95 protein-coding genes, 3 tRNA genes, 1 other RNA gene, 3 pseudogenes and 1 CRISPR repeat array (1 of these 103 cut by a window edge) are annotated in these 115,343 nt (G+C 68.5%); of the genes and pseudogenes, 55 read left to right on the forward strand and 47 right to left on the reverse strand.

Annotated features, from left to right (window positions below):
* Positions 1-1,205 precede the first annotated feature (1,205 nt).
* From ACFV6H_RS20635 to ACFV6H_RS20645, 3 genes are read left to right on the forward strand one after another with little or no spacing between them, the layout of a single operon-like run.
* Complete coding sequence (locus tag ACFV6H_RS20635) at positions 1,206-1,385, forward strand: hypothetical protein (protein WP_385544010.1); 180 nt, start codon at positions 1,206-1,208, stop codon at positions 1,383-1,385.
* A gap of 18 nt (positions 1,386-1,403) precedes the next feature.
* Entirely contained in the window at positions 1,404-2,831 is a 1,428-nt protein-coding gene (locus tag ACFV6H_RS20640; RefSeq protein ID WP_385544013.1) for an N-6 DNA methylase, read from the forward strand.
* Positions 2,828-3,970 (forward strand): hypothetical protein, encoded by a 1,143-nt coding sequence (locus tag ACFV6H_RS20645; RefSeq protein WP_385544016.1) that lies wholly within the window; start codon positions 2,828-2,830, stop codon positions 3,968-3,970. The genes ACFV6H_RS20640 and ACFV6H_RS20645 overlap by 4 nt, the downstream gene beginning before the upstream one ends.
* A 345-nt stretch (positions 3,971-4,315) precedes the next feature.
* Here the strand turns inward: ACFV6H_RS20645 and ACFV6H_RS20650 are convergent, their stop codons facing one another.
* From ACFV6H_RS20650 to ACFV6H_RS20675, 6 genes are all read right to left on the reverse strand, one after another.
* Positions 4,316-4,666, reverse strand: coding sequence for a hypothetical protein (locus tag ACFV6H_RS20650; protein ID WP_385544018.1), 351 nt, complete (start codon positions 4,664-4,666; stop codon positions 4,316-4,318).
* Between the two features lie 74 nt (positions 4,667-4,740).
* A complete protein-coding gene (locus ACFV6H_RS20655; protein ID WP_385544021.1) occupies positions 4,741-4,989 on the reverse strand; it encodes a hypothetical protein in 249 nt (82 codons plus the stop codon).
* 163 nt (positions 4,990-5,152) lie between these two features.
* Positions 5,153-6,522: direct repeats of the CRISPR family, unit length 23 nt; unit sequence GGAACATCCCCGCGGGTGCGGGG.
* A 371-nt stretch (positions 6,523-6,893) separates the two neighbouring features.
* A tRNA-Ser gene (locus ACFV6H_RS20660) sits at positions 6,894-6,978 on the reverse strand.
* 93 nt (positions 6,979-7,071) lie between these two features.
* Positions 7,072-7,500 (reverse strand): tRNA adenosine(34) deaminase TadA, encoded by a 429-nt coding sequence (gene tadA, locus ACFV6H_RS20665; protein WP_093593153.1) that lies wholly within the window; start codon positions 7,498-7,500, stop codon positions 7,072-7,074.
* 71 nt (positions 7,501-7,571) lie between these two features.
* Positions 7,572-8,114 carry a hypothetical protein gene (locus tag ACFV6H_RS20670; RefSeq protein WP_066946415.1) on the reverse strand — a complete coding sequence of 181 codons (543 nt, stop codon included), beginning with the start codon at positions 8,112-8,114 and terminating at the stop codon, positions 7,572-7,574.
* A gap of 189 nt (positions 8,115-8,303) precedes the next feature.
* On the reverse strand, positions 8,304-8,525 hold the full coding sequence (locus ACFV6H_RS20675; RefSeq protein ID WP_384983534.1) for a hypothetical protein: 222 nt from the start codon (positions 8,523-8,525) through the stop codon (positions 8,304-8,306).
* 111 nt (positions 8,526-8,636) lie between these two features.
* Here ACFV6H_RS20675 and upp point away from each other — a divergent pair, with 111 nt between their 5' ends.
* The gene (upp, locus tag ACFV6H_RS20680; protein WP_093593138.1) at positions 8,637-9,281 is read left to right on the forward strand and encodes a uracil phosphoribosyltransferase; all 645 of its coding nucleotides are present in this window, start codon (positions 8,637-8,639) and stop codon (positions 9,279-9,281) included.
* A 590-nt stretch (positions 9,282-9,871) separates the two neighbouring features.
* On the opposite strand, the gene ACFV6H_RS20685 is transcribed toward upp, so the two are convergent.
* From ACFV6H_RS20685 to ACFV6H_RS20700, 4 genes are all read right to left on the reverse strand, one after another.
* Positions 9,872-10,540 (reverse strand): LytR C-terminal domain-containing protein, encoded by a 669-nt coding sequence (locus tag ACFV6H_RS20685; RefSeq protein ID WP_384983537.1) that lies wholly within the window; start codon positions 10,538-10,540, stop codon positions 9,872-9,874.
* A gap of 114 nt (positions 10,541-10,654) precedes the next feature.
* Entirely contained in the window at positions 10,655-10,957 is a 303-nt protein-coding gene (locus tag ACFV6H_RS20690) for a type II toxin-antitoxin system VapB family antitoxin (RefSeq protein ID WP_023540426.1), read from the reverse strand.
* Between the two features lie 268 nt (positions 10,958-11,225).
* The gene (locus ACFV6H_RS20695) at positions 11,226-12,758 is read right to left on the reverse strand and encodes a M28 family metallopeptidase (protein ID WP_385544437.1); all 1,533 of its coding nucleotides are present in this window, start codon (positions 12,756-12,758) and stop codon (positions 11,226-11,228) included.
* A gap of 195 nt (positions 12,759-12,953) precedes the next feature.
* A complete protein-coding gene (locus tag ACFV6H_RS20700; protein ID WP_385544027.1) occupies positions 12,954-13,559 on the reverse strand; it encodes an HhH-GPD-type base excision DNA repair protein in 606 nt (201 codons plus the stop codon).
* A 224-nt stretch (positions 13,560-13,783) separates the two neighbouring features.
* Between ACFV6H_RS20700 and ACFV6H_RS20705 the strand changes: the two genes are divergently transcribed.
* The 10 genes from ACFV6H_RS20705 (at position 13,784) to ACFV6H_RS20750 (ending at position 27,587) form a co-directional block, all read left to right on the forward strand.
* The gene (locus ACFV6H_RS20705; protein WP_385544030.1) at positions 13,784-16,069 is read left to right on the forward strand and encodes a family 2 encapsulin nanocompartment cargo protein terpene cyclase; all 2,286 of its coding nucleotides are present in this window, start codon (positions 13,784-13,786) and stop codon (positions 16,067-16,069) included.
* 155 nt (positions 16,070-16,224) lie between these two features.
* Entirely contained in the window at positions 16,225-17,460 is a 1,236-nt protein-coding gene (locus ACFV6H_RS20710) for a beta-ketoacyl-ACP synthase 3 (protein WP_385544440.1), read from the forward strand.
* Positions 17,457-18,722, forward strand: a complete 1,266-nt coding sequence (locus ACFV6H_RS20715; RefSeq protein ID WP_384983545.1) for a beta-ketoacyl-[acyl-carrier-protein] synthase family protein — start codon at positions 17,457-17,459, stop codon at positions 18,720-18,722. Before ACFV6H_RS20710 ends, ACFV6H_RS20715 begins: the two co-directional genes overlap by 4 nt.
* A gap of 169 nt (positions 18,723-18,891) precedes the next feature.
* A complete protein-coding gene (locus ACFV6H_RS20720; protein ID WP_385544443.1) occupies positions 18,892-20,886 on the forward strand; it encodes an acyl-CoA dehydrogenase in 1,995 nt (664 codons plus the stop codon).
* A 73-nt stretch (positions 20,887-20,959) separates the two neighbouring features.
* A complete protein-coding gene (locus ACFV6H_RS20725) occupies positions 20,960-21,205 on the forward strand; it encodes an acyl carrier protein (RefSeq protein WP_066943909.1) in 246 nt (81 codons plus the stop codon).
* Positions 21,202-22,437, forward strand: a complete 1,236-nt coding sequence (locus ACFV6H_RS20730) for a beta-ketoacyl-[acyl-carrier-protein] synthase family protein (protein ID WP_385544035.1) — start codon at positions 21,202-21,204, stop codon at positions 22,435-22,437. Before ACFV6H_RS20725 ends, ACFV6H_RS20730 begins: the two co-directional genes overlap by 4 nt.
* 214 nt (positions 22,438-22,651) lie before the next feature.
* Complete coding sequence (locus ACFV6H_RS20735) at positions 22,652-23,653, forward strand: SDR family oxidoreductase (RefSeq protein WP_385544038.1); 1,002 nt, start codon at positions 22,652-22,654, stop codon at positions 23,651-23,653.
* 62 nt (positions 23,654-23,715) lie between these two features.
* Positions 23,716-24,636, forward strand: coding sequence for a PP2C family protein-serine/threonine phosphatase (locus ACFV6H_RS20740; RefSeq protein WP_385544041.1), 921 nt, complete (start codon positions 23,716-23,718; stop codon positions 24,634-24,636).
* Positions 24,637-24,699: 63 nt separating this feature from the next.
* The gene (locus ACFV6H_RS20745; protein WP_385544446.1) at positions 24,700-25,776 is read left to right on the forward strand and encodes an MASE1 domain-containing protein; all 1,077 of its coding nucleotides are present in this window, start codon (positions 24,700-24,702) and stop codon (positions 25,774-25,776) included.
* 155 nt (positions 25,777-25,931) lie between these two features.
* The gene (locus ACFV6H_RS20750) at positions 25,932-27,587 is read left to right on the forward strand and encodes an aldehyde dehydrogenase (NADP(+)) (protein WP_385544044.1); all 1,656 of its coding nucleotides are present in this window, start codon (positions 25,932-25,934) and stop codon (positions 27,585-27,587) included.
* 54 nt (positions 27,588-27,641) lie between these two features.
* Here ACFV6H_RS20750 and ACFV6H_RS20755 read toward each other — a convergent pair whose 3' ends face one another.
* The 4 genes from ACFV6H_RS20755 to ACFV6H_RS20770 all read right to left on the reverse strand — a co-directional run bounded on the left by ACFV6H_RS20755 (position 27,642) and on the right by ACFV6H_RS20770 (position 31,229).
* Complete coding sequence (locus tag ACFV6H_RS20755) at positions 27,642-28,448, reverse strand: SDR family NAD(P)-dependent oxidoreductase (RefSeq protein ID WP_385544047.1); 807 nt, start codon at positions 28,446-28,448, stop codon at positions 27,642-27,644.
* Between the two features lie 31 nt (positions 28,449-28,479).
* The gene (locus tag ACFV6H_RS20760) at positions 28,480-29,712 is read right to left on the reverse strand and encodes an RNA polymerase sigma factor (protein WP_385544050.1); all 1,233 of its coding nucleotides are present in this window, start codon (positions 29,710-29,712) and stop codon (positions 28,480-28,482) included.
* Positions 29,709-30,125 (reverse strand): YciI family protein, encoded by a 417-nt coding sequence (locus tag ACFV6H_RS20765; protein ID WP_385544053.1) that lies wholly within the window; start codon positions 30,123-30,125, stop codon positions 29,709-29,711. Before ACFV6H_RS20765 ends, ACFV6H_RS20760 begins: the two co-directional genes overlap by 4 nt.
* Before the next feature lie 177 nt (positions 30,126-30,302).
* The gene (locus ACFV6H_RS20770; RefSeq protein WP_384983565.1) at positions 30,303-31,229 is read right to left on the reverse strand and encodes a LysR family transcriptional regulator; all 927 of its coding nucleotides are present in this window, start codon (positions 31,227-31,229) and stop codon (positions 30,303-30,305) included.
* 179 nt (positions 31,230-31,408) lie between these two features.
* Here ACFV6H_RS20770 and ACFV6H_RS20775 point away from each other — a divergent pair, with 179 nt between their 5' ends.
* From ACFV6H_RS20775 to ACFV6H_RS20785, 3 genes are all read left to right on the forward strand, one after another.
* A complete protein-coding gene (locus tag ACFV6H_RS20775) occupies positions 31,409-31,495 on the forward strand; it encodes a putative leader peptide (protein ID WP_370747048.1) in 87 nt (28 codons plus the stop codon).
* A 319-nt stretch (positions 31,496-31,814) separates the two neighbouring features.
* Complete coding sequence (locus ACFV6H_RS20780; RefSeq protein WP_385544056.1) at positions 31,815-33,119, forward strand: acyl-CoA dehydrogenase family protein; 1,305 nt, start codon at positions 31,815-31,817, stop codon at positions 33,117-33,119.
* Positions 33,120-33,213: 94 nt separating this feature from the next.
* On the forward strand, positions 33,214-34,362 hold the full coding sequence (locus ACFV6H_RS20785) for an LLM class flavin-dependent oxidoreductase (RefSeq protein ID WP_385544059.1): 1,149 nt from the start codon (positions 33,214-33,216) through the stop codon (positions 34,360-34,362).
* 90 nt (positions 34,363-34,452) lie between these two features.
* Here ACFV6H_RS20785 and ACFV6H_RS20790 read toward each other — a convergent pair whose 3' ends face one another.
* On the reverse strand, positions 34,453-35,772 hold the full coding sequence (locus ACFV6H_RS20790; protein ID WP_385544062.1) for a hypothetical protein: 1,320 nt from the start codon (positions 35,770-35,772) through the stop codon (positions 34,453-34,455).
* 287 nt (positions 35,773-36,059) lie between these two features.
* Between ACFV6H_RS20790 and ACFV6H_RS20795 the strand changes: the two genes are divergently transcribed.
* Positions 36,060-36,920, forward strand: a complete 861-nt coding sequence (locus ACFV6H_RS20795) for a class I SAM-dependent methyltransferase (RefSeq protein WP_385544065.1) — start codon at positions 36,060-36,062, stop codon at positions 36,918-36,920.
* Positions 36,921-36,950: 30 nt separating this feature from the next.
* Here the strand turns inward: ACFV6H_RS20795 and ACFV6H_RS20800 are convergent, their stop codons facing one another.
* On the reverse strand, positions 36,951-37,484 hold the full coding sequence (locus ACFV6H_RS20800; protein WP_385544068.1) for an EF-hand domain-containing protein: 534 nt from the start codon (positions 37,482-37,484) through the stop codon (positions 36,951-36,953).
* A gap of 83 nt (positions 37,485-37,567) precedes the next feature.
* Positions 37,568-38,512: a LysR family transcriptional regulator gene (locus tag ACFV6H_RS20805; RefSeq protein WP_385544071.1), complete on the reverse strand. Its 945-nt coding sequence runs from the start codon at positions 38,510-38,512 to the stop codon at positions 37,568-37,570.
* Between the two features lie 162 nt (positions 38,513-38,674).
* On the opposite strand from ACFV6H_RS20805, the gene ACFV6H_RS20810 reads away from it, so the two are divergent.
* Positions 38,675-39,628, forward strand: a complete 954-nt coding sequence (locus ACFV6H_RS20810; protein WP_385544449.1) for a DMT family transporter — start codon at positions 38,675-38,677, stop codon at positions 39,626-39,628.
* 36 nt (positions 39,629-39,664) lie between these two features.
* On the opposite strand, the gene ACFV6H_RS20815 is transcribed toward ACFV6H_RS20810, so the two are convergent.
* The 6 genes from ACFV6H_RS20815 to ACFV6H_RS20840 form a co-directional block, all read right to left on the reverse strand.
* Positions 39,665-39,862, reverse strand: coding sequence for a type II toxin-antitoxin system VapB family antitoxin (locus tag ACFV6H_RS20815; protein WP_385544073.1), 198 nt, complete (start codon positions 39,860-39,862; stop codon positions 39,665-39,667).
* Positions 39,863-39,965: 103 nt separating this feature from the next.
* On the reverse strand, positions 39,966-40,328 hold the full coding sequence (locus ACFV6H_RS20820) for a hypothetical protein (protein ID WP_385544075.1): 363 nt from the start codon (positions 40,326-40,328) through the stop codon (positions 39,966-39,968).
* Complete coding sequence (locus tag ACFV6H_RS20825) at positions 40,325-41,263, reverse strand: extradiol ring-cleavage dioxygenase (RefSeq protein ID WP_385544078.1); 939 nt, start codon at positions 41,261-41,263, stop codon at positions 40,325-40,327. Before ACFV6H_RS20825 ends, ACFV6H_RS20820 begins: the two co-directional genes overlap by 4 nt.
* 1 nt (position 41,264) lies before the next feature.
* The gene (locus ACFV6H_RS20830) at positions 41,265-42,098 is read right to left on the reverse strand and encodes a citryl-CoA lyase (RefSeq protein WP_385544452.1); all 834 of its coding nucleotides are present in this window, start codon (positions 42,096-42,098) and stop codon (positions 41,265-41,267) included.
* A gap of 100 nt (positions 42,099-42,198) precedes the next feature.
* Entirely contained in the window at positions 42,199-43,509 is a 1,311-nt protein-coding gene (locus tag ACFV6H_RS20835) for a CaiB/BaiF CoA transferase family protein (protein ID WP_385544081.1), read from the reverse strand.
* 44 nt (positions 43,510-43,553) lie between these two features.
* Positions 43,554-44,459, reverse strand: coding sequence for an IclR family transcriptional regulator C-terminal domain-containing protein (locus ACFV6H_RS20840; protein WP_385544084.1), 906 nt, complete (start codon positions 44,457-44,459; stop codon positions 43,554-43,556).
* Between the two features lie 236 nt (positions 44,460-44,695).
* On the opposite strand from ACFV6H_RS20840, the gene ACFV6H_RS20845 reads away from it, so the two are divergent.
* From ACFV6H_RS20845 to ACFV6H_RS20855, 3 genes and pseudogenes are all read left to right on the forward strand, one after another.
* A complete protein-coding gene (locus ACFV6H_RS20845; protein WP_385544086.1) occupies positions 44,696-46,213 on the forward strand; it encodes an amidohydrolase family protein in 1,518 nt (505 codons plus the stop codon).
* Between the two features lie 191 nt (positions 46,214-46,404).
* Positions 46,405-49,191 (forward strand): AAA family ATPase, encoded by a 2,787-nt coding sequence (locus ACFV6H_RS20850; RefSeq protein WP_385544089.1) that lies wholly within the window; start codon positions 46,405-46,407, stop codon positions 49,189-49,191.
* Positions 49,192-49,246: 55 nt separating this feature from the next.
* Positions 49,247-49,620, forward strand: a pseudogene (locus ACFV6H_RS20855) (6-pyruvoyl tetrahydropterin synthase family protein).
* A 189-nt stretch (positions 49,621-49,809) separates the two neighbouring features.
* Here the strand turns inward: ACFV6H_RS20855 and ACFV6H_RS20860 are convergent.
* Positions 49,810-50,019, reverse strand: a complete 210-nt coding sequence (locus ACFV6H_RS20860) for a hypothetical protein (protein WP_385544092.1) — start codon at positions 50,017-50,019, stop codon at positions 49,810-49,812.
* A gap of 355 nt (positions 50,020-50,374) precedes the next feature.
* Between ACFV6H_RS20860 and ACFV6H_RS20865 the strand changes: the two genes are divergently transcribed.
* The 9 genes and pseudogenes from ACFV6H_RS20865 to ACFV6H_RS20905 all read left to right on the forward strand — a co-directional run bounded on the left by ACFV6H_RS20865 (position 50,375) and on the right by ACFV6H_RS20905 (position 58,044).
* Positions 50,375-51,109, forward strand: a complete 735-nt coding sequence (locus ACFV6H_RS20865; RefSeq protein WP_385544095.1) for a hypothetical protein — start codon at positions 50,375-50,377, stop codon at positions 51,107-51,109.
* Complete coding sequence (locus ACFV6H_RS20870) at positions 51,106-51,366, forward strand: hypothetical protein (protein ID WP_385544098.1); 261 nt, start codon at positions 51,106-51,108, stop codon at positions 51,364-51,366. The genes ACFV6H_RS20865 and ACFV6H_RS20870 overlap by 4 nt, the downstream gene beginning before the upstream one ends.
* A gap of 980 nt (positions 51,367-52,346) precedes the next feature.
* Positions 52,347-52,652, forward strand: coding sequence for a hypothetical protein (locus tag ACFV6H_RS20875; RefSeq protein WP_385544101.1), 306 nt, complete (start codon positions 52,347-52,349; stop codon positions 52,650-52,652).
* On the forward strand, positions 52,618-53,016 hold the full coding sequence (locus ACFV6H_RS20880) for a hypothetical protein (protein WP_385544104.1): 399 nt from the start codon (positions 52,618-52,620) through the stop codon (positions 53,014-53,016). The genes ACFV6H_RS20875 and ACFV6H_RS20880 overlap by 35 nt, the downstream gene beginning before the upstream one ends.
* Before the next feature lie 211 nt (positions 53,017-53,227).
* A complete protein-coding gene (gene uppS / locus ACFV6H_RS20885; RefSeq protein WP_385544107.1) occupies positions 53,228-53,941 on the forward strand; it encodes a polyprenyl diphosphate synthase in 714 nt (237 codons plus the stop codon).
* A 77-nt stretch (positions 53,942-54,018) separates the two neighbouring features.
* Positions 54,019-55,452, forward strand: a complete 1,434-nt coding sequence (locus ACFV6H_RS20890) for an oxygenase MpaB family protein (RefSeq protein WP_385544455.1) — start codon at positions 54,019-54,021, stop codon at positions 55,450-55,452.
* Between the two features lie 1,043 nt (positions 55,453-56,495).
* Positions 56,496-56,834 (forward strand): annotated as a pseudogene (locus ACFV6H_RS20895) (alpha/beta hydrolase); the annotation flags it as partial.
* A 154-nt stretch (positions 56,835-56,988) separates the two neighbouring features.
* Positions 56,989-57,690, forward strand: a complete 702-nt coding sequence (locus tag ACFV6H_RS20900; RefSeq protein WP_385544110.1) for a hypothetical protein — start codon at positions 56,989-56,991, stop codon at positions 57,688-57,690.
* The gene (locus ACFV6H_RS20905) at positions 57,691-58,044 is read left to right on the forward strand and encodes a hypothetical protein (RefSeq protein ID WP_385544113.1); all 354 of its coding nucleotides are present in this window, start codon (positions 57,691-57,693) and stop codon (positions 58,042-58,044) included. It begins immediately after the preceding gene.
* A 56-nt stretch (positions 58,045-58,100) separates the two neighbouring features.
* On the opposite strand, the gene katG is transcribed toward ACFV6H_RS20905, so the two are convergent.
* Positions 58,101-60,359: a catalase/peroxidase HPI gene (katG, locus tag ACFV6H_RS20910; protein WP_385544116.1), complete on the reverse strand. Its 2,259-nt coding sequence runs from the start codon at positions 60,357-60,359 to the stop codon at positions 58,101-58,103.
* Between the two features lie 498 nt (positions 60,360-60,857).
* Between katG and ACFV6H_RS20915 the strand changes: the two genes are divergently transcribed.
* The 4 genes from ACFV6H_RS20915 (at position 60,858) to ACFV6H_RS20930 (ending at position 67,441) form a co-directional block, all read left to right on the forward strand.
* Complete coding sequence (locus ACFV6H_RS20915) at positions 60,858-61,268, forward strand: Fur family transcriptional regulator (protein WP_384780177.1); 411 nt, start codon at positions 60,858-60,860, stop codon at positions 61,266-61,268.
* 82 nt (positions 61,269-61,350) lie between these two features.
* Complete coding sequence (locus ACFV6H_RS20920) at positions 61,351-62,583, forward strand: hypothetical protein (protein WP_385544121.1); 1,233 nt, start codon at positions 61,351-61,353, stop codon at positions 62,581-62,583.
* A gap of 337 nt (positions 62,584-62,920) precedes the next feature.
* Positions 62,921-65,932 carry an FG-GAP-like repeat-containing protein gene (locus tag ACFV6H_RS20925; RefSeq protein WP_385544123.1) on the forward strand — a complete coding sequence of 1,004 codons (3,012 nt, stop codon included), beginning with the start codon at positions 62,921-62,923 and terminating at the stop codon, positions 65,930-65,932.
* A 507-nt stretch (positions 65,933-66,439) separates the two neighbouring features.
* Complete coding sequence (locus ACFV6H_RS20930) at positions 66,440-67,441, forward strand: acyl-CoA desaturase (protein ID WP_385544126.1); 1,002 nt, start codon at positions 66,440-66,442, stop codon at positions 67,439-67,441.
* A gap of 145 nt (positions 67,442-67,586) precedes the next feature.
* On the opposite strand, the gene ACFV6H_RS20935 is transcribed toward ACFV6H_RS20930, so the two are convergent.
* Positions 67,587-68,741, reverse strand: coding sequence for a hypothetical protein (locus ACFV6H_RS20935; protein WP_385544129.1), 1,155 nt, complete (start codon positions 68,739-68,741; stop codon positions 67,587-67,589).
* An 842-nt stretch (positions 68,742-69,583) separates the two neighbouring features.
* Between ACFV6H_RS20935 and ACFV6H_RS20940 the strand changes: the two genes are divergently transcribed.
* The 5 genes from ACFV6H_RS20940 to ACFV6H_RS20960 all read left to right on the forward strand — a co-directional run bounded on the left by ACFV6H_RS20940 (position 69,584) and on the right by ACFV6H_RS20960 (position 76,217).
* Positions 69,584-74,095, forward strand: coding sequence for a ricin-type beta-trefoil lectin domain protein (locus tag ACFV6H_RS20940; RefSeq protein ID WP_385544132.1), 4,512 nt, complete (start codon positions 69,584-69,586; stop codon positions 74,093-74,095).
* Entirely contained in the window at positions 74,010-74,717 is a 708-nt protein-coding gene (locus ACFV6H_RS20945; RefSeq protein ID WP_385544135.1) for a polymorphic toxin-type HINT domain-containing protein, read from the forward strand. Before ACFV6H_RS20940 ends, ACFV6H_RS20945 begins: the two co-directional genes overlap by 86 nt.
* 63 nt (positions 74,718-74,780) lie before the next feature.
* On the forward strand, positions 74,781-75,536 hold the full coding sequence (locus tag ACFV6H_RS20950) for a hypothetical protein (protein WP_385544138.1): 756 nt from the start codon (positions 74,781-74,783) through the stop codon (positions 75,534-75,536).
* A 188-nt stretch (positions 75,537-75,724) separates the two neighbouring features.
* Complete coding sequence (locus ACFV6H_RS20955; RefSeq protein WP_385544140.1) at positions 75,725-76,027, forward strand: Type 1 glutamine amidotransferase-like domain-containing protein; 303 nt, start codon at positions 75,725-75,727, stop codon at positions 76,025-76,027.
* Entirely contained in the window at positions 75,978-76,217 is a 240-nt protein-coding gene (locus ACFV6H_RS20960) for a Type 1 glutamine amidotransferase-like domain-containing protein (protein WP_385544143.1), read from the forward strand. The genes ACFV6H_RS20955 and ACFV6H_RS20960 overlap by 50 nt, the downstream gene beginning before the upstream one ends.
* A 1,112-nt stretch (positions 76,218-77,329) precedes the next feature.
* Here the strand turns inward: ACFV6H_RS20960 and ACFV6H_RS20965 are convergent.
* A complete protein-coding gene (locus ACFV6H_RS20965; protein WP_385544146.1) occupies positions 77,330-78,166 on the reverse strand; it encodes a DUF6907 domain-containing protein in 837 nt (278 codons plus the stop codon).
* Positions 78,167-78,900: 734 nt separating this feature from the next.
* Here ACFV6H_RS20965 and ACFV6H_RS20970 point away from each other — a divergent pair.
* Together ACFV6H_RS20970 and ACFV6H_RS20975 are read left to right on the forward strand one after the other, a co-directional pair.
* Positions 78,901-79,302, forward strand: a complete 402-nt coding sequence (locus ACFV6H_RS20970) for a hypothetical protein (protein ID WP_384983721.1) — start codon at positions 78,901-78,903, stop codon at positions 79,300-79,302.
* A 464-nt stretch (positions 79,303-79,766) separates the two neighbouring features.
* Positions 79,767-81,188, forward strand: a complete 1,422-nt coding sequence (locus ACFV6H_RS20975) for a hypothetical protein (protein ID WP_385544149.1) — start codon at positions 79,767-79,769, stop codon at positions 81,186-81,188.
* 288 nt (positions 81,189-81,476) lie between these two features.
* Here the strand turns inward: ACFV6H_RS20975 and ACFV6H_RS20980 are convergent, their stop codons facing one another.
* The 11 genes and pseudogenes from ACFV6H_RS20980 to ACFV6H_RS21030 form a co-directional block, all read right to left on the reverse strand.
* Positions 81,477-82,100 carry a hypothetical protein gene (locus ACFV6H_RS20980; RefSeq protein ID WP_385544152.1) on the reverse strand — a complete coding sequence of 208 codons (624 nt, stop codon included), beginning with the start codon at positions 82,098-82,100 and terminating at the stop codon, positions 81,477-81,479.
* Between the two features lie 152 nt (positions 82,101-82,252).
* A pseudogene (locus ACFV6H_RS20985) lies at positions 82,253-82,512 on the reverse strand (GNAT family N-acetyltransferase); the annotation flags it as partial.
* A complete protein-coding gene (locus tag ACFV6H_RS20990; protein ID WP_385544155.1) occupies positions 82,445-83,551 on the reverse strand; it encodes a hypothetical protein in 1,107 nt (368 codons plus the stop codon). The gene ACFV6H_RS20990 and the pseudogene ACFV6H_RS20985, both read right to left, overlap by 68 nt.
* Positions 83,552-83,618: 67 nt before the next feature.
* On the reverse strand, positions 83,619-84,449 hold the full coding sequence (locus tag ACFV6H_RS20995; RefSeq protein ID WP_385544158.1) for a thiopeptide-type bacteriocin biosynthesis protein: 831 nt from the start codon (positions 84,447-84,449) through the stop codon (positions 83,619-83,621).
* Between the two features lie 17 nt (positions 84,450-84,466).
* The gene (locus tag ACFV6H_RS21000) at positions 84,467-85,711 is read right to left on the reverse strand and encodes a lanthionine synthetase C family protein (protein ID WP_385544161.1); all 1,245 of its coding nucleotides are present in this window, start codon (positions 85,709-85,711) and stop codon (positions 84,467-84,469) included.
* The gene (locus ACFV6H_RS21005; protein WP_385544164.1) at positions 85,708-88,608 is read right to left on the reverse strand and encodes a lantibiotic dehydratase; all 2,901 of its coding nucleotides are present in this window, start codon (positions 88,606-88,608) and stop codon (positions 85,708-85,710) included. The genes ACFV6H_RS21000 and ACFV6H_RS21005 overlap by 4 nt, the downstream gene beginning before the upstream one ends.
* A gap of 83 nt (positions 88,609-88,691) precedes the next feature.
* Positions 88,692-88,874 (reverse strand): FxLD family lanthipeptide, encoded by a 183-nt coding sequence (locus ACFV6H_RS21010; RefSeq protein WP_385544167.1) that lies wholly within the window; start codon positions 88,872-88,874, stop codon positions 88,692-88,694.
* Positions 88,875-88,937: 63 nt separating this feature from the next.
* Positions 88,938-90,143 (reverse strand): methyltransferase, FxLD system, encoded by a 1,206-nt coding sequence (gene fxlM / locus ACFV6H_RS21015; protein WP_385544170.1) that lies wholly within the window; start codon positions 90,141-90,143, stop codon positions 88,938-88,940.
* Positions 90,144-90,153: 10 nt separating this feature from the next.
* The gene (locus ACFV6H_RS21020) at positions 90,154-91,137 is read right to left on the reverse strand and encodes a helix-turn-helix domain-containing protein (protein WP_385544173.1); all 984 of its coding nucleotides are present in this window, start codon (positions 91,135-91,137) and stop codon (positions 90,154-90,156) included.
* Positions 91,138-91,249: 112 nt separating this feature from the next.
* Entirely contained in the window at positions 91,250-91,690 is a 441-nt protein-coding gene (locus ACFV6H_RS21025) for a DUF6415 family natural product biosynthesis protein (protein WP_385544176.1), read from the reverse strand.
* Complete coding sequence (locus ACFV6H_RS21030; RefSeq protein WP_385544179.1) at positions 91,690-92,160, reverse strand: ATP-binding protein; 471 nt, start codon at positions 92,158-92,160, stop codon at positions 91,690-91,692. Before ACFV6H_RS21030 ends, ACFV6H_RS21025 begins: the two co-directional genes overlap by 1 nt.
* A gap of 300 nt (positions 92,161-92,460) precedes the next feature.
* Between ACFV6H_RS21030 and ACFV6H_RS21035 the strand changes: the two genes are divergently transcribed.
* Positions 92,461-93,789, forward strand: coding sequence for a DNA-binding protein (locus ACFV6H_RS21035; RefSeq protein WP_385544182.1), 1,329 nt, complete (start codon positions 92,461-92,463; stop codon positions 93,787-93,789).
* A 1-nt stretch (position 93,790) separates the two neighbouring features.
* On the opposite strand, the gene ACFV6H_RS21040 is transcribed toward ACFV6H_RS21035, so the two are convergent.
* Positions 93,791-94,843 (reverse strand): NAD-dependent epimerase/dehydratase family protein, encoded by a 1,053-nt coding sequence (locus ACFV6H_RS21040; RefSeq protein WP_385544185.1) that lies wholly within the window; start codon positions 94,841-94,843, stop codon positions 93,791-93,793.
* Between the two features lie 163 nt (positions 94,844-95,006).
* On the opposite strand from ACFV6H_RS21040, the gene ACFV6H_RS21045 reads away from it, so the two are divergent.
* Positions 95,007-95,294: a hypothetical protein gene (locus ACFV6H_RS21045; protein ID WP_385544188.1), complete on the forward strand. Its 288-nt coding sequence runs from the start codon at positions 95,007-95,009 to the stop codon at positions 95,292-95,294.
* Positions 95,295-95,693: 399 nt separating this feature from the next.
* Positions 95,694-96,254, forward strand: coding sequence for a hypothetical protein (locus tag ACFV6H_RS21050; RefSeq protein WP_385544191.1), 561 nt, complete (start codon positions 95,694-95,696; stop codon positions 96,252-96,254).
* Positions 96,255-96,408: 154 nt separating this feature from the next.
* Here the strand turns inward: ACFV6H_RS21050 and ACFV6H_RS21055 are convergent, their stop codons facing one another.
* The 5 genes from ACFV6H_RS21055 to ACFV6H_RS21075 all read right to left on the reverse strand — a co-directional run bounded on the left by ACFV6H_RS21055 (position 96,409) and on the right by ACFV6H_RS21075 (position 102,879).
* Entirely contained in the window at positions 96,409-97,035 is a 627-nt protein-coding gene (locus ACFV6H_RS21055) for a hypothetical protein (protein ID WP_385544194.1), read from the reverse strand.
* Positions 97,036-97,544: 509 nt separating this feature from the next.
* Positions 97,545-99,326: a relaxase/mobilization nuclease domain-containing protein gene (locus tag ACFV6H_RS21060; protein ID WP_385544458.1), complete on the reverse strand. Its 1,782-nt coding sequence runs from the start codon at positions 99,324-99,326 to the stop codon at positions 97,545-97,547.
* Entirely contained in the window at positions 99,316-100,191 is an 876-nt protein-coding gene (locus ACFV6H_RS21065) for a plasmid mobilization protein (protein WP_385544196.1), read from the reverse strand. The genes ACFV6H_RS21060 and ACFV6H_RS21065 overlap by 11 nt, the downstream gene beginning before the upstream one ends.
* A gap of 189 nt (positions 100,192-100,380) precedes the next feature.
* A complete protein-coding gene (locus ACFV6H_RS21070; RefSeq protein ID WP_385544199.1) occupies positions 100,381-101,361 on the reverse strand; it encodes a DUF2637 domain-containing protein in 981 nt (326 codons plus the stop codon).
* Positions 101,362-101,715: 354 nt separating this feature from the next.
* On the reverse strand, positions 101,716-102,879 hold the full coding sequence (locus tag ACFV6H_RS21075) for a DUF3631 domain-containing protein (protein WP_385544202.1): 1,164 nt from the start codon (positions 102,877-102,879) through the stop codon (positions 101,716-101,718).
* Between the two features lie 63 nt (positions 102,880-102,942).
* Here ACFV6H_RS21075 and ACFV6H_RS21080 point away from each other — a divergent pair, with 63 nt between their 5' ends.
* From ACFV6H_RS21080 to ACFV6H_RS21095, 4 genes are all read left to right on the forward strand, one after another.
* Entirely contained in the window at positions 102,943-103,137 is a 195-nt protein-coding gene (locus ACFV6H_RS21080; RefSeq protein WP_385544205.1) for a hypothetical protein, read from the forward strand.
* 129 nt (positions 103,138-103,266) lie between these two features.
* Entirely contained in the window at positions 103,267-103,713 is a 447-nt protein-coding gene (locus tag ACFV6H_RS21085; RefSeq protein WP_385544207.1) for a helix-turn-helix domain-containing protein, read from the forward strand.
* Between the two features lie 204 nt (positions 103,714-103,917).
* Complete coding sequence (locus ACFV6H_RS21090) at positions 103,918-104,223, forward strand: helix-turn-helix domain-containing protein (protein ID WP_385544210.1); 306 nt, start codon at positions 103,918-103,920, stop codon at positions 104,221-104,223.
* A gap of 9 nt (positions 104,224-104,232) precedes the next feature.
* Positions 104,233-105,471, forward strand: coding sequence for a tyrosine-type recombinase/integrase (locus tag ACFV6H_RS21095; protein WP_385544213.1), 1,239 nt, complete (start codon positions 104,233-104,235; stop codon positions 105,469-105,471).
* Positions 105,472-105,564: 93 nt separating this feature from the next.
* Here ACFV6H_RS21095 and ACFV6H_RS21100 read toward each other — a convergent pair.
* Positions 105,565-105,652, reverse strand: a tRNA-Ser gene (locus ACFV6H_RS21100).
* A gap of 72 nt (positions 105,653-105,724) precedes the next feature.
* On the opposite strand from ACFV6H_RS21100, the gene ffs reads away from it, so the two are divergent.
* The 6 genes from ffs (at position 105,725) to ACFV6H_RS21130 (ending at position 114,744) form a co-directional block, all read left to right on the forward strand.
* An RNA gene (ffs, locus tag ACFV6H_RS21105) (signal recognition particle sRNA small type) lies at positions 105,725-105,823 on the forward strand.
* 49 nt (positions 105,824-105,872) lie between these two features.
* The gene (locus ACFV6H_RS21110) at positions 105,873-108,227 is read left to right on the forward strand and encodes a DNA polymerase III subunit gamma and tau (RefSeq protein WP_385544216.1); all 2,355 of its coding nucleotides are present in this window, start codon (positions 105,873-105,875) and stop codon (positions 108,225-108,227) included.
* 161 nt (positions 108,228-108,388) lie between these two features.
* Positions 108,389-109,642 carry a phosphoribosylamine--glycine ligase gene (gene purD / locus ACFV6H_RS21115; RefSeq protein WP_385544219.1) on the forward strand — a complete coding sequence of 418 codons (1,254 nt, stop codon included), beginning with the start codon at positions 108,389-108,391 and terminating at the stop codon, positions 109,640-109,642.
* 487 nt (positions 109,643-110,129) lie between these two features.
* Entirely contained in the window at positions 110,130-111,989 is a 1,860-nt protein-coding gene (locus ACFV6H_RS21120) for a hypothetical protein (RefSeq protein ID WP_385544222.1), read from the forward strand.
* 273 nt (positions 111,990-112,262) lie between these two features.
* Entirely contained in the window at positions 112,263-113,741 is a 1,479-nt protein-coding gene (locus ACFV6H_RS21125) for a N,N-dimethylformamidase beta subunit family domain-containing protein (protein ID WP_385544225.1), read from the forward strand.
* Positions 113,742-113,841: 100 nt separating this feature from the next.
* Positions 113,842-114,744 carry a phosphoribosylaminoimidazolesuccinocarboxamide synthase gene (locus ACFV6H_RS21130; RefSeq protein ID WP_385544228.1) on the forward strand — a complete coding sequence of 301 codons (903 nt, stop codon included), beginning with the start codon at positions 113,842-113,844 and terminating at the stop codon, positions 114,742-114,744.
* Positions 114,745-114,861: 117 nt separating this feature from the next.
* Here the strand turns inward: ACFV6H_RS21130 and ACFV6H_RS21135 are convergent.
* Both ACFV6H_RS21135 and ACFV6H_RS21140 read right to left on the reverse strand, forming a co-directional pair.
* Positions 114,862-114,934 (reverse strand) — tRNA-Gly (locus ACFV6H_RS21135).
* Positions 114,935-114,956: 22 nt separating this feature from the next.
* Positions 114,957-115,343, reverse strand: the 3' portion of a protein-coding gene (locus tag ACFV6H_RS21140) for a response regulator (protein WP_384780304.1). 282 nt of this gene lie beyond the right edge of the window; 387 of the gene's 669 nt are visible here — the last part of the coding sequence; its start codon lies off the right edge, out of view; its stop codon occupies positions 114,957-114,959.

Here is a 115,343-nt window from a genome sequence, read left to right on the forward strand (position 1 = left end):
GCACCTACACGGAAAGGGCCCCGGCGCACTGCGCCAGGGCCCTTCGAGAAGCGGTGGCGGAGGGATTTGAACCCGCTTACGTGACCCGTCTCACCTGCGGGTTTTCCTGAGAGTGGGACATACCGCCGTGTTTCAATCCTGCTGCGTCCTGCTCGATCGGCCTCTGACGGTTCCCGTGCGGCACGTGCCGCACGGCGAGGATGGGCTCGCCCGGGCGGCCTTCGCCTGCCTTCTCGGCGCTCGATCCGGGGTGCGGTGCCCGTTGCCTCCGTGCCCTTGACGCCGCTGTGGGTTCCTCCGCACTGCTTTGCCGGGTGTGGATCGATCCTGGTGGGCGGTCACGGTGTGTGACTGACTTCGTAGTCTTCGGGCGCTCCGTGACGGCGATGACGCACGCGTCCGTACCGCCCAGTGGCAGGCTCGCGTACTGACGGACGAGCTGGGCCATGCGCGCAGGATGTCCTCGGGCGTGATGCCGGTCACGGTGCCGTACGCGTCGTCGGCGAGGGCGTCGAGGAAGGCCGCCTCCAATCGGGGCCCGCCGAAGGCGTTCGGGAGGTAGCAGACTTCGGCGAGCACAGACGCTGGGATGAGGACGTCCCGGCGGGTGGGCAGCGCATCGAATCATGTGCGGCAGGCCGTGTGGTGGTTGTCGTCGGGGTTAACGTGCGCCACCAGTGGCCCGGTGTCGACCACGATCGCCGTTCGAAGTTTCCCGCGAGGTAGGTGTCGGCGTTCGCGCTCAGATCCGCCGGCGCACCGGAGAGGGAGCCCACGGTGCGCGTACGGGGCGGCTCGTGGACACGGGCGCGAACTGCCAAAGTGTGGCCGCGATCTCCTCAAGCGCACCGGGCTGCAACAGGTCCAGCAGCTGATGCAGCTCATTCTTCGTCGTTATGGCGAAGCCGCGCTCGATGGCCTTGGTGAGCAGTCCGGCCCTCGAAGGAAGGGCCTGATTCCGCCCGGACGTCTGGAATCTGGCGTGAATGGTGACAGGAGGACGCGGTGCGCAGGGCGGCGCCCGAGGCGGAGGCCGGCTCCTGGCCAATGCTCCCTCGACGGTAATTCGGCCGGGCGCATTGGCCTGCCAGTCTTACGGAGTCGGAGGCATCCCAAACCGCCTGCTGCACGATACCCGAAACGTATGCTGTATTTGCTAGGGTGTGGGAGGTACTCCGGAGAATCCTGTGAGGGGTGGGTCAAGGGTGAGTCGGTCGTGGCCGTGGTGGCTCGCGGCGTCGTTGACGATGAACGTCGCGTTGATGGCGGGCATGGTCGAATACGCGCGGTACAAGGATGTGCTCGGTGCCGTGCAGCATGGGGGAAGCGCGTTCGCGGTGGTCGCCGCGATCGCCGTCGTGATCGTCCTCGCCTTTCGGCGTTGACCCGGCAAGGGAGGTGAGATGGAAGCGATCAGGTCTCAGGTCGACCGGCTGGTGCGGGCCATGGGCGTGCTGCACGGAGACCTCAGCCCGGACGCGATGCAGCAGCTAGTCCTGGCTGCGGTCTTCCTGCGCCATGTCTCGGACGTCCCCGAGGACGTGGCCCAGGGGCGTCCTACCTGGGAGGACCTGGTTCGTCAGGTGCCCGGACCCGACTTCGCCCAGTCGGTCCTACACAGGGCGCTGCACGCCTGGAGCGGTGACTACGGGCAACTTCGCCTGGACCTGGACGACGAGGCGGTCCTCGGGCAGCTGCCCTTCGGTAGCCGGAGGATGCAGCAGGCGCTGGGGGACCTCATCGCTGTCCTGGACCAAGCGGGCCGGGCTCGCACGATGGCGGACTTGTACGAGCAGTGCCTTGCGCGGTTCTCGGAGGACCGGGCAGGTGGCGAGTACTACACGCCTCGCGATGTCGTACGGACGATGGTGCGGCTCATGGCGCCAGCGTCCGGCGACGAAGTCTACGATCCGGCGTGCGGTTCGGCCGGACTCCTGACCGAGGCGGCGCGCTACGTAGAGATGCACGATGGGCGACCCATGGATCGCACCGAGCCCACGCTCCTGCTGTTCGGCCGGGACGTCAATGCCCGCACACGCCGGATTGCGGCGATGAACCTGATCCTCCACGGCTTGGACGAGGATCTGCACCGGGACCTCGACTCAGACGACAGCCTTTTGTACGGCTCAGAACCCGGCGAGAAGTACGACATTGCCCTCGCGAACCCGCCCTTCAGCATGTCCCGTTGGCAGGACCGCATAGACGGCCAGTTCGTGCCTTGGCGCTACGGTCCCCCACCCAAGAGCAACGCTGACTTCGCCTGGGTCCAACATGTGTTGGGTTCGCTCAAGACCGGCGGCCGTGCCGCGATCCTGTTGGCGAACGGCGCGGCCTTCCGGGGCGGCGCCGAGCGGCATATCCGCGCCGGACTGGTGCACGACGACGTACTCGCCGCGGTCATCCAGCTGCCGCCCGGACTCTTTCCACACACGCGCATCCCCGCCTGCCTGTGGGTCTTCAGCAAGTCCAAGCGCGCCCACGCCAAGAATCGCGTCCTGTTCATCAACGCACAGGACGTGGGCGTCCAGGTGAGCCGGGGCAGACGCGCCCTGACCGACGAGGACATCGCACGGATCGTCCGTGCGTTCAGGGGCGGGTCGGAGCACGGAGAGGCCGACGAGCCGGGGTGGTGCCGGACCGTCACCCTGGACGAGATCGAGGCAGCGGACTTCGACTTCCTCCCCGCACGCCACGTCGCGCCGGTGGCCGCGGAAGCCGAACCCGGCGACGACGAGCGGCGGGTGCGTGAGCTGACCGACGAACTCTATGGACACTTCGCGGAAGCCGCGCGCATGGAGCGTGAACTCCGCGATGTCTTGGGGGCGTTGTGAACGAACGTCCGCAGTGGGCGGCGCTCACCGACCTGCCCGGCGTGGAGGTGGTCGGGTATGGCATCAACCGCCCTGGCCGCCCCGACCTGGATGGCGTCCCCATGCTCCGGGCCGGAGACATCGCCGACGGCCGCATTCAGACCAAGGAAATGGTGCGTGTGGGGCGCGAAGTTGCAGAAGCCCATCCGAAGACGCGGCTGCGCCCCGGTGATCTGCTCATCGTGCTCGTAGGACGGATCGGCGAAGCCGCTGTGACCCGGCCGGAGCACGAGGGGTGGAACATGGCCCGCTCGGTGGCCCTGGTCCGCTGCGCCGACCCGCGCCTCGCTCAGTGGCTCCGGGTCTGGCTCGCCATGCCCACCGCCCGCGCCTGGTGCGATACGCAGGCCGCAGGCACCGCGCAGCGCACGCTCGGGCTGAGGTCTCTCCGACAGCTACCCGTCGCGCTGCCGTCCCAGGCGGACCGTGAACGGACCCTACGTGTGGTCCGCGCCATCGAGAGCCGGGCCGAGGTCAACGACCGGATCGCGCACACCGCGGTCGCGCTTGCGGACGCGCACTTCGGTGCGCTCGCTGCGGACAGGAAGAGCTGGCCGGAAAGGACCTTCAAGGATGTCGTCCGCGATGCCCGGACGGGGACAGCCGGACGGCCGCCGGCACTTTCAGGGGGCGATGCGTGGGTGGCACCCGCTGACGTACTGCGTAGTCCGCTGCCGTACATCGACACCACGGATGTCTCGGATCTGTCGGGTGTCCCTGGCTCGGTACTCGTGGTCCCCAAGACGGGGCAGGTGCACGCCGCGGTCAGCCGGACTCCCCTGATCGTGAGCCGTGGGGTGCTTGCGCTGAGGCCGGAGCAGGAGGGTGACACCTGGTGGTTGCTTCACGAAATCCGTTCCAGAAGCAGCGAGTTGTCGCAGCTGGCGCAGGGTACTGCGGGCCGTGAGCTGAGTGCGCGGGCCTTCATCCAGGCCACGGTGGCCTGGCCGCCGGAGGAGGTGCTGGCGCGCTTCGCGCGCCTCGCGGGCGCGCTGCACAGGCGGGCGCTCACGGCCCAGCGCGAGAACTGTACCCTGCGGGCCCTCCTAAACGATTTTCTACACACCCTGGGAGCGGCCGAAGCATTGCCCCGGGTATGACCGGGGCACCCGATGGTCGTGCGGGGGCTGGGTATGGAGTTTCCAGCCCGTCTGTCTGTGGGGCGTGATGCCCGGTTTGGAAGCAGGCTGGGCATCACGCCGTGCGAGGCGGCCCACTTTGCGCACGGCCACGTCGCATCCGCACCAATCGCGGTTGGGACAGCTGAACCGAATCACCACTGGTCGGATGGGCTTCCTGCTGGTCACTGCCACCGTATCGCTCTGAACCCGAGTCTCGGCCAGACCGATGTCCGTGCGGCCGAATCGCCGACGCCGTGCGGCTCGCGTGTCCCGGTGCGCACGTCGCTGCCGAGTACATCGAGCGGGCGGCGGCCGGGGAAGGGGTCAGACGCGGACCCATTCCACGGGGCTTCTGCGGCCTACGGATGCCGCGTGACAGAGCTTCGGAATGTGGGAACCGTCGGTGGAGGCGACCTTCATGGGTCCGCCCGAGCAGGCCGCAGTGGCGACAACGAGCGCGGCCACGACGTTTTCGTGACCGTCCAGGCCGGCGTCTTCCAGTAGTTCTGCCGCACGGTCGGCGATGATCTCGGTTGCGGGGATGACGGTGAGCCGGGAGCGGAGCCAGTGCAGGTGCTTCGCGGCCTGTCCGGTGCGGCGGACTTCGGCGATGCTGACCGTGGAGATTGCGGCTGCGTACCCCTCGGCTTCTGCGACCTTGAGTATCAGCGCCATTTTGCGGTTCTGGTCGGCCAGGAGGGACAGCGGCTGGGCATCGAGGACGAGGAGGGCGCGAGGGAACGCCGGGGTTACTCGCCGTGCCATGTCCGGCGGGCCTCCTCGATCTCCTCGGGAGTGAAGGAGCCGTGCTCGTCCTCGTACGCCTCGACGATCTCCCTGGTTTTGGTCAGGGCGAGGGCGTGTTCGACGGCGTCGGAGACGAAGCGCGAGAAACCCCGGGCGCCGGTGCGGGCTTCTACCTGGCGGGCAAGCGATCTGGGGATGGTGACGGACTTCTTGACGGTGGTCTCGTCCGGAGATGCGTGCTCGATAGCCATGCCAGACATTATCCCACTGGAAGTAGGACTTCTGTCCAGTCGGGTGCGGCCTTCCGACAGCCTCCCGTGGGCCCCTCTGTCATGAAGCGGGCACTCCTGTGAAGCGAAGGAAAGGGCTCCTGGTTGCGTTTTCGCAGGTCGGAAGGGCAGTGGGAGCGGTGGCGGAACACCCCTGCGGGTGCGGGGCCGACAGCGCCGTGTGCTCGCCCCCCGATTCCTCCCACGGAACATCCCCGCAGGCGCGGGGCCGATCCGGCGCTGTCCCCGTACACCACCCGGTGGATCGGAACATCCCCGCAGGTGCGGGGCCGACAACGTCACCGAGCAGACGGCGACCGGGAAGCGGGGAACATCCCCGCAGGCGCGGGGCCGACAACAAGGAACAGGCGTCGACGGCGAAGCAGCGGGGAACATCCCCGCGGGTGCGGGGCCGACCCGCCGGTCGGGTTGCCGAGGGCCTTCCGGACCGGAACATCCCCGCGGGTGCGGGGCCGACCTTGTTACACGCGGTGCAGACGAGCCACTCGCCGGAACATCCCCGCGGGTGCGGGGCCGACGACGGGTCGACACGTCTCCACACGGTCAATACGGGAACATCCCCGCAGGTGCGGGGACGACGCGCTCTCGGCCGGTATCTGGGGCGGCAGCCGCGGAACATCCCCGCGGGTGCGGGGACGACGAAGAGAGCGAGGAAGACGAGCCGCACCCAGACGGAACATCCCCGCGGGTGCGGGGTCGACCGCGCGCACCAGCTCGGTGCGCGCGCGGTGGGGGGAACATCCCCGCGGGTGCGGGGTCGACTTCCCATCCGGCGGGATCGGCGTGCCGTCCGACGGAACATCCCCGCGGGTGCGGGGTCGACCCGTTCCTGTTCGTGCCCGCCATACCGCACCCAGGAACATCCCCGCGGGTGCGGGGTCGACCGCAACTTCCGCCGTCTGGCCGGCCTCTGCCGCGGAACATCCCCGCGGGTGCGGGGTCGACGGGACACCGGACCCGCCGCGCGGCCCGTTCCTGGGAACATCCCCGCGGGTGCGGGGTCGACGCCACCTACTCGGCGGACGTGGCCGCGCTGGAGGGAACATCCCCGCGGGTGCGGGGTCGACCGCGGTGCCTCCGGTGCCGCCGGTGGAGCGGACGGAACATCCCCGCGGGTGCGGGGTCGACTTCGCTGAGCGCGACACCGCGCTGATGCGTACGGGAACATCCCCGCGGGTGCGGGGTCGACCCGTACGGACGTCGACCGTCCACACCGGACGCTGGAACATCCCCGCGGGTGCGGGGTCGACGGCACCAGCGGCCGGAGTATGACATCGATCACCGGAACATCCCCGCGGGTGCGGGGTCGACGCCGACCCGGACCGGCCGACGCTCCAAGAGGCAGGAACATCCCCGCGGGTGCGGGGTCGACTCAGTCCCAGACCGGGAACGACGCGATGCCGTCGGAACATCCCCGCGGGTGCGGGGTCGACCCTCGCTGCTCGTTATCGGCGCTGGATCCGAGGGGAACATCCCCGCGGGTGCGGGGTCGACGCTTGTTGGCCTGGGCTTTTATCTGCGGGGAGCCTTGATTTCAATCAGTGGGATCAGCCTGAGACGTTGATCGAGGCTCTGTCGATGGGCGGCCGGAAAGAACAATGTGGTCGATCCCTCGCATGGTGTCAGCGCTGGCATTTGGGCCGTCCCATCACATTACTGAACCGACGGGGGTTGGTCTTTGGTGACCTGGCTGGGGGAACGTCTCGGGGAGGGACTGCGGGTGGCAGATTCCTCCGTGGTGCAACGCGCCTCGTGTGCGGGTCAGTTGTGCTCCTGTCGGCTCCCGTGCCGCGCGGCCGTGCAGTACGTTCCGCACGCAGAACACCCTCCTGGCCGCGTTTCCGCAGATCAGGAGGGTGTGAGAGCGGTAGCGGAGGGATTTGAACCCTCGGTGAGTTTCCCCACACTCGCTTTCGAGGCGAGCTCCTTCGGCCGCTCGGACACGCTACCGGGAGAGAGCTTAGCCCACAGTGGGCCGAGGTTCGAAATCGGTATCGCGGTACGGCGATCGAAGAGGCCGCGGAGGTTCGGACGGACGACGGGTCAGCGCTCGCGGAAGAACGCCGTCAGCACTGCGGAGCACTCGTCGGCGAGCACTCCCTGGATCACCTCGGGCCGGTGGTTGAGCCGTCTGTCCCGTACGACGTCCCAGAGCGAGCCGACCGCGCCGGCCTTCTCGTCGAGCGCGCCGAACACCACCCGGTCCACCCGGGACAGTACGAGCGCTCCCGCGCACATCGTGCACGGCTCCAGAGTCACCACCAGCGTGCAGCCGGTCAGCCGCCAGGCACCGACCTTCCCGGCCGCCCTGCGGATCGCCAGGATCTCCGCATGGCCGGTCGGGTCGCCGGTCGCCTCGCGTTCGTTGTGGCCCGCGGCGAGCACCGTGCCGTTCGGTGACAGCACGACGGCGCCCACCGGTACATCACCGGAGCGGGCCGCCCGTGCCGCCTCGTCCAGGGCGAGGCGCATGGAAGCCCGCCACGGATCGCGCACGGGATCACGCACCGGATCGGGCTCGGACAACGGGCCGTACCCGATCACTAGCGGACGGTCTCCAGCACCTCGGCGGCTCCCAGAGCCTCCGCGATCTCGGCCATCGCATCGGTGTCGAGCGCCAGCAGATCCGCCTCGGACAGCCCGAGGTCGCTGAGAATCTCACGGTCGCCGACGGCTCCCGCCGGCACGGTCTCCCCGTCGATCACGGGGCTGTCGTTGTCGTCGTCCTCCTCGTCGTTCTCGTCCGGCTCGCCGTCCTCCGTACCGTCGAGGTCCAGCGCGTCGAGGTCGTCGGCCGGGTCGTCGTCATCCCTGCCGAGCAGTTCATCAATGAGGATCTCCCCGTACGAGGAGCGTGCGGCCGCGGCCGCGTCGGAGACATAGATACGAGGGTCTTCCTCGCCCTCCACACGGAGGATGCCGAACCAGGCGTCCTCCTGTTCGATGAAGACGAGCACCGTGTCCTCGTCCACCGAGGCTTCGCGGGCCAAGTCGGTGAGGTCCGACAGGGTCTCCACATCGTCGAGCTCTGTATCGCTCGCTTCCCACCCGTCTTCGGTGCGCGCGAGCAGTGCGGCGAAGTACACCGTGACTCTCCCACTGGTCAGAGGTGTGACGATCCGGCGGTGCGCTGCTCTGCCCCGCCTACTCGGAATCGTGGCAGAAACGAGCGCTTCGCGAGAGGTCTTCCACCGTTGCGTCGTCCGGCCATTTTATTAGGACCCTGTTCGGCCCCTTGCACGCGGCCCGCACATCTCTTCAGCGGCCCGGCGTGGCTACCAGCGGAAGGTACGCATCCGCATCTGCTGGCGCATCCGCGCGGCGCGAGCCTGTCGCGGCTTCACCCGCTCGCGCAGCTCTTTGGCCTCGTTCAGCTCCCGCAGGAACTGCGCGCGCCGCCGCCGGCGCTCCGTCGCGTCCTCGTCGCCCTGTTCCTGTTCCCGGTCCTTCTCCCGGCCCTGCTCTTGTCCCTGCCCCCGCTGATCCCGGTCCGGCATCGACGCCTCCCCACCCCAGGTCTTCAGCTTCCTCTTCCCTCGTGAGCGTGGGTTGATGCCCACGCCTTGGTGGCAGCGCGTACGGCCTTGGCCCCCGGTTACTGTGTCGCCATGCGGATTCATGTCGTCGACCACCCGCTGGTGGCGCACAAACTCACCACGCTGCGCGATCGGCGCACCGACTCAGCGACCTTCCGGCGGCTCGCCGACGAGCTGGTCACCCTGCTGGCGTACGAGGCCACACGGGACGTACGGACCGAACAGGTCGACATCGAAACCCCGGTACGGGCCACCACGGGAGTGAAGCTCTCCTATCCGCGCCCGCTGGTGGTGCCGATCCTCCGGGCCGGGCTCGGCATGCTCGACGGGATGGTGCGGCTGCTGCCGTCGGCCGAGGTGGGCTTCCTCGGGATGATCCGCAACGAGGAGACGCTCCAGGCGTCCACCTACGCCAGCCGGATGCCCGAGGACCTCTCGGGCCGCCAGGTGTACGTCCTGGACCCGATGCTGGCGACCGGCGGCACGCTGGTGGCGGCGATACGTGAGCTGATCAAGCGTGGCGCGGACGATGTGACCGCCGTGGTGCTGCTCGCGGCGCCGGAGGGCGTCGAGGTGATGGAACGGGAGCTCGCGGGGACGCCGGTGACGATTGTGACGGCGGCGGTCGACGAACGCCTGAACGAAAACGGCTACATCGTCCCAGGCCTGGGCGACGCGGGCGACCGCCTCTACGGCACGGCGGCCTCTTCTTTTTGAGGGCTCGGTTCGCCTCCGGCCGTGCGAGGCCGGAACGTCTCCGCAACCCGGACCCGTCGGGCTGGTCGGTTCGTCCTCAATCGCCGGACGGGCTTGATTTTCCGGCCTGCGGCCGGGCGCGAACGGGTCCCACGTACCCCCACCGTCTGGGAACCCGGCGCCGGGGCGGGCCGTTCCGTCCTCAAACGCCGGACGGGCTGGGTTTTTCGGCCTGCGGCCGGAGTACGGCGAGGGGCTTGCCCCTACCGAGCGGGCACCCGGCACCGGGGCCGGCCGTTCCGTCCTCAAACGCCGGACGGGCTTGATTTTGCCCCACCGTCTGGGAGCCCGGGGCCGGGGTTGGCGGTTCCGTCCTCAATCGCCGGACGGGCTTGGTGTGGGCCCGGAGTGGGCGGAAACCTGACGTGCGGCGGGAGGGGGGCGGGGTCGTAGGAGGTGCGTGTTCGGACACTAAAGCGTGATTTGTGCCGCACGCGAAACCCGCACTAGGCAACCGGCCCGCACGCGGCGTAAATCATGCCGTCCGGACATGTACCTCCGGAGGCCCCGGCACCCGCACCCACCCCCGTGCCGCCAGGCGCGCCCCGCGGCTAGTGGGGCTGCGGCGACGGTGGGCGGGGCTGTTGGGCCGGGTCCGTCGCGCAGGCGGAGTTCTTGGCCGCCGCGCTCACCAGCGTCGCCAGCGCCTCGTCCGCGTCCTTCTGGACGTTCAGTTTGGTGAAGGTCGTGCCGAGGAGCAGATCGACGTCCGCCGTCTTGCGTGAGTCGGTCTTCGTCGCGGCGCCCTTCAGCTGTGTGCCGAGCACCGTGAGCGCCGTGTTCCAGGCGCTCGGGGAGCCCAGCAGTATCCCGGCGCCCTGGATCTTCTTGTCGTACTTGGCCGGCGCGTTGCCCACCTTGCCGATGAGGAAGCCGCGCTTCTTCAGCTCGTCGGCCGTGGTCTTGGCCAGACCTCCGCGCGGCGTCGCGTTGTAGACGTTGACCGTGATCTGGCCCGGTTTGGGCAGTGCCATGGCCGCCGTCGAGGAGGTCTTGCAGCCGTGCTTCCGGCCTGCGGCGGCGGCGAGTTTCTTGCCGCTTTCGCCCGAGAAGACATCGATGAGCTGCATGGTTCCCCAGCCGGCCAGGCCGAGGGCGACGATTGCGGAGGTGCCCGCGAGTACCAGCCTGCGGCGGTGCCGGGGGCGGCGCATCCGTGGGTACTTGTCACCCGTGATGCGGTACTTACCGCCCAGACCAGGGGGAGTGAGCATGCTCATGAGCGCAGCGTAGTGCGCGCCGATGGTCAGGTCCTACTAAATGATCAATGGGTTGAGCTGTCCGAGGTGCGAAAGGCCCCGAAAGGCGCAGTCATCACCCGTACGGACCCGCCGTCAGCCCAGATCCAGCTCCAGCACACGCGCGTGCAGCACCTGGCGCTGCTGGAGCGCGGCGCGGACGGCGCGGTGCAGCCCGTCCTCCAGATAGAGATCGCCCTGCCACTTCACGACATGCGCGAACAGGTCTCCGTAGAAGGTGGAGTCCTCGGCGAGCAGCGTCTCCAGGTCCAATTGGCCCTTGGTCGTCACGAGCTGATCGAGGCGGACCGGGCGCGGCGCGACATCCGCCCACTGCCGGGTGCTTTCCCGGCCGTGGTCGGGATACGGCCGCCCGTTACCGATGCGCTTGAAGATCACACGGAAAGCCTACCGGGCGACCGGCTCCGGGCGCAGCCATGGCGCCGGAGGACAAAAGTGGCATTTCGTGTCGCATCGGGAGCAAAGCGTGAACGGAACCCATTCGTCCGCCCGGTCTCCCGCCTCGATCACGGCCGATCACGGAGGATCCGGGCTGATCCGGCTGATCCGGCGGATCCGGCGGATCCGCCGATCCGGGCCGCATGCCCGGAAGCCGTACGCCGTGGGCGCGGAGGCTCCGCGCCCACGGCGTACGTTCAGTGCTCCGTCACGCCGTGGGCGCGTGGCCGCGGCCGTGGGTGCGGTGCTCGGCCGGAGCGCTCTCGGCCTTGCCGCGCGCCGGCGCGGACTGCTTCTGCGCCGGAGTGGAGAGGGAGCGCAGGTCGTGCGCGTAGGTGCCGACGGCGTTGGCGATGACGCCGATGTTGACGCCGAAGGCCTTCATGTTGATGTTGGACAGGTTGTCGCAGGCGGAGTGGTAGCACTTGTCGAACGCCACACCGGCCTCGCCGCCGTACTTCTTGGCCTGGGCCGCGCTCTTGATGCCCTCGGCGCCGGTGAAGGTGCCGCCGGAGGCGATGCCCGCCTCCATGAACGGGCCGTAGTCGGAGCGGCCGTCGAAGTCCGTGCCCTCGTGCGGGACGCCCTGGCGGTCGAGGAAGTCGGTGATGCCCTTCTCCAGCTGGGCCGAGCCCTCCGGGCCCGGTCCGGCGCCCGTGGCGTCCGAGTCGTCGCCGTCGTAGACGAACTGGGCGGCGTTCGGTGAGGCGATCATGTCGAAGTTCAGATACAGCGCGATGTCCGCGCGCTGTTCCGCGGTGAGCCGGGTGACATAGGACTCGGCGCCGAGCAGTCCCAGCTCCTCCGCCGACCACCAGGCGAAGCGCACCTTGTTCGTGGGCCTGTCATGGGTCTTGGCGAGCTCGAGCGCCACCTCCAGCAGTCCGGCCGAGCCCGAGCCGTTGTCGTTGATACCGGCGCCCTCGGTGACCGAGTCGAGATGCGCGCCGAGCATGACCGTACGGTCGGCGTCGCCGCCCTTGGTCTCGGCGATCACATTGCGGGTGGTGCGCTCCTCCTGGAGCTGCCGGAGCTCCAGCGAGATGGTCACCGGGCCGGCTCCGGCCTCGGCGACGAGTGCCTGGCCCTCGGCCTGGGTGATACCGCCGGTGGGAATCACTCCGGCGTCGGGACCGCCGAGCGTGCCGTTGAGCGAGCCGGCGGTGTTGTTGTAGATGACCGCCGCGACCGCACCCGCCGCCGCGGCCTCCCGCTGCTTGGTGGCGAAGTCGCAGCCGCCGCGCTGGATCAGCGCGATCTTGCCGGTGAAGGCCCCGGCTGCGTAGTCGGCGGGCTCGCAGCCCGTGGTCGTGTCGACCGGTACGGCGGCGAGCGCGGCCCGGGTGCCGCCCTCCGGCGTGGACTTCGTGTACGACATGGCCACTATGGCGACATCGCGCGGCGCCGGTGCGGTGACCGAGAGCTTCTCGGCGAGCGTCTCGATATAGGTGATGTCGAAGGTGTCGTAGGAGACGCGGTAGCCGGCCTTCTTGAGCTGGTTGTACACATAGGTGGCCGAGGCCTCGTGGCCGGGTGTGCCGGCGGCTCTGTTGCCGTCGGCGGAGTCCGCGATGGCCTGGAACGCCTTGAGGTGCTTGTAGGCGTCCTTGGCGGATGCCTCGCGCACCAGCTTCCGGGAGAGTTTCGCCGCCTCCTTGCCCGGGTTGTGCGCTCGTGCGACGGCGGGCGAGGCGGACAGCAGAAGCGGCGCGGCGAGCGCGCTGACGGCCGCAACGGCCATGAGCCTGCGGGGAGTTGCCTTCACAAGGGTCCTTCCGGCGCGAACGGATGTGAGCGAACGTGAGGGAAAGCTAGCGACCGGTGCGCCAACTGTGAACAGATGTGTCGCAGGTCACGCCGTACAAGGGCGCATCGGCTCCGGATCGGCTCCGGATCAGCTGCGGATCGGCCGCGGACCGGTCGTGTGGCATGGGGTTCAGCGTTTGTCCGGAGGGCCGGCGCTCTTCGCCGCCTTCGCCGCCCGCTTGGTCTCCTGCTTGAACGCCCTGACCTTGGCCAGTGATTCGGGTCCGGTGATGTCCGCCGCCGAGCGGTAGGACCCTTCGTCGCCGTACGCGCCCGCGGCCTCCCGCCAGCCCTCGGGCCGTACGCCGTACTGCTTGCCCAGCAGGGCCAGAAAGATCTGGGACTTCTGTGTCCCGAAGCCGGGCAGCGCGTTGAGCCGCTCCCGTACCTCCGTGCCGGTGGCGACATCACGCCAGATCGTGGTGGCGTCGCCGTCGTAGTGCTCGACCAGATACTGGCAGAGCTGCTGTACGCGTCCGGCCATGGAGCCCGGATAGCGGTGTACGGCGGGCTTCTCCGAGAGCAGCGCCACGAACGCCTCCGGGTCGTACGCGGCGATCTGCCGTGCGTCGAGATCGTCACCGCCCATGCGTACGGCGATGGTGTAGGGCCCGGAGAACGCCCATTCCATGGGAACTTGCTGGTCCAGCAGCATGCCGACCAGCGCGGCCAGCGGACTGCGGCCGAGCAGTTCGTCGGCATCGGACTGCTGTGCGAGCCGAATTCTGGTGCTCATTCCCCGATGATCACCCTGCCCTCGGTGTGACGCACGTACACACGCACCACTCGTGTGTTCATATGACTAATTTGTGGTGCGGATGGAGCAACCGGAGGACGGGTAGATCTGGGCCGACCGGGTGAGACGGCAGGGGGGGCGGTACGAGTGGTGTCGGCATTCCCTGACCGGGTCATTCCGGTGCAGGGACATATTCCGGAACCTTCGGGAAAGGCCGCTCGCCCGTGACACAGCCCTTTGAACTGCCGGATTTCTATATGGCCTATCCGGCCCGGCTCAATCCCCATCTGGAGGAGGCGAGGGAGCACTCCAAGAAATGGGCCAGGGACATGGGGATGCTGGAGGGATCGGGGATCTGGGAGGAGCACGACCTCGATTCCCATGACTACGCCCTGCTCTGCTCGTACACCCATCCGGACTGCGACGGTCCGGCGCTTTCCCTGGTGACCGACTGGTATGTGTGGGTGTTCTTCTTCGACGACCATTTCCTGGAGGTCTACAAACGGCCTCAGGACCGGGCCGGCGGCAAGGCGTATCTGGAGCGGCTGGCCGCGTTCATGCCGATGGATCTCTCCGCCGGATTTCCCGAGCCGACCAATCCGGTCGAGGCGGGCCTCGCGGATCTCTGGGCCCGTACGGTCCCGAGCATGTCCATGAGCTGGCGCGAGCGGTTCGCGGAGAGCACCGAGAATCTGCTCAACGAGTCCGACTGGGAACTCGGGAACATCAACGCGGAGCGGATCGCCAATCCCGTCGAGTACATCGAGATGCGCCGCAAGGTCGGCGGAGCGCCGTGGTCGGCCGGGCTCATCGAGTACGCGGCGGGCGCCGAGGTCCCCGCGGAGATCGCCGGCTCCCGTCCGCTGCGGGTCCTCAAGGACACGTTCTCCGACGGTGTCCATCTGCGCAACGACCTCTTCTCGTACCAGCGCGAGATCGAGGAGGAGGGCGAGCTGAGCAACGGCGTGCTCGTCCTGGAGACCTTCCTCGGCTGTACGACCCAGGAGGCGGCGGACGCCGTCAACGATCTGCTCACCTCGCGCGTCCAGCAGTTCGAGCACACCGCGCTGACCGAACTGGGCCCGCTCTTCGCGGAGAAGGGCCTGGCGCCGCAGCTCTGCGCGGACACCCTGGCCTATGTGAAGGGCCTTCAGGACTGGCAGTCGGGCGGCCATGAGTGGCATATGCGCTCCAGCCGCTATATGAACGGCGGAGGTGCCGGACCGGCCGACCCGCTGCCCGGTGGCGCTCCGTCGTCCGCCACGTCGTTCTCGATGACTCCGGTCGGTCTGGGCACGGCCGCGGCCGATATCGCGAGGACGATCGGCGCGAGCGTTCCGGCGCGGCTGCGTGGGTACAGCCATCTGCTGTTCCAGAAGGTCGGTCCGTCCAGGCTGCCCGATTTCCATATGCCGTTCGAGGCCGCCCTGAGCCCGCATCTCGACCACTCGCGCGAGCATGTCGTCGAGTGGTCCCACCGGATGGGCATTCTGGAGGCGCAGCCCGGCGTCCCGGGCTCGGACGTCTGGGACGAGGAGCGGCTGCGGCGTATCGATCTGCCGCTCTGCGCCGCCGGTATCCATCCGGACGCCACCCCGGAGGCGCTCGATCTGACCTCGGACTGGCTGACCTGGGGCACCTACGGTGACGACTACTACCCGGTGGTCTACGGCACCGCCCGCGATGTGGCGGGCGCGAAGGCCTGCAACGAACGGCTGCTGCTCTTCATGCCGGCCGACACCGACGCGATGCCGGTGCCGACGACCGCTCTGGAGCGCGGGCTCGCCGATCTCTGGATCCGTACGGCCGGTCCGATGGAGCCCGATGCCCGGCGCACCTTCCGGGACGCCGTCGAGGAGATGATCGGAAGCTGGTACTGGGAGCTGGTCAACCAGGCGCAGCACCGGATCCCCGATCCCGTCGACTACATGGAGATGCGGCGGCGGACCTTCGGTTCGAACATGACGATGAGTCTGTCCCGGATCGGCCATGGCCGGGTGGTGCCGCCGGAGATCTACCGGACCGGGCCGATGAAGTCCCTGGAGAACGCGGCGCAGGATTACGCCTGTCTCATGAACGATGTGTTCTCTTACCAGAAGGAGATCGAGTTCGAGGGCGAGATCCACAATGGTGTCCTGGTCGTGCAGAACTTCTTCGACTGCGACTACCCGACCGCCCTCGCCGTCGTCGACGATTTGATGAAGTCGCGCATGAGCCAGTTCCAGCATGTCGTCGCCCATGAACTGCCCACGCTGTATGACGACTTCGGTCTGGACGACGACGCACGCCGAGTGCTCGACGGTTATGTGAAGGAGCTGGAGAACTGGCTCTCCGGCATTCTCGTCTGGCACCGGGACTGTCATCGTTACAAGGAGTCCGATCTGCTCCACGACCGGGCCGGTATCGCCCGCTGGATCCCGCCCGTACCGAATGGAATCGGTACCTCGGCGGTGCGGATTTCGCTGCCCGGCTGGGAATCTGTGCGACCGGTCCCCCATATGGTGCAGTAACTCGCTTGTGCACCACGGCGTTTGGCATCCGGTCAATGTGAGTGTCTACCGGACGGGGGCCGTGGGTGGCGAGCGGATACGCACTGTACGGGCGCGCGGAGCGGCTGGCGCCGCGCGCCCCGGAGCCCCGGGAGGCCCAGCGGGTGCGTACGGCGGTGCTGGAGGGCGTCGCCGGATGGGTTCCCGGGGAGCCGGTCCCCAATGAGGCGCTGCCCGCGGCCTGGGGAGTGGATGACGCGTGGGTGCGTACGCGCACCGGTATCGCGAGCAGACACCGGGCGGGCGCGGGCGTGTCGACGGGAGATCTCGCGTACGAGGCGGCCCGACGGCTGCTCGGCGGCGCTGGCCCGGGCGCGGGAGCGGGCCCGGGCCAGCGCCCGGGTCCGGGAGCGGCGGCCGAGCCGGGCGCGGAGTCCAGGTCGGTGAGTGGGCTGGCGACCGGTTTGGGGATCGGTCCCGGGGCCGGGCCTGGGACGGGGCTGGGGATCGGTCCCGGTGTCGGATCGGGGATCGGTGCCGGATCCGGGCCGAGCACCGGTCCCGTGACCGGCTCGGGCGTCGGCGCGGCCGTGGATGCCGTCGTGCTGGCCACGGCCACTCCGGACCATCCCTGTCCCGGTACGGCTCCGGCGCTGGCGGCGCGGCTGGGGCTCGGGCCGGTGCCCGCGTTCGACATCGGCGCGGTGTGCAGCGGCTTCGTCTACGGCCTCGCGGTCTGCCGGGGCCTGGTGGTGTCCGGGCTGTACGACCGCGTGCTGCTGGTCGGCGCCGATGTGTACTCGACCTGGCTGGACCCGAGGGACCGCTCGTCGGGCGTAGTGTTCGGCGACGGCGCGGGAGCCGCGCTCATCGGCGCGGGCCGGGCGGGCGCGCCCGGTGAGCTGCTCGCCTTCGACCTGGGCAGCGACGGCGCCGGATACGACCTGATCACCGTGGCCGGAGGCGGCTCGCGGGCCCGTGCCACCGGCCGCCCGCCCGCCGAACCCGCCGAAGGCGACGAGTTCTTCCGGATGCGGGGCCGGGCCGTCTATCAGCACGCGGTCGAGCGGATGACCGCTTCGTGCCGCTCCCTGCTGGCCACGGTGGGCTGGGAGCCGGCCCAGGTCGACCACTTCGTACCGCACCAGGCCAACGCACGGATCCTGCGGGCGGTCGCCGGGCGGCTGGGCATCGGCGCGGACCGCTGTGTCATACATCTCGACCGGGTGGGCAACACGGGCGCGGCCTCCATCCCGCTGGCCCTCGCCGACGCGGAGGCCCGAGGGCGTCTGCGCGCGGGCGACCGCGTGCTGCTGACCGCCTTCGGCGGCGGTCTCACCTGGGGCACGGCGGCGCTCCGCTGGCCCGGTACTCCACGGGCCGCGGCCCACGACGGAAGGAACGAATCATGACGCAGCGGAACGGGACGGCTCCCGGCCGGGAGCCCGGACAGGGCGTCGGCCCGGTCGCGGTGACCGGACTCGGAGTGGTGACTCCGGCCGGCGGCGACGAGCGGGCCTTCTGGGCCGGGCTCTGCGCCGGGCGGTCCGTCGCCCGGCGGCGGGAGGAACTGACCGGTATCCCGGTCGACTTCGCCTGCGCGATCGACGGACTGGATGTGGACGCCGCGGTCGGCGGGCGCTCGGTGTGGCGGATGGCGCGGTTTGTGAAGCTGGCGCTGATCGCCGCCAGACAGGCGGTCGCCGACGCCGGACTCGATCCGGCGGTCTGGGAGCCCGGCCGGGTGGGCGTGGTGCTCGGCGTGGGCGTCGGCGGTGTCTCCGTACTCGTCGACGGCGCGCTGAAACTGCGCGAGCAGGGACCGCAGTCGGTCTCTCCGCTGCTGGTGCCGATGATGATCCCGAACGCCGCCGCCGGAGAGGTCGCCATCGCGCTCAAGGCACAGGGACCCAGCCTGGCACCGGTGACGGCCTGTGCCTCCGGTGCCACCGCGATCGCGCTCGGACGCGATCTGCTGGTCGGCGGCCAGTGCGACGTGGTGGTGGCCGGCGGCGCCGAATCCGTACTGACTCCGCTGGTGGTGACGGCCTTCGCGCGGATGGGCGCGCTGTCGACGCGGATGGACGATCCGGCCTCGGCGTCCCGGCCGTTCGCCGCGGACCGGGACGGCTTCGTCCCCGGTGAGGGCGCCGCCATGGTCGTACTGGAACGGGAGACGGACGCGCGGGCCCGCGGCCGGGCGCCGCGCGCGCTGCTGGCCGGAGCGGGCGCCAGTACGGACGCGTACCACCCGACGGCGCCGGAACCGCACGGCAGAGGCGCGCAGGCGGCGGTCGAGGCGGCGCTGCGGGACGCGGGCTGGAGCGCGTACGACGTACAGCACGTCAACGCGCACGGGACGTCCACACAGCTCAACGACGCCATGGAGGCCACGCTGATCGAGCGTGTCTATCCGCACCGGCCGCCGGTCACCGCGCCCAAGGGCGTGGTCGGGCACACGCTGGGCGCCGCCGGAGCGATCGAGGCGGTGGCGACGGTGCTGACGCTCGAACACGGCGTGATTCCACCGGTTGCCAATCTGGACGCGCCCGCCGTCGAGTTCGACATCGACTGTGTGACCAAGGAGTGCCGGCGGCAGTCGGTGGAGACCGCGATCAGCCACTCCTTCGGCTTCGGCGGCCACAACGTGGCGCTGGCGTTCTGCCGCGCATGAGGCGGCGTATGGAGCGGCGCATGAGGGCAGCGCAGGCGCCCCCGGGGGGCCTTTCGAATGAATGTTTTGAGGTTCGGGGTGGGGAAGAGTCGTTTCTTCGCCACTCCTTGATCGTTCTTTTCGCGTGAGCGTACTGATCGACCATGACGGTGTGGAGTCCACGGGCGCCGTGGACCAGGCGGCCCCGGCGGACTCGACGGACACCACGGCGGCCCGGCTGACGCGTGTGCTGTTCGGAGAGGAGTTCTCCCGCGTGCACGGACCCTGGCGACGGCTGGTGGCGGCGGAACCGTTCCGCCGCCCGGCGGACGCCTCGCCCCGGGAGCGGGTCGCCCTGGCGTACGCGCGGCTGCGTACGCTCAACGACTCGCTCGACAGTCCGCTGGCGCTGGCGGCCGATCCGCGCCGGCTGGCGGCGCTGTACGAATGGCTGGGCCCGGTCGACTCCTGCCTCACGACCGTGGCCGGCATTCACTACAACCTCTTTCTCGGCAGCCTGCTCGACCACGCCTCGGCTGCCTCCCCGGCCTCCCCGGCCGACGCGGACGGGCGCGACCCCGAGCCGGTCCGAGATCTGGCGGACTTCCTGGCGCTGCGCCGGGTGGGCACCTTCCTCTGTACGGAGCTGGCGCACGGTAATGACGCGGCGGCCCTGGAGACGACGGCCGTCTACGACCGCGCCAGGGACGGCTTCGTCCTGCACACTCCGCACGCCGGCGCGCAGAAGTTCATGCCCAACACCAGCCCGGTCGGCGGCCCCAAGTCGGGCGTGGTGGCGGCCCGGCTGCTCGTGGACGGCGCCGACCACGGTGTCTTTCTCTTTCTGACGCCGCTGACCGACGGCGAGCGCGCCCTGCCCGGCGTACGGGTGCGCGAACTGCCCGCCCTCCTCGGCAGCCCGGTCGACCACTCCCTGACCTCGTTCGACCAGGTCTTCGTGGCACGGGACGCGCTGTTGGGCGGCGCGCAGGGCCGGCTCGGCGCGGACGGTGTGTTCACCAGTGAGCAGAGCAACCGCCGTCGGCGCTTTCTGACGTCGATCGGCCGCGTGACCACGGGCAAGCTCTCGATGAGCGCGGGCGCCCTCGGCGGCGCGCGGGTCGCGCTGGCGCTCGCCGTGCGGTACGGCGGACACCGGCTGATCTCGGGCGCCAGGGCGGTGGACCGCGTACCGGTGTTCGCCCATCGCAGCCACCACGGCCCGCTGGTCTCGGCCCTGGCCACGGTCTACGCGATGAGCCTGCTGCACCGGGCGGCGCTCGACGCGTGGATGGCGCACACCGAGGAGAACAAGGGAGAGACGGAGCGGACGGTGGCCGTCGCCAAGGGCTGGATCACCTGGCAGGCGCGCGCGGTCATCCTGGAGTGCCGGGAACGGTGCGGTGCGCAAGGGCTGTTGGAGAGCAACGGGCTGGCGGAGCTGATGGCCGGAGCCGAGGGCGCCATCACGGCGGAGGGCGACAATCTCGCGATCTACGCGAAGGCGGCGGCCGAGATGCTGTTCTCGGCCGGATCACCGGAGGCGGACGGTACGGACAGTGCGGACGGTTCCGGGCACGGTGGTTCGGGACGGGGTGACCGGGAAGGCCCCGACCGGGAAGGCGCTGACCGTGCCGACCGTGTCGGCCGTGACGACGAGGACGGACCGGTGGCGGCCCGTGAGCTCTCCGATCCCCGCTTTCTGTGCGCTCTTCTCGCGGGCGTCGAGGACGTATGGCTCGCCCGTGCCCGCCGCCGGATGAGCCAGGCGCCGCGCGGCGATTCACTCGCGCGCTGGAACACCGCCTCCGGCGCCGCGCTGCGGGCCGTCGAGGCCCATGCCCACCGCCGCGCGGCCGAGGCCTTCGCCGCGGCGGTGGCCGAGCTGGTGCCCGGCACCACCGCCCATGAGCTGCTGCGCTCGCTGCAACGGCTGTTCGCGCTCCAGTGGATCGACCGCAACAGCGGCGATCTGCTGGCCGCCGGCCGGCTGGCCCCACGACATGTCGACGGGCTTCCCGAGGCCGTCGAACAACTCATCGCCGAACTGGCCGCGCACGCGCCCGCCTTGGTCGACGCCTTCGCCCTGCCCGAGGAGATGCTCGCCGACCGGCCCATCGCCGGGGCCGGTTATGTCGACGCGTACGACGACGCGGAGGCCTCCTGGCACTCCGTACCCGCTTGAATCCACCGGCCCCGGGAACCGGTTCCACCCGCCGACCACGCGATCCCACCCACCAACAACGCAAGGACATGCCATGAGCGAGATCCACCCGCGGATCAACGAGGTACTCACCGAGACCTTCAAGGTGCCCGCCGCCGAGATCGTCCCCGAGGCCACCATGGACAGCCTGGAGATGGACTCTCTCGCCGTCGCCGAGTTCGCCGTGATCATCAAGGAGACGCTGGGTATCGACACCGACTCGGACACGCTCCTCAAGGGCGCCACCCTGGCCGAGATCACCGCGTTCCTCGACGATGCGGCCGTGAGCGTCGGCCGATGACCGGACCCGCCATCGCAGTCGCCGTCACCGGTCTGGGCATGATCACGCCGGTCGGGAACGACACCGAGTCCACCTGGCACGGCGTGTGCGCCGGAGTCTCGCCCGCCCGTACGCTCCCGGAACTGAGCGGCTGCGCCGTCGACTTCGCCTGTACGGTCGACGGCATCGACCTCTCCGCCGCGGTCGGCGGACGTACGGCCTTCCGTATGGGCAGATATGTGAAACTCGCGCTGATCGCCGCGCGCGAGGCGGTCGCGGACGCCGGGCTCGATCCGGAGTCCTGGGACGGCACCCGGGTCGCTGTCGTGGTCGGGACCAGCAGCGGAGGCTCCGCGAGCGTGGCGGACCAGGCCGTGGCGCTCGACCGGCGCGGTCCCGAGGCCACCTCGCCGTCGGGTGTGCTGCTCACGATCCCCAATATGCCGGCCGCCGAGATCGCCGTCAGAATGCGGGCCACCGGGCCGAGCATGGCGCCGTGCACGGCCTGCTCCTCGGGAGTGACGGCGCTCTCCGTGGCGCGTGATCTGCTGGCCGCCGGACAGTGCGACATCGCGGTGGCGGGCGCCACCGAGGCGATGATCTGCCCGCTCGCCATGACCGGATTCGCGCGCTCGGGCGTGGCCGCCCTGGCCGGTCCCGGTGTCGATCCGGCCGTGCTGTGCCGGCCCTTCGCGGCGGACCGCGCCGGGCTGGTCATGGGCGAGGGCGCCGCGATCATGGTGCTGGAGCGGGAGAAGGACGCGCGGGCGCGCGGCGCGCGGCCACGGGCGCTGGTGGCGGGCGCCGGAGCGACCACCGACGCCCATCACCCCACGAGCCCGCATCCCTCGGGCGCCGTCGCCCAGCGTGCGGTCGAGGCGGCGCTGCGGGACGCGGGATGGCACGCCGGCGAGGTCGAGCACGTCAACGCGCACGGCACGTCGACACCGCTCAACGACGCGACCGAGGCGGCGCTGATCAGCCGGGTCTTTCCGCACCGGCCCTCGGTCACGGCTCCCAAGGGCGTGCTCGGGCACTGCATGGGCGCGGCCGGCGCGATCGAGGCCGGGCTGACCGTACTGACGCTCCAGCACGGAGTGATCCCGCCGATCGCCAATCTGGACGCGCCGGCGGACGAGTTCGACATCGACTGTGTGACCAAGCAGCCGCTGCTCCGGCGGATCGACCGGGCCGTCAGCCACTCCTTCGGCTTCGGCGGTCACAACGCGGTCCTGGCGCTGCAACGCGCCTGACCGTTTCTCCGTACCGCTGTACGGAACGCCCCCGTACCGCTGTACGGAACGTACGGAACGCTCCCGTACCCGCCGCTGTACGGAACGCTCCCGTGCTGCCTTCGTACGTACCGCCGTCCTTCGTACATACCGCCGTACGGAACGCCGTCCCCCACCACCGGTCCCCCCGGCGCCGGGGGACGGTCCACCGACCCCGACTGGAGAACGCTCACCCATGCCCGGACACCCGCCGCTCCTCGGCCGTACCGCCGTCGTCACCGGCGCCGCGCGCGGTGTCGGCGAGCAGCTCGCCCGCACCCTCTCCGCGCGCGGCGCGCGGCTGGCCCTCGTCGGTCTCGAGGAGGCCGAACTCGCCCGTGTCGCGGCGTCGTTGACCGGCGAGGCGGCACACTGGTACACGGATGTGACCGACGCGGACGCGATGGTCCGTACGGCACGGAGCGTCCAGGAACGTTTTGGCACGATCGATGTGGTGGTCGCCAACGCCGGAGTGGCCGCGAGCGGTCTCTTCCGCCACCGCGACCCGGACGTATGGCGGCGCGTCATCGAGGTCAATCTCATCGGCAGCGCCAACACCGCGCACGCCTTCCTCCCGGCGCTGCTGGACTCGCGCGGCTACTTCCTCCAGATCGCCTCGCTCGCGGCCCTCGCTCCCGCGCCGATGATGACGGCGTACTGCGCGTCGAAGGCCGGTGTGGAGGCCTTCGCGCAGACCTTGCGGACGGAGGTCGCGCACCATGGCGTACGGATCGGTGTCGGCTATCTGAGCTGGACCGACACCGACATGGTCCGAGGCGGCGAACAGGTGGCCGCGCTGCGCGAGCTGCGCTCCCGGCTGCCCTGGCCGGCCGGGCGCACCTATCCGCTGGGTCCGGCGGTGGACCGGCTCGCGGACGGTGTCGAGCGCCGGGCCGGCCATGTCTACGGACAGCCGTGGCTGCGGGCGGCCCGGTTCGTACGTACCGCCCTGCCCTTCCTCGTCGGCCGTCACACCCGCGCGCTCATGCCCGAGCTCGAACCACGGGCCGCCGACGCTCCCGCGACGCTGCTGGGCGCGGGAGGCGCGGCGGACAGTACGAGTCGTCCGCCGACTCAGACGGCCTCTGCGGCTCCGGCAGGGCCTGCGGCGCCCGCAGCTCCTGCGGCCCCGGCAGGTCCCGCGGCTCCGACCGTTCCGCATCCGCTGTCCGGCGCAAGTCCCGTACCGGAAATATGATGAATGCGATGGTTTGTGCAGTCGCACGGACCACGCAGGGCTACTTCGCAGCGAGGCGGTGCATGACCCGGCGTCGTCCCCCGCGCTCGACGAGCGCCGAGGATCTGCTGACCACACTTGGGCGCCTCACGGCCCAGGCGCGGGAAGGCGCGGAGCTTCAGCACGCCCGGGTGGAGCTGGCCGAGGCGCTGCAGCGGGAGATGCTGCCCGCGCGGCTGCCCGCGGTGCCCGGACTGCGGACCGCCGCCCGGTACGCGCCCTCCCGTGACGGCCTGGACATCGGCGGTGACTGGTACGACGGCTTCACGCTCTCCGACGGCTCGCTCGCGTTCTGCGTCGGCGATGTGCAGGGCCACGACGTCGAGGCGGCGGCGTTCATGGGACAGGTACGGATCGGACTGCGGGCGGTCGCCAGCACCGCGCGCGATCCGGGCGAGGTGCTGAGCCTGGCCAACGATCTGCTGCTGTCGGTGGACTCCACTCTCTTCGCGACCTGTACGTTCCTCCGCTTCGATCCGGTCCGCTGGGAGATCCAGAGCGCCCGCGCGGGCCATGTGGCCGCGGTATGGGGCACGGTCGACGGCTGGTCCGGATACGCGGAGGACGCGGGCGGTCCTCCGCTGGGCATCGTGGCGGGCGAGAGATATCCGGTGACGCGCCGCAGGCTGACGAGCGCGGGAGCGTACGTGCTGCTCACGGATGGCGTCATCGAAGGTCCGTCCTTTCCGATAGAGGAGGGAATGGCCCGGGTGGGCAAGATGGTCGCCGCCGGCGCCGGCTCCGATCCCGGCGAGCTGGCGGCGGAGGTGATGAAGGTGGCCGAGCTGACCGGGCACACGGACGACGCCGCCGTACTCGTCCTGCGCTACGACGGGCCGCCGGGTGCGCCTGGGCCACCCGATGCACCAGAGCCGGCCGGTGAGTCCGGCGCGCCTTGCGGGCCGGTGCCCGACGGCGGCGGCGCGGCGCACAGGACCGGGTGATGTGCCGGGCCGGCAGTGCGTGTCACGGCCGACCCGGGCAGGAGGCATTGTCTGATGGCTGGTGTGGTGCGCAGTGAGGAAATCCGACGACTGTCCCTGGCCGCTCTTCGGATCCTTGGCGTCGCCGTCGCCTACTACGCGGGCGGGCAGCTCGGTCTGCTGAAGGAGGTACGGATCGAGGGCGCGATCGTCACTCCGCTCTGGCCGTCCACCGGTATCGCCCTGACCGCGCTGCTCCTGTTCGGCCTCGGCGTCTGGCCGGGAATCACTCTGGGCACGCTCTTCAGCGTCGTGACGGTCGGCCCGTTCCTGCCCGCCGATGTCGCGATCCTGGCGGGGAACACGCTCGCGCCGGTCTGCGCCGTTCTGCTGCTGCGGCGTGTCGGGTTCCGGCCGGAGCTGGACCGGCTGCGGGACGGAGTGGCCCTGGTGTTCCTGGGCGCCTTCGCAGGGATGCTGATCAGTGCGACGGCGGGCGCGGGAGCGATGGTCCTCGCCGGCAGACTGGCGCCGGGAGGCTTCTGGCCCATCTGGTCGGCGTGGTGGGCGGGCGATGCCATGGGCGTGCTGGTGGTCACTCCCTTCCTGCTCGTGCTGCGCAGGTTCCGGCTGCCCGTACCGACGCACCGCTGGCCCGAGGTGACGGCCCTGGTGATCACCGCCGCCGTGATCACACCGCTGGCCACCATGAGTTCGCTGACTCTGCTGTTCCTTGTCTTCCCGGTGCTGATCTGGGCCGCGCTCCGCTTCGAACTGCCCGGGAGCGCGCCGTATGTGCTGTTCGTCTCCGTGCTGGCGATCTCGGAGGTGACCGACCGTGTCGGCGGATTCGCCCATCACAACCTGATCGAGCGGATGATCAGCCTTCAGGCGCTCAACGGGGCCGCGGCGCTGACCTCGCTGCTGCTGGCGGCGATCATCACCGAGCAGCGGAACATCCGGCTGAGGATCGAGCAGGCCTGTGACGCGCTGGCCGAGGTGGTGGAGCGGCTCGTGCCGGGGGAGAAGGTGGCGCGATGGCGGCCGGAGGGAGGCAGTACGGAGAAGGGAGGGCGAGGGACGGGAGGTGAGAGAGGCGGGATACCGGGGAAGGGCGGCGGGACGGAAGCGAAGGGCGACGGACACCCGCCTGCCCGCTGACGACCGCTCGCCCGCTGACGACCGCCCGCCCGCTGACGCCCGCCCGCGCGCGAGGCGGAGCAAGCCCAGAACAAGTTCGCGAGGCAGAGGAAGCCCAGAGCAAGCGCAGGGAAAGCCCGCAGCAAGCCCGGCGAAGTCCATGAAGGAAGCGAGCCATGCCTCTCACAGGAGCGATGTTCCTCGGCGCCGAGCGGCGCACCGGCCGGGAGCCGGTCATCGCCTCGGTCGATCCCCGTACGGACACGGTGCTCGGACCCGGTTACGGCTCCGCGGCCCCCGAGGATGTCGCCCGCGCCTGTGAGCTGGCGGAACAGGCCGCTCCGGGCTACCGGGCGACCTCGCCGGAGCGGCGCGCGACCTTTCTGGAGCGGGTCGCGGACCGGGTGGAGGCGCTCGGCGAGGAGCTGATCGTGCGGGCCGTGACGGAGAGCGGCCTGCCGTCCGGCCGTATCCGCGCCGAACGGGACCGTACGACCGATCAGTTGCGGCTCCTGGCGGCGGAGGTACGGGACGGCGGCTGGGTGGAGGCGCGGATCGACCGGGCGCTGCCGTACCGCACACCACGCCCACGGCCCGATCTGAGGGAGCGTCAGGTAGGGCTCGGGCCGGTGGCGGTGTTCGGCGCGAGCAACTTTCCGCTCGCCTTCTCGGTGGCGGGCGGTGACACGGCGGCGGCGCTCGCCGCGGGCTGTCCCGTGGTGGTCAAGGCGCACAGTGCCGATCTGGGCACCTCGGAACTGGTCGGCTCGGCGGTGGCCGCCGCGGTACGCGAGAGCGAGCTGCCCGCGGGCATCTTCTCGCTGCTCTTCGGCTCCGCCGTCGAGATCGGCCGCGCGCTGGTCGCCGATCCCCGTATCAGGGCGGTCGGCTTCACGGGCTCGCGGGCGAGCGGCCTGGCGCTGCTGCGTACGGCCGCCGCCCGGGCCGTACCGATCCCGGTGTACGCCGAGATGGGCAGCGTCAATCCGGTCTTTCTGCTTCCTTCCGCGCTGCGCGACCGGGCCGCCGCGCTCGCCCGGGGCTTTGCCGCCTCGCTGACGACGGGCGCGGGACAGCTCCGTACGAAACCGGGACTGCTGGTGGCGGTCGAAGGGCCGGAGCTGACGGAGTTCCTGACGGCCGCGGCCGAGGAGGTGTCCGCGTACACCGGTGAGACGATGCTCAGCCGTGGTGTCCATGACGCGTACGAACGCGCGGTGGCGGTGCTCGCGGCGGTCGAGGGCGTACGGGAGAGGGCCGCGGGCCGGCCGGGCGAGGGCGCCAACACGTGTGTGGCCCGGCTGTTCACGGCTCCGGCCGAGGTGTTTCTCGCGCGGCCGGGACTGCATGACGAGGTGTTCGGTGCCGCCGCGACGTTGGTGGTCTGCCGTGATCCCGGCCAACTCGTCGAGGTCGCCCGGGCGTTGCGAGGTCAGCTCACGGCCACGGTGCACCACGGCGCGGGAGAGCCGCGTACGGGTGAAGCGCGTACGGGCGAAGTGCGTGCGGGAGAGTCGCGTGCAGGTGAGTCGCGTACGGGTGACGAGGAGACCGCACGCGCGCTGCTGCCGATCCTGGAGACCAAGGCCGGACGGATCGTCTTCGACGGCTGGCCGACCGGTGTCGAGGTCGGGCACGCCATGGTCCACGGCGGCCCGTTCCCGGCCACCTCGGACGGCCGCTCCACATCCGTGGGCACGCTGGCGATCCGCCGCTTTCTGCGTCCCGTCTGCTACCAGGACGTACCCGCCGATCTGCTGCCCGCCGCCCTCTCCGACGAGAATCCGTACGGTCTGCGCCGCCGTCTGGACGGCACTCGGGAGCAGATCTGAGCGGTGCCGGGGCCGGGTGGTGCCGGGGCCGGGTGGCCTCAGGCGTGGGCGGCGTCAGGTCTGGGCGAGGCCGCCGTCCACGAACAGTTCCGCTCCGGTGGTGAAGGAGCTCTCGTCGGAGGCGAGGAAGAGGGCCATGGCGGCGACCTCCTCCGGCCGGCCCATCCTGCCCAGCGGTATCCCGGCCGCGAAGCTGTCCTTCAGCCGCCGCTGGAGCCGAGGACTGCGGCCGGCGGGCCCGGCCAGCCCTTCTATGCCCGGCGTGTCGACGGGACCGGGACTGATCGCGTTCACCCGTATGCCTCGCTCGGCCAGTTCGGCCGCCCAGGTACGGGCCAGACTGCGGATCGCGGCCTTGGTGGCGCTGTAGACGCCCATCGCCTCCACACCGCGCGAGCCATTGGTGGAGGAGAGCAGAATCACGGAGGCGCCGTCGGGTAACAGCGGCAGCGCCTTCTGTGCGGTGAAGACGAGTCCTTTGACGTTGACGCCGAAGGTCCGGTCGTAGTGTTCCTCGGTGATCTCGCCGAGCTTGGCGAACTCACCGCCGCCCGCGTTGGCGACCAGGACATCCAGCCGGCCACTGCGCTGCTGGATCATGGCGTAGAGCCGGTCGAGACCGTCCAGGTCCGAGACATCGCCCGGTACGCCGATGGCCCGCTCGCCGCCCGCCCGGCCGTTGATCTCCGCCACGGCCGCGTCCAGTTCGGGCTTGCGGCGGCCGGTGACGTACACCGTCGCGCCCTCGGCGGCGAACCGGCCGGCGACGGCGAGACCGATACCGGCCGAACCGCCGGTCACGAGGGCGGTCCTGCCTTCGAGCCGACCCTGTCCCTGCCCAGGTCCTTGTCCCTGTCCCATGTGGTCTCCAATGTGTGGACTTCAGCGGACTTCAGTGCGGCAGCCGCGCGGCACGCATCCTGAGATACTGCGCCTCCGGCGCGCTCAGCGTGCGCTGGGCCGCCAACTGGTAGGCGGTTCGCGCGCCTTCGGCGTCTCCCGCCTTCTCCAGCAGATGCGCCCGGACCGCGTCGAGCCGGTGGTGGCCCGCCAACCGGCCCTCCAGCTCCGCCACTTCGGCGAGGCCCGCCCGGGGACCGCGCACCATGGCGACGGCGACGGCCCTGCCCAGCTCGGCCATCGGCTCGGGCGCGCGGTGTACGAGGACGTCGTACAGCGCGAGGATCTGCGGCCAGTCGGTGTCCTCGGCGCACGCCGCCTCGCCGTGCAGCGCCGCGATCGCCGCCTGCACCTGGTACGGACCGGCCGGGCCCTGCGCCAGGGCCTCCTCCACCAGAGCGGTGCCCTCGGCGATCGTGCGCCGGTCCCAGCGGGTGCGGTCCTGCTCGTCGAGCGGGATCAGCTCGCCGAGCGGGCCCGTACGCGCCGCGCTGCGGGCGTCGGTGAGCAGCATCAGCGCCAGCAGCCCGGTCACCGCGCCCTCCTTGGGCAGAAGCCGGCGTACGGCACGAGTCAGCCGGATCGCCTCGCGCGCGAGATCGGCGCGGTGCAGATCGCTGCCGGAGGTCGCCGTATATCCCTCGTTGAAGATCAGATAGAGCACCTGGAGAACGACGGCCAGCCGCAGATCGCGGTCCTCGGGTCCCGGCTGTCCGAAGGGAACTCCCTTGACTTTCTGTTTGGCCCTGCTGATCCTCTGCGCCATCGTCGCCTCGGGCACCAGATGCGCGCGGGCGATCTCGGCCGTGGTCAGACCGCCGACCGCCCGCAGAGTGAGCGCGATCTGCGCCGCCGGTGTCAGCGCCGGGTGACAGCAGAGGAAGAGCAGGCTGAGCGTGTCGTCCTCGGACGGCGCACGGCTCTCGCCGGGCGGCGCCACCACGAAGGCGTCCCGTGGCAGCAGTGCGGCGGCCGTCTCCTCTCGCCCGCGCCGTGCCGCGTCCGCGCGCAACTGGTCCATGAGGCGGCGGGAGGCCACCTTGATCAGCCAGCCGCGCGGATTGGCGGGCACGCCCTGTTCAGGCCACTGCGCGGCGGCGGCGAGCAGCGCCTCCTGTACGGAGTCCTCGGCGGCGCCGAAATGCCCGTACCGCCGTACCAGGGCCCCGAGGACCTGCGGCGCGTGGAGGCGCAGCAGGTCCTCGGTCTCGTTCGTATGTCTCACACATCGCCCCCGCCGATGTCGGGAATGGGACGGATGACCACGGGGTAGGAGGGGATGCCCGCGGGCTCGGGGCACCGTGCGACGCGCACGGCGATCTCGGTGACCCGTTCCAGGCTCTCGCAGTCCAGCACCCAGTATCCGGCGAGCAGCTCCTTGGTCTCGCCGTACGGACCGTCCGTGATCACCGGGCGGCCGTCGCCGTCCAGGCTCACATGGCGTGTCCGCGCGGGCTCCGCCAGTCCGTTGGCGTCCACCAGCTCACCGGACTCGGCCAGATCGTTGTTGAGCTCGCCCATGAAGGCGTACATCGCCTGGAGGTCCTGCTCGCTCCAGGCCGGGCTGTGTGCGGACGCCTTGCCGGTCATCGCCTCGTAGTCGGCCTGCGAGCCCTGCACCATCACCAGATACTTCATGACGTCGCTCCTTCTTCGCGTTCTTCGTTCTTCACGCTTCGCGTCGTCGCCCGTCGTGGGCAACTCTCACAGGAGACGTCGGAGCCGATGACACGTTCTCGACATCGCGCGGAGATTTTTTTCGGTGCGGCTCCCGGACCTCGGTCAGGGCGCGGCTCCCGGACCTCGGTCAAGGGCTCAGCTCGGCTCGGTCGGGGCGTGTGCGGCGCGGTACGCGTCGGCGCTCCGTACGAAGGTCTGGTACAGGTCCTGTGTGGCCCTGGGTACGGAGTTCGCCGAAGGGCGTTGCAGCAGCAGGAGCACCTCGGTCTTGTCGCCGGCCAGCGGCCGGTAGGTGATCGCGCCGCACCGCTCCAGCGGATCGCCGATCACACTGAAGTCGGGCAGGACCGTGGCGCCGAGGCCCTCGGCCACCATCAGCTTGCCCATCTCCGCTCCGTCGGTGGAGTACGAGAAGGCGGGATTGCGTCCTTCGAGGATGCGGTGGACGAACCGGTGCATGACATAGCCGGAACGCATGATGATCAGCGACTCGCCGAGCAGATCGTCCACGCCGACGGCGGACAGTGCGGTGAGCGGGCTGTCCGCGCGTACGCATACGACGGGACGGCCGCGCAGCAGCTCGGTGGAGTCGAAGCCCGGTGGCCGGTCGTCGCCCTGGAGATAGTTGACGAGCCCGAGATCGAGTCCGCCCTCCATCAGCTCGCGCTGGATCCGCTCCTGCTGTGCCGCGACGACCTCGACCTGGGTCTCCGGATGGGAGGCCCGGAATTCGCGGATGGTCGGTACGAGCAGCGGTACGGTCGCGGCGTTGACCGTACCGAGCCTGATCATCCGGCTGGTGTGGTGCTGGTCGTCGGCGGCACGGCGCAGTTTGTCGACGGCGTCGAGGACTCCGATGATGTGCGGCAGCAGCTCGCGGCCCTCGTCGCTGATCTTGGCGCCGGACCGTCTGCGGTCCAGGATGTCCACGCCCAGTTCGCGCTCCAGATTGCGGATCGTCTCGCTGAGGGCCGGCTGCGACAGATGCAGTGATTCGGCGGCTCTGCGGAGCGAGCCGAGGCGGGTGACGGCGGCTACGTATTCGAGTTGCTCGATTCGCACGGAGATCCCGCTGAATTCGTTCGGTACTCGTTCTGTACTCGATGGTAGGGAAACCCTATCACCGGCTCGAAGATGCCTGATGGACGCCTGGAGGAGGCCGCCGGTAAGGTTGCGGCGAAAGAGCCGCCGGTACGGCGACGACCGTTCGGAACGTCCGGAAGACCGGAAGAGGTGACGTCTTGAGGCCAGGGCAGCAAGATCTCACCCGGCGTCGGCACGTCGATCTCGTACGCGTTTCCAGCGCTCTCTGTCGACCGGGCCGCTGAGGGTACTTCCAGGTACTCCCAGGTCAGCGGTGGTCGGGCGCCGCTTGCGTGGACTGCTCGCGACCGCTCGCGTAATGCCTGCGTCTGCTTTGTGCGGCGAATCCGAATGCCGGAGATTCAGGAGATTCACCTGACGGATTCGCTCCGCCTCGGCGAGCTGTTCCTCCGGGTCTTTCCGATCTTCCCGGTCTTCCTCCTTGCTGATTTCCCGATTTCCCGGAATCGCCATGTGCCCGTGCACGGCCGATTCCACGATGGATCCTCCCCCCGTCAGTCCCGTACCTTCCCGTACCTTCCGTACCTCCTTGGAGGCCGTACCGTGACCGCCGCACCCGCCCGTAATGACTCCTCCGCAGGCCGCGCTCCCGTCCGTACGGTGGCCGACGACGCGGAGGCGCTCGTCCTGGCCCGCGAACTGGCCGACGAGTTCCGGGCGGAGGCCGCCGAGCGGGACAGGGAGCGCAGACTGCCGCGCGCCGAGCTCGACCGGCTCTCCGCCAGCGGACTGCTCGGTGTCACCGTGCCGCGCGACCATGGCGGCGCGGATGTCTCCGCGCGCACGCTCGCCGAGATCTTCCGTCTGCTGGCCACCGGTGACGCGAGTCTGGCGCAGATACCGCAGAGCCACTTCGTGTACATCAATGTGCTGCGGCGCCAGGGCAGCCCGGCGCAGCGGGAGTTCTTCTTCGGTGAGGTGCTGGCCGGGCGCCGGTTCGGCAACGCGCAGTCGGAGGCGGGCACGAAGCACGTCCAGGACATCCGTACGCGGCTGACGCCGGTACGGGACGGGACGGACGAGGCGGACGGGACGGAGGAGGCGGGCGAGGCGGACGAGCTGGTCGCGGCCGGCTCGGGGAGTCCGTACGGTTCGTATTTGCTCAGCGGTGAGAAGCACTACTCCACCGGCGCGCTGTTCGCCGACTGGATCCCGGTCCTGGCGCGGGCCGAGGACGACGCGCTGCATGTCGCGTACGTACCGCGCGACGCTCCGGGCGTGACTGTCCTGGACGACTGGGACGGCATGGGCCAGCGCACCACCGCCAGCGGGACGGTGAAGCTGGTGGATGTGGTGGTCCCGGCCGACCGTGTCGTACCGCACCATCTCACCTTCCAGGGACCGCAGTTGCACGGCGCCGTGGCGCAGCTCCTGCACGCGGCGATCGACGCGGGCATCGCGTCGGCGGCGCTGGCGGAGGCCGTCGCGTTCGTCCGTACGAAGAGCCGTCCGTGGTTCGAGAGCGGTTACGAGACGGCCGCCGAGGACCCGCTGCTGATCCAGCGGTTCGGTGAACTCGCCCTTCAGGTACGGGCGGCGGAGGCGCTGCTCAACGCCGCCGCGGACGCGGTGGACGCGGCTTCTGCCGATCTCACCGACGACAGTGCGGCGGAGGCGTCGATCGCGGTCGCCGCGGCGAAGGTCCAGGCGGCCGAGGCGGCGGTCGGGACGAGCAGCGCGCTGTTCGAGGTGGCGGGCACGCGCGCGGCCCTGGACAGCCTCAATCTGAACCGGCACTGGCGCGACGCGCGTACGCACACGCTGCACGATCCGGTCCGCTGGAAGGTGCAGCACATCGGCCGTTACGTACTGAGCGGCACGAGGCCGCCGCGCCACGGGCTGCTCTGACCGCGAGCCAGCCGGTCCGCCCGGTTTCACTCTTCCCTCCCCCTTCCCTTCCCCTTCTCTCCCTCATCTGGTCATCCCACCATCGGAGACGCTCGTGAACCTCACCTTCCACTGGTTCCTGCCCACCTACGGCGACAGCCGCCATGTCGTGGGCGGCGGTCACGGTCTCCCGGCCGGCGCGGCCGGCGGCCAGCGGCCCGCCACGCTCGGCTATCTCACTCAGATCGCCAGAGCGGCCGAGCAGTTGGGATTCGAGGGCGCGCTCACGCCCACCGGCGCCTGGTGCGAGGACGCCTGGCTCACCACCGCCATGCTGGCCCGTGAGACCGAACGGCTGAAGTTCCTGGTCGCGTTCAGGCCCGGCATTCTCTCGCCGACGCTCGCCGCGCAGATGGCGGCCACCTTCCAGCGGCACGCTCCCGGGCGGCTGCTGCTCAATGTGGTCACCGGAGGCGAGAGCCATGAGCAGCGCGCGTACGGCGACTTCCTCGACAAGGACGCCCGTTACGCGCGTACGGGAGAGTTCCTGGAGGTCGTCAGAGCCTTGTGGCGCGGCGAGTCGGTGACGCTGGACGGCAAGCACATCCAGATCGAGGACGCCCAACTGGCCAGGGTGCCCGACCCGGTGCCGCCGATCTACTTCGGCGGCTCGTCACCGGCGGCCGGCGAGGTCGCGGCCCGGCACAGCGATGTCTATCTGACCTGGGGCGAACCGCCCGCGCAGGTCGCCGCGAAGATCGCCTGGATCCGCGAACTGGCGGCCCGCGAGGGACGGTCCGTACGCTTCGGCATCCGGCTGCATGTGATCACCCGCGACACCTCGGAGCAGGCATGGGCCGAGGCGCGGCGGCTGCTGGACGGCTTCTCCGAGGACGCGGTACGGGCCGTACAGGCGGGCCTGGCGCGCAGCGAGTCCGAGGGCCAGCGCCGGATGCTCGAACTGCACGGCGGCAGCACCGCGAATCTGGAGGTCTCGCCGAATCTGTGGGCGGGCATCGGCCTGGTACGCGGCGGCGCGGGCACCGCACTGGTCGGCAGCCATGGCGAGGTGGCGGAGCGGATCGCCGAGTACCACCGGCTCGGTATCGACGAGTTCATCATGTCGGGCCATCCCCATGTCGAGGAGGCGTACTGGTTCGGCGAGGGAGTCCTCCCGCTGCTGACGGAGCAGGGCCTGTGGCAGCACCCTGGCACGGCGGATGCCCGGCCCGACAGCGCACAGGTGCCCTTCGTGAGCCGCTGAGCGCGCCCGCCCTCCGCTCCGAGGTGCGCTGGGTGGCGCAGGCCTTCGACTGACGGGCTTCGGCTGACGGGTGTCGTTCGACGGGCGTTGTTACGAGGACGGGCGGTCGGGGTGTCGTCGGGACGGTTGGCGGGGCTGCCGTCGGGGCGGTTGTCGCGAGGCGAGGAGGAATCCGCCGGACATCACGAGGGCCGCTGCTGCGCCGCCGATGAGCGGGATGATGCCGCTTCCGGTGTCGGCCAGGGCGCTGTCGTCCTGGGCGCCGGTGCTTTGGGTGTCGGTGCCTTGGGTGCTTGTGCCTTGGGTGTCGGTGCCGCCCGTGCTCGTACCGCCCGTGCTCGTACCGCCCGTAGCGGTGCCGCTGCCTGCTGTGTTGACGACGACGGCGGCCGTGTTGTTCTCCCGGTTCTTGTCGAACGGGAGTGTGCCCCAACGGTGATCGCCCTTGACGAATGTCACCTTGCCCGTGGCGTTCCGGACAGCCTTGTCGATCCGTAGCCGGAAGGCGTACGGAAGCTCGGTGTGCGCGTCGACGTAGCCGTACGGAGTCGTACAGCGATAGGCCGAGGCTTCGGCCGCTTCTTCGCGGGGCTTCCCGTCCGGGCCGACCGGCGCGCAGAAGTCGGGGGCCTTGGTGACCGTGGTGCCCGTCGGGATCCCGACCTCGAACACACCGATGGGCGAGGCGACATCATTGGCCACCCAGGCCGGTCCCTTGTTGGCGAACGTCACCTCAGCGGTGACGGTCTCGCCCACTGCGCCCTTGAGATCCGCGCCGGTGAGCGCGAAGTCCGCGGTGTTCCGCGCGGTGACGGCGACATCGAGCCGCTCGTAGCCGTTGATGGCGTCAGGATCGCCCGGCGGCTGCTGCGCGACGAGCCGCAGCACCGGATCCGCGCCGCCGCCGTGCTGGATTCCGTCGGGGAAGACAGGCGCGTCCGCCTGGATGTCGAGGCTGAGGTGTTCGTACAGCGCATGGTCCAGGACGGCGACACCCAGCGGCTTCTCGGGCACGTACACGATGCCCGGTTCCAAGGTCTGCTCGATGTCGCAGACCGCGGTCACCTGCGCCGGTCCCTCGTCCTGGGCCGGGATCTCCTCGTACACGCAGTTCGAGTACTTCTCGGCGAAGGACAGCCCTTGTGTGCCGGTGAGGAAGAGCGCCACACGGGTGGCGGGCCCGTCTCCCTTGTTCGTCACCGAGAACGGGATGCCGGTCGCGCTTCCGGGCCGTACGCCGTCGATCGGAGCGGTCCGCCCGAATGCCAGCTCGGACGTTGGCTTGGGCGTCGGCTCAGACGTTGGTTCTGCCGCAGCGGGCGATGCGGTCGGTCCCCAGCTCAGTCCCACGACGGCGATCGCGCCGGCCGCCGCCACCTTCAGCGCGCGGGCCGTTGACGCAGATCTCATGGTGTCCTCCGAGGAAGCGCGCGTACGAATCAGCCGTGTGAAGGTTGACGGCCAGTGCGCGCGGATGGTTGTACACGCCCAGGCGCGGGGCGCGGGGCGCGAGGTGCGAGGCGCGGGGCGCGGGGCGCGGGGCGCGGGGCGCGGGGCGCCAGGCGTGGCAAGACGGCGTCCGTGGCCACTGATTCGCTCTATCGAGCCATTCGCACGGGAAAAGTACGCGTTCGCCGCCCGGGAACTGCCACCGTCGGTGCGATCGGCCTCGGCCCCTATATAGAGGAGAGCGCATCGTGGACGCATATGTCCCTCCCGTGGAAGAGACGTCGGGGGCGGAGTCGGGGTCGGGGTCGGGAGAGCGCTGGGAGTGGACTCAGGAGCGCTACCGGGACGGGATGTTCAGCCACGGGATCAGCAGTGAGCGGCGGCGGCTCGGGCTGCTGGAGTCCCTGCTGGACGGGCGGACGCGCTCGCGTATCACGGCGCTCGGGCTGAAGCCCGGGGACGAGGTCCTCGAAGTCGGTGGTGGCGGAGGGTCGGTGGCGCGGTGGTTGGCGGAGCAGGGCGCCCGGGTGACGGTGACGGATCTGGACACCACGTTCCTCGAAGACCTGACGGATCACGGTGTGCGGGTGCTGTGCCACGACCTGTACACGGAGGACTTTCCGCCGGGATCCTTCGACCTCATCCACGCCCGATATGTGGTGCTGCATCTGCCCGATCCCGACAAGGCGGTAGCCCGGCTCGCCGAATGGCTGAGGCCGGGCGGTGTCCTGCTGGTGGAGGAACCGGCGTCCTTCCCGGTGCTGGACTCGCCACACCCGGCCTATCGCACCATCATGCGTGCCTTCCGTACCCACCTCGAACGCTCGGTGGGCTCGGACACCGGCTGGGCCCGCACACTGCCGGTGCCGCTGGAGAGCGCGGGCCTTGTCGACATCGGACTCGACGCCCGGATCCAACTCGTCAACGGCGGTGATGACGAGGCGGAGTGGTGGCGGCTGAATCTGGAGCAGTCACGACAGGCGATCGTGGCCGCCGGACTCGCGGACGACACCGATTTCGACGCCGCGTACCGTGAACTGGCCTCGCCTTCCTTTCATGACCTCTCGCTCGCCGTCTTTACGGCGTGGGGCCGGCGCAGGGCGGTCTGAGGTCTTGCCGGCGTTGAGGCGTTCCGGAGCTCAGGCCACCGAATTCCCGACCAGATGGTCGCCCGGGATACCCGCCAAATCGGGACCGTAATACTCCTTGATACCGGTGACCCAGGTTTCCCGTGCGATCCGGTCCGAATCCGTCGGCCCGAACGCGTCGAAGAGGACATGGATATTGGGGAGCCGGAATCCGATGGCCGTCATCAGCGCGACAAAGACGGGCCGCCGGATGAATCCGTCCCCATCCAGATCGCCCAGCCTGGCAAGCGATTCGGCGAACTCGCCGATCGCCTCGTCAAAGCGCTCCGGAGAAAGCACACAGGCGGTGTACTCGTCGAAGCTGACCTTGCCGTCGTGGTCGGAGTCCAGCTCCCCGACCAAGGTCGTCCAGTACGTCCGAAAAGCAGCCACCATCGCGCTTTTCGCCGCATCATCGGCCCCGGGAACCGCTTGGAGAACGCGCGTCGCCATGAGGTCGAAATCATCGCCCTCAAGGTATCCATTGCCATTGACATCGAACAGAGTGAAAACGAGCTTGACCCGGTCGAGTGCTTCCGTACGCATGGTCCCTCACCTTTCATCAGGCTATGGCCAGAGAGAGGCCGCGTTTCTCACTATGCGAGCCGCCGGCCCATACGTCCGCGACCTCATGCCCATTCACTAGAAAGAGTGAACGCCTCAGCGGCTTGAGCTGCCTGAGCTACCAGGGCGTCCAGCAGTTTGTGTACGGCGGCGGGTTGGGCGGGGGACGGGGCGCGTATTGCCGCGTAGATCGTGCGGATGGGCTCGGGGTTGCGGACCGGGCGTACGACGACGGCGGGATGGCGGTTGCCGAGGCCCATTTCCGGGATCAGGCTGACACCGAGCCCGGCGGCGACGAATCCCTGTGCGGTGTCGTAATCACCGCTCTCCACCACGAAGTTGGGGCTGAAACCGGCCGAGCCGCAGGCGTCGAGTACGGGCTCCAGACAGGGGCCGGACTGGTCGCTGCCGACCCATGGCTCGTCGGCGAGATCGGTCAGATCCAACTCCCGCTTGGCGGCGAGCGGATGGCCCTCGGGCAGTACGGCGGAGTACCGGTCGTCAAGCAGATGGACGAACTGGACGCCGTCGACGGAGAGTTGGTCCCGCGGCCGGACCACGAGGGCGAGGTCGGCCAGCCGGCTCCGTACGTCCGGCAGTGGATCCGCCAGCGGACCCTTGAGGTCGCTCAGCTTCAACTCGACCTGTATGCCGGGCTGTTCGCGGCGGAGCGCCGCCACGGCCGGTGCCACCAGCGTTGCGCCCGCCGTGGCGAAGTAGCGGACTGCCACCCGGCCCGTACGCCCGGCCCGTAGCTCGGCCAGTTCGGCCTCCGCCTCGGTGAAGTGCCGGTCGATGACGGCCGCGTAGTCGGTGAGCATCCGTCCGGCCTCGGTCGGCCGTACGCCACGGCCGGTCCGCTCCAGCAGCGCGATCCCGGCCTCCTTCTCCAGTACGGCCATCTGCTGGCTGATCGCGGAGGGTGTGTAGCCGAGATTCCGTGCCGCCGCGGTGAGCGATCCACTGGTGACCACCGCCCGCAGCAACTGCATACGTCGTCTGTCCAGCATGCAGGAGAGCTTAACTCTTCCTTCGAATCTTTTCGCTTGCCTTATGGCAGATGCCGAGGGACCGTACGCGTACGACCAGAACAGAACACCTGCCTACTCGTACGCGGACCAGACGCCAGGAGGCGGACCGTGCTCAGCGGCTCACGCGGCACCCTGATACGGATGGCCGTCCTCGCCCTGCTGTGGGGATCCGGCTTCCTCTGGATCAAACTCGCGCTGGAGGGCGGCCTCGCGCCTCTCCACATCACCGTCATCCGCTGCGCGCTGGGAGCGCTCGTGCTGCTGGTGCTGGCGCGCTCCGCCCGTCAGTCGCTGCCGCGCGACCGCAGGACATGGGGCCATCTCGTCGTGGCCGCCTTCTTCTGCAACGCCCTGCCGTTCTTTCTGTTCAGCGTCGGCGAACAGACCGTCGACTCGGGCGTGGCTGGCGTCCTCAACGCCACAACGCCCTTGTGGTCCCTGGTGATCGGTATCGCGCTCGGCACGGAACGCGGCTTCCGCCCGCTCCGTCTGACCGGCCTGCTGCTCGGCTTCGCCGGCATCCTGCTCATCTTCGCGCCCTGGCACCAGGCCGGTCTGACGGGCGGAGGCGCGGCGGCCCTCGTAGCGGCGGCGGTCAGTTACGCCGTGGCCTTCGCCTATATGGCCCGCCACCTCATCGGCCGCGGGACCGCGCCACTCGCGCTCTCGGCGGCCCAGCTCCTCATGGCGACGGGCCTGACCGTACCGGCCCTTCCCACAGCCGGCACCGCCTCGAACGCGGACGCGGGCGCTCCCACGCTCACGGCATGGATCGCCATCGTCGTACTGGGCATCTTCGGTACGGGCATCACATTCCACCTCAACTCCCGCCTGATCGCGGACGAGGGCCCGACGGCCGCCGCCACCGTCGGCTATCTGCTGCCGGTGGTCTCGGTGGTGCTGGGCGCGATCGTCCTCGGCGAACAGCTCGGGATCCGCGTGATCGCGGGCATGACGGTGGTACTGCTCGGCGTGGGCCTGACGCGCGGCAGGCAACAGCCCGGGAAGCGGGGCCAGAACCAGGAGCAGGGCGCGCAGGCCACTTCGGTAGTGCCCGATCCAGCGACAAATGCCCATGCCAGACCATCCCACTGACTTCCGCGCCGACGCTGTGGTGCTGGCCGCGCTTGGTCAGCGCCGCCTGGACGTCCCAGGCTCGGCTGTACCCGCGCTCGTATCGATCAGCCGGGTCAGGGCCAGCGCCCGTCGTCTGTTCTCCAGCACCTCGCGCAGAGCGGTGTTGACCGTCTCCCTCTTGGTGCTGGTGCCGAGCGCCTGCGCGACCTCGGCCACGAGCTTGTCATCGAGATCGATCACGGTGCGGGTCATGACAGATGCCTCCTTTGATATCAACTCGTATGCCGAGTATGTATATCCAGCGAGGCCGGTCAGGCCGGGCAGATCAGGGCAGGCCAAATCAGGTCGGGGCAGGTCAGGTCGAGATGTCGGGGTACGGCATCTGGACGTGGGACAGGCGTTGGGCGTATTCGAGTTGGAAGCCGAGTGGCTCGGGGTGGTCGCGTTCGAACAGGCCGATGAACAGGGTCAGCGTGAGGAACGGGTGGGCGCCGAGTTCGAAGAGTTTGGGGTAGTCGTGGGTGGCGAGCGCGGTCCGTTCGGTGTTGGTGAAGGCCAGCCATGTGGTGGCCTCGCCGTCGACGCAGTTGAGGAGGCGGTTGGCGTATTCGGCCTCCCACTCGGCGACGGTGGCCGCCGGGTCGTCGCGGTAGCGCTCGACAAGGTCCGGGTCGCGGTCGACGGTGTAGAGGAACTTGTTCAGCAGGTACTTGCTCACGCCGGTTCTCCGTTCACCGGTTCTCCGATCGTCGCTTCTCCGATCGTCGCTTCTCCGATCGTCGCTTCTCCGATCGCCGGTTCTCCGTTCGGGTACCAGGTGAAGTACGCCTCCATTGTGTGGAACAGGTCGAGCGTGTCCACGTAGTCCGCCTTCCGGCCCTCGCCCGCGACGCCCATCATCAGCATGAAGTCCATGAATCCATGGGTGGCGTTGCCGGGCAGATGCAGGCTGTCGAGACTGACCTCGCCGAGGCACTCCTCGATGTCACCGCCCGCGATCCAGCCGACGGCCTTCCGGTCGAACTGCGGATCAGGACCGCTCGGTCCGAACTGCCGCGGACCTCCCAGCTCCAGCGACAGATGCCCGGTCCCGATCACCGCGACCCGCTGGTCCGACGGCCAGGATTCGATCACCTGCCGGATGGTACGGCCGAGTTGTACGAACCGCTTCGGCTGAGGCAGCGGCGGCGCGAAGATATTGGTGTAGATCGGCACGATCGGCAGATCGGCCTCGGGACGCAGTGTGATGATCGGGCACGTGATCGAGTGGTCGATCCGCAGCTCGTTGGAGAACGCCAGGTCGAATCCGGCGTCGAGGCCCTCGCGCAGCACATGCGCCGAGAGGTCCTCATGTCCCTTGAGCAGCATCTTCGGCAGCCCGAACTCGCGCTCCTCGTTGTAGAAGTTCGCGTCGTAGAACGGGGCCTTGCCGACCAGGAACTGCGGCATGTTGTCCAGCCAGAGCTGGTGGAAGTGGTCGGAGCCGACCATCACCAGTACGTCGGGCCGGGCCCGGGTGAGGGTTTCGCGGAACGCCTCGATCTTCCGTACCCACTCGTCGGCGACCACCGGCCGGTCCGCTCCGGTGGAGGTGCTGGCGCGGTAGTAGAAGGGATGGTGGGTGGACGCGATCACCGCGACCAGCTCGGCCATCTCAGCCCTCCTTCGGTTTGTATGGCTCGGTCTGCTCGTACGGTTCGGCCGGCCGGTACGGATCCGGCGCGACGGACCGGTTGTTGAGGTCCACCGACAGGAAGATGTCGTTGCCGACGGGACGCCGCAGCTCCTCGGCGAGCTGGCCGATCAGCCCGGCGGTACGGGCGAGCAGTGCGAAGCCGCGCAGCAGTTCCAGCGGCAGGCCGAGGTCGGCCAGGGCGGCGCCGCAGACACCGGCGCCGTTGAGCGGCAGAGTCTTGCCGAGGACCTGCGGGTGTACGCGGCCGATGGCGGCGAAAAGGGACAGATGCCGACCGTAGAGGTTCTCCTCGGCGGCGATCCGCAGCAGCCTCGGCGTGCGCGGATCGCCCTGCTTGTGTACGTGGTGTCCGAGGCCGGGGAGGAAGGCGCGCGCCGCCCGCCGCGCCGTTACGGTCGTCAGGGCCAGCGCGTCCCAGCCGGCGTCGTCGTCCGGCAGCGGGCCCTCGACCGACTTCAGCACGTCGTCCAGGAACCGGCCGCAGTCCTCGGTGACGCCCAGGAACCGCGAGCCGCCGCCGAGCAGACCGGCCGCGAGCGCGCCCTGGACCGAGTCGGGCGCGGACAGATACGTCAGCCGCGTGACGATGGCGGTCGGCGTGAAGCCGTGGTCGGCCAGCGCCGCCAGGACGGCCTCGAACACCCGGGTCTCGCCCTTGGTCGGACGGCGCTGCGCGGCCAGCCAGAACGCGAGCTCGCCGAAGCCGACCGTGCCCATGATGTCCTCGGCCAGGTCATGGCCGAGGAGCGTGATCGTCTCCAGCGAGGACGCGCCGAGGGCCGTCTCGTACACGGGCCGGGTCGAGGGCTGGGGCTGGGACCGGGGCTGATCGGACTCGGGCCGGGGCTCGTACACAGGCCGGTTCTGAGCGCCGGGTTCAGGATCAGGATGGTCAGTCACCGTCCGCCTCCTGGTCCGCCTGCCGGTCCGCCTCCTGAGGCGTGGTCAGCCACTTGCGCAACTCGACACCGTGCTCGTCGAGTTCGGGCGGAGGCCGCAGATAGCCGACGGGCGTGGCGGAGAAGCGTATGGGGTTACGTGTGGTCGGCACCGCCCGCTCGCCTTCGCCGACCTCCACCACCGGTTCGAGCCCGAAGCGTTCCGCCATGGCGAAGCCGCCGTCGATGGTGTTGATGGGCCCGCAGGGCACTCCGACCGCGGTCAGGGCCTCGAACCACTCCACCGCGCCACGGGTGGCCAGCCGGTCCTCCAGCAGTGGACGCAGTTCCTCCCGGTTCCTGGTGCGGTCGGAGTTGTGCGCGAAGCGCGGGTCGTCCGGGAGGTGCGGGAGTTCGAGGACGTCGCACAGCCTGCGGAACTGCCCGTCGTTCGCCGCCGCGACGATCAGATCGTTGTCGGCGGTGGGCAGCGGCTCGTACGGGAAGACGCTGGGGTGGGCGTTGCCCATCCGGTACGGCACCACGCCACCGGCGGCGTACGCGGAACTGTGGTTGACCAGCCCGGTAAGGGCCGAGGACAGCAGATTGACCTCGACGTGCTGGCCCTGGCCGGTCGCGTCGCGGTGGCGCAGCGCGGCGAGGATGCCGATGACGGCGTGGTTGCCGGCCATGACGTCGAACACCGAGATACCGGCCCGGTAGGGCGGCCCGTCCGGATCGCCGGTCAGGCTCATCAGCCCGGAGATGGCCTGCACCATCAGGTCGTAGCCGGGGACGTGCTTGCCCGCGCCGGTGCCGAATCCGCTGATCGACGCGTAGACGGCGCCCGGGTTGGCGGCGCTCACGGTGTCGTAGTCGAGGCCGTACTTGGCGAGGCCGCCGGGCTTGAAGTTCTCGATGACCACGTCCGCGCGGCGCGCGAGCTCGCGCGCGACCGCGGCGTCGGCGTCGTCGTGCAGATCGAGGGCGATCGAGCGCTTTCCTCGGTTGACTCCGAGGTAGTACGTGGAGACCTCGTCGCGCACAGGAGGCATCCAGGAGCGGGTCTCGTCGCCCTGAGGGCCTTCGACCTTGACGACCTCGGCGCCCATGTCGGCGAGCAGCATCGTGGCGTACGGGCCGGCGAGGACCCGGGAGAAGTCCGCGACCAGCACGCCGGACAGCGGTCCTGGCTGGCTCGATGGGCCGAGCGGACCCGGCAGGCTCGACGGGAGCGGATCCGGTCGGCCCGGCGGACCGAGCGGACCTGGCAGATCCGGCCGACCGGACGCGGGAGCCGCACCCGCCGTGGCGTCGTCCGCCATCCGCCTCACCTCACCTGTTCGGCCTCGCCCGTTCGTACAGCGGACTAGTGTCCGCTTTTCGAGTCTGCCGCCAGAGACGGCTGACGGTCAAGGGCAGGGGCAGGAGCAGCGGGAACGACAGGAGAGACGGCCGGCGCCGACTCGGCGCCGGCCGGCGCGCTGACATGCGGTACGTCCTGTACGCGGGCGAAGTCGGCGCTGATGTCACCTGCGGCCTGGAGCAGCAGCGGCAGATGGTGGTCGAGCAGATACTCCACCGTCGTCTCGGCGGCATGGCAGTTGACATTGATCCCGGCGATCACCCGGCCAGATCCGTCCCGCAGCGGCGCCGCCACCGACCGGATGCCCAAGGTGAGCTGCTCGTCGGTCAGCGCCCAGCCGCGCGCCCGTACGTCCCGTAGCTCGGCGTCGCGCTCGGCGCGGTCGGGCTGCCAGCGGGCCACCAGCCCGGAACGGGTCGGCTGGGCCAGTACCGCGTCCAGTTCGCCGGGCGGCAGGGCCGCGAGCTGCACCTTTCCCAGCGAGGTCGCCAGCGCCGGGAACCGGGTGCCGATCTGCACGGCCAGCGACACGATCTTCGGCACGGACACCCGCGCCACATAGACGATGTCCGAGCCGTCGAGCTGCGCGATCGAGCAGGACTCGTTCGTACGCGCCACCAGCCGCTCCAGATGCGGCCGGGCGACCTCCCACAGGCCCATGGACTGCACGTACGCCACGCCGAGTTCGAGCACGCGCGGCGTCAGGGAGTAGCCGCGCTCGACCGTACGTACGTAACCCAGCTCCTCCAGGGTCAGCAGGATCCGCCGGGCGGTGGGGCGGGCGAGCGAGGTGGCCGTGGCGACCTCGGCGAGCGTCATCGCCGGACGGTTCGGCCCGAACGCCGTGATGACCTCCAGCCCGCGCGCCAGCGCCTCGATGAAGTCGGGACCGGTTCCCGCACGTGGCATGACACGACCTCCTCGCGACCCGCATGGGCTGACTCACTTGGCTGACTCACTTGGCTGACTCACTTGAAGGGTAGCCGCCGCTGTCCGCGAGGCGGACGGCATCAGGCACGGACCGCCGCACAGCGGGTCCGGCAGGTGCATTGACACCGAAGATGGGCTGCGCGATGGTGACCGGAATGAGCATGTGTCCGCAGAGCGGACGAGTGTACGCGCGACGCGCGAAGGAGCGTGAGGCGATGAGCCGGCCCATCATCGACGGCAGTGGCAGCCCCGACGGCACCGGGAGCCCCGACGGCACCAGGAGCCCCGACGAAACCCCCGACGAAACCGAGGGCCGTCCGGTCGTCCTCCGGGGCGGCACCGTCCTGACGGTCGACGCCACCCGGCAGGTCCTCGCCGGACATGACGTCCTGGTCGTCGGCGACCGGATAGCCGCCGTCGGTCCCGGGCTGACCGTCCCGGACGGCACGGTCGAGATCGACGCGAGCGACGGCATCGTCATGCCGGGAATGATCGACACTCACCGGCATCTGTGGCAGACGGCCATGCGCGGTTACGGAGCCGACTGGACGCTGACGCAGTACTTCGTCTGGTACTACCTCGAATGGGGCAAGGTCTTCCGCCCGGAGGATGTGTACGCGGGCAATCTGCTCGGTGCCTGGGAGGCGCTCGACGCCGGTGTCACCACCACCGTCGACTGGTCGCACGGGCTGCGGACGCCGCAACACGCCGACGCGGCCGTCGACGCCCTGGAGGCCGTGCCGGGCCGGTTCGTGCTGGCGTACGGCAACATCCAGGACGCGCCCGCCACGTGGACCGGCACACCGGAGTTCCGCGACTTCGTGTCCCGCCGTGTCACGGGCGACGACATGCTCGGCTTCCAGATCGCCTTCGATGTCACCGGCGATCCCGCCTTCCCGGAGAAGCCCGCCTTCGAGGTCGCCCGCGAACTCGGCGTGGCGGTGACGACGCACGCCGGCGTCTGGGGCGCGACCGGCGACGACGGCATCCGGCTGATGCACGAGCACGGGTTCATGACTCCCGAAACCGTCTACGTGCACGGCGCGTCGCTGTCGGCCGACTCGTACCACCGGATCGCCGCGACCGGCGGATCCGTGTCCGTGTCCACCGAGAGCGAGCAGAGCGCGGGCCAGGGCTATCCGCCCACCTGGGCGCTGCGTGCCCATGGCATTCCGGTCTCGCTGTCCATGGACACCTCGGTCTGGTGGAGCGGCGATCTGTTCTCCGCCATGCGGACCACGCTGGGCGCCGACCGCTCGCGCGAGCACATGGAGGCGCACGCCCGTGGCGAGACCGTCACACATACCGCGCTACGGGCCGACCAGGTCGTGGAGTGGGCCACGCGCGGCGGAGCACGGGCGCTGGGCCGCGAGAGCGACCTCGGAAGCATCGAGGTGGGCAAGAAGGCCGACCTCGTACTGATCAAGAACGACGCGTCCCCGGTGTCGTTCCCACTGCTCAACCCACACGGCCACGTCGCCTTCCAGGCACAGCGCGGCGATGTCCACACCGTGCTGGTGAACGGCCGCATCGTAAAGAGGGACGGCCGCCTAGTCGACGCCAGCCTCCCCACGATCCGCCGCACCGTCGACCGGACCGTCGAATACCTCCAGGAAAAGCTCGGCCGGGAAGCCTGGCAGCAGGGAATGAACCCGGACATACCCGAAACGAAGATCCTCGACAACCCGTACACCTACACCGACTACCAGAGCCACACCACCCACAGCCACTGACCACTGTCCGGCGACCGCCGGCCTTTGACCGCCGACAGCGCGGAGCACCGCAACCGGGCCCTCTGCCGGAGCCGCATGATCTACCGTGGACGGCAAGTAACGGTGTGCGTACGGAAGTTCCGTGATTCGTGACATGGGTACGGAAAGTCCGTGGCAGAGGACGAGGACTGGGACGGGGACAGGGGACTGTGGTGCGGACCGGGTTCGTCGATCGCGTGGAGCACATGGTCGAGCTGCGCTCGCTGCTGGCGGATGTGACCGAAGGGCGCGGCGGCCGGGCGATTGTGGTCGACAGCGTCTCGGGGATGGGGAAGTCGGCGCTGCTGAGGGCGTTCGCGGCCGAGGCCGCAGCCCTTCCCGAGCCGGGTGCCTGTCGGGTCGTATCCGCTCGGTGCCATCCGGCAATCGGGTCAGGACTGCGTTACGGGCCGGTGGTCGACCTTCTTGTACGGCTGGCTCAGGACCGGGAGGTCAAGCAGCCCGGCGTCTTCCGCAGGATGCTGAAGCTCACCGGTCAGGGTGTCGTCCGGTCCGCGCCGGAGGTGCTCTCCGCGATCGTGCCGGGGCTGGGAGCTCTGTTCGCCCTGGGCAAGGAAGTCACGGAAGCCTCGCTCGCCTCCGGCTCGATGCCCTTCGACAGTCTGTTGCCCTTTCAGCAGGGAGCCGCCGTACAGATTGTGGAGGCGCTGCTGGACCTGGTCCGACAGGGACCGCCGACTGTCGTGCTCATCGATGACGTACAGCACAGCGATCCCAGCAGCCTGCTGGTCCTCGACCAACTGCTGCGCAGACTGCCCGGTGAGCCGCTCGCCGTCGTGCTCAGCCACACCACCGACGGCGCGTACGGCGACGGCCCCGGTTCCATGGTCGAGGAGTTGCTCCACCGGTGGGCGACGGAGGGCCTGCTGCGGCGGCACGCGCTGGCGGGCCTGCCGCATGAGGCGGTGGCCGAGCTGGTCCACTCCAGGCATCCCGACGCGCCGCCGGCCCTGTCGGAGCAACTGAGCCGGCTGACCTCCGGTCACGCGATCTTCGTCACTCTCTGCCTGGACGAGTGGAGCCCCGGGGACGGCGCACGGGTCGAGTTGCCCGCCAGCCTCTCGCGCGTGGTGGAAGACCGTCTCGGAACGCTCAGCGAGCAGGACCGTGAACTGCTCGTGATCGGCGCGACTCAGGGTGAGACGTTCTTCTCGCGCACCGTTGCCGCGGCCAAGGGAGCGCCGCACGACGAGGTGATGGAGCGGCTGAGGCGCATCGCGGTCCGCCATCGGCTGATCCTGCCCGAGACGCTTCCTCGCTGGGCCCGTCTGGAGGCGTCGGACTGCTACCGGTTCGAGCACCGTGCCCTGTGGGGCGTCGTATACGCTCAGCAGAGCGCTCAGCAGATGCGTTCCCGGCACGCCCGTATCGCGACAGCGCTCACCACCGGTTCCGTGAACACCGGTCCCGTGGATGCCGGCGCCTTGAGCAGCGGTCCCTTGAACGCCGGTCCCCTGAACACCGGTCCCCTGAACGCCGCGCCGCTCGAACGCCGTCTGGAGATCGCCCAGCATCTTCGGCGCGGCGGCTCGGAGTGCCTGGTCGCGTCGGCCGACATCCACTACGAGCTCGCCCGTGACGCCGCCGTGGAGGGGCTGTCCTTCGCCGAGGCGGAGCTGCACTGCGAAGAAGTGATCGACGCGGTCCGGAATCTGCCGGAGTACGAGGAGAGCCGGGACCGGCGATTTGTCGAGGCCGTGGAGCTGCTGTTGGCCCTGACCGAGATGCGCTGGCGCGGTCGGCATCAGCCGGCCGGCGGACCCGACATCGACGCCCTGGCCGCCGAAGCCGAAGAGGCGGCGGCCCGGTGCGGAACGCCCGAGCTCGTGATCCGTACCACGCTGCTGCGCGGTAAGACACTGCTCGTCACCCAGGGACTGGTGCCGTCACTGGCCAAGCTCCGCTCCGCCGTCGAACTGGCCGAACAGCATGACGATCCGGTCGCGCTTTTCGTGGCCCGCGTCGAGTACGGACGCCAGGTCTCCAAGCGGCGGCTCGCCGACGGGCTGGCCCAGCTTCGGGAGGCCGAGCGCCTGTACGCCTCGGACCCGCGCCTCGGCGACAGCCGGGATCCCGTACTCCAGCACGCCCGCAACCTCGGAGAGATGCAGCTCGGCATCACGCTCTTCGACAGCGGACACCTCAGCGAGGCGCTCACCAGGCTGCGCCGCTGTGTCGAGCGGCTGCGTGACGAACCGCTGAAGGCCGAGCTGCCCATGGCGCTCAACTACCTGGCCCAGGTGTACACCGGCCTCGGCGCCTACGGGGATGCCGAGGCGGCCTTGCGTGAGGCCCTCGACTTCGAGGCGGACCGCGGAGGCGACAGCGGCTGGCACGCCTACAACGTGGCCCTGCTCGCCCGCCTCCTCGTCCAGCGGCCGGAACGGGAACGACGAGCTCAGGCCCTTGAACTGATCGCCGAAGCGTGGGCGGAGACCGAACGGACCTGGCTGGCCAACCTCGTTCCCATCGTCCGCAATCTGTACGCCGAGATCCTGCTCCTCGCCACGGGCGTCCTCGCCATGGGCGGATCCGGGGAGCTCCTGGACCAGGCGGCTCGTCTGGCCGTCACCACCTGCGTCGAGACCCGACGGAGCGGCATGATCCGCAGCGAGATCGCCGCGCACTCCCTGCGCAGCCGCATCCTGCTGCGGCAAGGTGACACGGCCGCTGCCCAGGAGCAGGCCCGTGAGGCCGTGCGCATCCTGGACGAGGTCGGGGACATGCCGGCCCTGCGGACGGAGGAAGTCCGCTACCACTCGGCGGTCGCCCTCGCCGCCGCGGGCGCGCAGGAGGAGGCCCGGGCCCTGCTGGAACAGGCCCGACGCGAGGTCTCCCGCAAGGCGGGCCTGGTGGCGGACGACTCACTGCGGGACCGCTTCCTCACGGAAGTTCCCCTGAACCGCTCGATCACCGAGGGCGAGGGAATCGGCCGATGACCGGGACGGACAGCCCGCGAAGGGCTCGGCGGCCGGGTGGCAGACTGGAACCGCCATGCTGACGATCACCAAGGAGTTCCACTTCTCGGCCAGCCACGTCCTGGACCGGCTCCCGAGCTGGCACCCCTGCGCCCGCATGCACGGCCACAACTACATCGTCGTACTGGAACTCTCCGCCCGCCGCGAAGACCTCACCGAGCCGGGCTTCGTCCGCGACTACCGCGACCTCGACGCGTTCAAGAAATGGATGGACGAAACCCTCGATCACCGCCACTTGAATGAGGCGATGGGGGGGGGGGTATCTCGCCGTCGGCGGAGAATCTTGCCGTGTGGATCTTCGATCTCTGGAAAGAACGATTTCCTGAGCTGATGGCGATAAGGATCTCCGAAACGCCCAAAACCTGGGCCGAATACCGACCGGAGCAATAGAGAAGCCGATATCTCACAGGCTGAGCTCGAACCCGGCCTGGCCTGCACGTCGGGATCCACCACTCCAGCCAGGCCGGCGGCAATGACATAGCCGGTTCCGAGGGGCTACGGTCGCCGACATGGGCCAGCAGAAGACGCGGGGCCTCGTCCTTGCCTTCATCTCTGGAATTTGCTTCGCGCAACGTGCATTCAGCGCGGCGCCAGGGATCCAAAACGGCAGAGAATTGATCCAGTGCGCGCTTGGCGAAGAAGAGTGTCACAGTGATCCCGGCCGATTCCACAGATCTCTCTGGTGAAGGTGTTGCTGATGGTGCCGGGGGTATTGGCCGTCTCCTTTTCGGGCGAACGTGCCGAGGGCCGGGCGACATCGGCGAGCAGTTCGTCGTCCAGATCGATCATGTTCAGCCCATCGCTACCTTCCGTTTATGTATAGTAACTTTACGTGCATTTATCTTGATGTGTCAGGTCATCCTGGCGGTCAATCGGCACGTGCGGTGCCCCATAGGTCCCGGCGCTATGTTGACCTCCTTCTCCATGGCAGCTCCGACCTAGGAGAATCGTTTATTCTTCCGAGGTCGAGCATCTAATCTGTGAGTGCTCGAGGTCGCCTTTGCCCAGGGTGGAGGGATGACCTTGCTCCATTCGGTGATCTCGTGCCGTTCATGCTTGCCAGCGCATGCACATGCGGATGCGGATAATCTTCCTTTGTGTCGGGGAACCTCCTGCCGAGATCGTTTCGACAGAAGGCGAGCCCATGTCATTACTGCGTTCGGCCGATGTGTTCAAGGCCATCGAGTCGCAGGTTTCGCAACTCTTCTACAGACAATTGATCTGTCCGCATGAGCCCGGCGAGAAATGCTCGACGAGTGAGCACCTCACACTCTCGGAGGCGAAGGAAGCAGCGGCACGGCACGCCTCCGACGCGGCCCTGCGTGATGCCGTGTGGCGGTGTGTGGGGCGCTACGCCCACAGCGACAACCCGGACATGGCACATCGTGGTCAATTGCTCGCGCTATGGTTCGCCATCCCCTATCTGCGGAAATCGGTGGCGAGAGTATCGAATGCGTTCTACGTCGACGTGGCTGATGTGAGGTCCGCCATGATCTACGGAGCCTTGTGTGAACTGGCTGTTGTCGACGCCGGTGGTGACGTCCGCGAGGAGGTCATGCGAGCCGCCAACTCCGCCGGGTGGGAGGCCGCGAGGATGAACACCGCGGAACGCACAACAGATCCTCGTAGTCTTGTTGATCGCAGGCACCGGCACGACGATGACCATGAGTTCGCCCGGGACGAGTCAGACGTCCATGTTGTCGGTGAGGTGGATCCTCCATTGCGGAAGCGGATCAGTGGTGAACGCCTCGGCGCGACCCTGCACGGCTTGGGAGTCCTGGAAGAGTTCCTTTCCTCGAATTCGGAGCAAGCGTCCGAAAGCGACCCTGACGCATCATCCGAAAGCGAGCCCGACGCATCAGAGGAGGACTCGAGATGAGTGCGAACGAGCTCCGGTTCTCGGAGTGGCTCCCTGCGACCATACCGCTGCGCATGGTCGCCGATCTTCTTGGCCTTGACGCATCGAAGGCTTCCGGTCTGATCAGATCGGGCCGATTTCCCTGCTGTGTCAGGAAGGTGCGAGGAAAGTACGTGGCTTCTGTCGTGGACGTGATGGAGGTGATGGGGATCGAGGACGCCGTGGTGCGGGCCGATGACCTGCTGGCCGGAGCTGAGTTCGCGCAGCGGTGGGATTGACCCTGCTTCGTTTCCAGGCATGCCAGGCCCAAGCCGGTGACTCCTGTGATGCATATAACGCGGCCAAGTGGCTGCCATCGTGCCCCGGTGTGCAGGCGAGGGAAACGCCAGAGGGCCGGTCCGCTGAAGTGGGCCGGCCCTCTGAGCTGGCGGAGGATACGAGATTGTGGCCGAGGCGGTCTCGGAGAGAGGCAGCGGCCTCTGAGGGCGGGGCGAAGCACAATTCGGACCCTTGGGCTACATGTTTGGAGCGATGGCGGCAGGAACACAGACTGGGGACAGCACACCCATCCAACTTGCGGAACCGCCTGAGACCGCGGACGTCCTCGGCGCCCTGGCCGATCGACTTGGGCGCGTCAAGGACTCGTGCGCGGGGTCGATGCGCACACGCGTACAACCGTGCGCCCGCGTGCATACGGTCCGATGGTGAAGTCTTGCTCACTACTACCTGAAGACGCCGTAGAGCGAGCGCCCCATGCCGAGAGCAGCGGGGGCGGGGACGGGCTATGGAGTTCGACGAGCGGTGGGCCGAGGTGCGGGCCACGGAGGCCTGGCCGAGCGGCAGGCTGTGGGTGTGTGGCTCAACAGGTTCGACGGTGCCGATAACGGTGCGGTGCCGGGAGCGAATGGCGCCCCGGATGTCGCGTCCACACCGGCCATGAGGCAATCCGCTGCCAACATCATCGAGATCGAGCTGGAGCCGAACACCAAGAAGGCCGGACACTCAGCCGACGCGGCGCCCGGCGAGGCCGCCTCCGGCTTCGCCGGATAGGCCGCGGCTGACGGTCTCAAGACGGTGCGGACCACCTGGGAGAGTCAGGTCAAGACGCTCATTGGGTGACTCGCCGGAGAGAAGAGCGCTCTGAGGGACACCGCCAGGACCGTCAATGGGTACGAACTCGACCTGCGTCCGCGCATCAGAACCGTCGGAGCGCTGGGCATTGACGCACTCTGGCCGCCGCCAGTCCTACTGGCAGGAAATGGCGGACGAGTTCCACAAGGTCGAGAAGTGTTACCGGGGCAGCGTCCAGAAGAACACGATGGATCAGACCTGGCTCGGCGAGAGCGCGAGTGCGGCCCACACGAACTTCGCCGCGACCCGTTACGAGTGCCAGGCCGCGCAGATCCAGGCCAAGGCGACCGTCCTTCTGTTACGCAACGCCCGCCAGCAGTTCGTCGACCTCAAGAAGCAGCTCGAAAGCGCCCGCCGACGCCGTCAAGGCCGGGACGAACGTCTCCGAGCAGGGGAACGTGACGTACGACTGGGACCGGCTCACCGGCGCTGAACGTAATGCGGCTCGGCACTCTCCCGACCACGCCGCGAGCGTCAGGACGTCCGAGGAATCCTGGGCCGAGTTCTTCGACGTACGCAAAGCGCTGGCGGCCGCCGACACCCTCGACCAATCCACGCTGCCGCTCTTCACCGACCGCATGACCGCGGCCTGGCTGGGCCGACAGGAGGGCCAGAAAAGCGTGGAGGCCCGTGGATTCGCCGTCTGGGACTACGGCCTGCTCGGCTACTGGCACCGGGAACGCCTTGCAGATCCTGGGCGGAATCCTGCCGGTGCGTTGATGCGCCGGTTGCTCCCGAGGACGTCGTGCGTGCCTCCGCTGCGAGGTCGCGAAATCGGACGGTTGTGCTGCGGGTGAATGCGCGGAGATTGTGGTGCGCCCGGGGTGAGGTACCGGCACTCTGCTGAAGGGCGATCTGGGTGGCGCTTGCGACGGGGGACTGTGTTGTGGCAGTCGGGGGAGCACGGGGGGAGCACATGTGACGGTTGAACGAGCCATTGGCGCTTCTGCCTCGGCGTCGGCCCATACGTATGCGCGGCGGGCGGACACCGAGGGCGGGCGGAGGAGTGTGCCGCGTCATGTCGCGTGCGTGATGGACGGGAACGGCCGGTGGGCGGCGCAGCGGTCGTTACCGCGTACGTCGGGTCACCGGGCGGCAGAGGCAACGGTGATCGACGTCATCGAGGCGGCGCGCACGGCGGGAGTGGAGTGGCTGAGCCTGTACGCGTTCTCCACCGAGAACTGGCAACGCCCGGGCAACGAGGTCGACTTCCTCATGCGACTGGTGCGCCGCGTCGTACGCAAACACGCCGCGCTGCTGCATGCGCGCGGTATCCGCTGCCGGTTCCTCGGCGTGGCGGACCCGAGGATCCCCGCGGCGCTGGCCCGCGACTTCGCCGACCTGATGACGCTGACCAGCATGAATCGAGGCATGACGCTGACCGTGGCGTTCGATCACGGCGGACGCAGGGACATCGTCGAAGCGGCACGGTCCCTCATCCGCAGCGGAGTGTCGGCCGATGCCGTCGACGAGCAGCACTTCGCCGCTCATCTGCCCTTTCCCGACACGCCTGATGTGGATCTCGTCATCCGGACCTCCGGCGAACAGCGCATCTCCAACTTCATGCTCTGGCAAGTGGCCTACGCCGAATGGATCTTCCCGCCGGTGCTCTGGCCCGACTTCCGCGCGCCGCACTTCCTGGAGTGCCTGCACACGTACCAGCAACGCAATCGCCGCTTCGGCGGTGTGACGCCGAAGGCGAAAGGAGAACCTCACCAGTGACCAACACAGACAGCAGCAGTGCCACTGATCGCGACGGCGATGCCGCACGGCCGACCCACCAGACACAGCCCGGCCCGCTGTTCGGCCCTGACTCCCAGTTCCACCGGTTCTTCAACGATCCGCGCTGGGCACTGGCCATGGTCCGGGCCACGGTCCTGGAAGCCGCCCACCCACAGATCGGCGCGGCCCTGATCGACAACTCGACGTTTGTTACGCACCCGTGGCGACGGCTGCGTAACACCCTCGTGAGCCTTCAGCGCATGTTCGGCGCCGACGACGACGCGCGACAGAGGGAGGCGGCGCGGCTCAACCGCCTGCACGCGCGGCTGAGCGGTGCGGACGCACAGAACCGGGCCTACGACGCGATGGACCCACAGGTCCGCGCCTGGGTGGTCGCGACACTGTTCGAGAGTTCCGTCACCATGTGCCGACTGGGCGGGCAGCCGCTCGACCAGACCACCATGGAACAGCTGTACGCCGAATTTCAGGCCTTCCTGGCGGTCCTGGGAGATCAAGCCGGCCATCTGCCGCCCACTCTGCGGGAGTTCTGGGAGTACTACGACCATACGGTTGAGACGGAGCTGGAGAACACGGAGGCGCTGCGCATCATCCTCTACAAGCTCTTCGACCATCTCCCGGCGCCGCCTCTGCTGGACGGCCTGCCCACCGTATGGGCGGCCGGCCGCGCGCTCGCCGGCCCGGTCATCGGCACGATCACCGTGGCGTCCTTGCCGGAACCGTTTCGTCGGCGGGCAGGTCTGCCCGAAATCCCGGGTGCTCAGACGATGATGCAAGGCGCCTATATGGCCGCCGGCCTGGCGCGTTTCCTGCCCGAAAGCTGGATCCAGGCGGAAGGCATCACCAGCCTGCTCTATCTGTCCCCCGACAGCGATGACCCGCGAGCCGCGACGATCGCCGCGCTGCGCGGCCGGATGAAGCGGGCCGGCGCCCTGTTCAGGCTGGTCACGCCCTTTTCCGTACAGCCTGGTCCCGCCGAGGAAGCCGAGGCGGCCGAGAGGAACGGGCCGCAGCGGAGCGCCGAGGAGTTCTTCGACGCGGTGCTGGACCAGACCGGCGACGGCTATCTGGACTGGCCCGATCTCGCCGCCATGGCACGGGAGTTGTCCTCCCGTCTGGATCTGGACGAACCGGAGGAGACCAGGCTCTACAACGCGTACGCGGAGTGGTGGCGGGAACTCCAGGCGGCCCTCGACATCGACGGCGATGGCCGCATCAGCAAGGAGGAGTACGCCGCCGCTGTTCCCTCCCTCGCCGGGCCCGCTCTGATCAGAGCCGCCGAGGTTCTCTTCGAGGTCACCGACACGGACGGCAACCAGTTCATCGACGCGGACGAGTACCGAGCCCTGTTCCGGACCGGATTCCGGCGCACCTTGGCCGGCGTCGGCGCCGAAGAAAGGTACTCCCGGAGCGCGTTCGTGAAGGACTTCCTTTCGTTTATGTCGGGCCGTCAGCGCTCAAGCGCCTATGACCCGCTGCTCGCCGAGGCGTAGGAGGACCCGGACTACTCGACAGGGGTCGCCACAAGGACAGGACCAGAGGACAGGACCGTAGGACAGGCGCTTCCTTGTTCTGGTCAGGTCCCGCAATCCTGCGGCAGATCCTGGCTAGGAGCGGGCAGGGCCACCGCGTGATCACCCGGGGGTTGGGGGACGCCCGAAGAATGTGCGGCGGCCGCAGGTCATGACGTCGCTCAACGGCGCCGGTCAGGGCGACGGCACCCACCGCAAGCGGTGGAAGACATTTACCGCACCAGTCTGGTGGGCGAAGACGTCAGCGCTTCTTCCTCTTCCTTTTCTGCAGGGGAGTCCACTCGCCCCTGTGGAGCTGGCAGCGCGAATAGCCGATCATCGCTGGGTTCTGGCAGGGCTTCCCGGTCTTGGTCCTCATGTATCCGCACTTGGCCTGCTTGCCCATACGTCCTCCTCAGCCCTGTTGAAGGACTTGTCGGACACATCGCACCGGACTGGCACGCGCCACGTCCGACCATCGGCAATTTTCGGCTGATCCGTGCGTATATGAGACCGGTTTCCGCCGTGCGTGGTTCCGGTTGATCCGGCACTTACCGTGAGGGCAGCCGCTCCGGAGGGTGCGAAACCGCTGTTGACCGCAATTCCCGTCCGGCTGCTCCGTATCCGGACGGGAGCGCATGTGGGTTCGAGGTGCCCCCGGAACAAGGAGTAACTGCGGGCCCGTGCCGACCGGCACCCTGGACATTGGGGAACTCCCCGGCGACCGGGCATACCGTAACCTCGTATCACCTCAAATCCCGTATCACCACCTCAACTCCCCTGCAGCAACGCTGAGTTGACAGCACCGGGCGGTTGCTTCACCATCTGAGACCACGTCTGGCCGGTCAACGCGGCACCGCACAGCGCTGACGGTGCCGCGGTCGCGGCGGGCGTGACTTGTGCAGCGGTCTCAGCATGCGCGGCGGGTACGGCACTACACCCTGCACGGCGCGCCGGAGTACCTGGAAGCGCCCCGGAACCAGATCATCACCGAGCAGGCGACCGAGGGCGTTCCGCTGATCACGGTGACGCCGAACGGCGGCGGTCGCGGCTGGTACTCGAACTGGGTCAATCCCGGTGAGCTCGGCCGCCAGAACTGGGAGACCTTCCATCTCGACCAGCTCATCCCGCTGGTCGACGCCAACCTGAAGACGATCCCCGACAGGGAGGGCCGGGCGATCTCCGGCCACTCGATGGGCGGCTTCGGCGCGTTCCACTACGCCGAACAGCGGCCGGATCTCTTCAGCTACGTGGGCAGCTTTTCCGGCGACCTCGACCTGAACCCGGAAATGCGCGCTGCCATTGTCGGCAGCGCGCTGTTGCCGGATTACGGCACGCCGACCGTCGCGGCCGACGCCATCTTCGGACTGCCGGTGTGGCCCTTCGACGGTGTCTGGAACGAGCAGAGCCCCGCCCAGCACGTCAGGGCGTTGCGCGGCATGGGCGTCGCGATGTACACCGGCGACGGCGGCGATCTGACGGTCGACCCGATCCTGGACGGTCGACCCGATCCTGGCCGTGGCCGAGAACCGAGTCAGGGAGACGGTCCTGGCGACCGCGGCCAACCTGACCGCCGAAGGCATCCCGTACCGCTCTGTCGGCTACCGCGACGGCAGCACATGGGCCGAGGGCTGCAACGGCAAGCACAGCCAGCAAGCCTGCTTGCAGGCCGACCTGGACCACTATCTGCCGCGCACCACGCGCAAGGCGACTCCCACCGGGACCGCGTGGGATCCCGTCCTGAAGCACCTGCGCGAGCATCCTCAGGACCCGGCCGGCGTCCGTCTCACCACGGTGCTGACGACTCCGCTGATGGTCGGGCTCGCCCGCACCATCTACGGCGACACTCCGGACCGCGATCCGTCGGCGCTGCTGGACACCGGCCGCTTCAGCACTTCCGAGGCTCTCGAAGATCATCTCCTGGACGAGTTCATCCCCACGGTCTACCGCGACTGGCCTCTCGCCCAGCGCGAACGTGTCCCGCACTGGCACGGCTATCTCGCCCAGCACCTGGACCGGCTCGGCACCCGCGACCTCGCCTGGTGGCAACTCGGCGACACCATGCGCCGCTCGTCGCGTATGTGCGTGATCGGGCTCGTGGCCGGTCTGGGCTTCGGTCTTGTGTACGGGCTCATATACGGGAACGGCGCACGCGAGCCCTCGCGTGTACGGGTGCAGCTCTTGGGCGGCACGAAGGAGACGCACAAGGAGACGGACTAGATGCGCAAGGAGTTTCTGCGCAGGCTGGCGATCGGACTCGCGGGCGGGATCCTGTACTGGATCGAGGAGTTCAGGATCATCGACTGGATCGTGTTCGGGGCGGTGGGCGGGCTGGGCGGCGCGCTCGCATACGGACTCAGCCTGACGCCGTGGGGCCAGTGGGTGACCTTGTCGCGCATCTGGCTGCCTCTGACCGGGCGGCTGCCCTGGGCGGTGAGCGCCTTTCTGCAGGACGCCCACCGGCGAGGCGTGCTGCGCCAGGTCGGCGCGGTCTACCAGTTCCGTCACGCCCGGCTTCAGGACCACCTGACCCACGCCTGCCGGATGCCATCCGAGACTCGTACTCGCGACTGAAAACGTCCAGGCCGGCCCGTACGTACGGGCCGGCCTGGACGTGATGGTCAGACTGATCAGACGAGGTCGAACCGGTCGAGGTTCGCGACCTTGTTCCACGCCGCGACGAAGTCGCTCACGAACTTCTCCTTCGCGTCATCGCTCGCGTAGACCTCCGCGAGCGCGCGCAGCTCGGAGTTCGAGCCGAAGACGAGGTCGGCGCGGCTGGCCGTCCACTTGGCCTCGCCGGTGGCGGCGTCGCGGCCCTCGAACGTATTCGCGTCCTCGGACGTCGCCTTCCACGTCGTGCCCAGGTCGAGCAGGTTGACGAAGAAGTCGTTGGTCAGCGTGCCCGGGGTCTCGGTGAGGACGCCCAGCTTCGAGCCGTCGTAGTTCGCACCCAGTACGCGCAGGCCGCCGACCAGGACGGTCAGCTCGGGCGCGCTCAGGGTCAGCAGATTCGCCCGGTCGATCAGCAGATACTCGGCCGGCAGCCGGTTGCCCTTGCCGGTGTAGTTGCGGAAGCCGTCCGAGGACGGTTCGAGCGCGGCGAACGACTCCGCGTCGGTGTGCTCGTCCGTGGCGTCGACGCGGCCCGCGGTGAAGGGCACCTCGATGTCGTAACCCGCGTCCTTGGCGGCCTTCTCGACCGCGGCGGCGCCGCCGAGCACGATCAGGTCGGCCAGCGAGACCTTCTTGCCGCCCGCGCCCGCGCCCGCACCTGCGCCCGCGCCCGTACCGGAGTTGAACTCCTGCTGGATGCCCTCAAGGCTGCTCAGCACGGTCGCCAGCTCGCTGGGGTTGTTGACCTCCCAGCCGCGCTGCGGCTCCAGGCGGATACGGGCACCGTTGGCGCCGCCGCGCTTGTCGCTGCCGCGGAAGGTCGAGGCCGACGCCCACGCGGTGCTGACCAGCTGGGCGACGCTCAGGCCCGAGCCGAGGATCTTCGCCTTGAGTGCGGTGATGTCCGCGGCGTCGATCGCCTCGTACTCCGCCTCGGGCAGCGGGTCCTGCCACAGCAGGGTCTCCGTCGGTACCTCGGGGCCCAGCAGCAGCGACTTCGGGCCCATGTCGCGGTGCGTCAGCTTGTACCAGGCCCGGGCGAACGCGTCCGCGAACTCCTCGGGGTTCTGGTGGAAGCGGCGGGAGATCTGCTCGTAGACCGGGTCGAAGCGCAGCGCCAGGTCGGTGGTGAGCATGGACGGCGCGATCTTCTTCGAGGCGTCGTGCGCGTGCGGGACGGTGCCCTCACCAGCGCCGTCCTTCGGCTTCCACTGGTTGGCGCCGGCCGGGCTCTTGGTCAGCTCCCACTCGTAGCCGAAGAGGTTGTTGAAGAAGCCGTTGCCCCACTGGGTGGGCGTGCTGGTCCACGTCACCTCAAGGCCGGAGGTGATGGTGTCCGCGCCCTTGCCCGTACCGAAGCTGTTCTTCCAGCCGAAGCCCTGCTCCTCGATCGAGGCGGCCTCCGGGTCGGGGCCGACGTTGTCCGCCGGGCCCGCGCCGTGCGTCTTGCCGAAGGTGTGGCCGCCCGCGATGAGCGCGACCGTCTCCTCGTCGTTCATCGCCATCCGGCGGAACGTCTCCCGTATGTCGCGGGCCGCGGCGAGCGGGTCCGGAGTGCCGTTGGGGCCCTCCGGGTTGACGTAGATGAGGCCCATCTGCACCGCGCCGAGAGGGTTTTCCAGCTCCCGGTCACCGGTGTAACGCTCGTCGCCGAGCCAGGTGGACTCGGGACCCCAGTAGACGTCCTCCTCGGGCTCCCAGACATCCGCACGACCGCCGGCGAAGCCGAAGGTCTCGAAGCCCATCGATTCCAGGGCGACGTTGCCGGCGAGAATCATGAGGTCGGCCCAGGAGAGACTCTGACCGTACTTCTTCTTGACCGGCCACAGCAGACGGCGGGCCTTGTCGAGGTTCCCGTTGTCCGGCCAGCTGTTGAGAGGTGCGAAGCGCTGCTGGCCGGCTCCGGCGCCGCCGCGGCCGTCGCTGATCCGGTAGGTGCCCGCGCTGTGCCACGCCATCCGGATGATGAACGGGCCGTAGTGGCCGAAGTCGGCCGGCCACCAGTCCTGCGAGGTCGTCAGCACCTCCGCGATGTCCTGCTTCACGGCCGGGAGGTCGAGGGACGCGAACGCCTCGGCGTAGTCGAACTCCTCGCCGAGAGGGTTGGCCACGGCCGGGTTCTTGGCGAGGATCTTCAGGTTGAGCCGTTCCGGCCACCACTCGCGGTTTCCGCCGCCCTGGGTCGGGTGCGGGGCACGCCCGTGCGCGACCGGGCAGCCACCTCCGCTCTCCGTCTTCGCGTCTACGACGATTGCATCTTGGTTCTCAGACATGGGAATCCTTCCGGACCAGGCGGATCACGGTGCTCGGCAACAGCGGGCGGTGGAACGGCCGGGGCACGGGCCCCGGTGGACGGCCTCGGCTTCGTCGGCTTCCTCGGCTTCGTCGGCAGAGGAGTCGTGGCCGTCGGATGCGGTCGGCAGGCACCTCGCCGGCCGCGCGGTCGACGTCGGCGAGGACACCGCAGGACCGGCGTACGGACACGGTGGTGGTTGTCCGCCCGCATCGAACTGGTCGGCAGCCCGGCCCAGTTCGAGGGACACGTCGGCGTACGAGTCCTGCGGCGGTGAGCGCGTGGAACGCGTCACACGCGACGTGCACGTCTGTGTCTCCTGCCGTACTGGAGTCTTCCCGTCCCTTGGCTATCGCCGGAACCGATCTTACGATGGACGGAGTCCAAGTCAAGAAGTGCACCAAATGTATATGTAATCATAATCCGGACGTCTGCTGATAAACTTCGGATATCCCACAAATCTGATAGGTGAACCGATATGAGTGACCTGCTGGAGCGACTGCGGGGGCGTGGCTGGCGGATGACCGCCCAGCGGCGTGTCGTCGCGCAGGTCCTCGACGGCGACCATGTACATCTCACGGCCGACGAGGTGCACGCCCTCGCCGCCCAACGGCTGCCCGAGATCTCCCGGGCGACCGTCTACAACACCCTGGGCGAACTGGTCTCTCTCGGCGAGGTCCTGGAGGTCTCCACCGAGGGCCGCGCCAAGCGCTACGACCCCAACGCCCACCACCCGCACCAGCACTTGGTCTGCTCCAACTGCGGCACCATCCGCGACGTCCACCCGACCGGCAACCCACTGGCCGACCTCCCGCCGGAGGAACGCTTCGGTTTCACGGTGTCCGAGGCGGAGGTCACCTACCGCGGCCTGTGTCCGTCCTGCGGCTAGGGCCTTCGACGTATTGCCCGGTGAGAGCAATGGCGGAGGACACCGCTGACAGGGTCGGTGCCATGCGGCAGGATGCGAACGCATGACTCTCTCGTCACGCGTCACCATGCCGGGTCAGGTCTGGTCTGTGGCCGCGCCCGATCCGTCCGGCCCGCTGTACGTGACCAGCTACGGGGCAACCCCGCTGGAGACGGTCGTGACGGTGGTCGACCTGTCGGGCTCGGTGGCTTGGCAGCGGACGTTTGCCGGGACGGGACGGCCGCGATCGCGCCTGTCCGCCGATGGCATGCTCTGGGTCGCGCACCCGGATCAGGCCGGCCGGGTCCTGGAGGGCGTCCTCCCGGACGGATCCACTGGCCGGACGGTCGTCCCGGAGTACGGGCCCGACGAGGAGGTCGACGCGTTCGTCCTGCTCGACGACGGGTTCTGCGTCGCCTGGGCCGGCGCCTCCCGCCTGCTGCGGAGTTCGCGAACCCAGCAGGCTCCCCTGCCGCAGCCTCGCGTTGCCCGGTATACGCGGGAGGGAACGTGTCTGTGGTCGACGCCGATCGTGCTTGGCGCCGTGTCGTATCCGGGTGTGGTCGGGATGAGTGTGGAGACCGGCTGGGAGGTGCGCCCGCTCCGGCCTTGGGTGCCGAAAGAGGTCGGTGTCGACTACTGGGAACCGCTTCTTGTGTCGGGCGACAGGGTTGCGGCCAGCTTCACCGACACACGAGGCGGGATCGGAAGGACCTTCTTCCTCGACCTGGACAGTGGCGAGATCGTCTCGGCCACCTCCCCTGCTCCCACGGGCCGGAAGGCGATAGCGGGTCCGGGCGAGTTCTTGATCGGTTCCCAGGGATATGGGGCGTTCACAACGGGCCGCTATGGCCGGGATGGCGGCGAAACGGCCCGGTGGGCCAGTCATGGGGCGATGCTCGTCAACGGACAGGGCACCATCTGTGGACCTGAGCTGGAGAACAGGCTGCCGTCGACGTCGCGGTTCCGGCGACTGGCCCAGGGCAACACCCTCGTGGACGGACCTTCGCTGACGGGCTACTACACGTCGTGTCCCGCGATGGACCGCGAGGGCACCACGGTGTTCTGGCGCGACGGCAAACTCCTCGCCGTCGACGCGGACCTGGCTTCGCATGAGTTGTTCGCTATGGACGACAGCCGGAACGTAATGGGCCGCACGCTGCTGTTGGGTGACGGCCGCGTCGTTGTGTCCTTGGGCAGTGAGGTTCTCTCCTTCCGCAGTGCGCTGGGGCCACTGGCCGAGGGGCCCTGGCCGTGCGGGGATGCGAATCTCCTGGGCAACCCCGTGCTGGGCTGACTGACGCAGCCCAGGGCATGGCCGACAGCATGGTCACCCGCCCAAGGGGTCAAGTGAGTGATCGCAGGGGAAACATCGCGCTCAGTCTCGGCAGTCTGCGTGTTGCCTCGCAGACGTGGATGACGCGGATGACGTGTGCGCGGGCGCAGATCAGCAGGTCAGAGGGCTTTGACGGACCTCCGGCGAGATCGCTGGGCCAACCGGCTCCGCAAGGTCATCCGTTTGGAGCAGCTGCTAGATTCTGCTCACTTGTTCGGGGGGTGGGGCCCTCCGCAGGGAGGGGAACCAAGTGACTCGTCATATTTTCGTGCGTGGCTCTCTTGCCACCATCACCGGGTTGGCGCTCTCTGTGTCCGCCGTGCCGCTGGTAGCGCCCGCGCACGCGGAGACCGCGACGGAGATCATCGTCCCGGCCGCCATGCGTACGACTCCGCGCACGGCGTATCTGCAGAGTGCGGGGGCCTCCGGCTTCCTTGAGTACCGTTCCACCGCCGAGGGCTCCGGCCTCTGGTGGACCGGCTACGACGGCAGCCGGAAGCCGGTGGAGGGAGGCGAGCGACTCAGCCCGCGCACTCCGGGTGCGTACGGCACCGGTTCGGACGTCGTCGCCCTTCGCCCGTCCCAGAGCAGCGGTGGGCAAGTCCTGCTCCGGGACATGGGAACCGGTACGACGGAGACCGTGACGATTCCGGCGGAGCAGAGCTATGTACAGACGTACGGGCGCACTGTCCTGACCGACACTTCGACGGGTGGGGAACGGACTCGGCTGTTCCTGCTGCACAACGAGAACGGCAGCACGGTGCAGAAGCCCGTCACCGGATTCCCGGACGGGACGGTCTTTCCTCTTTACCCCACGGGTACCGCCTCCGGCATCCTCGTCAACTTCTACGGCCCGGACCGGGTCCTCCAGTACGCCTGGGTGGATCCGGAGACCGGCGCCGCCACGTTCTTGCCTCCGCAGGTGGCGAACATGGACACCGTGGTGGGCTCCGATTACCTGGCCAGTTGGTACACCACGTCCCGGGTGCGGGTGTACGCGAAGGGGGCCTACGACGCTCCCACGCACGAGGTCCTGTTCCCCCGCAACGCCGCGAACAAGATCCTCGGCGTCGTCGGTGACGCTCTCGTCGTCGCGCGGCGCAGCGACTCCTCCGTCTGGAGCGTGTCCGCGCTGCCCTTCGACGGCTCCGCGGAACTGCCCCTGGCCGAGCGGGCGGACCCCGAGACCCTCGTCACCCCCGACGGTGGCCTGGTCCTCGCCGGCGGAGAGTCCTCTCTGGACTACGGCATCGCCAAGGTCGAGGCCGGGGCCGACGGTCTGCCCCGGGTGCACCGGATCGTGGACCTTCCGGCCGTGCCGACGGGGATCGAGTCGCTCGATCTGAGCGGCGGCGAGTTGATGACGTACGAGTCCGGCGATGGGGCGACGCACCTGTACAGCCGCTCGCTGATCGCGAACGGGACCCTGACGGCGGGCACGCGCACGGACCGGGGACCAACCCAGAGGTGCGGGACCATGAACGGGGATAACGGGTCGTGTCCCCGGCTCCTGGGTACGGGAGACGGGCGGGCGGTCTACCACAACCAGGTCGGGGAGCTCTATGTCCTGGACCGGGGTCAGTACCTCCCCGGCACCAAGTTCGCCTCCGGCCTCCGGGACAACCATGGTCTCGTGGACGTCGAGGGCCGGTATGCGGCCTGGCGGGGACCCTTGTCCTCGGGAGACGGCCTGACGGTGGCGGATCTGGGCACGCGGAAAGCCGTGCTCACCCGCACGGGCTCAGCCGGTGCGGCAGCCACCGCCTTGTGGGGGGAAACGCTGTGGACGCGGTCCACCGGCGGCGGTGTGACGGCCACGGAGGTGCGTTCGGGCGACGCGATCACGTCGTTCCAGGTAGGCGGCAACTGCGGTACGGGAGACTTCCAGGCGGTGGGGCGCTGGGTGTACTGGTCCGGCTCGTGCGATCTTCCCCAGGGGAGCGAGTCGAAGGCCTTCGTGTACGACACCCGCAGGAAGACGCTCATCGCCGCTCCGACCGGAGGAGAGAAGCGCCTGGGTGACGGCTTCCTGGTCACGCGTGACTCCACGTCCGGGGCGCTGACCCTCACGGATGTCAGAAGCGGCTCCGCGGTGAGCCGGTCCCTGGCCGCCAAGACCGGAAAGTGGGACGTCGATCCGTACACCGGCCTGATCGGTTACGTGGACCCCGCCTCCCAGGACATCCACGTCGTACGGAGCGGCACGCCCGCCACGGACATCGCGGTCCTCGGAGCGAAGACGGAACCTTCGGTCAGCCTGGTGAGCTCGTCGTCCTTGTGGGACGGCACATGGTGGCTGTCGAAGCCGGCCGCGTCGTGGACGCTGGTGCTCAAGAACAAGGCGACCGGCGCCACCGTGCGCACCCTGTCCGGCGGTGCCGCGCACGACGCGGTCCACGCGTCCTGGAACGGCAGGACGTCGACGGGCGCGTATGTGCCGAACGGCACGTACACCTGGACACTGACCGCGGCCCCGGCGGACGGGCAGGGCACGTCGGCGACGGCGTCCGGCTCGCTGAAGCTGACCGGTGGTGCTGCCGTGAGACGCGACCACGTCGGGTCCGACGGCATCGGTGACCTGTTCACGCTCAACTCTTCGGGCGCACTCACCTTCCACCAGGGCAACGGCGCCGGGAAGTTCCCGACGAAGACGACGGCCTCGGGCTGGCCGGCCTCGATCACGGCAGTGCCGTTCGGAGACCTGAACGGTGACCGCTGCAATGACGTGCTCGTGCGGCTCAGCAGCGGTGCGCTGCGGGCGTACCGGCCGGGGTGCGGCAAGGCCCTGACAACATCCACGCCGTACACCACGCTGGGAACGTCGGGCTGGAACCAGTACAACGTGCTGACCTCACCGGGTGACCTGAGCGGTGACGGCCGGGCGGACCTGATCGCTCGCCAGGCTTCCACTGGTGACATCTACCTGTACAAAGCCACAAGCAGCGGAAAGCTCGCGGCACGGGTGAAGATCTTCTCCAAGTGGTCCGGCTACAAGAAGATCATTGGCGTCGGCGACCTCAACGGTGACGGGTACGGAGACCTGCTGGCGCAGGACACGTCGAACAAACTGTGGCGGTACGCGGGCACCGCGACCGGCGGCTTCAAGGCGCGCGCCAAGGTGGCCGACAACTGGGGTGCCTCCTACAACGTCGTGGTGGGCGTCGGCGACATCACCGGGGACGGGAAGGCGGACATCGTCTCCCGTGACACCTCCGGCAAGCTGTGGCGCAGCAACGGCAACGGCAAGGGCTCCTTCGGTCCCCGCGCCGAGATCGCCACTGGCTGGCAGGGCTACAAGGCCCTGTACTGACCGGCTGGTACCGAGGGGTGCCCGACTGCGAGGGGTGCCCGAGACCGAGGGGTGCCCGATGGCGAGGGGTGCCCGATGGCGAGGGGTGTCCGGAACTTCGCGTTCCGGGCACCCCTCGGCCTATGTGGCCGTCCGGTGTTGTGCAACGGGCTTCAAGCGACCAGGAAGTGGTGGTCGGCGAAGCGACCGGCAAGTGGTCGTCGGCGGCTGACGGTCCGTGGATTCGCATCCCTGGTTCTGACTCGCTGCCACCGCCATGGGTGCCCGGCCGGCTTTTCCTCGTCGGCCCCGGACCCGACGGGGGACCGGAGTTCCCGCCGGAACGTGAAGGAGATTTAGCCCCGCGACGTTCACATGCTGGACATGAGCGACGACCTGCGTGGATGCCGGTCCGGTGCGATCGTGTGCCGTGGGCCGCCGAGTGCGCTCGAAAGCGCGCGCACGCGCGCGTGATCCGGGTGGGTCCGGCACCCCGTCCGAAAAAGCTCGAGCAACGGCGAGGAACCGATGAACCCGAGCGACACCGGCCGACCCGAACAGGCCGCCGCCGAAGGTGACGCCGGCACCGCAGCCGAGGTCAAGCCGCTGCTCGACGCACCGCAGACGCCCGCGGCTGCGGTGGCGATGTGGATTTTCGTCGTCGGCCCGGTGATCTGCCTGATCGTCGTGGTGCCGTTGGCGTGGGGATGGGGCCTGTCCGCGCTGGACGTCGGCATGGCCGTGGTTGCCTACCTCGTGTCCATAGCCGGCCTCACGGTCGGCTATCACCGCCTCTTCACGCACCGCTCGTTCAAGGCAAAGCGGGGCCTGCGTATCGCCCTGGCCGTCGCGGGCTCGCTGGGGGTCGAGGGCTCGCCGGTCCAATGGGTGGCGAACCACCGCCGCCACCACGCCTTCGCCGACCGCGAGGGTGACCCGCACTCGCCCTGGCGCTTCGGAACCGACACGCGCGCGCTGCTCAAGGGGCTTCTCCACGCGCACGTCGGCTGGATGCTGAAGCGTGAACTGAGCAACCGGGCCAGGTTCGCGCCCGACATCGCGGCCGATTCCGATCTGCGACTCATCGGCCGGCTCTTCGGGCTGCTGACCGCCGTCTCGCTGCTGGCCCCCGCGCTGGTCGGCGGGCTCGTCACCGGCACCTGGACCGGTGCGCTGAGCGGGTTCTTCTGGGCCGGCGTGATGCGGATGGCGCTGCTGCACCATGTCACCTGGTCGGTGAACTCGGTCTGCCACGTCGCGGGCCGACGCCCGTTCGCCAGCCGGGACAAGGCCACCAACTTCTGGCCGCTCGCACTGCTGTCCTTCGGCGAGAGCTGGCACAACTCACATCACGCCGACCCCACGGGCGCGCGCCACGGCGTGCTGCCGGGCCAGATCGACCCGGCGGCACGCCTGATCCGGGTATTCGAGAAGCTGGGCTGGGCCCACGACGTTCGCTGGCCGAGTGCGGACCGTCTCAGCGCCCGACTGCTGTCCGAACCGGCCGGTTCGCACGAGTCCGCGGCCTGACGTTCCCTGGGCGGCGCGTCGCCCCGGGGTCCCGGGGTCCCGCGCCGATGGGACATAGCGGCCGACGCGGGACCCCTCGTGCTGGTCCGGGCTCCGCGTTCCGCGCTCCGTGGTTCAGCCGAGCAGCAGATCCGGGGGACGAGGGTCAGTGTGCGTCGTGACCCCTCACCTCTTCGTGCCGGTGCCGGACACGACCGACCGTGACCGGCGCGGACTCGACTGTGCTCGACGTCCCGTTGGCCCATGTGCCGGTCACCCGAACACTCACCTTGTCGCCGAGATACTTTCCCGCGAGGTGGAACCGCGACCTGGTCGCGCCCGCCACCGGCTTGCCGTTCACGAGCCACTGGTAGCTGAACTTCGCATCCGGGACCCACTTGCCCGGGTCGGCAGTCACGTACCCGCCGACCTTCGGCGAGCCCTTGATGACCGGTGTGCCCGTCACCTTCAGCCGATAGTGATAGAAGGTGACGTTGCTGGGACCGTTCGGGTCCGGCTGCTCCCGGTTGAGGATGTTGAGGGTCAGACCGTTCCGTGTCTCCAGGAACGACAGGCCTTCGACCTCTTGGGCGTAGGGAACCTTGAGATTGAAGAGGACCTGGACCTCGCCGGTCGTCAGGTTGGCGCGGGAGATGTTCTTCCCGGCGTCGTTCGAGGCGAAGTACATCCAGCCGTCATGGATTTTGCCGCCCTGGGCCTGGTCGATCGTCTGCGACAGCGGGATGTATTTCTTGAACGTCCAGTCGCGCAGGTTGTAGACGGCGATCTCTGTTGCGTTGTTATAGGCCATGCCGTAAGCGAGGCCCTTGTGCGCGTCGACGGCCACCCAGCTCGCTATGTCCTGCACGCCGTGCGGCGGGTTCAGGGCAACGGCCTGGCCGGTGAAGCTCAGATGGGCGGCGTTGTAGACGGCGAACACCGGCGTGTCGTATCTGCTGCCGGTAACCGAATCGCGCGTGCTGGTGTCGAGCGAGATGTAGAGCTTGCCGTTGGCGTAGTCGATGTCGCCGATGTGGTTCAGACCCTTGTAGGCGAGCGGCGAGGGGTTGGCCAATTCGGCCGGAATGGCCGGCGAGCTCTTGAAGATGGTGTTGTACCGCATGTCCGTGATCTCCAGCCCGTTGCTGCTGGAGAAGTACCAGTGAGTGCCGTCAGTAGTGACGCCCTGGCCGCGCGAGCCCTCGGCCTCGCCGGTGAACACGTCCTTGCCGATGAGCTCCCACGTCTCGACCTCCTGCGCGGGTGCCGCTGCCACGGGCGCTGCCGCCACCGGTCCCGCCACCACGGCCGCGCCGACCACGGCGAGTCCGCCGATGAAATTCCTTCTGGTGAAACTTCCCATGATGACTCCATCTGATCTGCCGACGGACGAGCTGTCCGCTGTGTCGGACTAAGTCGTACGAGGGCGAGTTTGCGCCGCCACGGCGGCAGTGTGACCGGGCGCTTAACCTCGATTCATCAACGGCCATGAGTGCACGGGTGGGTTGCCGGTTCACCCTGTTTGTCCCACGTGATGGCGGGCCGGGCCTTCGCGTACCGCTGTGGCTGCGCCGGGGTTCCACGGCGGGGCGGTCCGTGGGTGGTCGTGCCGGAGGCGTGGCTGATGCGGGATACGGGCAAGATGCACGCCTTCCGTGCAGGGCCGGCTGAGCGCGGCCTGGACTACGTGACCGCCGTCCGGCCGGACACCAGCGCTGACCCCGGGGACTCGGTGCCGGCCGTGCCGGAGCGGGATGGGCGAATAGGGGCCCCGAGGAAGGCCGCGCTGGAGCAGGCAGGTGGACGCGCGCCAGCGCCTGGCGACGCGCCACCGAGCTTCCGGCCCGCGCCTGACGGCCGGTCACCATCCCGACGACACAGGAGAGGGCAGGACGCATCACCCTCGGGCCCGTGGATCCCGACGCCATGGACGGGGACGGCGTCGAGGCCATCGCCTCACGCGGCGAGGCCCCGGACGAGAAGACGATGCTGGATCTGCCGCGATGGAGTCGGGCACGGACTGAGACCGGGAACCGGTCACTGGTTACCGGGTCCGGTCGTAGGTACCTGGGCGGGCCCCGGCGGATTCCTTTCGCCGGGGCCCGCTGTTTCTTTGGTGTCCGGTGAACGGGAGCATCGTCCCGTTCACGTCGTCAGCCGAAGGTGAAGACCCGTACCTACGACCAGTGGCGAGGCTTCTCCCTGGTCAAGACGGTCACCGGGGAGAACTCCGCCACCCCGTACACGAGCACCCGGCAGTCCCTGTCGGCGACCCGCTACTTCCGCGGGATGAACGGCGACCTGCTGCCGGACGGCTCCACCCGCTCGGTGACCGTCGAGGACTCCGCAGGCCAAGCCATAGCCAAGGACGAGGAGGCCTTCCAGGGCCGGGTCGCCGAGACCCTCACATACACGGGGAACGGCGGCGAACTCCTCACCCGCTCCGTCGACAAACCGAAGGCCACGCTGCTCGCCTCGCGCACCCGCGGCGACGGAATCCCGCCGCTGGAGGCCTACCGCGTCCAGGACGCCGAAAGCATCTCCGTCACCCGTGCCTCGGACTCCCCGAGCGGGAACGCGACGTGGCGGACCACGAAGACCGTCACCGAGTACGAGGACGACTACGGTCTGCCGGTCCAGGTCGAGTCGCAGGGCGACACCGCGGATCCGGACGACCAGTCGTGCACCGTCATGTCGTACGTCCACAACACGGCCAAGCATCTGATCGGCCTGGACAAGCAGACGCTGACCACGGCGGGCACGTGCGCCCAGGCGGCGTCGGCGAAGGCCGAGGACTGGATCTCGGGTTCCCGTGTCGCGTACGACGGAGGGGAGTTCACCGACACACCCGTGATCGGGCAGGCCACCAAGACCTGGGACGTCAGCGGCACCGGCGGCGGCTGGACGGTCAGCGGCACGATCACCTACGACGACTACGGGCGGGTCAAGACCGCCGACGACCCCGTGGGGACGACCGACACCACCACGTACGTGCCCGACTCGGGGCAGGTGTACTCGATCGAGACGACCAACGAGCTCGGGCACACCGCCACGACATACGTGGAGCCGGGACGCGGCACCTCGCTGAAGGAGGCCGACGCCAACGGCCGTACCACCGAGTACGCCTACGACGCGCTGGGCCGTACGACGGCCACCTGGGGCGCCGCCACCGGGACCACCGCCACCACTCCGGCGGTGAAGGTCGCCTACAACACCACGATCGGCCAACCGGTGTCGGTGGTGACGTCGGCGCTGACCAGCGAGGGCATCTACGCGGACAGCGTGGTGATCTACGACGGTCTGGGCCGGGAGCGGCAGAAACAGGAGCCGGCGGTCGGCGACGGCCGGCTCATCACGGACGTGCTCTACACCAGGAACGGCACGATCGCGCAGACCAACAACGCCTACTACGCCACCGGCGAGCCGTCCTCCATACCCTTCGAGTTGGACTCGGACTCCCAGGTGCCGAACGCGACGCTGTACGCGTACGACGGACTGGGCCGGGTGCTGACGGAGACGCCGTACGAGGCGGGCGTGGCGAAGCCCCAGAAGGCGTCGAGGAACGAGTACGGCTACGACAACTCGACGGTGATCGAACCCGAGGGCGCGGCGGCGCAGCGCAGTTACTCCGACGCGCTGGGCCGCACGGTCCGGGTGGACACTTTCACGGACGCGGCCCGCAAGACCTTCCGCAGCACGAAGTACACGTACGACGCACGCGGGGACAGGGTCCTGGCGGAGGACTCCGAGGGCAACCGGTGGACCTGGGAGTACGACGCGCGTGGCCGCCAGACCGTGGCCACCGACCCCGACACCGGGACGACGAGGACGACGTACGACGTGGCGGACCGCCCCGTGACCGTGGAGAACGGGCGCGGTGTGACGGTGTGGAACAAGTACGACGTACTGTCCCGCGTCATCGAGCAGCACGAGGACGACGCCGCCGGCGAGCTCCTGACGACCACCCTGTACGACAGGCTGCCGGGCGGTCTCGGGCTGCCGACCGAGTCGACCCGGTACACGGACAAGCAGGGCTACACGACGTCCGTGACCGGTTACACGGCCGACTACCAGCCGACCGGCAAGACGGTCACGCTGCCGACGCCGCTGGCGGCCGAGTACGGGCTGAAGGAGTCGTACACCTACAGCTACGACTACTCGAAGACGGGTCTGCTGACATCCGCGACGCTGCCGGCGGTGGGCACGCTGGACAGCGAGCGACTGGTGGTCCGTTACAACGAGGACGGCCTGCCGGTCTCGACGTCCGGGGACGACTGGTACGCGGCGGAGACCACCTACTCGCCCTACGGCGAGGTGCTGCGCACGACCAGCGGCGAGCAGCCGAACCGGGTGTGGACGACGAACCTGTTCGACGAGTCGAGCGGTGAGCTGCAGCAGAGCATCGTCGACCGGGAGTCGATCAGCGACACGACGACGGTGCCCGATCACCGGGTCAACGCCCGTTCCTACGCCTACGACCCGGCCGGCAACGTCACCTCGATCGCGGACCGCGTGGACGGGGTGACGGACCGTCAGTGCTTCACCTACGACGCGCTGGGACAACTGGCCGAGGCCTGGACGGCACCGTCGGCGTGCACCGCGCCGGGCAAGACGGTCGCGGCGCCGGAGTACCCGGACGGCACGGCCAACGTCACGGCCACGGCGGACGGTTACTGGCAGTCGTACGAGTACGACGCGATGGGCAACAGGAAGAAGCTTGTCGAGCACGACCCCGGGCTCGTCGAGGGGAAGGACGCCACGACGACCTACGCGTACGGGGCCGAGGACGGCTCCCAGCCGCACACCCTCATCGGGATGTCGACCACGTACACGGCCGACAGCGGTGCGCGGGTCACGAAGGCGGCGAAGCTGACCTACAACGCCTCGGGCGACACCGAGACCCGTACCTGGGACGGCGACGAACAGGCGCTGGAGTGGACATGGGACGGGCAGGTCGCACAGGTCACCGGCTTCGGCGAGAACGGGGCGGGGGCCTGGATCGGTCTGGCGGGCAAGTGCCTGGACCTGTCGTCCTCGTCCACGACCGCCGGCACCGCGCTGCAGTTGTGGGAGTGCAACGGGACGAAGGCGCAGCAACTGCGCATCGACCGCTCGTCCTCCGGTTCCTCGGGCGATCCGGCCACGGGTGCGCTGAAGGTCCTGGGCAAGTGCGCGATGCCGAACGGCGGGGGCACCGCTGTCGGGACGGCGGTGGTGATCGCCGACTGCACCGGGGCGGCCAATCAGCAGTGGACGGCCACGTCCGACGGTGTGCTGAAGCACAAGTCGTCCGACAAGTGCCTGGACGTACCCGGCTCCAACTCGGCGAACGGCACCGATCTCCAGCTCTACACCTGCAACTCCGCCGATTCGCAGACGTGGACGCCGGACGAGCGGACAAAGTACGTGTACGACGCCTCCGGCCAGCGGCTGATGGCGATCGGCGCGAACGAGCGCACCCTGTACCTGGGCGACGCGACGGTCACGATGAACGCGGACAAGTCGCAGGCCTCGGTCGAGCGTTACTACGCGCAGCCGGGCGCGCCCACGGTGATGCGGCACGCGACCGGCAACGGTGCGGCGACGCAGTCGGTCCAGATCGCGGACCAGAACGGTACGGCGTACATCAACGTGACGCTCGCCGCGGGCAACAAGGTCCAGTTTTCCAGGACCGATCCGTTCGGCAACGAGCGTGCTGAGAGCGGCACTTGGCGCTCGGACCGCTCCTACGTGGGCGGCGACGACGACAGCGGCAGCGGCCTGGTGCATCTGGGGGCGCGGGAGTACGACCCGGTCACGGGCCGGTTCCTGTCCGCGGATCCGGTGCTGGACCTGGCCGATCCGGTGCAGATGAACGGGTACGTGTACTGCGAGAACAATCCGGTGACCTTCGCGGACCCGTCGGGTCTGGCCTCGGAGAGTGCCGGCGGCGGGGGTGACGGCGGCCCGTCGGCGGGCGACGAGGCGTGGGCGAAGCAGCAGTTGAACACGTCTCTGTCGGACATCATCCTGTCCGTCGGCTGGGCCGCGCTGAAGGAGTTCGTCGGCTGGAACGACGTGGTGGGCTGCTTCTCCCGGGGTGATCTGTGGGCGTGCGGCAGCCTGTTCGTCCAGGCCATCCCGTGGACCAAGGTCTTCAAGATCCCCTCGATCCTCAAGGCGGCTGCCCGGATCGCCGGGGCCGTCAACGCCTGGATGAAGGCCAAGGAGAAGGCCCGCAAGATCATCGAGTTGGCGCGGAAGGCCCGGGAGCTGGCCCAGAAGGCCAAGGAGGCGAAGAAGCGGGCGGCAGCTCTGGCCGCACAGATAAGGAAGAAGGCGCAGCAGGCCGCCACGAGACAGACGAAGAAGGCCGCGCAGAAGACAGGCAACGCGGTCCAGAAGACGAAGAAGGCGGCGGCCGCGAAGCCTGCCGCCAAACCGCAGGCAAGCAAACAGTCGCCCGGCGGCGGCGCGGGCTGCCCGATCAACAACAGCTTCACGCCCGGCACGTTGGTCCTGATGGCCGACGGCACCACCAAGCCGATCGAGGACGTCGAGAACGGCGACAAAGGTCCTGGCCACCGACCCCGAAACCGGCGAGACCGCGGTGGAGACGGTCACGGCGGAGATCAGCGGGGAGGGCGTCAAGCACCTCGTCAAGGTGAGCGTCGACACCGACGGCGACCAGGGTGATCAGACAGCGACGATCACCGCGACCGAGGGCCACCCCTTCTGGGTCCCCGAACTGAACGAGTGGGTCGATGCCACCGCCCTGAGGCCGGGCCAATGGCTCCGCACCAGCGCCGGCACCCACGTCCAGGTCACCGCGCTTGAGCGCTGGACGACGCAGCAGGCCACTGTTCACAACCTCACCGTCAGCGATCTGCACACGTACTATGTGCTGGCAGGGGCTACGCCCGTCCTGGTTCACAACTGCAATGTCAGACTGACTCAGGAGGAAGCCGATACCCTGCAAATAGGGCCCCACGCTAATGAGTCCGTTCCTGCGACGGGACCTGTGGTAACACCTGAACAGAGTGCGGCGATGCAGGGGAAGGTTTGCCACACATGTGGCGGAAGGACTCCGACGATGATCGGAGATCACCAGCCGCAGTCCGGGATTGGACCCACCAGTCTGCCGAGGAACCTGTTCCCGCATTGTCAGGTTTGCAGCGACACGCAGTCTGTCGCGGTACAGAAGGCTCAGCAGATACTCCGGAATCACGGATATCATGATCCGACCTTCCCGGGGCTGCCCGGCATACCCAGTGCCGTAGAAAAGTTGGCGGAGCTTCTTCCTGGCCACACGGTTTAGTTGGAATCTGCGACTGGTCGGCTACATGTCGGCCAGGCGCGCTCTATGTCAAGGAGGTGGCAGGTGCTGATTGGTAGCGCGGATATCTATCTAAACCATCGCGTAGTTCGCATCGGATCCAACGAGGTTCCGGCAGCGGCTTCCCCGCTTGGCGGCGCACCCGTGGCGGTATCTGACAGCCATATCCACGTGGCGGCGAGGGCGCAGGCCGGGCTGGTGCGCGTCAAATTGTGGAACAAGATCGGGCCGGTGAGGGGCGCAGTCGTCTTTGACGGAGAGATCTCGCTTGCTGATGGTTGCATCGCGGTTGGAGACATCCTCAATGTGTCCAGCTTCGTCCAGAATTTCGGGTCTGCCGGGTTGCATCGCATGCGAGTCTCGGTCGACGATCCGGGAAATGCGTCGCGTGTTGATGTGATCCTGAATCCTGGCGGGAGTCTTATTTCCCTGATGAGTGTTGATGGCCACGCGATTCCGTATGAGTGGACAGCTGGTGAAGCAGCGATCGGGAGATTCGACGAGTTGGGGCTGGTGCTGTCTTCGCATGACCTTCCGCTCGGCCGCCTATCTGCAGCCTTGAAGATTGTCCTGATCGCACACAAAGAAGGGGAAGTAGGCAGCAGGGAATACCTCCGCAATTTCGGAATTCGCATGGTTGTCGAATGGCTGCGGTGGCTGCGTGATGACATTTCCGAGGCGACTGCATCAGAGGTGGGCCGTGACATCTCGGTAAGGTTGCGCGACCTATCCGGCCTCGAATCAGATGACAATATAAGTCGTTTGGCGTCCAGAGTTCTTGAATCGCTGAATCGGGTCTAGTAGTTGCTAGCGATTGCAAAAAGCAGCCCCGTCAGGTGCGTCCTGGCGGGGCTGCTGCACGCTGCTCGACCTCCTGCAAGCCGATCGCCGATTCCAGCGCCCTCTGCATCCCCACTGCGGGGTACGGGGCCCCCGACGCCGATCCGGGCGGGCCATGGCGATTCATCAGCGGACGATCCCCCAGCCCCATGACCGAGCTGGGGTGGAAGTCGGTGGGCGTGCTGGAACTCACCGCGCTGCCCAGCATCGACGAAGCGCGCTGGGTTTCCTGGGTCCGGGAAGCCGACGTCCTGCTGGTCAATGGCGGCGACGCGCTGTACCTGGGCCACTGGATGCGGGAATCAGGGCTGGCTGAACTCCTGCCGTCGCTGCCCGACACGGTTTATGAGGGGCTCAGTGCCGGGAGCTTGGTGATGACCCCCCGTATCGGGGAGGAACTTCGTGGGCTGGAAGCCGCCCACCGGCGGCGACGGCGCGCTGGGCCTGGTTGATTTTTCGATCTTCCCGCACCTGGATCATCCGGCTTGTCCGGAGAACACCATGGCCGAGGCAGAACGATGGGCGGCCGGGATGGCGGGTCCGGCGTACGCGATTGACGAGCAGACCGCCATCAAGGTGGTCGACGACGCCGCCGAGGTGGTTTCCGAGGGCCACTGGAAGCTGTTCAACCCGACCTCATGAGGCGTCCTTCCGTAGCGTGTTCGTGGCGCAGTGCGGTGTAGCAGGTGGCTTCAGCAGTGAACCGTTGGTCGGTCCTCCCCGTACCGACCCTCGTCGTAGGAGTACAGGAATCCAGCGCCTTCGCCTCGCCGACCGGTGAACGGCTCAACCCGAACACCCGCCACCACATGTAGGAGGCGCTGCTGGAGGCGGCCGGGCTGAGGGTCGGCCGACTGCACGACGTCCGTCGCACTGCCAGCGCTCTTCTGCTGATCCTTCGGGGCTCAGGCACCGTCGTGGACGCGATCATGGTCCGGGAGCCTGGCCAGTCGGCCCGGATGCGCCGCCGGTACCAGCACCGCTGACCAACCGCGTCCTCAGGGACACGGCCGACAAGGTCGGCGGACTGCTCGGGATCAGGGCGGACCAGCAGCCGCCCGCCGACTGGTCTCGGCAACTGCAACCCCAAACGTTGAAGGGCTCCGCTGCAGGCAGCGGAGCCCTTCAACGTATTGCCCGGTGAGAGCAATGGCGGAGGATACGAGATTCGAACTCGTGAGGGGTTGCCCCCAACACGCTTTCCAACTGTTCGTCCGGCGGTTCACGGTGGTTCGCGGGCGTCCTGACCTGGGGCCGACGGTTCGATTGCCAGGATTCGGACGGTACTGAACGGGGGTGAATGCAACTGGAACTGCAACTGCCGAACAGCACGTTCTCCCTGATCACGGCCATCGTTGGGGTCACGCGCACCTTGGGCGGAGGACGAGACCAGACGAAGGCTGCCTCCACAATCGTTGGACAGCTTCCGATGGTGTTCGCAGACTGTCTTCCAGGGCTTGAGCCGCTCGGGCAAGTACGTCACCGCACGCGGCTCCGTACCTGATGCAGAATCCCGTCGATCGCGCGCCGGTAATGAGGCCACGGGCTGCAACGCGTGTCGCCGACCGGAATGAGCGGATGCAGCGGTTCCCGCTTCGTATCAGTCAGATCACTCTGCCCGTGCCCGCATCAACGACGCCGAGCACGGAGTGGTCCCATTGTCTGCTGGACAGTTCTATGCCGGTATGAGGGAAGGTCCCATGGAACGGCACGTATGCCACCTCTGTCAGCGCGGCCCGGGGCGTGACCTCACTTCACGCCCCGGACTGCTTGGCCAAGGCGTACGGCTCTGACTCGTCTGTGCCAGGTGCGAACGCCTCTCCCGTGCTCGACCGGTGGTCCCCACCGTGGCCATACGGCAGGACGCACGGCAGCATCCCGCTGTAGGCCGGGTTCCCTTCACCGCATCCGTAGAGGTACGGCTCGGCGCCCGCCTCGCGGATGGCTGCGTGGGCTGCTGCCGACACACTGCGGGCCATGGCCGGCACGTCCTGCGCGTGTTGGAGTGCCACCCGCACCGACACCTGCACCATCTCGCTGCACGTCTCAACGGAGAAAGTGGGAGCCGGGGGCGGCGTGCGTTCCGCCTTGGCAGCCTCGACTTCCCGCCGTGCAGCTAGGCGTTCCTCCCAGTCTGCGTCTGCCTTCGCCTTGGCCGCTGGGTCGTGGGGGCGGTCGCCCTTGCGGGCCTCGGCGAGCAGGGTGCGCGCCGCGCGGAGCTGCGGTAAGAACGCCTCGATGTCCGCAATGAACCGGTCGGTCTGCTCCTGATCCAGCTCGTAGGAATCACCGCCGGTCCAGATCCATAGCTCGGTGTGAATGCCGAACACGTCGGGCTCGCCATTGGAGGTGGTGACGTGGGCGGTGAGGAACGGCTCGGTATTGCCGTCGTGGTTCTGGGTCTCCAGCGACGGGATGATCGCCGGGGCTGCCTGGTGCCACTCGGCGGTTGCGCCGGGGCCGCTGTGGTCCATGGTGCACCACGGCATGCAGCAGTAGGTGGCCATCCACTCCGGGCCGCGCTCAGCCGCCGTCAGGACGGTGGTGTGCTCAGCGGGCGTCGCCGTTAACTCCTGGGCGATGCTATGCATAGTGGTACTCGTTTCTACTCGGTCGTGGACGTATTGGCGTGCTGCTGGACAGACGCCCCCGGCCGGACTCCGGGAGCGGCGGACCCTTCGGGAAGCAGCCCGAGGAAGCGGTGAAGGCCGGTTGTATGAGGGGTACGGCGGTGGCCAAGCCGGATACCCCTACCGGCGGCTGGCTCTCGGCAGAGAAGTGGTGGGTGGCGAGTTCGGCGAGAGGGAATGCCCCTCCGACGGTCGACCAGAGCCGGGCCACGGACGGCAATCCGCGAATACCTGCGATCGTCAGCGCTGCTGGGCTGGGCACGCAGACTCCTGCTTCCTGTCGATCACCGGCTGATGTTTCCGCCGCCACCCACAACGCCCGTTGTTGGCCAGCAGGAATGGCCGCGACCGCTCCCGCTCGGCATCCGTCAGATCACCCGCCTCATGACCACACCAACGAGTCGGGCAACAACTAGTCACATGATCGACAAGGCAGGTTGTAGGTGAGCGACGGCGTGGCGCGCGCCACCATGCGCAGAACGCCCGATGGTCATTGCGTGCCAGCAGCAGAGACGGGGCGCCCTTCAGACTGGAAACCCACCCACCAGGGCGCGACGGTCCCCCGAGACCGGACCTTGACCCTCTTCAAGGATTTGCGCGACGGCCTTCCTCCTGATGGCCAGATAGGTCCTCTGGCACGACAGCTCCCTCGGGATGACCATGCTCTGGGGGTGGTACGAGTGACTCGTCCGTGGGTGCGCCGTAACATCGGTGAGCAGCGTTTGTGGGTGTGGATGCCCTTCCAGGGTGGCTCAAACCGGCGGTGGATCAAGGAAGAACTCGGGGCGCGTGTACGTCCCGAGTGGAATGGCGACGCGAGCCCGCGGCGCTGGGAGATCGCCCGTCCGCACCTTCGGACGATTGTGGAGGCCCTGGCTGACCGGTTCGGTGAGGTCGAGGTGATCCTTCAGTTCGTTACGACGGAACGCTGCGACACCCGTTGCCAGGAGGCGACGGGGGATGACTGCGAGTGCTCCTGCCTCGGCGTGAATCATGGTGGTGCCGCCTACTGGCGCAAGTGGATTCTCGTCGGTGACACGACACTCGTCGATGTGGACCGGCGCGAGCGACGGTTGTTGGTGCGGCACCAGCCATGACTGCACAGCCGACTCAGTTGGCTGTCTTCCAGGAGGCATATCGGCGTGGGCAGTCCTGCAGGACGAGGTGACAACACGTGCCGGACGAAGGCCGGTCTCGCGGAGAGAACGGCGCCGCCGCTCCAAGGCTTGCGCGACCCAGTGCTGCAAAGGCTGATCGTCGTTCACTCCGCTCCTTCTGCCAGCTGGTTGGACCAGGTCCTGGCCTTCTGCTTGTTCACGCAGCCGAACCACGGCGTCCGCGAGTGAACTGGGCAAAGAAGCAGGACAACGATCTATGCGGCCAAGCGGCTGCTTGAAGAGGAGCTTGGTTAGTCACCCTCCCCTCCATCTGTGGCTCGGAGGGAGGGGAGGGCTCGTGACACCTCTACGTGCACCGGTGTAGGTCCTGCCGCCCCGCATCTGTCCCAGACAATCCGAGAAAACCTCTGCGGGAACGGCTGCAGGTAGATCAGACTCTCTTCATGCGCACACTTACGTTGGACCTCTGGCTTGATGCTCCTGGCGTTGACTACAGCGACTTCGGTTCAATGGATTCAATTTTTGAGTACGATATCGTTTTCTGGGATCCAGCGAATACGCTGGAAACATACAATTTTGAACCTGGGAAAACCCACTATAAGGGAGCCCCAAGGCTCGATAGTCATGACTCTGTGAGGATCTTGAAAGATATTCAGCGGCGACGTAAGGAGTTTTCAGAGTTTCTCGCGATGGGGCGAACTCTGGTAATTTTCGGCGCCCCGCCTCAAGAGTTCTATTATGACACCGGAAAGCGGGAGAAGAGCGGGACGGGCAGGAATCAACAAGTCACTGTGCTTCTAGATTCCAGCAGCCTACTTGAGGCGCTGCCTGTCGAGATCGAGATGTCCGCTGCGCGCGGTCAGGGGATTTCTCCTAAACATAGTGGGTTCCGCTCTATTTGGAGGGCACACAAGGACCGCTGGCGATACAGGGTCGTTTTTGACAAGTATGCCGGGGACTCGATTGCTGTAGTTGAGGGCACGAATAAGTGCATCGCTTCCATTTTGAGATATGACGCAGGAGGGATCCTCCTTTTCCTGCCGGATCTTGAGGAGTTGGATTCGCCGGAGGTTGTGGACGGGGACGTCAAGGTCGATCCAGCTTCTGAAACTTCGGAGAGTCAATCGACTTCCGCCGCAGAGGTGATTGAGGAATTGATTGACCCTGCCGCGGTGGATCTAATTTCCTGGGTAAAGTCACTGGGTGTTCTGCATGGGCAAAGTATTCCGCCCTGGCTGGAAAGATGTGAGTTTCCAGAAGATGTCGAGAATGCAGAACACGTTAAAAGAATCAAGGAAGATATTCTTGCCCTCAAGCAAAGGCTTGAGGAGCTGGAGGTGGAGAGTGATAACTCCAGGCAGTGGAAGCAATTGATTTACGCCCAAGGCGTCCCCTTGGAGAGACAAGCCATGCAGGCTTTTGAAGCTATCGGTTTCGAGTCCCAGCAAGGACCCGAAGGAAGGGCCGATATACTTCTGCGCAAGAATGGGGTTCGTGCGGTAGTTGAAGTCAAAGGGGTTTCGAAGAGTGCAGCGGAGAAGAACGCGGCTCAACTAGAGAAATGGGTATCCGAAGAAATCGTCGACGGTGAATCGAAGGTGAAAGGGATACTGTTGGTGAACGCATGGCGAGAGATTGCGCCGGATGTCAGGAGTGAGCCAGCATTCCCTTCGCAAATGGTCGATTTTAGCGTCAGGCGCGAGCACTGTCTGATGACTGGCGGCCAGCTTCTTGCCATGGTGCGAGCGTGCATGGCTAATCCCAGCCGAGCCGATTCCATCGCTAGCGAGATATTGCAGACCGTGGGAGTGCTCGAGGGCTGGGATGACCCTGGTTTTCTGCTCAGTGGGGCGAAAACTGTGTAAGTGCCTACTATATCCCCGCCGGTCAAGAACTTCGGTGCTGGCTCTGCCGGGTGCGGTGGCAAGGCGGTGAAGCCCCCAAGATCTCCCTGGGGGCCTCTAGTCGACTGTACATTCGGCAAAATTCGAACACGAACCTTCTGATCCGTAGGCGGGTGCACTGGCGCGACCGATCTCTTAAGCGCGAGAAGGCCGAGCCTGCGAGGTGCCCCTGCGAGTCTGCTGCGGCGTGTCGCTGTGCGCCTCTGTGATGTCCGCTACTGATGTCACTTGGGAGGACTGGCGCCCCGGTTACTGTGACTCTGATCGAGGTGCTGATGTTGGAGAGTTGGCAATTGTTGGAGGGCGCAGTTCGTTCTGCTGCCCTTGGCCGAACCAGTAGCCGATGATGGCCCCAGCAATCCCTGTGACGGGGGTCACATAGAGGCTGAAGTCCTTCGCGGCAACGCCAGCAATCATGGCGACCCAGGGGGAGGCAATGATCGCAAACACCACGGCAACCAGCGCCCAGCCCCGAACGCCTTCCGCGCGCCGGATCAGTCCGGACTGTTCGAAGGTGAGATCCGCCCGGTGCTTTCGATCTGCGAGTTCAACTTCCCAGCGACGCTCGATTTCTCGAAAACGAAATTCGGCGTCGAACTCCTCGGGGGTCTCTGGGCGCTTACCCAAATGAAAAGTGTGCCCTTTGCTCTCATCCGCGAACCGCTGCTTCTCTTCCGTTAGGGCAGTCACGCGTTCAGTGAGTGCCTCTATCTCATCTTTCTGGTGTACGTATAGGCGGAAACTACTTTCTTGCTTCTTGAGCAAAAGGCGATACTCGGTAATCCAGTCCTGATTGGATTTAGGTGCCCTCCCCATCTGCCATTCGTGAGTTTCCCCGTCAATCGAAAATCCTTCTGGGCTGATCTCGGACACGTGCCTCCCCCTCCTAAGGCATACAGTGCCGATACCGTACATGCCCGAATGAGCTTTTGCTGGCGTTACCGCTTTGGGGGTGTTCTAAGCGGATCGTTTATGCTTGCTGACCTCGAATTTTCGACGTCAGGCGACCCGTTCGGGGGCGTCGGCTATGTAAAGCTACGTTTTGCGGCATGTGTGTGTCGCTGCGCAAGCCACTCTGAGGCCCTCGGGCCACCGTTGACCGCAACGCCCTGACGGACGGTCCGGACGTGCTGGAAGCCCTGGCGCAGATAGTACGACTGCAAGGCGGCGTTGGTTGTCCAGGCGTCTAGCCTGAGCACTTTGCACCCGCACGATGGCTACGATCCTCTGCCCAATCGAGTGGCTGCCCTCCAAGGTTCTGCCCAGGCATTGTTCTGTTGCACGTACGGCACGGCCGGCTGTTCCCTGGGGGCTGCGTCGTTGCTTCGGAGGACGCGGTCGCTGGCGCGTATCGCGGCCGCCACCTCGTCCTGTAGATCGGCGGGGAAGGCGCCGGCGCCGAGGGCGCAGGCACGGACGAGGGCACGGCAGTCCTGCGTCTCTCGATTGGTCGCGAGGGCGGTGAACGGGGGGTGCGCGAGGAGCTCGCGGGCGGCGTATCCGTCGGTCGTCTTCGTTGCCCGGCGGTGGAGATCCGCGACTACCGAGCGTGTGGCCGGGTGCTCGGGGGAGGCGATCGTGTCCAGCACCGTGAGGCCGAGCCGGGTGTTGAAGACGGTCATGTCCGGATCGTCCGCGCGGTTGAGGTAGGTGGCCACCAGGTCGTGCAGATGATGGTGGAGTGGTCGGCCGGCGGCCCGGTGGGTCAGTGCGGTCAGGCAGTTCGTGACGGCGTCCTCCCATGGCTCCCCGGGCTCTGTGCGGGCCAGGAGGTCCTCGGCGGCGGGAGCGTCGCCGGCGGTGAGAGCGGCGAGGACGGCGACTTGGCGGCCGTCGAGCATCCGCTGTCCGACGCCGCGGTGTTCCTTGACGTGGACGAGCGCTTCGGCCCAGCGGCCGGTGGTGGTCAGGGCGCGTGTGCCGTCGGCGAGGAGGACCCGCCATAGCCAGGCGCGGATCTCGTGCCGGTCCTCCGGCGCGGCGGTGAGATCGGCCGGGACGTGGATGTCCTCGACGTAGGTGCTGGTGCCGGTGCTGACGCTGTTGTAGAGGGCGAGGAGATGACGGCGGCCGTCGTCGGCGTGCCCGGCTCGGATCTGGAGGCGCGCGAGGTTGACGACGGGTTCGAGGGCTCGGACCGCGGTCACGCCCGGCAGGGGGCAGTAGCGGAGGTAGGCCACGGCGTGTTGGTAGCACATTGTGCGTGCCAGCTCCGGCGCACCAATGTCGGACGCGACGAGGGCGGCCTGGTTGTAGACCGTGGAGGCCACGATCGCGTCGCCCTGCTTCACTGCGGTGTTGGCGAGTTCGGTCAGCGCTTGCACGCGCTGGGGCAGGGGGAGGCAGGTGGGGCGGGGGCGAGCGACGAGTGGGAAGCGCTGGGCTACGGAGTCAGGGAGCTTCCACACGGTCTGCGGTTCCCCTCTCGGCGGTCGGGTCCGGGCCGAAGATGACCGTCTTGGCGGCGGCCGTGAGTGTGGCTTGTGTGGTGTAGGGCAGGCCGATTCGGTTCCAGGCGAAGATCACGTGGTGGGCCAGGACGTCCCGCAGGCCACGGTGGAGTTGCCCGGATGCTGTGAGGTCGGCCAGTTCACTTCCCGCGTCGACGTAGGCGCGGGCCCAACCGGCAGGGCGAGCAAGCGGTCCGCCGGGCTGCATCGCGTACCGCGGGTCCACGGAGAGCAGGCGGCGTACGGCGGTGTGCAACTGGTCGTGGTTGTCCCGTTCGGTGCCGGGGGGTAGGGGGCGGTGGTTGGCGACGCGGGCCCAGACGTCGCCCTGCTCGTACCAGTCCAGTCCCGCGGAGCGCATCATGAGGCTGCACAGCATGAGGGATGTCTCGCGGCGGTGTTGGCCAACTTCGCTCTGGAGGAAGTCGATGATGCTGCGACTGTCGCGGTGGAAGAGGCGGTGTGCGGACGCCATGGCTTCGGGACCGCCGAAGGCGTGGACCTCGGGTTCGTAGATGATCTCCGTCCATCTTTCGATATGCCCCTCGGTCTTCAGCCCGTCGAGGCCCTGGCCGATGCGGCTCTGCCCGTCGGTAGTGGGCTGGTAGCGCACGCGCCAGCAGGGTTGCTTGCGGACGATGAACCACGCGGTGAGGGCGCCTTCGTCCTCTGCGGCGCGTAGAAGCGGGGCGAGTTTGGCCAAGGCGGTGATCTCGGCGCGTTCCCAGTTCCGGAAGGCGACGTTCACCTGGCGCCAGGTGGGTGGGTTCATGGTGCGGCCTCCAGAGTTCACGCCAGGGCGAGGAAGGTGTCCCAGTGCGGTGCGGGCGTGTGGCCCGTGCCGAGGGTGTGCAGGGCGAGAGCCGCCCCGGCGGCTCCGTCGAGGAGTTCGGGTTCGTAGTTGTGCCGGTTGAGCGCGGCAATCAGACGGTTGGCCAGGCGCGATAGCTCGGCGGTGATCTCCGTGTTGTCCGTCTCGGTGGCCATCCGCCACGCGGCGTGCAGCAGTCCGGCTATGCCGTGGCACAGCCCGATCTCGGGCAGCTTGGCCAGTTGCAGTGGGTCGCGCAGGGTCGCGAGGAGCGCGTTCTCGGCGGCCTGTACGCGTGCCGCGTCGCCAAGAGCGAGCCCGGCCAACTGCTGGGCGCGGGCGGTGCCGCTGATTCCGTAGCACCAGGAGGGGCGGGGGCGAAGGTCGGAGTGGACGTGGTTGTCGGTTGCCTGCTGCATCGAGATATAGCCCGGCCACCAGGGGGCGGTCTCGTCGCCTTGACGCCAGTGGTCGGTCCAGGCGCAGATCCGCTCGACGGCGTCGGCCATGCCGGGCACGGGCAGACCATTGAGCAGGGCCTTGGACAGCACGGACAGGGTGGAGCCGATGCCGTGTGCGAGCCCGAAGTTCCCGTGGCCGCCCGGGTAGTCGGCGTGGGGTGCGCCGGTGGGCGCGACGTTCATCCACCAGGGCGGCAGCCCGGCAGCTTCGGGCAGGGGCTCGGTCAGGCGTACCAGGTAGGCCAGGACATCACGCGTGATCTCGTGGTGGGGGTGGCGGCTCAGGTGGTAGGCGCCCAGCCCGGAGAGGCCCTGGATGAGGTCGAATTCCTCCATCGGAGGCCGCTCGGCGCGGGTGATGCGCTGGTGGGCTGTGGCCAGGCGTTTCCGGGTGACGGTGATGGTCGCTGTGTCTAGGCGTTCAAGGACTCGGAGGTACCGGCTCGATGCGCTGGCCGCGCCGTACGTGATGAACGCGAGGGCCGGGGCGCCGAAGTAGAGGTTTGCGTTGGTCGCCGCGCTGATGTCGCCGTGCAGGGCTGTGGCCAGCCAGGTGTGCGCGGTGTCCCAGTCGCCGTGACCGGTCCGGGCTCGCTCGATGTGCAGCAGGGCGATGCCCGAGGCTCCTCCGGCGAGCGACTGCGGCCAGGCCCGGCCGCCCTCGGGCCGGCCGCCGGGCCACACGGTGTGCGGATCGGCCAGTACGTGGGCCAGTTGGTCGGCGGCGGACAGCGCGGTGGAGGCGGGAGCGGTCGTGGTCACGGTGTCCTCCTTGTTCGTGCCGTCCAGCTCAGGGCGGCGGCTCTGGCCAGGTGCAGGTGTGTGCGCTCCTCAGGCAGGTCCGGCGCGTGCACCCGGACCTGGTGGAGGTGCAACAGGTCCGGCAGCAGATCGCTGGGGCGTATGTCCGCGTCCGTGAGCGCGCGGCGGTAGGCGGTCAGTGCCTCGTGCCGCGCGGACCAGGCCGCAGTGACGCGCTCGTCCAGGCCCGCAGGGTGGTTGGCCACCAAGTCGACGGCTTGGCGATAGACGGCGCGGGGCGGAGCGGCTGCGGAGGTGCGGGTGTGCTTGATGAGCCACTGCATCGCCGCGGCCCGGTCGCCGACCAGACCGGTGGCGATGTCGACCATGCTCGCGGCCGTCATCGCGCGGGCGTCCGCTCCCATCTCGTCCTGGAAGGTGAGTTGAGCCAGCGCGGCGGTGGAGTCGGCGGCGAAGTACCGCTCGGCCGCGTCGATCGCGGTGGGGCCGCCGAAGCGTGCGGTTTCCGGGTGGTAGGTCTCTAGGCCAACGTGGGTGATCAAGCCGTGGCGCCGGAGCCGTCGGGTCCACTTGCCGATGTGCTCGAAGACGCTGCCGAGGGCTCCGGGGGCGCATGTGAGGCGAACGCGAAGGTGGTCGTCAGGGTCTCGGTAGCGGACGAACCACCATTGTGGGGCGCCCAGTTCGTCCAGCAGGATCGGCAGGTGCTGGATCAGGAGAGAGTTCTGCCGGTCGCGGTGGCCGTGGAGCTGGAGGTAGATGCGGTTGTCGCAGCCGGGCAGGTGGCCGTGCTCGCGGTTGACGGCGTGGCCGGAAGTCCGGACGGGGGCGATGTTCTGGTCCGCAGCCAGAGGGATGACGACTTCGTGTGCTCGGCCGCCGGTCCATCCCAGGCCCTCGGGCCGGGGTGCGGGGCGCAGCGTCACCTTGCCGTCGCGGTTCACATGGGTCCGCAGCAGGGCCCGGTGGGAAGGCTCCGTCAGGTCCAGGGCCATGGACTGGTCGGCCTCGCTCAGGTACACCCGCTCGGGCAGGTGTACGTCGTGGCGCCATCGGGTCAGGGCCTCGTCCCATTGCGGCCACGGTGCCGGCGCGTCGGGAAGGTCTTCGCTGGTGAGGAGCCAGCGGGCTGGGGACAGGATTGTCCGTCCGTAGCGGAGCGCGGGCAGAAACGGCAGGTTGGAGGCGGCGGTGCCCCACATGAATCCGATGCAGGGAACGGCCAGTGCGACGGGCGCCTCGGCCAGGAACCGGGCCAGCGGATGGGAGTGGTGGCCCAGGTCCACGGCGTTGAGCAGCAACGTGTGCACCGGGCGGTGGCGGGAGAGCGAGACCAGGTGCAGGCGTTCGGCGTCGGCGGTAACCGCTAGGTCCGTGACGGGGACGAGCCTGGTGTCTGGGCTCTGGTAGTCGCCGAGCGAGATCACCAGCTCGGTTGCCTGTGGGGCGCGTGCGACATTCTCAGCACGTACGGATAGTGGAGTGGAGCTGATCTGGGCGACGAGCGAACCTTGATGCACCCCGGGCAGTCCGGCGTACGCCTCGGTCATACGGTGGCGGTCCTCGTCGTCCAGCATGCCCAGGAAGCGACCGGCCGTAGCGCCGGCCGAGCGAGCCACCCCGACGACGTGCAGGGTGAACTCGCCTTGCTGGAGGGCGACAACGCTCGCGGCGTCGATGCGGACGGTCAGTTCGGTGCTGGGCTGGACGGGGCGGTTGGGATCTGTGGTGGCCAGTTCCTCGATCGCGGCATCGTCGAGCTGAACTTCGAGGCGGCCTTGTATTCCGGCGGAGTGGGCGAGCTTGATGAGGCGGCCGTCGCGGTCGGGCAGCGGGGCGGGCGCCGGTGTGGTGGTTGCCCCGAGGAAGCCGGGCGGGTATCCGAGCGCGTCGATGGCGTCCAGGACGGGGACGATCGCCCGCGGCCCGTACCGCTCCAGGAAGCGGCCGTGCCACTCGGCCCAGCCGGTCAGCGCCGCTCGGGGAGCGAGGCGGGTGAGCGCCTTGGCTGCCGCTGCCGCCTCATGGGCGACCGCCGTGGGCACGGTCAGGTCCCAGTCCACCCGCAGGTCGAGCACGGGTGTGGACGTTTCACATATCTCTGCTGCTTCGGTGGGGGCGAGGTGCTGCGCGTGTTCCAAAAGACCGGCGAGCGAGTCGGTTACGGTCATCGCCGGGCGGAGACTGGTGAGATGGACTCGTTGCTTGACCAAGCCTGCGATGAGCTTGTCAATCGTGGCGGGCGGGGCGCTTGGGAAGCTGATGGAGAGCTTCACGGCGAGGTCGCTCCACAGGATCGGGGTCCGGGCGCCGTCCAGTGCTTCGCGGACCGGCGCGGTCACGCGAACGTGCACGTGCTCCGGTCCCCCGTCGGTGGTTCCGCTCGGGCGGTGCTCGATCACGACGTGCCCGTCGCGTTCGACGGCGAGGGAGGAAGCGAGCAGCATCAAGTGGGGCCGCAGCGCCGGATGCTGCTCGAAGCGGTTGACGAGAGCCGTGCTGCGTGCCGCGTCGCGTCTGGCGACGACGTGGTGTCCGGTGCCCACACGCAGTTCGGGCGTGGTGCCTATCCGCGCGGCTGCGACCCCGGCGAACAGACCGAACGGGGTGGCGCGCGTGCGGGCGCGCAGCAGGTAGCGCAGAACGGCGAGCACCGTGCGCCGTACGGTGGGGGCCGGTAGCGGTCGGCCGGCGCAGATCTGTTCCACCCGGCTCGTGAGGTCGGGACTGGCAGCCGTGACGGCGGCTGCGAAAGCAGGCGCTTGCCAGGTCTGTTGCAGCCACGCCTGCCATGACGTCGTGTTCGCGGACGCGCCGATGAGGTCCGGCCAGACAGTCTCGTGGTCGGGGTGCCATGCAGCCGCCCGGACCAGTGCCGCATCAACGTGACGGTACATACGCCCCTCCTGTCGACGGGTACCCGGCCGCGCCCATGGGCTGGGCTGCGGCCGGGCACCGCGATGAACGCGATCGGGTACTGCTACGGGCAGCTCACGCACGCCGTTGCGCACGTGGAGTTGCAGCCGTCGCTCGTCAGGCGGATGAGCTGGTCCGCGGCGGGGCCGTGCTCGACGATGGTGATGTCCAGGTCGAAGCCGGTGAGGTCCTGCTGTTCGGCGGCCGGCCGCACCGGCGCATCCGGGCGCTCCATCTGAACGGTCATGCATGCCTCCTTGGGGAAGTTTGCTGATGGTTCACGGTCCCGGGGCCCGAGAGCCCCGGAGTCTCAGTTCCAGGCCACCGTGACGATGCCGTGGCGTCGTCGTACGGCGTCCCGGGGCAGGGGAGTGGGGGCGGCGCCCGGCAGGTACCGGAACGTCGCGGCTCCCCGGCGGCGGTGGTCCTGGGCCCAGCGGCGGAGCACATTCACGTACTCGTCTGCGAGCGCTTCCGCCTGCGGGCCGTGGGCGATCACCCCGCTCTCGAAGCCGCCGGTGCTCTCGTTCTCGCGGCGGGTCCGGTAGGCGATGCTGTCCTCGCTCACCAAGGCGGGCACGCCGTACAGGGCGGACGCTTCTACGAGGCCGTGCTCGACGGCGTCCTTGTCCGCATGCAGGCGGGCCGCGCTCGACAGGTTGAGCGTGAGGTACAGCTCCAGCTCGTCGGGCAGGTCGTACGCCGCTCCGGACCAGCGCTCCAGCCTGGGTGTGTCCAGGGCGTGGTTCAGCGCCTGGGCGTTGAGGGGCACCCGGACGTCATCGGTCTGCAAGGCGACGCCCGCCCGTAGCATCGCCTTGCGTTCCTCGGCGGCGCCTTCGCCCTGCATGGGCACGAAACGGGCCAGACCGTACGAGCGGCTGATCAGGCCGTCGTCGTCGCGGTCGAAGGCGATCGAACGGGTCGTGCCGCACATTGTCAGCGGGACGACGAGCCTGCCCTGCGCGGTCAGCCCACTGATCCACGAGGCGGGGATGTCCCACGCGGCCGCGGTGACGATGATCCGGTCGTACGGGGCACCGTCGGGGACACCGGTCTCGCCGTCGGCAAGAACTGTCTTCACCTGGGTGTATCCGGTGTCGTCCAGGCACAGACGGGCGCGGTCGATGATGTCGCGGTCGATGTCGACCGTGGTGACCGCCCCGTCGCTGCCCACGAGTTCCTGGATGAGCGCGGCGTTGTAGCCGCCGGATCCGATTTCCAGGACCCTCATGCCGGGTTCGATGCCGGCCTGCTCCAGCATCACGGCCTGGAGGTGGGCCGCGGACATGACGCTGATGTCCAGGCCGGTCTCGTCCTTCTTGACCGGCACGGTGCGGTGGAGGTCGTAGGCGAGTTCCAGGGGCGCGTCCGGCGCGAACCTGTGCCGGGGCACTGCGGCGAAGGCAGCGGCGACAGGCTCGGACGTGATCCCGTCCTGATCACGGAGTGCGCGGACCATGTCCGCGCGCAGCCTGTCGGCGTCGCGAACAGTCGAGTCGCTAGCAGTAGTCATCCTGTTACCGTCATTTCCTTTGTGATTTCTGGTCGGTCGGGCATGGGGAGGAACCAGTAAGAGGAGGCTCCTCCCCGCGGGATTCGTTCGGCGTCGAGCCGTGGTCCGGATCCGGCTCGATGTGCTCGGGTTTACACAACAGGACACTGCTCAGATTGAGTGTGCGTCTGCTTTTCAGTTCGTAGTGCCTGGCCATGGACTCGATCAGGTCCAATGAATCAGATGGTGAGAGCGCACTCGCACCAATCAGGCTGAACGCAAACTCGTACTGTGACACTGTTGCTGGATCGTCAACCAACTGGCCGGACGCGAAGCATTTCAGATAGGCAAGTGTTGGTGCGTCAGAGAAGGCCATCAGTTTCAGTGCGCCGTCAATTGCTGGGTGTCCGCCGGACGCGAATGGCAATACCTGCACAACGATGCGGCGCCGACGCCCCAGTTCAGCGATGTGGCGCAGCGCCTCCGCCATCACGGCAGGGCCGCCGATCATTCGCTGGAGGACAGTCTCGTCAAGTACGGTCCACACGGTGGGCTCTGGGCGCTGGAGCATCTTTGCGCGTTCGAGCACTGGCGTAATGAGTTCACTGATTGCCTCATCGGCTGCCGTTGGGAGGCCGGAATGGATGACTGCTTGCGTGTAAGCTTCTGTCTGTAAGATTCCTGGAATATGCTGCGGGGCGTACTCCTGGATGCGTTTTGCGTTCTGTTCGGCCTTGACTGCTTCAATGCTTTGGTCCGGCCGTCGTAAATCCTTCAGCGCTGCACAGACTCGGAAGAAAAACCCACCGGAGTCGAGGATCTCGTCGAGCTTGAGTGCAATCTCAGGTCGCATTCTGCGCGTACCCGACTCCAGCATTCCGATGAAGGCGCCGGTCAAGAACAGCAGTCGCCCCACCTCGCCCTGCGACATTCCTTTCTTTTCGCGGTGGTATCTAAGCTCTGCGCCGATCAAGGCATGGACTGACGGTGCCGTGTCCAGCGGCTTGGGCTGCACGAAACTCCTCGGACTTGCGAACGATGACAGGGCGATGGAGCGGATTATGCGGGCTTGTCCGCGGGGTCAAGATGGAGCCGGGACAGGAGGAGCGGCCTGTTCGGTAGAGCGCTCATGACAGCGCCTCCACCAGCAGGTCAACCAGGCCGAGGGTGGCGACGGCCAAGCGACGCGTCTGCCCGCGTATGCGAAGGGCGCCGCTGGATCGGGCCTTGGCCCACACGGTTTGCACTCTGTCTACGGCCTCGGTGACTGCGGGGCCGGAGTGCCAGTCGGCGACGCGCACGAGTAGCGGCAGCACGGCTCTGAACTGGGCGTCAGCCTGGTCGATCTCCTCGGCACCCGGATCGGCGTACTCTCCGAGCACCGCTTCCAGAGCGTCGCAAAGAGGGTTGAAGACGGGCACCGCAACAGCGACGTCCGACTCGGGTTCTGCGGGGCGAGGACGGTACAAGTCGATGGTCAGCGGCGCCAAAAGCCCAGCCCGCCCGGTCACCGTACGGACAGGAACGCCGAAGTCAGCAACCGGTTCCGCCACCGCCACCGCGGACATCACGGCGTCCCCAGCGGGATCCTGCACCAGGTCTCCGCGCCGCCGTCGCTGGTTCCCCAGCTCCCGCCGGCCTCTTCTACCAGGCTCTCGACGAGTACAAGGCCGCGCCCCGACAAGGCGTTGTCATCGGCGTGCCTGGGTGTGGCGCGGCCCGGCATGCCGTCGATGACGGCAATGCGCAGGAAATCCTCCCGTACGACAAGGCGCAGGCAGATCTCCGTGGTACCGCTGTGCACTATCGCGTTGGTGACCAGTTCGGAGACGAGCAGCATCACCATGTCGGTCAGCGCTTCAAGGCCGCAGTACTTCAGTTTCGCGGCGGCGATTCGGCGCATGACGCCGACCCGGCAGGCGTCCTCAGCGCGCGGCGGTCCACCACCGTGCTGGGGAGAGATCTTGATGTGCTCGGTCATCACTTCCCCGTCGCGGCGGTGGCCCGCGCGAGGTGTCCGTACGGCTGTCGTCGTCATCACGTCCTCTGGGGGTGGCAGGCCCGCCGATACAACGGGCCACTGTCCAGCGCGCTCGTTTGGACGCGCTCAGCGAGGGTGTTGATCAGCGTGGTCCCATATGCCGTGCCACCGCCATGTCAGGGAGCTGCCGTTTCGCTGCCACCAGGACCGCGGTCCGACACTTGACCGCCAGCCAACTGCCATCTGCCGAGAATGTGTTGCACTAGTTGGTGGTCGCGGTATCCCCTTCGTGCAAAGGGATCGATCCGTAGGCGGGTTGCCGAGCCAACAGACCAAGGCTTGATTACTGGGGGCGATGTGACGGAACAACCCGAGACGCTGCTCAAGCTCCTGTGCGAAAAGCGCAACTTGAGCGCCCCCGACTTCGTGGAGCTGTTCGACAGGACCGCCGATGAGGTCGTGGGAAAGGGTGTCAACAACCCGACGTGCAGCGAGCGGACGGTATTCCGGTGGAGGGCGGGACGGACCCGTCCGGAGTCGCTGTCTGCTGATACCCGCCGCGTGTTGCAGGCCATGTTCGGCTGTGACGTCGCGGCGCTGTTGACTCCTCCCCCGCTCGCCGAAGATTCCCCGGCACCCGCGTTCAATCTGGAGCACGAGATCAACATGACCGCACGCGATGCTCAGGACGACGCCAGCGCGACAGCCGCGGCGTCCGTCTCCGACACCAGCCTCGACCAGCTCACCGACGACGTGGCGTCGCTTGCGCACGCCTACGCTTCCCTCCCGCCGATTGAGGCATTTCGGCGTGGCCGCGTACTCCAGGAGGAGCTTCACAGCCAGCGGGATCGCACGCAGATCCCCGCCCAGCAGCAGCGTCTCCTCGAATTGACCGGCCAGACGATGGCGCTGCTCGCTGCGGCGGCCTTCGACCTCGGCTCTTTCACCAACGCTCGTCGCCTGGCCCGTGCGGCTGACCTCTACGGGGAGAGTGCACGCTTCGAGCCGCTGCGGGCGTACGCGGACGGCATCCTCGCGTACGTCGCCTACTTCACGGGCATGCCCGCCGAGGCTGTCAGCAAGGCGCGACGGGCCCAGACGTACGGTGGCCTGGGCGACATCGCCCGGCGCCGGCTTCTGGCCATTGAGGCGCGCGCACACGGATACCTCGGCGACACCGATTCCGCCCGCCACACTCTCCGGCTCTCCATGGAGGCCGACAGTGGGACACGCGACGATCTCCACGACGGTGTCGGAGGCGAATTCGGTTTCAGCGCCGAACGCTTGGCCATGTCCAGCAGTTCGACCGCACTTTTGATCCACGACGGGGACCAAGCCGAGCAGTCGGCGCGCCGCGCCCTTGAACTCATCAGCCGGAAGCCACAGGCCGGCCGTTCGGCGCACGTCCTCGGAGGTGCCGCCGCGGACCTCGCCATGGCCCGGCTCCTGTCGGACGACATCGAGGGAGCGGCTGACGCGCTGACGCCCCTATGGAGTATCCCCGGGGACCAGCGCGTGACCGGGGTTCTCGTGCGGACGGGCCAGATCCAGCAGTTCCTCACACAACCGGCGTACCGCACCTCGACGCTGCCGCGCGAACTGCGCGACCGCGTCGAGGACTTCACCCGTACCGCGAGCGCTCACCAGCTCAGCACGCGTTCCGCTTTGCTCCAGTTGGAAGCCTGAGTCAGACCAGAGAAGCGAGGATCTTCGCCTCCTTCTCCGGGGCGATCCCGTGGTCCGCCCACCTCGGGTGGTCCACGGGACGCCCGTCGGCGGCAAGCCACGCCCAGGTGTCACGGATGGAATCGGCGATCGGCCGGCACCGCAAGCCTGCGGCCACTGCCCGGCTGGAGTCGACTGACCACACACCCGCGTGCGTGCGCCACAGAGGCAGCTCGGTCCACTGCGCGACGCCGTGACCGGTCAGAACGCCCGGTTCAACCCACTCCGGCGTCCCGACCCCAGCGGTGACGGCCAGGCACTCACCGAGAAAGTCGGCGAAGGTGATGCCGTCGGGGTGGGTGATGTTGTACCCGCCGCTCGTCTCGCCGGCCGCCTGGTCGAGTGCGAACTCGGCGACATCGCGGACATCGACGGGTTGGATGCGCTGGCCGCTCGGGGCGGGCGCCAGAATCCTTCCGCCGCGCTGGGCCCGGGTCAGCCACCAGGGGAGCCGGCCGACGTACTCGCCGGGCCCCAGAATGACCCCGGGGCGCAGAAACACCGCCGCGTCACCGAACACCTCGGTCACGGCACGCTCTCCGCCGGCCTTCTGGAAGCCGTAGACGGTGGGGCTGCCGTCCTCGCCCGTGTATCCGTATGTCTCGTCCGCGTCCGCGGGGCAGTCCAGCAGCGGCGAGTGGTCGGTGAGGGCTTGGTGCGGCCAGCCCTGGTAGACGGACACGGTGGAGATGTGCACCCATCGCCGGGCCACAGCACGGAGGGCAGTGGTAGCCAGGAGTACATCGCGGGGCGGGAAGTCGGAACTGGATGTGTCGATAACGGCGTCCCATGGCCCTTGCAGGGCAAGGCGATGGAGGTCATTCCGGTTTGTACGGTCCCCGTGAACGGGCTCGACGCCTTCGACGTCGTGTCCGGACCGCCCCCGGTTGAAGGTGGTAACCGACCACCCTCTCGACAGCCCTTCTCGCGCGATGTGCTTCCCCAGGAACCAGGTACCGCCGATAACGAGAATCCTCATGCCTGCGATCTTGCCGCCCCTGCGCGGAAGAGTCATCGGCGTACAGGGAAACCTTGCTGAGCGAGTCACGCCCGGTACGGCTCAATACTGGGGATGGCAGGCCCGTGGCTGCTCGGTCCGCAAGCCTGCGCTGCCGCGAGCCTCGGCGATGCCGAGACGGCATCCACCGCCAACTGGGAGGCTACGGAGAGACGGGAGCGTGTGGTGCCCGACGAGGCCCAACTGGGCCTTCGGGGATCTGGCCGGGGCGCAGTGCGACCTCGCGCTGGTCCGGCTGTTCAGCGGTGACGTGGACGGTGCGGCTGAAGCCATCCGCCCGGTGCTGGACCTGCCCGCCTCGCACCAGAACAACGGCATCGTCGTTTCCGCGATGCGCGTCCGCCAGGCACGCACATGCAACCCTGCGCAGACGGCTGTTGTCGCCCGCGATCTTCGCGCGGAGATCGAAGCCTTCCCGGCCCATCAACCGGCCCTGCCCCGCGGGTAGGGTCCGCAGCATGTACCCGGTCACGCGTGACTCTGTGGTGCACGCCATCCTGGACCGCGAATGGGCATCGCTCTCCCCGGAGTAGCCGCTCGCGCCGCGCGGCTCGCTCCCGGGCGTTTCGCGTAAGGCGAGGCGGGCGTATGGCGGTGAACGGTGAGGGCCCTCGGCGCACGGGACAAAGAACAGGACAACGAGCAGTGCGAAGAGAGCCTGTCTCGCTGCGGCGACTCGATCAGCTCTGTGGTTTGGGGCCCGTTGAAGCATGCCCTGCGCGATGATAAGCGTATGACTGGGGGTAGTTGAGACAAAAGCCTAGCTCATACCCGGTGATTCCAGGTGGTTTGGGACTGTTTCCCATGGTGCGGGACTGGACCGTACGAGAGGCGGAGGAGCAAGATCATGTATGACTGCGAGGGATGTGGCCGGGCCCGGCAGGGGTTGTTCTTCGGCTTCGGGATGAAAGAGGCGGAGTGGTGGTGCTGGCGGTGCCAGAGCGCCGACCAGAAGGAACTGATCAGCTTTCTGGATGACCGCGCCCGGGGCGTGCTGAACCGTGACGTCGACGGCGTGGACTGGCCCTACGGCCCGAACATCTACGTCCAAGTGCGCGCGGACCTTCTGGACTGGGCGGACCTGTATGACCTCAAGATCGGCAGTACGAGATGTTCGTCTGGGCTCCACTGGCTCGACAAGGGCCGCTGCGCCAAGAGGGAATGCCTAGACAAGCCGGAGTTCTACGACCACACGACGACGTGGCTTTCGCGGACCACTGGCAGGCCCGCTCTGGTCTTCAACCAGCCGTACAGGCAGGTAGACACGGCCGAGGTTTGGCAGTCCATCAGCGAATACCCGTCTCTCACGGCAGAGGTAGGGCCGGAGAGCTGGTACGGCGCAGGTACCAACGGTGTCTACATCTGGAATGAAGGCAACCGTTCCGAGACTGTTCGGCTGCCCCGCTAACCGTGCATTGAAGGGCTCCACCTCGCGGTGAGGCCCTTCAGCATCGGGCGTCCGTGAGCGTTCGCCTGGCAGGTCAGACGGGGGGCGAGCTACGGTGGCGACCGTCGTTGTGTTGGACAAGGACTAGGACAAAGAGCGGCTCGAGTCATGTGGGCTACTCCCATGGGTCAGCCCACATGACCTTCTGTACAACTTCCGGGGCGTTGATGGCTTTCCAAACAGGCGCGAAGTAACGATTATTGAGGTCAGCGACCGATTCGTAATCGGTTACTACCTCTGTGAGATCTAGCCCTCTGTCTGCCTTGCGCATTGCCGCGTTCGTTAGGTTTGTCGATCCTTTGAAGGCTAGAAGGCCATCAACAATTACTAGCTTCTGATGCGGTGCATCGAAATTGGCCTCCCGTGGATTAATGACCTTGGCCTTCAGGTTAGGAGCTTCTTTGGGGAACTCGGTAAGCTCCATCCTTGCGTGGTCTTCAACCTGCGAGACAAACCCATAAACAGGAGCTCTCATCGATGTCATCTTGAGGGCCCCAATCATGATATGGCTAATTCCCCAACTCGCGAAGTGTACGAAGCTCCTGGCGCGAGACAGGATCTCGAAGAACAGTCGCATCGTCGGCCACGGTCTATCATGACCCCAGCCTGTACTTTGGGAGTTGCGCACCACTTCGGCGACAGTGCGAGCATGGTCCATCAAATCCTTACCCAAACTGACAGACGCCCCCTGTTCATCAAGCCAGTTAATAGCGCTGCGCCCATCAGCGTACTCGCCGTACACGTATTCGGTTCTGCACACAGGGCAGAACTGCCGATACTGTGTTGGACCGCCAGTATTTTCCTGTCGCTCGAAAGTCGGTCCATTGATCAGGCCCCGGCAGGTCGGGCAAGCGTATCGTGGTGGGTTGAAGTCCAAGATGGAAGTAATGTCGAACCCCGGCACAGTGGCTCCCCCCAACTTGAAAGTTCCGCCCAGTTGAGGACGGCAGGGGAGGAGTGTACCGGGTGACGGGCATTGAGGGGGCCACTCTTCGGCATATGTCATGGTATTGCGGCGAGTGGTTGGCGATGCGTGGATCCGGGAAAGCTGCTTCCGCTGTTTCTTAAGTCACGACGAAGGTAATTCGGATGATGCTTGCCTTTACGCCAGACTTTGCCCTTGTCGAACAGGTATTTAATGCGGCTCCGTGCCACCACCGACTCGTCGCTCTGTCACCTGGGCGATGGCGGTGTCCAGCTTGGTGATCGCCGCTTCGACCTGGTCTATCCCTCAGGCGGGAGATGCGCCGGTCAGCGTGTGGTGCGGCGGGTGTACGGCTCTGGTGCCGACCGGGCTGTGGGTCCGGTTGAGGGGTGATCGGCGGTGGGGTGGGCGGGTGTGTGTCGGAGGGTGGTGCGGGTTTGGGCGGAGCGGGTGCGCTGGTGGATTCGGTTGGCGGTGCTGTTTCGTAGTCGCCAGATGAGGACTTCGGCGGGGTGGTCTGCGGTGTTGAGTTCGCGTTGTCCGGCCAGGTCGGCGAGGGCTTTGCGGGGTGGGGTGCCGGCGGTTTCGGCTTGGGCGAGGGTGGTGGCGAGGGCGGGCCAGGCGGGGTCGGCCAGGATCCGCTGGGCGTGCTCGGGCACGGCGGCCTGGACGGTGGCGGCGAGGCGGTGAGCCTGGTCGGGTGAGGGGGTGCGCTCGGCGAGGCGGGCCAGCGTGGCGCGGGCCGTTTGCTGGTAGGCGGCCTGGAGGTGGATGAACGTCTGGTGGGCGGCGGCGGCCTGCTGCTGGTGGCCGTACTGTGCGTGCCAGTGGTCCAGGGCGATCAGTACGTATATGGCCGTGGCCAGCAGTGCTGTCACGACGTCGATGTCCTTGCCGGGCAGGCCGCGGATCAGTTCTTTCCCGGCTTGCCGTAGCGCGTAGGCGCCTTGGTGCTCGGCGCGTACCGCCGACCGGTTCGCGCGGTCGAAGGCGGCTGCCGCTGCGCGGAGTTCGGCCCGGATCTGTTTGGGGGCGGTGGCGGCGGTGTTGTGGAGCAGCTCGGCGAACGCTGCTGCCTCTGCCTGCACGCGCGCGTCCGACTCTGTCCCCGCCGACGCGTTTGTGTCGGAGGCGTCGAGGAGGAAGGTGTAGGTGGTGCGCAGCTCGGCCTCCGCCCGCCTCCAGACGCCGGTCCCGCCGCGGCTGTTGGCATGCTCCGGCGCCCGAGCCTGCGTCGCGGGCTGGCCGGCGGGGGGTGTGAAGCGTTCGCGGAGCCTGCCCAGGGAGAGGTCGGGGGCGAGGGCGGATCCGCCGTAGAAGACGGGTTCGCCCTTGGCGTCGGTGTCCCCGGGGGCGGCGAGGCTGTAGCCGGTCCTCTCGCCGGTCTCGGGGCCGGTCCGGTGCCGGACCGTGACGCCGAGCGTGGTCAGGACGGCGAAGTACTCGTCCTCGTCGGTGGCGGCGGCTGCTGCCGTGTAGGCGTGCTCGCGAAGCCACTGCCGGGCGGTCTGGCGGCGCCCCTGCCGTTCGGCCTTGGCCACCTCCGCTCCGGTCGCGGTCTTCGGTGCCGTGCCGTCTCCCGGCTTCAGGCGCCGAAGACCGAGTTCGGTCTCGATCTTGCGGCATTCGGCCTGGGCGCGTTGCCCGTCGCGCTTGTTGCGGGGGCGGCGGCCGTCCTCGCGGACGCTGGTGGCCATGATGTGGATGTGGTCCTCGGCGTGCCGCACGGCAATCCACCGGCATCCGGCGTCGTCGCCGTGCTCGGCGATGCCGGTGGCGTGGACGATACGGCGGGCGACCTCGGCCCACTCGATGTCGGTGAGGTAGCGGTCGCCCGGTGCTGTCCGGACGGGGCAGTGCCATACGTGCTGCGGGACCTTTCGTCCGGTGCGCTGTTCGCGCAGCCGGACCGGCTGGTCGAGGTACTCGGCCAGCTCGGTCAGCGCGGCTTGGTGCTCGTCCAGGGGGACGCGGCCGGGGTCGGTGATGCCGGGAATGGCGAAGGCGGCGACGATGTGCGGGTCGGTGTGCTCGTCGCGGCGCCCGGGGCCGTAGAGGTAGGAGAGCAGGCCGCGGGAGCGGTTCCCGGTGGAGACGTCAGGCACCACGGCGACCGCCTCCGGCCAGTACCTGCTCAAGCACGCGCCGGGACAGCCGTGCGACCTGGTACAGTTCGTCGAGGACGTCCATCGCGCGGTCGGGCAGCTCGCCGGTGTGGATGGCGCGGGTGATCTGGTTGAGGTTCACGCCGACGCGGTGGAACTCCCGTATCAGCTTGCCGAACAGGACGAGCAGGTCCTGGGTGGCCTGTGGTGACGGCAGGGCCGGTACTGCGGCGGGGCGCTGGTCGGGCAGGTAGGCGTGGGCGAAGGTGAGGGCGGCGTCCATCAGGTAGGCGGAACGGGAGCGTTTGGCCTCGCGGGCAGCGTGGTCGATGAAGTCCCGCTCCGCCGGTTCGGCCGAGCACGTCAGTTGTACGTCGCGTTTGGTCCCGGAGCGTGGCCGGTACAGGACCTCGCTCAGTCGCCGCCGACGCCCCGCCCATGGAGCTTCGTCGTCATCATCGTCGGCGGGCATGGGGAGGTCGTTGGCGGCGACGCCGTGGTGCACGAACGCGTCGGGCGTGACGGTCGGCGCGAAGCGCCCGACATCGACGGCGGCGGGCTCGCCGGGTTCGGTCGGCGGCTCCTGGCCTTGGTGGAGGCCGCGCTCGGCCTCCATCCCCGCCTGGTCCGTGCCCCGCTGGGCACGGCCGGAGTCCGCCCCCGCCGGGGCGGGCACGAGCGCGAAGGCCGCATCGCCCCCGGCGATGTGGACTTCGCCCCAGCTCGCTCCGCCGTTGTCGTTCCCCGGGTCAACTCCCCTGCTGCTCAGGGAGGTTACTGGAGCGATGGGGGTCTGCTCTCCGTGCTGGCGCTGTGGGTTGAGGGGGCCGGTGTCGGGGTCGTGCTTGTTGCGGAAGGGGTTGCGCACGTGGTGGCTCCGTTCGCAGGTCGGCGGTGGTGGCGATGGTTGTCGGGACCGGCGGTTTGGCCGGGCTGCGCTTCTGGGATAAGGGGCCGGTGGGCCCGCGGCTGCCGGGGTATCGGCAGCCGCGCCGGCCTCTACTGGACCGCGTGGGGTGTGGCTGTCCGGATGGGTTCAGGTCCGGTCGGCGAGGGGTTACTGGTCTTCCGGCCGGTCGGGGTGTTGGCGCGCCTGGGCGGTGCTCCGGACGAGGGTGATGGCCTCAGTCAGGCGGAGGGTTCCGGCGCCGAGTCCGGATTCGGTCAGGGCCTTGCGGGCACTGTCACGGGTGATCGCGTCCGGGTCCGGGTGTGCGGCGGCGATGACCTCAGCCAGTCGTTCCAGCGCTGCCATCGGGGGGCGCCCGCCCTGCTTCTGGGTGTGCCGTACGGAACCCCCGTGCCGGTCCTCACCTGCGTCTTCGGGTTCGTCCTGCGGTGATTCGGCCGTTGTCACGGCTCCTGTGGTGCTGTCCCGATCGCCGCTGCCGGAGTTCCGGCTGCCCGTCGCGTTCGCGTCGGCGGTTCGCGCGGGTCCGGCCTGCTGGGGCTCCGGCAGGTCGTGCGGCTCCAGGCGCTTCGGTACCTCGTGTGCGGGTGGCGGAGGAGTTCCGTCGCCTTGATGGTGCCGGTACGGAACCGGTGTGGTGGTTCCGTCCGCTGCGATCGGGGCGGGGTCGGTGCCGCCGTAGCGGGTGATCAGGATGTGGAGGTGGGTGGCTCCGGCCAGGGCGAGAGGGGCAATGGCGGACAGGACGGTGACGGTGGTGTCGTCGAGGTGGAGGCCGACGGCGCCGGGCTGGTTGAGGTCGAGGGCGTGCAGGCCGTTGGCCCAGATGCTGGCGGCGGTGGCGGTGATGAACAGGGCCCAGGCGTACAGGCGTGCTGGCAGCGGGGCTTCGCGCAGGACCAGCAGGGCGCGGACGCCGTAGGCGATGAAGCCGTCGATGACGACGGGGAACAGGTAGGTCAGTTGCGGGCGGACGTGGACGGCGGTGGCCATCTGCCGCAGCGCGTCGAAGGACAGGGCGCAACCGGCGAAGCCGAGCAGGATGATCGCGAGCTGGTCCCACCAGGTCGCTCGGTGACGGCTGGCCGGCCTTGCTGAGTCGGCCGTGGGTATGGCGGTGTCGGGCATGGTGAAGGCGTCCTTGCGGATGAGGTCTGCGGGGGTGGGCTGGGTGTGCCGTCTTAGCCGTCTTGCCGTTGCAACCGCAGGTCAGCGGCGGTACGGCAGGCCGCGCGGCTGCCGTCCGGGACGGCACGGAGACGCGCCCCGGGGGAGCCGGGGCCCGGTTCGCGTGGTGTCTGGCTGGGTGTCGGGACGGATGGTCATCCGTCTTGGGACGGATAGCCGTCCCGCTTCCAGGGCCGTTGACCTGCGGTTTAGTGGCTGGGACGGCAGGGACGGCAGAAGACGGATGTGCGGCGGCTCGCGCTGGTCCCCGCCGGTAGCGCGGCGGTCGCGCCGGTGGCAGGGACCAACGGCCCGTCAGCCCGCGTCGGCCTGTGGGGTGCCGAGGGGATGGACGGTGGGGCAGTAGCGCTTCCAGGCGTCGGTGAACTTGCCGCGCGTGTAGCCCTTGCGCTGGATGTCGCCTACGCGCACGTTGCCTGAGCTGATGCCGTACTCGCGCAGCATCGCGCCGAGGCCGCGCGGGGTGAGGCCGCCGCGCCCGTGCTCGGTCCAGGGGGCTTCGGGGTCGCTGTTCAGCGCGTACAGGAGGTCGTCGGTGCTCAGGTGTTCCTGCTCGCCCTTGGCGTGGAAGATCCGCCGGATGTCGGCGAGGATGCGGGCGTTGCTGGGGTTGTCCTGCTCCGCTTCGGCTTCGGCTATGACCATGCGGGCGCACGCGTGGCGGGCGCGGTCGGGCCAGGGGCCGCCCGCGAGGTCAGCGACGATCACGAGGGGTTCCCAGGTGTCGGCGGCGCGGTCCTCTACCGGCATGGCGGGCTCAAGGAGCAGGGCCTGGTCAGTCAGGGGCGCGGACCACCGGGCGAGACGGGCGCGCAGTTCGTGCAGGGCGGGGCTGTCGCGCTTGGTGCGGTAGGGGCTGACGCGCTCGCCCTCGGCTCGGCGGCGCATGCGGATCACGACCGACCGGTCCATGATCGTGTCGGGGAGGTCGCCGATGCCTGCCAGTGCGGCCATGGCGAAGGTGTGGAAGCGGTGGGGGGTGTGGTCGTTGCCGACCACGCGCAGGACGTAGCGGTCGCGTTGGTGCCCGGCGTTGAGGAGGCCGCGCATCTCCTCGTTCTTCTCGGCCTGCTTGGGAGTGCCGAAGATGGTGTCGGCCTCGTCGACGAGCAGGGTCGGGGGCTCCTCGGTGATGGAGCGGAAGACGGCGGCGGCGGTGGAGTTGACCGTGATGACGGGGTTGTGGACGGTCTCGGTCAGAATGTCGAGCAGGCGGGACTTGCCGCATCGTTTCGCGGGGCCGACCACAGCCAGGCGCGGGGCGTGCTGCCATGAGGGCTGCAGGTGGGTGGCGGCGACCCACAGCACCGCGGCGTCCAGTGCCTCCTCGCTGGGCAGGATCACGAAGCGGGCCATCGCCGCCCTGAGCTGGTCCAGGAGGGCCGCGCCGTTGCCAGCGGTGACATCGGGATCCGGTTGCGCTGCGTGGGCGGGGCCGGGGCGGGTATCGTCGTTCAAGGAGATTCCTCACTCGACGGCTCCGGGGGGCAACCCGGTCCGTCGTTGGTCTGCTGTCCAGGGATGGGCGGTGTCGAGGTTTCCGATCAGCCCCCGGTGTTCGTAGCGCCGGGGGTTTTGTCTTTCTCCGGCGGCGTGATCGCCACCCTCAACCTCCTTCAGGTTCAGATTTCCATGCTGGCCTATCTGTTGTACTACCCTCGGCGCGTGGATGTCAAACCGATAGTCGGTTGGCTTCTCGATTCCCAACTGGCATAGTGCCAGTTCGCGCGACTGTGTGACCTGTATCACTTCTAGCTTCATGCGCCTGTCGGTTGGGGATTCAATGCTGGTATGGTTTAACTATGGGCCCCGGTGCAGTGCCGGTTCAGCCGAGAGGAGGTGAACATGGACAAGCCCAAGGAGCGCCGCCTCATCCCCAGCGAGGGGGAGGCCCTGGTGGCGCACAACCTGAAGATCATGCGGAAGGCCGCCCGGCTGTCCCAGGACGATGTCGCCGAGCGCATGAGGCGCCTCGGCTTCAAGTTCCATCAGACCCAGATCGCGAAGATCGAGAACGGCACCCGGTCCATCCCGTTCGACGAGGTCATCGGCCTGGCCAAGGCGCTGAACCTGCCCGCCGAGTACTTCATGACCCAGGCCGTAGCCAACCCGGACGATCCCCACTACGAACTCCAGGAAGCGGGCTTCCGCCTCCAGGACCTGGAGAAGGAGTGGAGAGCCGCCCAGGACCTCGCCGACGCCGCGAAGAGGCGCCTCGAAGAAGCCGAGCGTGAATACGACGAGATCGCCGAACGCCTCGGCGTCGATGTCACCCCCCCGGCGATGAGCTGACGTTCTACCCGGCCCCCAACTCGCCCGAGGACCCCCTCCGTAACGACACGGGTACTCCCGCCGCCGAGTAGCCGCACCACCCTCTCCCGCCCGTCCCCCGGCGCTACGAACGCCGAGGGCCGCCCTGCGGACCCCTTTCACACCGCCCATCCCACACAGCAACCACGGCTGCGCGTTGCCCCCGCGCCGCCGAGAGGTATCCCCATGCCTGAAACGCCCATATCCGCTGCCTTGTTGGCTGATGCCCTCGGTTTGACCGAGCAACAGCTCCTCGACCTCGTCCAGGCCAACACCAGCACCGCGTACGACCCCACGCTGGTCGCACTCACCGTCGAGGAGGCCGCTCGCCGCCTCGGCATCGGCCGGACCACGATGTACGCGCTCCTTGCCGCCGGTGAGATCCCGTCCATTGCCATAGGCCGCCTTCGCCGCATTCCGGCCGAGGCGCTGAGTGACTACGTTGCCGCCCGGACCCAGATTGCTCAGTCGACCGTCGCTCTCGCGGCCTGAGGGGCAGTCATGGCGAAGTCCCGGCAGCCCAACGGCGCATCATCGATCCACTTCGGCAAGGACGGCTACTGGCACGGCTACGTCACCGTTGGCGTCAAAGACAACGGCAAGCCCGACCGGCGGCACGTCATGCGCAAGACCCGTGCCGACGCCACCAAGGCTGTCCGCGAGCTGGAGCGGAAGCGTGACTCCGGCAGCGTGCCGAAGGCAGGCCAGACCTGGACAGTCGAGTCCTGGCTGACCCACTGGGTCGAGAACATCGCGGCGCTGCACGTCTCCGAGAACACCATCGACGGCTACCGCGTCGCCGTCTACCACCACCTCATACCCGGCCTCGGCGCGCACCGCCTGGCGAAGCTTGAGCCCGAGCACCTGGAACGCTTCTACAAGAAGATGCAGGACAACGGCAGTTCGGCCGGCACCGCGCACCAGGTCCACCGCACCGTTCGCGCCGCCCTCAACGAGGCCAAGCGCCGTCGCCACCTCACCGACAACCCGGCCACGATCGCCAAAGCCCCTCGCTTGGAGGAGGAAGAGGTGGTGCCGTACACGGTCGAGGAGGTTCAGATTCTCCTCGAAGTGGCCAACCGGCAGCGGAACTCGGCACGCTGGGTCATCGCTCTGGCCCTCGGACTGCGTCAGGGTGAGGTGCTCGGGCTCAAGTGGACGGATGTCGACTTCGACCTTGGGGTCCTGGTCGTCCACCGGGGGCGGTTGCGACCCCGGTACCAGCACGGTTGCGGGGACCGCTGCGGGCGAAAGCCCGGGTACTGCCCGCAGAAGGTCAACATCCGCCGCGAGACCAAGGACACCAAGTCCCGCGCCGGACGGCGGCCCATCGGCGTCCCCGACGAGCTGATGAAGCTCCTCTCGAAGCACCGGGAGGAACAGGACCGTGAACGCCGCCTCGCCCGCGACCTGTGGGTGGAGAAGGGCTACGTCTTCACCTCGCCGACCGGTGAAGCGCTCAACCCGAACACGGACCACCACAAGTGGAAAGAACTCCTGGGGGCCGCCGGTCTGCGGGACGGCCGCCTGCACGACGCCCGCCACACCGCCGGCACCATCCTGCTGATCCTGGGGGTTCCCGACACCGTCGTAGACGCGATCATGGGCTGGGAGCCCGGTCAGTCGGCCCGGATGCGCCGCCGCTACCAGCACCTGACCGACCGCGTCCTCAAGGACACGGCCGCCAAGGTCGGCGGACTGCTCTGGACCAGGGCGGACCAGCAGCCGCCCGCCGACTGATCTCGGCAACTGCAACTAAAACTGCAACTACGAACGTCGAAGGGCCCCACCGCTCGCGGTGGGGCCCTTCGACGTATTGCCCGGTGAGAGCAATGGCGGAGGATACGAGATTCGAACTCGTGAGGGGTTGCCCCCAACACGCTTTCCAAGCGTGCGCCCTAGGCCACTAGGCGAATCCTCCGCGGCAAACAATACAAGACGCTGAGCCGTGCTCGCGAACTCGTTGTGGGGGGTGGGGATCGGGTACTGTGGGCGCAGCCCCTCACGTGGCGCTATCTGACTGAACTCCCCCAGGGCCGGAAGGCAGCAAGGGTAGGTCGGCTCTGGCGGGTGCGTGGGGGGCGCTTGCGTTGGGCGGTGGTACGGGCGCGATGTCGGAGGGGGCCGATATCGTCGTAGGTGTGTCGTCCCTTGCGCTGTACCGCCGCTATCGTCCCGAGTCCTTCGCCGAGGTCATCGGGCAGGAGCATGTCACCGACCCGTTGCAGCAGGCGCTGCGGAACAACCGGGTCAACCATGCGTACCTGTTCAGCGGGCCCCGTGGCTGTGGGAAGACGACCAGTGCGCGCATCCTCGCGCGCTGTCTGAACTGTGAGCAGGGGCCCACGCCGACGCCGTGCGGTGAGTGCCAGTCCTGTCAGGACCTCGCCAGGAACGGGCCCGGGTCGATCGATGTCATCGAGATCGACGCCGCGTCGCACGGTGGTGTGGACGATGCCCGTGATCTTCGCGAGAAGGCGTTCTTCGGTCCCGCGAGCAGTCGTTACAAGATCTACATCATCGACGAGGCGCACATGGTCACCTCGGCGGGCTTCAACGCCCTGCTGAAGGTGGTCGAGGAGCCGCCGGAGCATCTCAAGTTCATCTTCGCGACCACCGAGCCCGAGAAGGTCATCGGGACGATCCGGTCGCGTACGCACCACTATCCGTTCCGGCTGGTCCCGCCCGGGACGCTGCGCGAGTATCTCGGCGAGGTGTGCGGCAAGGAGGGCATTCCCGTCGCGGACGGCGTGCTGCCGCTGGTCGTACGGGCCGGCGGCGGATCCGTGCGTGACTCGATGTCCGTCATGGACCAGCTGCTCGCGGGCGCGGCCGAGGACGGTGTGACGTACGCCATGGCGACGTCCCTGCTCGGTTATACGGACGGATCCCTGCTCGACGCGGTGGTGGACGCGTTCGCGGCGGGCGACGGAGCCGCGGCGTTCGAGGTTGTCGACCAGGTCATCGAGGGCGGCAACGACCCGCGGCGCTTTGTCGCCGATCTGCTGGAGCGACTGCGTGACCTGCTCATTCTGGCCGCCGTGCCGGACGCAGGCGAGAAGGGCCTGATCGACGCGCCCGCCGATGTCGTGGAGCGGATGACGGCCCAGGCGTCGGTCTTCGGCGCGGCCGAGCTGAGCAGGGCGGCCGATCTGGTCAACACCGGGCTGACGGAGATGCGCGGAGCGACCTCGCCGCGTCTCCAGCTGGAGCTGATCTGCGCCCGCGTGCTGCTGCCCGCCGCTTTTGACGACGAGCGCTCGGTGCAGGCGCGGCTCGACCGTCTTGAGCGCGGAGCGGCAGCCGTCGCCACGGCCCAGGGGGCCGCGTTCTCGGGCCCGGGGCCCGGTCCAGCGGTCGGGTACGTTCCCGGCCCCGAGGCGCACGCGCCCGTACCGCCTCCGATGCCTGCCGGACCCGGACCCGGACCCGGACCTGCGGCTGCCCCCGCGCCGCCGCCGCCCGTACCGTCCGTACCGGAAAGCGCGGCGGAGCCGCAGCGTCCCGGCGCGTGGCCCGGCGCCACCGCTCCGGCTCCGGACGCCGGTCGGCGGCCTGGCGGCTGGCCCACGGCGTCGACACCGGGACAGGGCGCCGCGCCCGGGCGGCAGACACCCGCGCCCGCCGCTCCGGCCGCGCCGTCTCAGCCCGCCGCTGCCGCCACCGGTGGCGGCGCACCGGGCCCGGGTCCGAGCTCCGGTCCCGGTATGGCGCAGGGTGCGGGCCAGGTGCGGAACATGTGGCCGGACATCCTGGAGGCCGTCAAGAACCGCCGGCGCTTCACCTGGATCCTGCTCAGTCAGAACGCGCAGGTGGCCGGGTTCGACGGTACGACGCTCCAGGTCGGCTTCATCAACGCGGGCGCGCGCGACAACTTCACCAGCAGCGGCAGCGAGGACGTGCTCAGGCAGGCGCTCGCCGAGCACTTCAATGTGCAGTGGAAGATCGAGGCGATCATCGATCCCTCGGGCGGCACCCAGCCACCGTCCGGCGGCGCGGGCGGCGGAGGCGGTTACGGCGGCGGTCCTGCTGGAGGCGCCGGGGCCGGCTTCGGCGGTGGTGGCGCCGGAGGCGGTGGTGGTTACGGAGGCGGCGGCTCCGGCAGCGCTCCTGGGAACGGGAACAACGCTGGTCCTGGGAACGCCGGAGGTCCCGGGAACGGCGGCGGTTACGGAGGCCGCCCCTCGGCATCAGGTCCCGCTCCGGCCACGTCCTCGGCTCAGCGGCCCGCCCCGCCCGCCGCTCCTTCCTCGCCATCCGCGCCCGCGCCTCACACGCCCACAGCGCAGTCCCCGAGTTCCGGACCGGCCGGGAACCCGGGGCCGCCGCGCTCCGACAATCGGCCCGCCTCGCCTCCGCCACCGCCTCCCGTGGCCCCGGAGGACGACACTCCGGAGGAGGACGATCCGGATCTTGTCGACTCCGCGCTCTCCGGCCATGACCTGATCGTGCGCGAGCTGGGCGCGACGGTGGTGGAGGAGTACACGAACGAGTAGTGGCCCGGCTTCGGCGCCCCGCCCATGGCTCGCCCCAGGTCCGCCCAGGCCGCACCCGTACGCCCTGCCCCAGGTCCGCCCAAGGCCCGTACGCCCCACCCGTACGCCCAGGCCAAGGCCCGTACACAGGACGGCGCTCCCTCCCGGCTAGGCTGCCTCCCGTGAAGGTCCTTGTCATCGGCGGCGGCGCCCGCGAACACGCCCTGTGCCGCTCTCTCTCCCTCGACCCCGCGGTCACCGCTCTGCACTGCGCGCCCGGCAACGCCGGTATCGCCGAGGTGGCCGAGCTGCACCCGGTGGACGCGCTGGACGGCGCGGCCGTGGCCCGTCTCGCCACCGAGCTGGAGGCCGGACTCGTCGTCGTCGGTCCCGAGGCGCCGCTGGTGGCCGGAGTCGCCGATGCCGTACGCGACGCGGGCATCCCGTGCTTCGGCCCGTCGAAGGAAGCGGCCGAGCTGGAGGGCTCCAAGGCCTTCGCCAAGGATGTGATGGCCGCGGCGAACGTTCCGACGGCCCGCAGCTATGTCTGCACCACGCCGGAGCAGATCGACGAAGCGCTCGACGCCTTCGGCACGCCGTATGTCGTCAAGGACGACGGGCTCGCCGCAGGCAAGGGCGTCGTCGTGACCGCCGATCTCGCGAAGGCGCGCGAGCACGCGCTCGCCTGCGAGCGGGTCGTCATCGAGGAGTTCCTGGACGGGCCCGAGGTCTCGCTCTTCGCGATCACCGACGGCGAGACGGTCCTGCCGCTCCAGCCCGCGCAGGACTTCAAGCGCGCGCTCGACAACGATGAGGGCCCCAACACGGGCGGCATGGGCGCGTACTCCCCGCTTCCATGGGCCGAGCTCAAACTGGTGGACGAGGTCCTGGAGACCGTTCTCCAGCCCACGGTCGATGAACTGCGGCGGCGCGGTACGCCCTTCTCCGGGCTGCTGTACGCGGGTCTCGCGATCACGGGCCGCGGCGTACGGGTCATCGAGTTCAACGCCCGCTTCGGCGATCCGGAGACACAGGTGGTGCTGGCCAGGCTCAAGACTCCGCTGGCTGGTGTCCTGCTGGCGGCGGCCGAGGGATCGCTCGTGGACCTGCCGCCGCTGACCTGGCGGGACGACGCCGCGGTCACGGTGGTCGTCGCCTCGCACAACTACCCGGACACGCCGCGCACCGGCGACCCGATCGAGGGCCTCGCGGAGATCGCGGCGCAGGACGCGCCTCACGCGTACGTACTGCACGCGGGGACCCGGCGGACGGACGACGGTACGGTCGTGAGCGCGGGCGGTCGCGTACTGTCGGTGACGGCTACGGGCAAGGACCTGACGCAGGCCCGCGAGCGGGCGTACACGGCGGTGAACCGCATCACCCTGGCGGGCTCGCAGCACCGTACGGACATCGCGAGCGAGGCCGCGAAGGCCTGACGACGGCCGCCGGAGGGCCGGCCGGACGGAACGGCCGGAAAGACGGCCGGGGGACGGGCCACTCCGGACCGGTGCCGGGGCCCGGTGCCGACGGCCCGGTGCCGACGGCCCGGTGCCGATCGCGCGCCCCGCGTGCTTTGCCTGCCCCACCTGCCCCACGTGCCCTACCCTGCGTTCTTACGCATGTCCCCTACTCCTCCGCCCTCCGGACCTCCGCCAACCGGCGCAACGCGCGCCCTCCCGTACGCGGGCACGAGCCTTGTCCGGCCCGGGAACCGGGCTCACAGCGCCGTTCGTCAGCAGCTTTGACCAGAGCCATTCCATCGAGTGACGAATGGCCCATCCGGATGACGGGTTGCCGGGGTCCAACTAGGGTGCGGCGCATGCGTACCGGCACTTGGCCCATCGACATTGCGATGTCAGTGACGGGTGCCACAGTGGGGTAGTGAGCAAAGCGGTGCAGGGGCAGAGGGGGTGAAGTCCGACCATGTCCGGTTCCAGTTCCAGCTCTCGTTCAAGCTCCGGTGCCTCCGGCGCCGGCTCAGGTATCGGTGACGAGCTGGGTGCTCAGGGCGCCCGAGTCCGCGCCCTCGCCGTGCTGCGGGTCCGCAGCAGGGCGCTGGCCGTGGCGCTGCTGCCCGCGGCCGTCGCCGTCGTGCTGCTGGCCGGAGGGGCCACGGGCCATCTCCACGGAGGGAGCTGGGACGCGGCCCGCTGGGCCGTGACGGCCTTCGCGGTGGTCGTGCTGCTGCTCGGCGCCACCGTCGCCGCCATGATCGCCTTCGCCAGGCCGGCTCTCAGCCCCACCGTCGCGGTCAGCGAGTCGGCTGCTCCCGATCTCTACCGGCTCGTACGCGATCTCGCGGAGCGCCTCGAAGTGCCGGCGCCCTCCGCCATAGCGCTGACCCCGGACTGCGACAGCTGGCTGGAGGACCGTACGCATCCAGCACACGCGCCCGCGCACGCGCATGCCTCCGCGTCCGCGCCCGCGCTCCCCGGCGTCGGCCGCCGACGGCGTACGCCCGCCGCTCCGGTCCTCGTGATCGGATCGCCCTTCCTGTGGTGGATGCGGGTCGCCGAGCTGCGCGCCGTGCTCGCACCGGTCGTCGCGGGTACGGGGCCCTCGGCGCATCCGGACATAGCCGCCGCCCGGCGCTTCGTCCGCGGGCTCGACGCGGCTGTCGCCGTGGCGTCCCGTCCGGGCCGGGGAGCGATAGGGAGAGTGGCGTTCGGCCTGGTGGGCCGTATCGCCCGATTGTTGCTGCGCGGCTGCGGCGAGCATGCCGCCCAGATGGAGCGTGGTGTCGCGGCAGCCGCGTCCGAGCGTGCACAGGGTGTGGACTACGGCCTGCGGATCGTCGCCCAGGAGCAGGTGGGCCTCGCGTACGCGGGCTGGGACCGGCTGCTGACACGCGTCGCGCTGCCCGCCTGGCGCATGGGCCGCTGGCCGTCCCGGCTGGACGCGGGCGTGGTGTCCGCCCTGACCGAGCTGTCCCGCCGCGACCGGCTGGCCGAGGGCTTCGCCTCCCGGCTCGGGGAGCGGCCGGCCTGTGATCTGCTCGAAGAGCCGGGCGCGGTTGACGAGGCGGCGTCCCTGCTGGCCGCGCGCCTCTTCCACGGCGGCCCGGCCGAGGCCGGACCTGACTGGTCCCCGGTGGACTGGCAGCAGTATCCGGAGGAGGTTGTCGACCGTAAATGGCGTACGGAAGCGGCCAGGCTGCACCGCGTCCTGGACAGTCTGGGAGTACGCCGCTCGACGGACACCGCCTCTTCCACGATGGCACCAGGTCCGACGCTGGCCCGGGTCATGGACCATCTCTCGTCCCAGGCGTCCCAGGGCGCCGCCACCTCCGCCCAGGGCGGCACCGGCGGCGAGGGCCACGGCTACGGACACGGCCATGAACACGTAAGCGAACACGGACACGGACACGGCCCGGAACACGGTCACGGCGACGCCGGTGATGCCCTGGCCGCCGGCATCAGCGCCGAGCTGGCGCGCGAGGAGGCGGCTTCGCCGCCCGTTCCTGCCGGGGCCGGGACGGGCGACTCCGTAACCCTCTGGGGCACCGATCCGCTGCCTCTCTCGCCGCTCCAGCCGCCTCGTACGGGCAGGGAGCTGCTCGCCGACCATGTGACGGCGATGGTCTGCTGCTCGGCCGTCGACACGGCAGGCGCCACGCCCGGCCTGGACTGGCTCGACGGACCGACTCTGCTGATCGACGGTGAGCGCCACGCGGACCTGGGCGGGCGCGTCCTCAGCCTGGTCGAGGGAGGTGACGCGGAACCGCTCCGTTCCTGGCTGGCCTCGCTCGGCGTACGGCCGGAGAAGCCCGTACGCCTCGTGTGACCAGACCAGACCAGACCAGACCAGACCCGACCTGATCCGACCCGACCCGATCCGCCTCCGAGCCCCGCCCATCCACCCACTTCCGTCACGCCCGCCTCATACCGAATCCCCTTTATCACATCTCGCATCCGGATCTGAGCGTTCCGTTAACGTCAATTCACGACGAACGGTGACGAGCCGCATGCGTTATGTGATGTGCTGGAGACCGGCGCTTGTAGCAAAAACGGCCGTACCACCCGATGTGGCACGGCGGACTCGGAGGAGGGGCGTGCGATGGGGGCGGACCAGATCCGACGAGCGGAACAGATCCGGCGGTGGGAATCGGGCGCTCTCGCCCACGCGGTCAGCGATCCGTTCGGTCAGGGCCCGCTGCCCTGGCTGCGCGGCAGTGAGAACTACTTCGACGACACCGGTCAGCTCGTGCCCTGGTACGCCGATCCGACCTTGGGCCGGGACCGCGGCGGCGGCCTCCGTACGGCCGACGACGTACGCCGTCAGATCAAGGGCTTCGCGTCCACCGGCGGAGTCGCTCCCGGCGAGGCGATCGACTTCCATGTCACCGTCGACCCGCCTCAGCAGTTCTCCGTCGACATCTACCGGATCGGGCACTACGGCGGCGACGGCGCCCGCAAGATCACCACCAGCCCCCGGCTCTCCGGTATCGTCCAGCCGCCGCCGCTCGCCGCCGACCGCACAATCTCCTGTCACCACTGGTGGCTCTCCTGGCGGCTCCAGATCCCGGAGTACTGGGAGCTCGGCGCGCATGTCGCCGTCCTCACGACCGTCGACGGCTACCGCTCGCACATTCCCTTCACGGTCCGCGACAGCCATCCCGCCGATCTGCTCCTCCTGCTTCCCGACATCACCTGGCAGGCGTACAACCTCTACCCCGAGGACGGTCACACCGGCGCCAGCCTCTACCACGCCTGGGACGAGCAGGGCCGGCTCCTCGGCGAGCAGGACGCCGCGACCACGGTCTCCTTCGACCGCCCGTACGCGGGCGCCGGTCTGCCGCTCCATGTGGGCCACGCCTACGACTTCATCCGCTGGGCCGAGCGGTACGGCTACGACCTCGCCTACGCGGACACCCGCGATCTGCACGCCGGCCGGGTCGATCCCACGCGCTACCGCGGTCTGGTCTTCCCCGGCCATGACGAGTACTGGTCCGTCCCCATGCGCCGCACCGTCGAGCTGGCGCGCGAACAGGGCACGTCGCTCGTCTTCCTCTCCGCCAACACCCTGTACTGGCAGGTGGAGCTGGGCCCTTCGGCCTCCGGTGTCCCCGACCGGTTGCTGACCTGCCGCAAGCGCCGTGGTCCCGGACGTCCCGCGCTCTGGCGCGAGGTGGACAGGCCCGAGCAGGAGCTTCTCGGTATCCAGTACGCGGGCCGGATCCCCGAGCCGCATCCCATGGTCGTACGGAACGCCGATCACTGGCTCTGGGAGGCCACCGGCGCGGGCGAGGGCGACGAGATCGACGGACTCGTCGCGGGCGAGGCCGACCGTTACTTCCCGCGCACCGCGCTGCCCGAGCACCAGGACCGCATCCTGCTCGCGCACTCCCCGTACCGCGACAGCGAGAACACCAAGCGCCACCAGGAGACCTCGCTCTATCGGGCGCCGTCGGGCGCGCTGGTCTTCGCCTCGGGGACCTTCGCCTGGTCCCCGGCGCTGGACCGGCCCGGCCATATCGATTCCCGTATCCAGCGCGCGACCGCCAACCTCCTGGACCGGATCTGCAAACGGGACTGATCGAGAACGAGGGCGCGCGGTACCCCTGCGAACTGCGACTTCCGGCATACGGGAGAATCGAGGCGATCTTCAAGATCGGACAGAACCACGGGGAGGAACCGTGTCCGGATTCGTAGAAAAGCCCGAGCCCCAACAGGTGCCGGGTCTGGTGCATCTCCACACCGGCAAGGTGCGTGATCTGTACCGGAACGAGGCGGGCGACCTCGTGATGGTCGCCAGCGACCGTATCTCCGCCTACGACTGGGTGCTGCCCACCGAGATCCCCGACAAGGGCCGGCTTCTCACCCAGCTCTCGCTCTGGTGGTTCGAACGGCTCACCGAACTCGTACCGAACCATGTGATCTCCACCGATGTTCCTTCCGGCGCTCCCGCCGACTGGGCCGGACGCACCCTGATCTGTGAGCCGCTGCGGATGATTCCGGTGGAGTGCGTCGCCCGCGGCTATCTCACCGGCTCGGGACTCACGGAGTACGACGAGTCCCGTACCGTCTGCGGACTCGCGCTCCCCGAGGGCCTGGTCGACGGCTCCGAGCTGCCCGGCCCGATCTTCACTCCCGCCACGAAGGCGGCTGTCGGCGAGCACGACGAGAACGTGCCGTACGAGGAGGTGGCCCGCCAGGCCGGCGCCGAGACCGCCGCCCTGCTGCGCCGGACGACTCTCGATGTGTACAGCCTGGCCCGTGACCTGGCCCGAGTCCGCGGGATCATCCTCGCCGACACCAAGTTCGAGTTCGGCTTCGACGTCGACGACCGGCTGGTGCTCGCCGACGAGGTGCTGACTCCCGACTCCTCGCGCTTCTGGCCGGCGGACTCCTGGGAGCCGGGACACCCGCAGCCGTCCTACGACAAGCAGTACGTACGCGACTGGCTGACCTCCCCGGCCTCCGGCTGGGACCGCGCGAGCGAGCAGCCGCCGCCTCCGCTGCCGCCGGAGGTCGTGGAGGCCACGCGGGCGCGGTATGTGGAGGTGTACGAACTCCTCACCGGCAGCACCTGGCAGTAGAAGCCGGTCACAGCGACGCACACCAGGGCCCGCGAAGACGCGAACCAGAGCCCGCAGACCAGAGCCAGTGACACGAAGAAGCCCCCGGTCGACCTGACCGGGGGCTTCCTCTTCCTGAGCGGACGACCAGGTTCGAACTGGCGACCTCAACCTTGGCAAGGTTGCGCTCTACCAACTGAGCTACGTCCGCATGCGCCGTGGCGCGTCTGCCACTATACCCAACCTCGCCCGCGTGCGAGACGCACAGCCGTATGACGATTCTCGGCCCCGAGTTTGGACACGGCGGACGAGAGATAGTTCCGTACGGTCCCCTGCGACAGCGAGGCGCGCTCCGCGATCTCCGCGATCGGCGCACCGTCCGCCGCCAGCTCCAGCACCTCCGCCTCCCGCACGGTCAGCGGCGAATCCCCCGCTGAGATCGCGTCGGCCGCCAATTCCGGGTCCACGAAGCGGTTTCCCGCGTGCACGGTACGGATGATCTCGGCGAGCTGCTGTGCGCTGACGGTCTTGGGTACGAAGCCCCGTACGCCCGCGGCCAGCGCCCGCTTCAGATGGCCGGGCCTGCCATGACTGGTCACGATCATCGTCCGGCAGCCGGG

The organism is Streptomyces sp. NPDC059743 (assembly GCF_042732975.1).
In the GTDB taxonomy this organism is placed as follows: domain Bacteria; phylum Actinomycetota; class Actinomycetes; order Streptomycetales; family Streptomycetaceae; genus Streptomyces.

Excerpts from the sequence above, each read along its gene's own strand:
- ACFV6H_RS20805 (WP_385544071.1), bottom strand. The coding sequence starts at position 38,512 with ATGCTGGACAGACGACGTATGCAGTTGCTGCGGGCGGTGGTCACCAGT.
- ACFV6H_RS20675 (WP_384983534.1), bottom strand. The coding sequence starts at position 8,525 with ATGCCGGACCGGGATCAGCGGGGGCAGGGACAAGAGCAGGGCCGGGAG.
- ACFV6H_RS20860 (WP_385544092.1), bottom strand. The coding sequence starts at position 50,019 with ATGATCGATCTGGACGACGAACTGCTCGCCGATGTCGCCCGGCCCTCG.
- ACFV6H_RS21050 (WP_385544191.1), top strand. The coding sequence starts at position 95,694 with ATGTATGACTGCGAGGGATGTGGCCGGGCCCGGCAGGGGTTGTTCTTC.
- ACFV6H_RS20765 (WP_385544053.1), bottom strand. The coding sequence starts at position 30,125 with ATGAAGTATCTGGTGATGGTGCAGGGCTCGCAGGCCGACTACGAGGCG.
- ACFV6H_RS21090 (WP_385544210.1), top strand. The coding sequence starts at position 103,918 with ATGCCTGAAACGCCCATATCCGCTGCCTTGTTGGCTGATGCCCTCGGT.
- ACFV6H_RS20655 (WP_385544021.1), bottom strand. The coding sequence starts at position 4,989 with ATGGCTATCGAGCACGCATCTCCGGACGAGACCACCGTCAAGAAGTCC.
- ACFV6H_RS20870 (WP_385544098.1), top strand. The coding sequence starts at position 51,106 with ATGAGTGCGAACGAGCTCCGGTTCTCGGAGTGGCTCCCTGCGACCATA.
- ACFV6H_RS20845 (WP_385544086.1), top strand. The coding sequence starts at position 44,696 with ATGAGCCGGCCCATCATCGACGGCAGTGGCAGCCCCGACGGCACCGGG.
- ACFV6H_RS21030 (WP_385544179.1), bottom strand. The coding sequence starts at position 92,160 with ATGACGACGACAGCCGTACGGACACCTCGCGCGGGCCACCGCCGCGAC.
- ACFV6H_RS21005 (WP_385544164.1), bottom strand. The coding sequence starts at position 88,608 with ATGTACCGTCACGTTGATGCGGCACTGGTCCGGGCGGCTGCATGGCAC.
- ACFV6H_RS21125 (WP_385544225.1), top strand. The coding sequence starts at position 112,263 with ATGGGGGCGGACCAGATCCGACGAGCGGAACAGATCCGGCGGTGGGAA.
- ACFV6H_RS20965 (WP_385544146.1), bottom strand. The coding sequence starts at position 78,166 with ATGCATAGCATCGCCCAGGAGTTAACGGCGACGCCCGCTGAGCACACC.
- ACFV6H_RS20685 (WP_384983537.1), bottom strand. The coding sequence starts at position 10,540 with ATGAGCATGCTCACTCCCCCTGGTCTGGGCGGTAAGTACCGCATCACG.
- ACFV6H_RS20905 (WP_385544113.1), top strand. The coding sequence starts at position 57,691 with ATGCGCAAGGAGTTTCTGCGCAGGCTGGCGATCGGACTCGCGGGCGGG.
- ACFV6H_RS20825 (WP_385544078.1), bottom strand. The coding sequence starts at position 41,263 with ATGGCCGAGCTGGTCGCGGTGATCGCGTCCACCCACCATCCCTTCTAC.
- ACFV6H_RS20865 (WP_385544095.1), top strand. The coding sequence starts at position 50,375 with ATGTCATTACTGCGTTCGGCCGATGTGTTCAAGGCCATCGAGTCGCAG.
- ACFV6H_RS20730 (WP_385544035.1), top strand. The coding sequence starts at position 21,202 with ATGACCGGACCCGCCATCGCAGTCGCCGTCACCGGTCTGGGCATGATC.
- fxlM (WP_385544170.1), bottom strand. The coding sequence starts at position 90,143 with ATGACTACTGCTAGCGACTCGACTGTTCGCGACGCCGACAGGCTGCGC.
- ACFV6H_RS20695 (WP_385544437.1), bottom strand. The coding sequence starts at position 12,758 with ATGGCCGTTGCGGCCGTCAGCGCGCTCGCCGCGCCGCTTCTGCTGTCC.
- ACFV6H_RS21040 (WP_385544185.1), bottom strand. The coding sequence starts at position 94,843 with ATGACTCTTCCGCGCAGGGGCGGCAAGATCGCAGGCATGAGGATTCTC.
- ACFV6H_RS20915 (WP_384780177.1), top strand. The coding sequence starts at position 60,858 with ATGAGTGACCTGCTGGAGCGACTGCGGGGGCGTGGCTGGCGGATGACC.
- ACFV6H_RS20735 (WP_385544038.1), top strand. The coding sequence starts at position 22,652 with ATGCCCGGACACCCGCCGCTCCTCGGCCGTACCGCCGTCGTCACCGGC.
- ACFV6H_RS20975 (WP_385544149.1), top strand. The coding sequence starts at position 79,767 with ATGCGCACACTTACGTTGGACCTCTGGCTTGATGCTCCTGGCGTTGAC.
- katG (WP_385544116.1), bottom strand. The coding sequence starts at position 60,359 with ATGTCTGAGAACCAAGATGCAATCGTCGTAGACGCGAAGACGGAGAGC.
- ACFV6H_RS20725 (WP_066943909.1), top strand. The coding sequence starts at position 20,960 with ATGAGCGAGATCCACCCGCGGATCAACGAGGTACTCACCGAGACCTTC.
- ACFV6H_RS20995 (WP_385544158.1), bottom strand. The coding sequence starts at position 84,449 with ATGAACCCACCCACCTGGCGCCAGGTGAACGTCGCCTTCCGGAACTGG.
- ACFV6H_RS20840 (WP_385544084.1), bottom strand. The coding sequence starts at position 44,459 with ATGCCACGTGCGGGAACCGGTCCCGACTTCATCGAGGCGCTGGCGCGC.
- upp (WP_093593138.1), top strand. The coding sequence starts at position 8,637 with ATGCGGATTCATGTCGTCGACCACCCGCTGGTGGCGCACAAACTCACC.
- ACFV6H_RS21070 (WP_385544199.1), bottom strand. The coding sequence starts at position 101,361 with ATGCCCGACACCGCCATACCCACGGCCGACTCAGCAAGGCCGGCCAGC.
- ACFV6H_RS20790 (WP_385544062.1), bottom strand. The coding sequence starts at position 35,772 with ATGAGATCTGCGTCAACGGCCCGCGCGCTGAAGGTGGCGGCGGCCGGC.
- tadA (WP_093593153.1), bottom strand. The coding sequence starts at position 7,500 with ATGCGCCTCGCCCTGGACGAGGCGGCACGGGCGGCCCGCTCCGGTGAT.
- ACFV6H_RS20955 (WP_385544140.1), top strand. The coding sequence starts at position 75,725 with ATGACCGAGCTGGGGTGGAAGTCGGTGGGCGTGCTGGAACTCACCGCG.
- ACFV6H_RS21010 (WP_385544167.1), bottom strand. The coding sequence starts at position 88,874 with ATGACCGTTCAGATGGAGCGCCCGGATGCGCCGGTGCGGCCGGCCGCC.
- ACFV6H_RS20750 (WP_385544044.1), top strand. The coding sequence starts at position 25,932 with ATGCCTCTCACAGGAGCGATGTTCCTCGGCGCCGAGCGGCGCACCGGC.
- ACFV6H_RS20815 (WP_385544073.1), bottom strand. The coding sequence starts at position 39,862 with ATGACCCGCACCGTGATCGATCTCGATGACAAGCTCGTGGCCGAGGTC.
- ACFV6H_RS20700 (WP_385544027.1), bottom strand. The coding sequence starts at position 13,559 with ATGAGCACCAGAATTCGGCTCGCACAGCAGTCCGATGCCGACGAACTG.
- ACFV6H_RS20835 (WP_385544081.1), bottom strand. The coding sequence starts at position 43,509 with ATGGCGGACGACGCCACGGCGGGTGCGGCTCCCGCGTCCGGTCGGCCG.
- ACFV6H_RS20715 (WP_384983545.1), top strand. The coding sequence starts at position 17,457 with ATGACGCAGCGGAACGGGACGGCTCCCGGCCGGGAGCCCGGACAGGGC.
- ACFV6H_RS21095 (WP_385544213.1), top strand. The coding sequence starts at position 104,233 with ATGGCGAAGTCCCGGCAGCCCAACGGCGCATCATCGATCCACTTCGGC.
- ACFV6H_RS20800 (WP_385544068.1), bottom strand. The coding sequence starts at position 37,484 with ATGCGTACGGAAGCACTCGACCGGGTCAAGCTCGTTTTCACTCTGTTC.
- ACFV6H_RS20875 (WP_385544101.1), top strand. The coding sequence starts at position 52,347 with ATGGCGGACGAGTTCCACAAGGTCGAGAAGTGTTACCGGGGCAGCGTC.
- ACFV6H_RS20650 (WP_385544018.1), bottom strand. The coding sequence starts at position 4,666 with ATGGCGCTGATACTCAAGGTCGCAGAAGCCGAGGGGTACGCAGCCGCA.
- ACFV6H_RS20640 (WP_385544013.1), top strand. The coding sequence starts at position 1,404 with ATGGAAGCGATCAGGTCTCAGGTCGACCGGCTGGTGCGGGCCATGGGC.
- ACFV6H_RS20810 (WP_385544449.1), top strand. The coding sequence starts at position 38,675 with ATGGCCGTCCTCGCCCTGCTGTGGGGATCCGGCTTCCTCTGGATCAAA.
- ACFV6H_RS21120 (WP_385544222.1), top strand. The coding sequence starts at position 110,130 with ATGTCCGGTTCCAGTTCCAGCTCTCGTTCAAGCTCCGGTGCCTCCGGC.
- ACFV6H_RS20740 (WP_385544041.1), top strand. The coding sequence starts at position 23,716 with ATGACCCGGCGTCGTCCCCCGCGCTCGACGAGCGCCGAGGATCTGCTG.
- ACFV6H_RS21025 (WP_385544176.1), bottom strand. The coding sequence starts at position 91,690 with ATGTCCGCGGTGGCGGTGGCGGAACCGGTTGCTGACTTCGGCGTTCCT.
- ACFV6H_RS21080 (WP_385544205.1), top strand. The coding sequence starts at position 102,943 with ATGGGCGGTGTCGAGGTTTCCGATCAGCCCCCGGTGTTCGTAGCGCCG.
- ACFV6H_RS21085 (WP_385544207.1), top strand. The coding sequence starts at position 103,267 with ATGGACAAGCCCAAGGAGCGCCGCCTCATCCCCAGCGAGGGGGAGGCC.
- ACFV6H_RS20920 (WP_385544121.1), top strand. The coding sequence starts at position 61,351 with ATGACTCTCTCGTCACGCGTCACCATGCCGGGTCAGGTCTGGTCTGTG.
- ACFV6H_RS20930 (WP_385544126.1), top strand. The coding sequence starts at position 66,440 with ATGAACCCGAGCGACACCGGCCGACCCGAACAGGCCGCCGCCGAAGGT.
- ACFV6H_RS20755 (WP_385544047.1), bottom strand. The coding sequence starts at position 28,448 with ATGGGACAGGGACAAGGACCTGGGCAGGGACAGGGTCGGCTCGAAGGC.